General features: G+C 62.1%; 88 protein-coding genes, 2 tRNA genes and 1 riboswitch (1 of these 91 only partly in view). Of the genes, 37 read left to right on the top strand and 53 right to left on the bottom strand.

Features of this window, described 5'->3' with window-relative positions; all coding sequences use genetic code 11:
* Nucleotides 1-275: 275 nt before the first annotated feature.
* The 6 genes from D2V07_RS11775 to gloA all read right to left on the bottom strand — a co-directional run bounded on the left by D2V07_RS11775 (nt 276) and on the right by gloA (nt 7,613).
* A complete protein-coding gene (locus D2V07_RS11775; RefSeq protein WP_119587162.1) occupies nt 276-1,310 on the bottom strand; it encodes an IS110 family RNA-guided transposase in 1,035 nt (344 codons plus the stop codon).
* A 132-nt stretch (nt 1,311-1,442) separates the two neighbouring features.
* Nucleotides 1,443-3,617: a TonB-dependent receptor gene (locus D2V07_RS11770; RefSeq protein WP_158586822.1), complete on the bottom strand. Its 2,175-nt coding sequence runs from the start codon at nt 3,615-3,617 to the stop codon at nt 1,443-1,445.
* Nucleotides 3,618-3,813: 196 nt separating this feature from the next.
* Nucleotides 3,814-4,773 (bottom strand): helix-turn-helix domain-containing protein, encoded by a 960-nt coding sequence (locus D2V07_RS11765; RefSeq protein ID WP_158586821.1) that lies wholly within the window; start codon nt 4,771-4,773, stop codon nt 3,814-3,816.
* Between the two features lie 129 nt (nt 4,774-4,902).
* Complete coding sequence (dld, locus tag D2V07_RS11760; protein WP_119587159.1) at nt 4,903-6,624, bottom strand: D-lactate dehydrogenase; 1,722 nt, start codon at nt 6,622-6,624, stop codon at nt 4,903-4,905.
* Nucleotides 6,584-7,039 (bottom strand): cupin domain-containing protein, encoded by a 456-nt coding sequence (locus tag D2V07_RS11755; RefSeq protein ID WP_119587158.1) that lies wholly within the window; start codon nt 7,037-7,039, stop codon nt 6,584-6,586. The genes dld and D2V07_RS11755 overlap by 41 nt, the downstream gene beginning before the upstream one ends.
* Before the next feature lie 37 nt (nt 7,040-7,076).
* Entirely contained in the window at nt 7,077-7,613 is a 537-nt protein-coding gene (gloA, locus tag D2V07_RS11750; protein WP_119587157.1) for a lactoylglutathione lyase, read from the bottom strand.
* Between the two features lie 546 nt (nt 7,614-8,159).
* Between gloA and D2V07_RS11745 the strand changes: the two genes are divergently transcribed.
* From D2V07_RS11745 to D2V07_RS11720, 6 genes are all read left to right on the top strand, one after another.
* Nucleotides 8,160-9,140, top strand: coding sequence for a hypothetical protein (locus D2V07_RS11745; RefSeq protein WP_119587156.1), 981 nt, complete (start codon nt 8,160-8,162; stop codon nt 9,138-9,140).
* Nucleotides 9,133-10,221 carry a lipase family protein gene (locus tag D2V07_RS11740; RefSeq protein WP_119587155.1) on the top strand — a complete coding sequence of 363 codons (1,089 nt, stop codon included), beginning with the start codon at nt 9,133-9,135 and terminating at the stop codon, nt 10,219-10,221. The genes D2V07_RS11745 and D2V07_RS11740 overlap by 8 nt, the downstream gene beginning before the upstream one ends.
* Before the next feature lie 99 nt (nt 10,222-10,320).
* Nucleotides 10,321-11,274, top strand: a complete 954-nt coding sequence (locus D2V07_RS11735; protein ID WP_119587154.1) for a HamA C-terminal domain-containing protein — start codon at nt 10,321-10,323, stop codon at nt 11,272-11,274.
* Nucleotides 11,264-12,646, top strand: a complete 1,383-nt coding sequence (locus D2V07_RS11730; RefSeq protein WP_119587153.1) for a DEAD/DEAH box helicase — start codon at nt 11,264-11,266, stop codon at nt 12,644-12,646. Before D2V07_RS11735 ends, D2V07_RS11730 begins: the two co-directional genes overlap by 11 nt.
* 2 nt (nt 12,647-12,648) lie before the next feature.
* Nucleotides 12,649-12,936 (top strand): DCL family protein, encoded by a 288-nt coding sequence (locus tag D2V07_RS11725; protein WP_119587152.1) that lies wholly within the window; start codon nt 12,649-12,651, stop codon nt 12,934-12,936.
* A 368-nt stretch (nt 12,937-13,304) separates the two neighbouring features.
* Entirely contained in the window at nt 13,305-13,883 is a 579-nt protein-coding gene (locus D2V07_RS11720) for a recombinase family protein (protein ID WP_119587151.1), read from the top strand.
* Nucleotides 13,884-14,244: 361 nt separating this feature from the next.
* Here the strand turns inward: D2V07_RS11720 and D2V07_RS18395 are convergent, their stop codons facing one another.
* From D2V07_RS18395 to D2V07_RS11675, 10 genes are all read right to left on the bottom strand, one after another.
* A complete protein-coding gene (locus D2V07_RS18395) occupies nt 14,245-15,072 on the bottom strand; it encodes a hypothetical protein (RefSeq protein ID WP_147366958.1) in 828 nt (275 codons plus the stop codon).
* A 195-nt stretch (nt 15,073-15,267) separates the two neighbouring features.
* Entirely contained in the window at nt 15,268-16,413 is a 1,146-nt protein-coding gene (locus tag D2V07_RS11715) for an IS3 family transposase (RefSeq protein WP_119587150.1), read from the bottom strand.
* Nucleotides 16,414-16,554: 141 nt separating this feature from the next.
* Complete coding sequence (locus D2V07_RS18390; RefSeq protein WP_147366957.1) at nt 16,555-17,700, bottom strand: type I restriction enzyme HsdR N-terminal domain-containing protein; 1,146 nt, start codon at nt 17,698-17,700, stop codon at nt 16,555-16,557.
* Nucleotides 17,697-18,779 carry an HNH endonuclease gene (locus D2V07_RS11705; RefSeq protein WP_119587148.1) on the bottom strand — a complete coding sequence of 361 codons (1,083 nt, stop codon included), beginning with the start codon at nt 18,777-18,779 and terminating at the stop codon, nt 17,697-17,699. The genes D2V07_RS18390 and D2V07_RS11705 overlap by 4 nt, the downstream gene beginning before the upstream one ends.
* Before the next feature lie 41 nt (nt 18,780-18,820).
* Nucleotides 18,821-19,018 (bottom strand): DUF6961 family protein, encoded by a 198-nt coding sequence (locus D2V07_RS11700; protein ID WP_119587147.1) that lies wholly within the window; start codon nt 19,016-19,018, stop codon nt 18,821-18,823.
* Nucleotides 19,015-19,314 (bottom strand): excalibur calcium-binding domain-containing protein, encoded by a 300-nt coding sequence (locus D2V07_RS11695; protein WP_119587212.1) that lies wholly within the window; start codon nt 19,312-19,314, stop codon nt 19,015-19,017. Before D2V07_RS11695 ends, D2V07_RS11700 begins: the two co-directional genes overlap by 4 nt.
* Nucleotides 19,315-19,406: 92 nt before the next feature.
* On the bottom strand, nt 19,407-19,754 hold the full coding sequence (locus D2V07_RS11690; protein WP_119587146.1) for a thermonuclease family protein: 348 nt from the start codon (nt 19,752-19,754) through the stop codon (nt 19,407-19,409).
* 465 nt (nt 19,755-20,219) lie between these two features.
* Nucleotides 20,220-20,561 (bottom strand): DUF3768 domain-containing protein, encoded by a 342-nt coding sequence (locus tag D2V07_RS11685; protein ID WP_158586820.1) that lies wholly within the window; start codon nt 20,559-20,561, stop codon nt 20,220-20,222.
* Between the two features lie 5 nt (nt 20,562-20,566).
* Entirely contained in the window at nt 20,567-21,184 is a 618-nt protein-coding gene (locus tag D2V07_RS11680) for a hypothetical protein (RefSeq protein ID WP_119587144.1), read from the bottom strand.
* Nucleotides 21,185-21,372: 188 nt separating this feature from the next.
* The gene (locus D2V07_RS11675; protein WP_119587143.1) at nt 21,373-22,581 is read right to left on the bottom strand and encodes a tyrosine-type recombinase/integrase; all 1,209 of its coding nucleotides are present in this window, start codon (nt 22,579-22,581) and stop codon (nt 21,373-21,375) included.
* A gap of 130 nt (nt 22,582-22,711) precedes the next feature.
* On the opposite strand from D2V07_RS11675, the gene D2V07_RS11670 reads away from it, so the two are divergent.
* Nucleotides 22,712-22,786, top strand: a tRNA-Ser gene (locus tag D2V07_RS11670).
* 3 nt (nt 22,787-22,789) lie between these two features.
* On the opposite strand, the gene D2V07_RS11665 is transcribed toward D2V07_RS11670, so the two are convergent.
* The 3 genes from D2V07_RS11665 to D2V07_RS11655 form a co-directional block, all read right to left on the bottom strand.
* Entirely contained in the window at nt 22,790-23,779 is a 990-nt protein-coding gene (locus tag D2V07_RS11665; protein WP_119587142.1) for a DUF2891 domain-containing protein, read from the bottom strand.
* Nucleotides 23,776-27,264 carry a hydantoinase B/oxoprolinase family protein gene (locus tag D2V07_RS11660; protein WP_119587141.1) on the bottom strand — a complete coding sequence of 1,163 codons (3,489 nt, stop codon included), beginning with the start codon at nt 27,262-27,264 and terminating at the stop codon, nt 23,776-23,778. Before D2V07_RS11660 ends, D2V07_RS11665 begins: the two co-directional genes overlap by 4 nt.
* Nucleotides 27,265-27,381: 117 nt before the next feature.
* Nucleotides 27,382-27,606, bottom strand: coding sequence for a DUF2171 domain-containing protein (locus D2V07_RS11655; protein ID WP_119587140.1), 225 nt, complete (start codon nt 27,604-27,606; stop codon nt 27,382-27,384).
* A gap of 148 nt (nt 27,607-27,754) precedes the next feature.
* On the opposite strand from D2V07_RS11655, the gene D2V07_RS11650 reads away from it, so the two are divergent.
* From D2V07_RS11650 to D2V07_RS11640, 3 genes are all read left to right on the top strand, one after another.
* Nucleotides 27,755-28,492 carry an energy transducer TonB gene (locus D2V07_RS11650; protein ID WP_119587139.1) on the top strand — a complete coding sequence of 246 codons (738 nt, stop codon included), beginning with the start codon at nt 27,755-27,757 and terminating at the stop codon, nt 28,490-28,492.
* A gap of 66 nt (nt 28,493-28,558) precedes the next feature.
* Nucleotides 28,559-29,587 carry a mannose-1-phosphate guanylyltransferase gene (locus D2V07_RS11645; protein ID WP_119587138.1) on the top strand — a complete coding sequence of 343 codons (1,029 nt, stop codon included), beginning with the start codon at nt 28,559-28,561 and terminating at the stop codon, nt 29,585-29,587.
* Between the two features lie 13 nt (nt 29,588-29,600).
* On the top strand, nt 29,601-30,053 hold the full coding sequence (locus D2V07_RS11640) for a DUF2721 domain-containing protein (RefSeq protein WP_233548370.1): 453 nt from the start codon (nt 29,601-29,603) through the stop codon (nt 30,051-30,053).
* Between the two features lie 22 nt (nt 30,054-30,075).
* On the opposite strand, the gene D2V07_RS11635 is transcribed toward D2V07_RS11640, so the two are convergent.
* Genes D2V07_RS11635 through D2V07_RS11625 form a run of 3 tightly spaced genes read right to left on the bottom strand, consistent with a single transcriptional unit; the run spans nt 30,076 to nt 32,367 of the window.
* Nucleotides 30,076-30,384: a polyhydroxyalkanoic acid system family protein gene (locus D2V07_RS11635; RefSeq protein ID WP_119587137.1), complete on the bottom strand. Its 309-nt coding sequence runs from the start codon at nt 30,382-30,384 to the stop codon at nt 30,076-30,078.
* Nucleotides 30,384-31,151 carry a hypothetical protein gene (locus D2V07_RS11630; protein ID WP_119587136.1) on the bottom strand — a complete coding sequence of 256 codons (768 nt, stop codon included), beginning with the start codon at nt 31,149-31,151 and terminating at the stop codon, nt 30,384-30,386. The genes D2V07_RS11635 and D2V07_RS11630 overlap by 1 nt, the downstream gene beginning before the upstream one ends.
* A 7-nt stretch (nt 31,152-31,158) precedes the next feature.
* A complete protein-coding gene (locus tag D2V07_RS11625) occupies nt 31,159-32,367 on the bottom strand; it encodes a toxic anion resistance protein (protein ID WP_119587135.1) in 1,209 nt (402 codons plus the stop codon).
* A 110-nt stretch (nt 32,368-32,477) separates the two neighbouring features.
* Between D2V07_RS11625 and D2V07_RS11620 the strand changes: the two genes are divergently transcribed.
* Both D2V07_RS11620 and D2V07_RS11615 read left to right on the top strand, forming a co-directional pair.
* Entirely contained in the window at nt 32,478-34,067 is a 1,590-nt protein-coding gene (locus tag D2V07_RS11620) for a TIGR00341 family protein (protein ID WP_119587134.1), read from the top strand.
* A complete protein-coding gene (locus D2V07_RS11615; RefSeq protein WP_119587133.1) occupies nt 34,067-34,462 on the top strand; it encodes an MAPEG family protein in 396 nt (131 codons plus the stop codon). Before D2V07_RS11620 ends, D2V07_RS11615 begins: the two co-directional genes overlap by 1 nt.
* 22 nt (nt 34,463-34,484) lie before the next feature.
* Here the strand turns inward: D2V07_RS11615 and D2V07_RS11610 are convergent, their stop codons facing one another.
* Complete coding sequence (locus D2V07_RS11610; protein WP_119587132.1) at nt 34,485-36,230, bottom strand: fatty acyl-AMP ligase; 1,746 nt, start codon at nt 36,228-36,230, stop codon at nt 34,485-34,487.
* Nucleotides 36,231-36,359: 129 nt separating this feature from the next.
* On the opposite strand from D2V07_RS11610, the gene D2V07_RS11605 reads away from it, so the two are divergent.
* The 4 genes from D2V07_RS11605 (at nt 36,360) to D2V07_RS11590 (ending at nt 38,469) form a co-directional block, all read left to right on the top strand.
* Complete coding sequence (locus D2V07_RS11605) at nt 36,360-36,953, top strand: regulatory protein RecX (protein WP_119587131.1); 594 nt, start codon at nt 36,360-36,362, stop codon at nt 36,951-36,953.
* Complete coding sequence (locus D2V07_RS11600) at nt 36,950-37,447, top strand: DUF192 domain-containing protein (RefSeq protein ID WP_119587130.1); 498 nt, start codon at nt 36,950-36,952, stop codon at nt 37,445-37,447. Before D2V07_RS11605 ends, D2V07_RS11600 begins: the two co-directional genes overlap by 4 nt.
* Before the next feature lie 120 nt (nt 37,448-37,567).
* Nucleotides 37,568-37,966 carry an NADH:ubiquinone oxidoreductase subunit NDUFA12 gene (locus D2V07_RS11595; protein ID WP_119587129.1) on the top strand — a complete coding sequence of 133 codons (399 nt, stop codon included), beginning with the start codon at nt 37,568-37,570 and terminating at the stop codon, nt 37,964-37,966.
* Complete coding sequence (locus D2V07_RS11590; RefSeq protein WP_233548369.1) at nt 37,963-38,469, top strand: DUF2155 domain-containing protein; 507 nt, start codon at nt 37,963-37,965, stop codon at nt 38,467-38,469. The genes D2V07_RS11595 and D2V07_RS11590 overlap by 4 nt, the downstream gene beginning before the upstream one ends.
* Here the strand turns inward: D2V07_RS11590 and aat are convergent.
* The gene (gene aat / locus D2V07_RS11585; protein WP_119587209.1) at nt 38,400-39,128 is read right to left on the bottom strand and encodes a leucyl/phenylalanyl-tRNA--protein transferase; all 729 of its coding nucleotides are present in this window, start codon (nt 39,126-39,128) and stop codon (nt 38,400-38,402) included. The two genes, D2V07_RS11590 and aat, sit on opposite strands and share 70 nt — an antisense overlap.
* An 81-nt stretch (nt 39,129-39,209) precedes the next feature.
* Here aat and D2V07_RS11580 point away from each other — a divergent pair.
* Both D2V07_RS11580 and D2V07_RS18690 read left to right on the top strand, forming a co-directional pair.
* Nucleotides 39,210-39,285, top strand: a tRNA-Trp gene (locus D2V07_RS11580).
* Between the two features lie 349 nt (nt 39,286-39,634).
* Nucleotides 39,635-39,781 carry a hypothetical protein gene (locus D2V07_RS18690; RefSeq protein WP_199698783.1) on the top strand — a complete coding sequence of 49 codons (147 nt, stop codon included), beginning with the start codon at nt 39,635-39,637 and terminating at the stop codon, nt 39,779-39,781.
* Nucleotides 39,782-39,871: 90 nt separating this feature from the next.
* Here D2V07_RS18690 and D2V07_RS11575 read toward each other — a convergent pair whose 3' ends face one another.
* A complete protein-coding gene (locus D2V07_RS11575) occupies nt 39,872-41,395 on the bottom strand; it encodes an alanine/glycine:cation symporter family protein (RefSeq protein ID WP_119587128.1) in 1,524 nt (507 codons plus the stop codon).
* Between the two features lie 274 nt (nt 41,396-41,669).
* Between D2V07_RS11575 and secE the strand changes: the two genes are divergently transcribed.
* Nucleotides 41,670-41,900 (top strand): preprotein translocase subunit SecE, encoded by a 231-nt coding sequence (secE, locus tag D2V07_RS11570; RefSeq protein WP_119587127.1) that lies wholly within the window; start codon nt 41,670-41,672, stop codon nt 41,898-41,900.
* A gap of 55 nt (nt 41,901-41,955) precedes the next feature.
* A complete protein-coding gene (nusG, locus tag D2V07_RS11565) occupies nt 41,956-42,495 on the top strand; it encodes a transcription termination/antitermination protein NusG (RefSeq protein WP_119587126.1) in 540 nt (179 codons plus the stop codon).
* Between the two features lie 60 nt (nt 42,496-42,555).
* Here nusG and D2V07_RS11560 read toward each other — a convergent pair whose 3' ends face one another.
* The 3 genes from D2V07_RS11560 to D2V07_RS11550 all read right to left on the bottom strand — a co-directional run bounded on the left by D2V07_RS11560 (nt 42,556) and on the right by D2V07_RS11550 (nt 44,668).
* The gene (locus D2V07_RS11560) at nt 42,556-42,960 is read right to left on the bottom strand and encodes a nuclear transport factor 2 family protein (RefSeq protein ID WP_119587125.1); all 405 of its coding nucleotides are present in this window, start codon (nt 42,958-42,960) and stop codon (nt 42,556-42,558) included.
* Nucleotides 42,961-43,126: 166 nt separating this feature from the next.
* On the bottom strand, nt 43,127-43,777 hold the full coding sequence (locus D2V07_RS11555) for a PspA/IM30 family protein (protein ID WP_147366955.1): 651 nt from the start codon (nt 43,775-43,777) through the stop codon (nt 43,127-43,129).
* A gap of 72 nt (nt 43,778-43,849) precedes the next feature.
* Nucleotides 43,850-44,668, bottom strand: coding sequence for a CPBP family intramembrane glutamic endopeptidase (locus D2V07_RS11550; RefSeq protein ID WP_233548368.1), 819 nt, complete (start codon nt 44,666-44,668; stop codon nt 43,850-43,852).
* A 440-nt stretch (nt 44,669-45,108) separates the two neighbouring features.
* On the opposite strand from D2V07_RS11550, the gene rplK reads away from it, so the two are divergent.
* The 5 genes from rplK to D2V07_RS11525 all read left to right on the top strand — a co-directional run bounded on the left by rplK (nt 45,109) and on the right by D2V07_RS11525 (nt 49,030).
* Nucleotides 45,109-45,540, top strand: coding sequence for a 50S ribosomal protein L11 (gene rplK / locus D2V07_RS11545; protein ID WP_119587122.1), 432 nt, complete (start codon nt 45,109-45,111; stop codon nt 45,538-45,540).
* 4 nt (nt 45,541-45,544) lie between these two features.
* The gene (gene rplA / locus D2V07_RS11540; protein ID WP_119587121.1) at nt 45,545-46,237 is read left to right on the top strand and encodes a 50S ribosomal protein L1; all 693 of its coding nucleotides are present in this window, start codon (nt 45,545-45,547) and stop codon (nt 46,235-46,237) included.
* Between the two features lie 192 nt (nt 46,238-46,429).
* A complete protein-coding gene (locus D2V07_RS11535) occupies nt 46,430-46,627 on the top strand; it encodes a hypothetical protein (RefSeq protein WP_119587120.1) in 198 nt (65 codons plus the stop codon).
* Nucleotides 46,628-46,731: 104 nt separating this feature from the next.
* A complete protein-coding gene (locus D2V07_RS11530; RefSeq protein WP_119587119.1) occupies nt 46,732-48,711 on the top strand; it encodes an acyltransferase family protein in 1,980 nt (659 codons plus the stop codon).
* Between the two features lie 82 nt (nt 48,712-48,793).
* On the top strand, nt 48,794-49,030 hold the full coding sequence (locus tag D2V07_RS11525) for a hypothetical protein (protein ID WP_147366953.1): 237 nt from the start codon (nt 48,794-48,796) through the stop codon (nt 49,028-49,030).
* Nucleotides 49,031-49,032: 2 nt separating this feature from the next.
* On the opposite strand, the gene D2V07_RS11520 is transcribed toward D2V07_RS11525, so the two are convergent.
* The 4 genes from D2V07_RS11520 to folD (D2V07_RS11505) are packed head-to-tail and all read right to left on the bottom strand — an operon-like array spanning nt 49,033 to nt 53,226.
* Nucleotides 49,033-49,800 (bottom strand): competence/damage-inducible protein A, encoded by a 768-nt coding sequence (locus D2V07_RS11520; RefSeq protein WP_119587117.1) that lies wholly within the window; start codon nt 49,798-49,800, stop codon nt 49,033-49,035.
* Nucleotides 49,797-51,347, bottom strand: coding sequence for a flavin-containing monooxygenase (locus D2V07_RS11515; protein ID WP_233548367.1), 1,551 nt, complete (start codon nt 51,345-51,347; stop codon nt 49,797-49,799). Before D2V07_RS11515 ends, D2V07_RS11520 begins: the two co-directional genes overlap by 4 nt.
* 48 nt (nt 51,348-51,395) lie before the next feature.
* Entirely contained in the window at nt 51,396-52,256 is an 861-nt protein-coding gene (gene folD, locus D2V07_RS11510) for a bifunctional methylenetetrahydrofolate dehydrogenase/methenyltetrahydrofolate cyclohydrolase FolD (RefSeq protein WP_119587115.1), read from the bottom strand.
* Between the two features lie 43 nt (nt 52,257-52,299).
* The gene (gene folD, locus D2V07_RS11505) at nt 52,300-53,226 is read right to left on the bottom strand and encodes a bifunctional methylenetetrahydrofolate dehydrogenase/methenyltetrahydrofolate cyclohydrolase FolD (RefSeq protein ID WP_119587114.1); all 927 of its coding nucleotides are present in this window, start codon (nt 53,224-53,226) and stop codon (nt 52,300-52,302) included.
* A gap of 190 nt (nt 53,227-53,416) precedes the next feature.
* Between folD (D2V07_RS11505) and D2V07_RS11500 the strand changes: the two genes are divergently transcribed.
* The 4 genes from D2V07_RS11500 (at nt 53,417) to D2V07_RS11485 (ending at nt 57,946) form a co-directional block, all read left to right on the top strand.
* Nucleotides 53,417-54,028: a hypothetical protein gene (locus D2V07_RS11500; RefSeq protein ID WP_119587113.1), complete on the top strand. Its 612-nt coding sequence runs from the start codon at nt 53,417-53,419 to the stop codon at nt 54,026-54,028.
* Between the two features lie 214 nt (nt 54,029-54,242).
* Nucleotides 54,243-55,256, top strand: a complete 1,014-nt coding sequence (locus D2V07_RS11495; RefSeq protein ID WP_119587112.1) for a histidine kinase dimerization/phosphoacceptor domain -containing protein — start codon at nt 54,243-54,245, stop codon at nt 55,254-55,256.
* Between the two features lie 76 nt (nt 55,257-55,332).
* Nucleotides 55,333-55,875 carry a hypothetical protein gene (locus tag D2V07_RS11490; RefSeq protein ID WP_119587111.1) on the top strand — a complete coding sequence of 181 codons (543 nt, stop codon included), beginning with the start codon at nt 55,333-55,335 and terminating at the stop codon, nt 55,873-55,875.
* A 67-nt stretch (nt 55,876-55,942) separates the two neighbouring features.
* Complete coding sequence (locus tag D2V07_RS11485) at nt 55,943-57,946, top strand: TonB-dependent receptor plug domain-containing protein (RefSeq protein ID WP_119587110.1); 2,004 nt, start codon at nt 55,943-55,945, stop codon at nt 57,944-57,946.
* A gap of 258 nt (nt 57,947-58,204) precedes the next feature.
* On the opposite strand, the gene D2V07_RS11480 is transcribed toward D2V07_RS11485, so the two are convergent.
* The 12 genes from D2V07_RS11480 to D2V07_RS11425 form a co-directional block, all read right to left on the bottom strand.
* Nucleotides 58,205-58,522, bottom strand: a complete 318-nt coding sequence (locus D2V07_RS11480) for a TraR/DksA family transcriptional regulator (RefSeq protein ID WP_119587109.1) — start codon at nt 58,520-58,522, stop codon at nt 58,205-58,207.
* A gap of 97 nt (nt 58,523-58,619) precedes the next feature.
* Nucleotides 58,620-60,107 carry a Ppx/GppA family phosphatase gene (locus D2V07_RS11475; protein ID WP_119587108.1) on the bottom strand — a complete coding sequence of 496 codons (1,488 nt, stop codon included), beginning with the start codon at nt 60,105-60,107 and terminating at the stop codon, nt 58,620-58,622.
* The gene (locus D2V07_RS11470) at nt 60,104-62,281 is read right to left on the bottom strand and encodes an RNA degradosome polyphosphate kinase (protein ID WP_199698787.1); all 2,178 of its coding nucleotides are present in this window, start codon (nt 62,279-62,281) and stop codon (nt 60,104-60,106) included. The genes D2V07_RS11475 and D2V07_RS11470 overlap by 4 nt, the downstream gene beginning before the upstream one ends.
* 67 nt (nt 62,282-62,348) lie before the next feature.
* The gene (gene virB11, locus D2V07_RS11465; protein ID WP_119587106.1) at nt 62,349-63,344 is read right to left on the bottom strand and encodes a P-type DNA transfer ATPase VirB11; all 996 of its coding nucleotides are present in this window, start codon (nt 63,342-63,344) and stop codon (nt 62,349-62,351) included.
* 70 nt (nt 63,345-63,414) lie between these two features.
* Complete coding sequence (locus D2V07_RS11460) at nt 63,415-64,566, bottom strand: TrbI/VirB10 family protein (RefSeq protein WP_233548366.1); 1,152 nt, start codon at nt 64,564-64,566, stop codon at nt 63,415-63,417.
* A gap of 23 nt (nt 64,567-64,589) precedes the next feature.
* The gene (locus D2V07_RS11455) at nt 64,590-65,381 is read right to left on the bottom strand and encodes a TrbG/VirB9 family P-type conjugative transfer protein (RefSeq protein WP_119587104.1); all 792 of its coding nucleotides are present in this window, start codon (nt 65,379-65,381) and stop codon (nt 64,590-64,592) included.
* The gene (locus D2V07_RS11450) at nt 65,381-66,589 is read right to left on the bottom strand and encodes a type IV secretion system protein (RefSeq protein ID WP_233548365.1); all 1,209 of its coding nucleotides are present in this window, start codon (nt 66,587-66,589) and stop codon (nt 65,381-65,383) included. Before D2V07_RS11450 ends, D2V07_RS11455 begins: the two co-directional genes overlap by 1 nt.
* A complete protein-coding gene (locus tag D2V07_RS11445; RefSeq protein WP_119587103.1) occupies nt 66,586-68,997 on the bottom strand; it encodes a VirB4 family type IV secretion/conjugal transfer ATPase in 2,412 nt (803 codons plus the stop codon). The genes D2V07_RS11450 and D2V07_RS11445 overlap by 4 nt, the downstream gene beginning before the upstream one ends.
* Before the next feature lie 86 nt (nt 68,998-69,083).
* On the bottom strand, nt 69,084-69,365 hold the full coding sequence (locus D2V07_RS11440; RefSeq protein ID WP_119587102.1) for a type IV secretion system protein VirB3: 282 nt from the start codon (nt 69,363-69,365) through the stop codon (nt 69,084-69,086).
* Between the two features lie 13 nt (nt 69,366-69,378).
* Nucleotides 69,379-69,672: a TrbC/VirB2 family protein gene (locus D2V07_RS11435; protein ID WP_119587101.1), complete on the bottom strand. Its 294-nt coding sequence runs from the start codon at nt 69,670-69,672 to the stop codon at nt 69,379-69,381.
* Nucleotides 69,673-69,674: 2 nt separating this feature from the next.
* Entirely contained in the window at nt 69,675-70,325 is a 651-nt protein-coding gene (locus D2V07_RS11430) for a lytic transglycosylase domain-containing protein (RefSeq protein WP_119587100.1), read from the bottom strand.
* Between the two features lie 183 nt (nt 70,326-70,508).
* Nucleotides 70,509-70,871: a tetratricopeptide repeat protein gene (locus D2V07_RS11425; protein WP_119587099.1), complete on the bottom strand. Its 363-nt coding sequence runs from the start codon at nt 70,869-70,871 to the stop codon at nt 70,509-70,511.
* Between the two features lie 267 nt (nt 70,872-71,138).
* Between D2V07_RS11425 and D2V07_RS11420 the strand changes: the two genes are divergently transcribed.
* Together D2V07_RS11420 and D2V07_RS11415 are read left to right on the top strand one after the other, a co-directional pair.
* Entirely contained in the window at nt 71,139-72,716 is a 1,578-nt protein-coding gene (locus D2V07_RS11420; protein WP_119587098.1) for a hypothetical protein, read from the top strand.
* Nucleotides 72,717-72,810: 94 nt separating this feature from the next.
* Complete coding sequence (locus tag D2V07_RS11415; protein ID WP_119587097.1) at nt 72,811-75,519, top strand: TonB-dependent receptor domain-containing protein; 2,709 nt, start codon at nt 72,811-72,813, stop codon at nt 75,517-75,519.
* 84 nt (nt 75,520-75,603) lie between these two features.
* Here the strand turns inward: D2V07_RS11415 and D2V07_RS11410 are convergent, their stop codons facing one another.
* Nucleotides 75,604-76,278 carry a response regulator transcription factor gene (locus D2V07_RS11410; RefSeq protein ID WP_119587096.1) on the bottom strand — a complete coding sequence of 225 codons (675 nt, stop codon included), beginning with the start codon at nt 76,276-76,278 and terminating at the stop codon, nt 75,604-75,606.
* Between the two features lie 85 nt (nt 76,279-76,363).
* Nucleotides 76,364-77,878, bottom strand: coding sequence for a tryptophan halogenase family protein (locus tag D2V07_RS11405; RefSeq protein ID WP_119587095.1), 1,515 nt, complete (start codon nt 77,876-77,878; stop codon nt 76,364-76,366).
* Nucleotides 77,879-78,142: 264 nt separating this feature from the next.
* Here D2V07_RS11405 and D2V07_RS11400 point away from each other — a divergent pair, with 264 nt between their 5' ends.
* The 6 genes from D2V07_RS11400 (at nt 78,143) to D2V07_RS11375 (ending at nt 88,895) form a co-directional block, all read left to right on the top strand.
* Complete coding sequence (locus D2V07_RS11400; protein ID WP_233548364.1) at nt 78,143-81,505, top strand: TonB-dependent receptor; 3,363 nt, start codon at nt 78,143-78,145, stop codon at nt 81,503-81,505.
* 129 nt (nt 81,506-81,634) lie between these two features.
* Nucleotides 81,635-82,636: a glycoside hydrolase family 16 protein gene (locus tag D2V07_RS11395; RefSeq protein ID WP_233548363.1), complete on the top strand. Its 1,002-nt coding sequence runs from the start codon at nt 81,635-81,637 to the stop codon at nt 82,634-82,636.
* 6 nt (nt 82,637-82,642) lie between these two features.
* The gene (locus tag D2V07_RS11390; protein WP_119587092.1) at nt 82,643-83,698 is read left to right on the top strand and encodes a LacI family DNA-binding transcriptional regulator; all 1,056 of its coding nucleotides are present in this window, start codon (nt 82,643-82,645) and stop codon (nt 83,696-83,698) included.
* Entirely contained in the window at nt 83,695-84,900 is a 1,206-nt protein-coding gene (locus tag D2V07_RS11385) for an MFS transporter (protein WP_233548362.1), read from the top strand. Before D2V07_RS11390 ends, D2V07_RS11385 begins: the two co-directional genes overlap by 4 nt.
* A 65-nt stretch (nt 84,901-84,965) precedes the next feature.
* A complete protein-coding gene (locus tag D2V07_RS11380) occupies nt 84,966-87,362 on the top strand; it encodes a glycoside hydrolase family 3 protein (RefSeq protein WP_119587091.1) in 2,397 nt (798 codons plus the stop codon).
* 114 nt (nt 87,363-87,476) lie between these two features.
* A complete protein-coding gene (locus D2V07_RS11375) occupies nt 87,477-88,895 on the top strand; it encodes a sugar MFS transporter (RefSeq protein WP_119587090.1) in 1,419 nt (472 codons plus the stop codon).
* 77 nt (nt 88,896-88,972) lie between these two features.
* Here D2V07_RS11375 and D2V07_RS11370 read toward each other — a convergent pair whose 3' ends face one another.
* From D2V07_RS11370 to D2V07_RS11340, 7 genes are all read right to left on the bottom strand, one after another.
* Complete coding sequence (locus tag D2V07_RS11370; RefSeq protein WP_119587089.1) at nt 88,973-89,728, bottom strand: TylF/MycF/NovP-related O-methyltransferase; 756 nt, start codon at nt 89,726-89,728, stop codon at nt 88,973-88,975.
* A gap of 86 nt (nt 89,729-89,814) precedes the next feature.
* Nucleotides 89,815-91,464 carry a pre-peptidase C-terminal domain-containing protein gene (locus tag D2V07_RS11365; RefSeq protein WP_119587088.1) on the bottom strand — a complete coding sequence of 550 codons (1,650 nt, stop codon included), beginning with the start codon at nt 91,462-91,464 and terminating at the stop codon, nt 89,815-89,817.
* Nucleotides 91,465-91,531: 67 nt separating this feature from the next.
* Nucleotides 91,532-93,094: an aminomethyl-transferring glycine dehydrogenase subunit GcvPB gene (gene gcvPB / locus D2V07_RS11360; protein ID WP_119587206.1), complete on the bottom strand. Its 1,563-nt coding sequence runs from the start codon at nt 93,092-93,094 to the stop codon at nt 91,532-91,534.
* Nucleotides 93,095-93,099: 5 nt separating this feature from the next.
* The gene (gene gcvPA / locus D2V07_RS11355; protein WP_119587087.1) at nt 93,100-94,461 is read right to left on the bottom strand and encodes an aminomethyl-transferring glycine dehydrogenase subunit GcvPA; all 1,362 of its coding nucleotides are present in this window, start codon (nt 94,459-94,461) and stop codon (nt 93,100-93,102) included.
* 43 nt (nt 94,462-94,504) lie between these two features.
* The gene (gene gcvH, locus D2V07_RS11350) at nt 94,505-94,876 is read right to left on the bottom strand and encodes a glycine cleavage system protein GcvH (protein WP_119587086.1); all 372 of its coding nucleotides are present in this window, start codon (nt 94,874-94,876) and stop codon (nt 94,505-94,507) included.
* On the bottom strand, nt 94,876-96,006 hold the full coding sequence (gene gcvT / locus D2V07_RS11345; RefSeq protein WP_119587085.1) for a glycine cleavage system aminomethyltransferase GcvT: 1,131 nt from the start codon (nt 96,004-96,006) through the stop codon (nt 94,876-94,878). Before gcvT ends, gcvH begins: the two co-directional genes overlap by 1 nt.
* A 168-nt stretch (nt 96,007-96,174) precedes the next feature.
* Nucleotides 96,175-96,269, bottom strand: a riboswitch (glycine riboswitch).
* A gap of 95 nt (nt 96,270-96,364) precedes the next feature.
* Nucleotides 96,365-97,093: the 3' portion of a WecB/TagA/CpsF family glycosyltransferase gene (locus D2V07_RS11340; RefSeq protein ID WP_119587084.1), read on the bottom strand. The gene runs 39 nt beyond the window's last position; the window shows 729 of its 768 coding nt (coding positions 40-768); its start codon lies beyond the right edge, outside the window; it ends in the stop codon at nt 96,365-96,367.

Raw genomic sequence — 97,093 nt, 5'->3', positions numbered from 1 at the left:
TGGGCCGTGTGTGGACGGCCCTCCGTTGGCAAGGGTTTTATGAAGTTTTGCATTCTGCTGGTCGAGGCGGCCATGTGTCCGGCCTTTGAATGCGGCTGTGTCATGCGCCGCTGGCCATGATGCCTTTCGCGCGAACCGGGTCCCGACCTATAGCACGCGCTCGAAGCGCCACGGCCCAAAATGGGTTTTCCCGATCCGGCGGTTTCAACCGGCTTCGTGCATCAACTCCTCTTTGCCCTTTCCAACTTCGTCAGCGCGGTGACCGCGCGAAGCTTCTATACCGGCATCGGCTGCGGCTGCGGCTGGCGATAGCGTTCGCCACTGGTCATCAGCGCCCAGACCATGCGGGCGTTTTTGTTCGCAAGCGCCACCGCCGCGACCTTGGCAGGCCGGCGGGCAAGCAATTGAACTAGCCAAGGTCGCTTCGTGCCATGCCGCTCGGCATGGCGGATGACCGCCATCGCCCCGACGACGAGCATCTGCCGCAGGTATCGGTTGCCCGCCCGGGTTATACTGCCGAGCCGCTCCTTACCGCCCGACGAGTTCTGCTTGGGCACGAGCCCGATCCATGCAGCGAGATCGCGACCGGTCTTGAACACTGTGGGGTCGGCGACCGATGCAACGAATGCGCTTGCGAGAAGCGGCCCCACGCCGGGGATCTCCATCAATCGGCGGCCGAGCTCGGTCCGCCGTGCACTGGCCAGTACGCGTCGGTCATTCTCGAGAATCTGCTGCTTCACGACATCAAGCTGCGCTGCCAGCATCTGCAGACAAAGACGCGCATCCTCCGGCACGCGATCGTCGCCTGCATCGGCGACCACCTCGAGCAGCCGTTCGACCCCAAGTCGGCCGACCGGTGCCACCACTCCAAACTCCGAGATGTGTGCACGGATCGCGTTCGAGATCTGGGTGCGTTGGCGGTTCAGCATCAACCGCACACGGTGAAGCATCATCAGGCTCTGCTGCTCTGGGCTCTTCACCGCGACGAAGCGCATCGTCGGCCGGGTCACCGCCTCGCAGATCGCTTCCGCATCGGCAGCGTCGTTCTTCCCGCGCTTGACGTAGGGCTTCACGTATTGCGCCGGCATCAGCTTCACATCGTGACCCAGTGCGGTCAACTCTCGCGCCCAGTAATGCGAGTTGTTGCACGCCTCGATGCCGACGAGACACCGCGGCAGCGTCGCGAAGAACGGCAGCATCCTCGCTCGCGTCAGTCGGCGGCGGATCAGCACCTTGCCATCTGCTCCAACGCCATGCACCTGGAACACCGACTTCGCGATATCCAGACCAATCGTAACCACTTCGCTCATCTCGAGTCTCCTTCCAGCTCAATCCCGCGATACTACCGCAGGTGGATGGAGAGCCGTCCACAGCATCAGTAGCGGACGGTCAGCTAATGCTACTCCGCGAACTGCAAGCAGACCCCAGAGAGGGGAACCCTTTTAGAATTCGAAACCGGCAGAGACAATAAAGCGGCGTGTCTGCCCCAGGGTTCCGATAATGATTTGCCCGGGCTCGCCGGGGTTCAGGCTGCCGGCGAAATTGGGAAATTCCTGTAGGTCGTTGAAGTACCGCTCGTCGAAAAGGTTTTCGACTCTCGCGCCGATTTTGAAGGATCCGAAATCGATACCTGCCGCAAGGTCGACAACGAAATAGGACGGGTTGTCGAACACGGGATATTCATCGCCGGGCGCATCGAAGAACTGGGAATTGGTAGAGCTATTGCCCTTGTAACGGGCCTGTCCGCGGATGAAGAATTCGTTGAGCCCGATATCGCCTTCGTATTCCAGTGCGGCGCTGCCGCTCCAGCTGGCCACGTTGGGCGGCTGTACGCCCGATAGATCGCGGCCGGTTACAGGAGAAAAGGTGCCATCGTCCCACTCGGCATCGATGTAGCCCGCACCGCCAGAGAGGGTGAGGTTGTTGGTCAGTTGCCATGTCAGGTCGAACTCGACCCCCATCTGGGTCGAATCGCCGACATTGACGACCCCTTCGACAAAGCCCCCGGTCTGGGGGTCTGCGGCCTGCAATTCGAACTGGCGATCATTGTACGCGATGTAGAAAGCCGCCACCGTCAGGAACAGCGAGTTGTCGAGCAGTCGACCTTTATAACCGATCTCGATCTGGTCGGCAGTTTCCTCGCCATAGCCTAGCAACGTATTGGCGCCGGTTAAATTCGATAGCGAGAAATCAGCCGGTTCGAAGCCTTGCGAGAAGGTGGCGTAGAGCAGTGTCGTTTCATCCGGGTTCTGCCAGGCGATCGATGCGCGGCCGAGGACGACCGTCTCCTTATTCTCGCCGTCAAGACCGGTATCGAGGTTTGCGCGGCTGGTGCGGGTGTTGTCGACCCGCAGGCCACCACTCAGTTCGATCTGGCCGAAGGTGTAGGAGGCATTGATGAAGGCAGCCAGCTGCTCCCGCTCTCGCCGACTTATCTCGAAAGGCACTTCCGCCAGCAGCACGTCGTCATCCTGGCCAAGCGGAGCACAGGTGCCCGGATCGAGATAACAGAAAGCCTCGCGAATCAGCAGGTTTGAATCGAGATCGCGCGTCAGGTCGAGATAGTAGGCGCCAACTTGCCACTCGAAAGGCCCACCACTGTCCGAGGAAAGCCGGATTTCCTGCGTGAAGGCATCGAATTCCTCGGGTCGCACCAGATCGAGAACGAACTCGTTCTGGATGTCGAGATCGGTCTCGCGGCGCGAGGACGTATCGGTGTAGGAGGTGATCGACTGCAAGGTCACGTTACCGATGGGAATGTCGATGTGCCCGGTCAGGCCCAGCGTTTCCCGCTCGTTGCGCGGATTGTAGCTGAGGTCGATCAAATTGGAGTAGCCGAAATTCGTATCGGTTTCCCGGACCCAGGCGTTATTCGGGCCGTCATATTCGTTGTAGCGCGCGGTAAAGTAGATCTCCGTGCCGCCAGCCAATTCTCCGAACAACGCACCGCGAACGCCGTATTGTTCGCGGTGGCCGATGTCTTCGTCGGCAACGGCTATCTGGCCGTTCAGGCGCGGGGTGCGTGGGTTGACGAGGAAGCCGTCGTCGGTCTCTCCGAAGGCAAAAACCTTGAAGGCCCAGTCCTCTCCCAATGGGATGTTCAGTTCCAGCTCGCCGTCGAAATAGTTATCCGTCCCGGCGCGGGCGGCAATGCGCCCTTCGAACACGCCCGGATCGGGTCGCGCGCTGACGAACTTCACCGCGCCGCCGATATTGGAGCCGCCGTAGAGGATGCCCTGCGGTCCCTTCAGCACCTCGATCCGCTCGATGTCACCAAAGCGCGACGATGCATCGCCGAACAGCTGCACGTCATCGAGATAGAAGCCGACGCCCTGCGTATTCCCAAAGCCACCAAGGCCCCGGACTGTCACATTCGGAAAGCCATCGGCGCGAGTGCTGAGTTGCAAATTGGGAACTGCCAGGCCTACATCGTCGATGTCCTCAATATTTGCGCGTTCCAGTGTTTCCTGGCCGAATGCTGTGACGCTCTCCGGCACCTCCAGCACTGTCTCGGCGCGCTTGCGAGCTGTCACGATGATGACACCGGGCGTCTGCTCTGCCGCAGCCTCTTGAGCTGCGCTGCTCTGTGCAAATGCGGGGCCACTTGCGGCTAACACGCCCAGCAATCCGAAAAGCGATGCACCGCCTCGCAAGGAAGCCCGACTATTGGTCGACAGATCGAACATGAGACTCTCCCAAAATCATGCTTGTTTCAGGAGCCAATGTCGCACGCTTGTCCCCTCGGCTCTCTGCGTGGAGTGCAACGTAACTGTTCGATTTGTGTAATGAAGGCCTGTGCGGTCGAACTTCGGCTCAGTGTGCGCCGAGTGCAGTTCTGCGTAACTCTGTGGGCGAAACGCCGTAGGCCGCCTTTATCTTGCGTCCGAAATGTGCGGAATTGGAAAAGCCCCAGGAGAAAGCGATATCGGTGACGCTGCGGTGCGCGTGGTCGGCGTTTTGTAGATCGCGCTTGCAGCCTTCCATGCGCTTTTGCACGACATAGCGCCACGGCGTGGTTCCGCCACATTCGAACAGCCAATGCAGGTAACGAAGCGATATGCAGTTGCGCGCTGCGATCGTTTCTAGATCTAAGCCGGGGTCGCGCAGCATCGGCTGGATCTTGGCCTTGACCGTTTCCAGTTGCGCCTCGCGATGGGTGTTCTCGCTCATTCGCGGTGCTAGCGGGGCAACGAGGATGGCAATCGCCGCTTCGATAAGGGCGTTATAGCGCATGGGACTCTTGTCGAAATCGATCTGCGAAAGAGAGCGCACGTAACTTCCCAGCATCGCGGCGTTCGGCTCCCCGCTTTTGAGGTGGCGCGGAAGGTCGCGCCAGCCGTTTGGCACCCAGTTCTTCAACCGGTCGAGCGGTACGACGAGCGACATCTTGTGCAATGGTTCAAGGACAGAAAACTGCATCGGCTGGGTGTTGTCCCATACGAAAACATCGCCGCGCGACAGCGTCGTCTCCTGATCGCCCAGCTTCATGTACTCCTTGCCGGACAGCACCAGCTGGATAGTCAGCTGTTCGCTTTCGATAAGGGAGGTTTCTGCACGAGAGCGGTTGGCCCCGCATGGATCGCAGAAGCATTCGACTAGAGAGAGACCGGGCAATTTACTGGCTTTTACCTTGGCTGAGAACCCAGTGCTCCGTGGGAACTCCGGGTTCCAGCTGCCGAATGTTTCATTCAGCGCTGCAACCCACGCGTCGTATCGTTCCTGTGAGGAAAAATCCGAGGTGGACCAGCTTACCTGATCGATCGAGCCGTGCATTGTCGTTCTCCCCTGCCGGGACCATTCGACTGGTCCTCTGTGCATTTGGTGCCCGGGTTGCGGCCCCGGCTCCATTGTTTCAACTTATTCGAGTTTTCGTCATTTACAAAATCTTCCGGTGGACATCGGTCAATCCGCCCAATTTTGCGCGCGCGAGGTTTGGCCGACTCCCGGGTTCAGCGAATTGGTCGGATCGAGTTTGCGATAGAATTGCGCCACGTGATCGGGCGCCCTGTAAAGGTGGCCGAAATTGTGTTCGGCCGGCATCTGACCACCACGCGCCTCGACCAGTGCCTTCACTGCTTTTTCGAAGGATTCGGCGCTGAAACCCGGTTTCAATACGTAATCGAGGTGGAAGACGTGGCACAGGAAGTGGCCGTATATTGCACGGTCTTTCACCTGGCTCTCCAGGTCCTCCGGCAGGTGCAGCAACCAGTCTGGGGTATCTCTCGGCAAGGCGATATCGAGCGCCGCCAGTTCGCAGCGCCCGCCCGAGAGATCGCGCAACCTTACAGTAGCCCCGGCGCTCGCGAAACGCAGGCGAAAGGCGGCTTCGGCTTCCGCTTTTGACATGGGCCGGAACGTCAGGCCGGGGAGTGCGCAATACGTGGCCAGCATCGCCTCGATAGGTTCGATGCCACTACCGTCCGTAGTGATCAGCAGCACGTGCTCGTTTTCCTGCATGAACTCCCGCAGATTTACCGGCGCCGGGTGACCGCCGATCGTGGACAGCTTTTGCGAAACCCGTCCTGCCAGATGATTGCCAAGGCCCACGCGGCGTCCGATAGCATCCATCCGCTTTTGCAGGCTCAGCACCCGAGGCATCGCCGCCGCGCCAAAAAGTGTCAGCGCCTGGCAGATGTCGCGCCCGTGGCTGGCAGCGAGTTGGATGGCGCTGCGATGCATGTATTCGCAGACGGATGGCAGCGTTTGCAGATTGTCCAGCATGACCCTTCGCAAGCCGGCAAGGTGTTCGACCGAATTGGTGCCCACGATAAAGCTGCGTTCGCGCTCGGGTGCGGCATATGTCGGGACCCGCACGGCGAAGACGACGAGTTTTCCTGCACAGCCCGATGCTGCATGCAATCGGGCAGGGTCCGCGTTGTATCGCGCTGGCGTGGCGGCCACCTCCCTCACGTGATCGGCATAGTTGAATGGATCAAGGCCATGTCCCGTTGGCCTTATCGAAGTTCGCTTTTGCGCTTTTCCGGTATGTCCACGATCAAGCGCGCCCAGAATAGCTTCCGGGGTTTCTCCGAGATCGCGATCAAGTCCGTTGTGCAACTCAAGCTCGCCGTCAGCAGTTATGCGCGCAAACAGGCTGCGGCGCGTGAAGGCCGGACCGCGTCGAACGAGCGCTCCGCCCGAATTGTTGCAGATGCCACCCACCACGGACGCTCCGATGCACGATGAGCCGATCACGGAGTGAGGCACGCGGCCGAGCGGTCTGATCGCCAGCTCGAGCCCGGTCAGCGTACTGCCCGCTAGGCAGATAGCTTCCTTTCCCTCCATCATGGGCATGATGCCGGTGATGCGTGTGGTGGAAATCAGCACGACTGGCCTGTCGTAGTCGCCATATGGAGTCGAGCCGCCCGTCAGCCCGGTGTTGGCGGCCTGGACAATCATGATCGCGTGGTGATGCACGCAGGCCTTCACCGCGCGCCATAGCTCCACCAGTGTACCGGGGCGGACTACCGCCAGCACGGCACCGCCGCCAACCCTGTATCCCTTGCTATAGCGGCCAGTGCGATTTGCGTCGGTGAGAAGGTATTTCCGGCCGACCGCAGCACGAAGATCGCGGATCAGGTCTTCAGGCAGATTGGGCTCCTTCCCATGCAGCCTGCACCGCATCCCAGGTCACCAGCGCATGCGTGGTGCCACCAGGCGCATCGACGAACTGGAGCGGCCCGAGGAAGGTCATGTAGAATTCGCTGTCGACAGGGAAGTAGGTCTTCCCGTGAAAGGCGCTGGTCGCTTCATAGCCGTAGGCAGGGGCGGCAACGGTTTCGCCCCCATCGTCAGTCCCTCCGCGAACCTCCATGCGCCCCTTGGTCAAGAAATATTCGCCTGGGCCGATGTGATGGTGACTGTTGAAGGAAGAACCCGCAGGGCAATCAAAGATCGCTGCCCAAGATCCCAGCTCAGGCGCGACGTTGAGCAGTTTCCAACGAATACCACCTGCACTCAGTGCATCGGGGAACGGGACCCACTCGATCTCGTCCAGTTGCACCGCGCGGCCTTCGACAGGCGAGAATCTGGTTTTCATTGCACTATCCTTCATTGATCAGTTGCGATTTGACGGCTCATCCGCAGATTTGCGCGCTGTTCGCGGGATTGAGTATCTCGATCCAGTAGCCATCGGGGTCCTTTATGAAGGCTAGGCCCTTCATCTTGCCGTCGTTTGGTTTCTTCACGAATTCCACGCCCAGCTCGTCAAACCGCGCGCAGGCCGCGTCGACATCGGGCACGGCGAGGCCGATATGGCCGAAGCCCTGCGGATCGGCATTGCCGTCGTGATAGGGCTCGCCGTCCTCGTCCTCTGTCCCGTGGTTATGCGTGAGTTCCAGCATGGCAGGCTGGCGAAATGCGTATTTCAGGCGCCCGTCGTCATCGCCCGGAAGATCATCCTCCGGCGAAACGTAGCCAAGGAAATACAAGGTAAAAGCCATCTCCGGGAAGGGAATGGCTCTCACCAAGGTCATGCCGAGAACATACTGGTAGAAAGGGAGGGACCGCTTCGGATCCTTGATCCGGAGCATGGTCTGGTTGAATACGAAACCGCGCGTCTCTTCCGGCGCGTTGGTATCGCCTTCAGGCCGCTGTTCTGGAAATTCCTTCATGACATTCTCGCTTTTTCGCAAAGTGCGCGGGACTTCGCGGCTCTCGTCAGACAGGTCTTACTCCCAGGCAAAAAGGATGACTCGCCCATTCCTGCAAGTTTGCGCGCCCACTTGCGCAACCAAGTGACTGCCAGGGTGACAGGCTCTGATAGCGTGGTTCTTTGGCTCTCAGGTTTCGTTTTTAGCCAGCTTATCGACCGGTAGGAACCACGAGATCGGCGTCTGCTTTCGAGGCCGCTCTGAGACCATTCGAATGACCGATATTAGGGCGCAAAGCTGCCGAGTTCTGGCGCATCGGCGAGCGGCAGCTTCGCACCCCAAGTCCGACATTCCACGCTTCAAACTACGAAGTCGAAAGCTGCCGATCGCAATTCATTCACGTTGCGGCAGAAACTGGACCGTTGGCTGACGGCCCGCATGGAGATGGTTCAACTACATACTTCAACCTATGCACCGATTGGATTCTCTTGCCATTCCTAGGCCTTTTGGAAGGTTTCCGTACTTGCTATGACTGAGGCCTACTCATGAATAAGACCGGGCTAAAACATGACTATCGATGAACTAAAGAACGTTATTCTTACCGTCGTTCTCGCACAAGGGAACGATTTCATCAAAGAACTACTCCGGCAACATCAAATCAAAATTGGGACCACGAAACGAGACTTTGCAAACAACCTCATGGAGGCGGTCGAGAACGGGACCCTTACTGAGGAGATGATTGAAGACTGGCTGGCCGAGGTTGAAGGTTGGGGAAATCAGCATCTCTATGTCTTTGCCAGCCCCACTATACCGATTGAAACAGTTCCCGCGACCATAAGAGCGACCCCGTTTGCTGAGTTGTTAGAAGCGCCGAAAAGATTTGAGTTTCCAGATAACTATTCGCTGTCCGGCATAGATCTCGATGAGCAAGGCGTGTCCCTTATCTGGCACATCGGGAAGCAATCATGGCCTCGCGCGAGAGCTCGCGATTATCGACGAGAGATCGATGGTGACATCTTTCGGTTCGATGCCTACCGGCTCATGCGCGAAAGGAGCGTTGTCCGCTTCCTCTGGCGCTTCGATGAAGATCACTGCGTAGTTCTAATCCATAGAAACAAGGATATCGATCATGTTGAGGCCAAAGCAGTGGTCTGGCAGGCGCTTCGAGAGATTGGACTTTGCGATGCAACTAGGCCGATTATTTCTCTTTCCGAAGCGGTCAAGACCGCAAGCCGCCAAGATGGAACGAGGCAAACTCGGATGGAAGTCGACGATGGATATGTTGAGCTCAAGTCAACCAGTGCTGAAGGTGGGATCAACCAAGTTGAGGCTGTTCGACAAGCCCGTCGAGCTGTGAACGATGAAGCGTTCACGCGAGCTCAGGGCAGGTTCGCAGTGCGACAAAACGATGACCAGGCCCAACCGATTTCAGTAGAAGTTGCCGGGGAAGATGGACGAATCCGCATATGGGCACAATGCAAACGGGAATTTGTGCACTTCGTCATTGATCGTTTCATCCGATTAAACACAGCTCCAGAAAATGACTAAAGCCGAAGACTGGCTTTATGAGATAAAGGGTCGCCAACGAGACGGCACCCAACTCGAATTCTCGGCCCAGCAGTTTGCGGAAGTGAGAGGTGAGCCGTGGCCTAACCAGCCTCTGGTCGATTTTCTTGAAAGCCAAGTTGTCGATGGTTTGATGAGGCGGATCGATCATTTTCTCTGTCCGAACCACCAGTGCGGCGAGACCCTCGACGACGGCATGTTGGCAGCGGGTGAATGCGCGAATTGCAACTTTGAGTTCGCTCTTGAGGACGAGGAGCCCATCGTTTCTACCCGATACCGCATCGTTGGGAAGCCAAGCCGAGACATCCCATGGATGATTGTAGTTCATGGGTTCAACACACGAGGAACATGGCAGGAAGACCTCAGTTGGCTAATAGCCAATAAGCTTCGGTATGCGGCTCCGATATTGATCTACAAGTACGGCTGGGCAACGCTCGACGTGCTTTCGCGCCCGTTACAAAAACGTCAGATCAAATCATTCGGGCGGAGAATGCGGAAGGCGATTGACTATGCAAGAGCCAGAGGCATTGTCGAAAGGCCAGATATAATCGCACATAGTTTTGGCACGCATCTCTTCACACAGGTTTTGAAAGACCCAGAGTTCGAGGACCTTAAGTTTGGACGAGTGATTACCGTTGGCAGTATAGTGAGACCAGATTTCGATTGGGCCTCTCTGGCAGAGAATGATCGTATCGGAGCCGTCCTCAATCATATGGGGGGCAGAGACATGCCAGTGCTGTTCGCCCAATTTATGATTCCTGGGACGGGACCTGGAGCACGTATTGGTTATCTAGACAAGTATACGGTCAATCATTTGGACCCTGCGTTTGATCACTCAGAGGCCTTGCGTTCTACACGACTTCAAGAACAATTAAGGGATGGTGGGCTGTGGGAACGATTTCTCACTCAACCCGAAGGAAACTTCGCCTCGGATAACAAGCACACCCAAACTCAATGGAAGGCAGCTTGGATTGGGCTGCGAGCGGTTGCTCGCTTGATTGGATGGGGGGTAATAATTGTCCTTGGCCCATTTTCCTACATCAGACGAAAGTTCGATCCGTGATAGCGCGCTCCTTTTTTCGCGTGCACCTCAGAACAACCTAATAGGCCAACCTAAGGTCGCCTTACAAGTAACTATCCCTTAGAGTCGCGGAGACCTGTATTGTCGACAATCTCACCAGATGACCTGCAAGTGATTATCGCGGGCGATCCCGAAGAATTGGACGTACATCTGAGCCTGATCGAAAAGGATTTGACTGTTGATAGCTGTAGTGTGCGCATTCATTGTCATTGCCTGACTATCGATGGAAATGGGCGGGTCAACCCCAAGCGACTAGCAGAATTCCTTCGCAACACGGTTGCGGATTACGCGATACCAAAATCGCGGATGGAAGCTGCACGTGAGCGTGACGCGAAGTTCAAATCTTCAAGCGCCACAACCGCTCTTCACCACGAAGCTGTCTCGACTTTCACTGATCTCTCCAAAACCGGAGAAGGCGGAGAAATGCTCCTCTACATCCTCGCAGAACGCTTCTTAGGATTGCCGCAAGTCCTTTGCAAAATGGATTTGAAGACAGATTCTCGTATGCATTATCATGGAGCTGATGGAGTTTATGCAAGTGTCTCGGACGAAGGATTGTTGAAGCTCTTTTGGGGAGAATCGAAAGTATATGGTGACCCGGCGGCTGCTATTCGCGACTGCCTCAATTCACTTGCTCCATTCTTGATTGAGGAAGACCATGAGAGCTCATCCAGGGAGCGCGATTTATGCCTCCTGAGCGACAAAGTTGATCTGAATGATCCCGAATTGACGGCAGCATTCAAGAAATACTTTGATAGGACTTCGACTCAATCAAACCGTGTTGAGTACTGCGGTGTGGCGCTCGTCGGATTCGATGCTGATTTCTACCCCGGAGAAGACGAAAAGGGAGTGGCTGAAGACATTGCTAAAGCGGCAAAAGCTGAGATGGCGACACGGCTTGGCAATGTTTCCAAGCGGCTTCTTGAGGAGAAGATGCAGCATTTCGACATACAGCTCCTTTGTGTCCCGATGCCGTCCGCTGAAGGATTTCGTGCGAGTTTCCTAGAAGCGTTGGGCCTGAAGCATGAAAAGTGAGGAGTTATTCGACTGGCTAGTCGATGAAGCGCTTTCGAAGGAGATCGAAGCGATTACCCAAATCACGGTAGCATTAGAAATTGACAACATAACTGAAGTTGACCGGGAAGATGGCGAGCGGACCTGCGATTGGAACCGCCTGCTCTTAGCTGCAAGCATTTTGGCCAAGTCTCAAACGCGGAAACACCAGGAGGCGGCTTTGCGCATCGCTACCGCGGCTATCTCGCTGTCGACGGAAATCGAAGTGAGGGACGCCGGAGCCGTCTTGCTAGAAAAGCTGTCCAACCATAGGGCAGCTAAGTTAGCCGAAGACCGAGAACTTGTGAAAGCAAACAGGAATGAGCGGCTCGGTTTTTCAATGCGCCTTGAAGCGCTTCGCCGCGAGATGGAGGATTCGGTTCTTGTCGAAACGGATGGTTCTTGGTTGACCGTCAACGACTTTCAACAAAAGCTTTGGTCCGGTGCCACGACAGAAGACACTTGGGTTTCGGCCTCCGCACAGACCGCATCGGGAAAGACATTCCTGATACTGCAATGGCTCAACAATTACGTTCGCACATCAGAAAACCGCGTCGCAGTCTACCTTGCACCGACGCGAGCACTGGTCACAGAAATCGAAAGCGAGTTGAAGACCCTCCTCAAGGATACCGAAAACGTCTCAGTCCATTCGATACTCGACGAGCAAGATAAAAAGGATCAAGAGCTTCTTGATCTTGCAGATTTGGCTCGAAAGGCAGTCCATCGAGATTACCAGCTCGCCCCTTTGGTAGAGCGCGGCGTGCCGTCCGAAAGCGTGGATGCTTATGATCGCTTCGTAACGATCATGGAACGGGTCAATGCGAACGTCGTACCCGTCTTTCTGCCGCCTGGTTTAATTCCCCTTCATTCGTTGATCGTTGTCGAGTGGCTAAAGGGGTATTCTCTTGCCGCGATTATCCGAAACCGTATCGACTATCAAAAGCGGAATGGGCGCTCATACCGGCTACCCAATCTCATCCGTGAGACACTGGAAATTGTTGAGCAAACGGCGCGGTTCAAGGCTCCCAAATACCTGTCTTCCTACGTCGATGTCCTCAACTATCATCTCGTTGAAATTGAGCGTTCTGACCTGATCGACGAAGAGTTTGATATTGGTGTTGCCTTGGAATTTGGCGTGTCGAGCAAGACGCTGCTTTCACTAATGGAGCTAGGGCTCTCCCGAATGACTGCGGTCGAACTCTATGAGAAGATTGCACAGGATGACCTCGACAGAGACGGCTGCCTCAGTTGGATTCGTAGGTATTCGCCTGAGTTCGAAGGGATGAACATTCCAAACCTCATCGCAAAAGAGGTGTTAGAGAAAGTGCCATTGGAAGATCCCAGCCGGAGTTGATTATGCCAGCGAAGCCCCTCACGATTGGAAAGCATCACTTTGCCAGGAAAGGAGATGCTCAGAACTTTTTCAGAGAGATGCTCTACAGGTACGATCTTGCAGACAAAGTATCGCAAGAAGATGAAACCGTCCTCAGGCTATTATTAGATCGCCACCCTGAAGCATCAGAGAAAATTGGAGCTGGCGTGGATAGCTTTAGCATTCGTTCGGCGGACTTTGGAACACGGTGCTTTTGGATCAACCGAGTCGATGGTTCGACCGAAAAGTTCTCGTTCAAAGCCTGCCTCTGACCAAAAAGCTGCAACTCTCGACCCTATACTATAAGCCGACGAAGGAAGGCATTAAGTTAAGTGAGCCGACATCAGGCCAGTGATGTCTCGCTCAGACCCTGCTTCATTGAGAGCTTTTTTGAACCGGGTAGGTCGGACGCTTATGTCCGCTTACCCGCGAACAGCCGAGCTGATTGAACGCCAGAAACTGGGGCGCACAGCGGACATTGGACTTCGCGCAGATGCTTTCTGCTTCTTAAGCGGTCGCTCGGAAAGGAGCGGTTTCGAGCCGCTCTAGAGGCCCGCTGCATCCTGCTCCAAATATAGGCTTACGCTTTTCGATACACTAATTTGTTTCGTGACACACTTTCGATACGAGGAGAAAGGCCATGTCGCGAATATTTGCATACTGCCGCGTCAGTACCAGCGAGCAGACAACCCAGAACCAGATCGCGGAAATTGCAGCTGCTGGTTTCCTGGTCGAACCTCGCCGCACCGTGGAAGAGACAATTTCAGGCTCGGTGCCTGCTATGCAGCGCCCCGGCTTCAACCGATTGATGCAAAAGCTCGACTGGGACGATGTGCTGATTGTTACCAAGCTGGATCGATTGGGGCGCAACGCCATGGATGTTCGAACCACAGTCGAGCATCTGGCCGAGGAGAAAGTGAGAGTTCATTGCCTGGCGCTTGGTGGTGTGGACCTCACGAGCGCCGCTGGCAAAATGACCATGTCGGTGATCAACGCCGTGGCAGAGTTTGAGCGCGACTTGCTGGTCGAGCGGACCCAGGCCGGGCTCAAACGTGCAAAGGCAGAAGGCAAGAAGTTGGGACGGCCGCGTGCGCTTAGCGATGACCAGGAAAAAGAAGCATTGAGATTGCGAGCTGAAGGCCACTCATTGGCAACGGTGGCGAAGGAGCTCGACGTCAGCCGATCCGTTATACAGCGAGTAGAACAGCGAAACCGATGAAGTACTGAAGATCGAACCTACACCAATTCCACCATCCGAAAAGCTAGCTATTCTGAAGCAGGACGCACAAGCTGCCCTGCACGGTGATAACTGCAAAGTGTCAAACGCGATCACTCAGGCGATTAGGCTGCTAGAGCTCAGTATCGAAGTGATAAGGCCGTGAATCATGTGCCCAGTCAGTGTCCAAGGATTAAAAGCTGATCACCTAATAGCCATCTTTGTTGCGCAGGATATTCATTGCTAACTTCACGTAGAAGGTTTTCCTGACCGACGGCGCAGGGAAACCGGGAGAAGTTGAATGAAGCGAAATCTTGAATTCGTTGCAGAGACCTACACCCTGGTGACTTGTTTTGCCCGGACATCAACTCCTCCAGCAGTCATTCACTGCGATCTCGTATCTAATGATAGATTCGGCAGTCGCTGTAGTCGCATGGTTTGAATTCGCCGTTCCTTGTCCCGATGGCTGGAGTGATAGGCGAGAGCCGGCGAAATCCGGACAAAGACTCTGTTGACCTAACTCGCGTAGGATTTGCCCTTCTTGCGTGCGATACCAGATTTTGTAGCCAACCAAAGCATGCACTGCACTATGATCTCCGTATTTTCTCTCAAGTTCCCTCAAGCTTTCATCCATGGTGGTACCGGATCCCGGCATGACGACAAAAAAATCGTCTACAATACTCTCTTCCGAAGAATACTCGAAGTTAACGACTAGTCTCTCTCCTTCAGGTCCTAGAGATTCAATCTGGAATGTACGGTCTGAGACCGTGAAGTTCGCATCCTCAAGAATCCGAATAGCTTCGGATTTTAGCATCCCGGACTCAATTCCATGAAGAGAAAAGGGCGGAATCGTATCGCCAATCTGACTTGCCACTGTATCGGCTTCTTCGCGAGCTATAGCCTCTACGCATTCGTAGAGAGAATCAAGAGCTTGGCTACTTCCCGAAAGTGAGAGAGGCGCGGTAATCCAGCCTCTGTTATGTTCGTACAAGCGAAAGCTGTCGCTAGCTCGGAAGGCGTTCAATGCCTCTTCTGAAAGATCAAAATCTACTCTTTGGTCGCTTCTATTGTAAGCCAGCACCTGAGTTGTTCCGTCACTGAAATACAAGGCGAACGTTTTCTCTCGCTTTCCACCTATGGCTATTAAAAGTGCTACCGACTTATCTGAATCCATAATAGCGGTCGCAATCACATGCCCTGCGTTCGATACTCCTGTCGAACAAGCGCCATCGATTAGCGGAGAGGCGGGGGGCCACTGAGCGGAAACGGGTGCTGCTACAAAGAACGCCCCGATAAAAAATAGTAAAATCCGCAACTCCAGTCTCCTAGGATTGTACACTAACCCCATAAAGCGAGGGGGAATAGTTAAGTCAAATCGGGTGCACTGCTACCCAACCTTGGACCACTCAGATCTGGAGTTTTCCGCCTTTCCCAAGTCCGGTGGGCTGGTTTCACCGGCTGAGTTTGCCAGCATGATCGGGGGGATATTCCCGATCGCGCTGTGCGGTCGCTCTTCGTTGTAGTGTCTACGCCAAGCCTCCAGCTTTTCGCAAGCGTCTTGCAGGTTCAGGAACCAGTGGGCGTTCAGCCACTCGCTTCGCAGCTTGCTGTTGCACGCTTCGATGAACGCATTGTCTGTGCGCTTGCCAGGGCGGGAGAAGTCGAGGATCACGCCGCGCTGGTAAGCCCACAGATCCATGTCCCGAGAGATAAATTCACTGCCATTGTCCACTCGTATCGTCTTCGGGTAGCCGATCTTCCGGCAAGTCGCGTCCAGCGTAGCGACCACATTCTCGCCCCGGTAGCTGAACCGGGGATCGATTACCGGTGAGAGCCGCGAGAACGTATCGACCACCGTCAGGATGCGCAGCTTGCGACCCGTCGCCAGCTGGTCGTGCAAAAAGTCCATCGCCCAGACATCGTTCGGCCTGATTGCTGGTGCGCGGTCTTCTCTTAGCTTCGCCTTAACCCGCCGCTTGGGCGTCTTGTTGCGCAGCTGCAAGCCCAACTCCCTGTAAAGCCTGCAGACCTTCTTCAGGTTCACGCACCAACCGTCCCGGCGCAGGATGTAATAGACCCGCCGATAGCCGTAGCGGACATGCGTCTCGCAGATCTCCTTGATACGGTTTTTCAGAAAGGCCGGATCGGTGCGACGGGACTTGTAGTGATAACTGGAAGTGTCGAACGACAGAGCTCGGCAGGCCCTCCGGATCGACACGCCCCAGTCCGCCAGCATCCCGTCGACCAGCTCGCGCTTCCGATCCGGCCTCAGAGCTTTCGGCGGATAACGTCCTGCAGCATCGCGATCAAGCGTCAGATCGGCCACGATCTTCTTCAATCGCCCGTTCTCATCCTCGAGCGCACGCAGCCGCCGCATCTCCGGCGGCATCAGCCCCGCGTATTTCTTCTTCCAGTTGAAGTAGGTCGCCTGGCTGATCCCCGCCTTGCGGCAGATCTCAGCGACCGGAGTGCCTTCTTCGCCCTGCTTCACGACGGACGCCTTCTGCGCGTCCGTGAACTTCGATGCCTTCATACCAAAACTCCTCGCCCAGCCAAGGAATCATATGGCAGAAAACTCTATCCAAAAATGGTCCACATTTCAGGTGGCAGAGCAGCCCGTAAAAAGGGTACAATTCTCAGTCGGTCCGAAACAGAACGAGCAAGGCAATGATGCTCAAGTACTTAAATTGTTTTCAAGAAGGAACGGGCGCAGTAGTTTGGCTTCTCGAGCAACCCATTCCAAAATTGAAGCGGCGCGAGAATCCGGCGACCCCTTGAATGAGTACAGCGGCTGCAAGGCAAGGAAATCTGAATTTGGTCTGTGCCAACCTTCCCCAGGCACTCCGTGTATCGAAGTGAACACGTCATCTTTATCATCAGCGAAAAGCAAAAAGACATGAGGGTCGGTCGGCTCATATCCGCCGAGCTCATCTGCTTGCCAGACATCTTTGACCTCAGGGTACCAAATACCTGTCATCAAGAACGCGCTGTTCGTTGCAGGTGATGCAATAGCATTAGCATAACGCGATGCTGAATAACGGCCGTAATCTAATTCTGCCTCAACCCTTCGAGCGCTCATCTTTCCAGAATTTGCCACACCAGCTGCTTCGTCCCACATTCTGCTTACGAGGTTTTCAAGGGCAGCTCCTTGCTTCAGAAAGATTTGAAGAGCGGCGAATGAGTTCGTGTCGGGAAATTCGTTGGCCATGTTTTCGTTCTCCAGCATTGTCTGAAAGGCTTTAGCAAGACCTGCGGCAAGACTTGCAGGCTTCTCAGTCCGAGTTATCCGACTTAAAGTCCTGGCAATCCGTCCCCAACTTTCGGTGGTGCGCGCGATCCCCTCATACGGGCAAAGATTTGACGCCTTCATTACTCCAAAATCCGCCGGTGGGCGCGTCAAATGGGTAAGGAAGACGAGATGAAGAACCTCGGCGCCTGGCCGCGATTGTTTTACCAGCCAGCGGGCATATCGGTGTAATTGGTTCACAACTTCGCCAGCGTCATTCTCATGCACACTGACCGAATGAGCGACCTTGTTCTCAAAGAGAACGAAAGGTTGATCGCGGTGAAAAATCACGAGATCAGGAATGCCGATGCCCCCTCCCGCTTGAACTTGCGTACGAACTTCCGGAATTTCCTCGCTAAGCAATTTGGCTATTGCAAATTGGTCGGCACCGGTCACTTCGATCAGAAACTTCTGCCATTCGTCTCGATTGAGTTCCCGTAACACTGCTGCGAGGCATTCGGTGAGCCAGTCTTCGAGATTGTTTTTGTTTTCGCGCTGTCGAAAGCGGTAAAGATCGGAGAATAGATCGCTCATTTCTTCAACCTCATTCTTCGATGTTCCGCGCGGTGACAATTCGCGCAGAGTAGCTGCAAATCTGCAATGGTGGTTTGGTGATCTTCCAACATATCGGCGACCTGGGTGACCGCGTGGTGGGCCTCGAAACAGGCTTCGGCGATAGCTTCTCCATATTGATCTCGCCAATCGTTCTTGCAGTTCTCGCAGTGAAAGTGACCGTGCTTGGCGCGGAATGCAGTCTTGAACTCAGCAACTAGGGCTCGGTTGCGTTCGCGGAGCAGATGGTTTGCTCGCTTTGCGCTGCCTTCGACAAACTTCCGGTCCTCGTCAGGGAACATGGACGAGGGTTGATCCTCATCAATAGATGCCGTCGATCGTTCTCGGTTAGCGAGCGCAATTGATGCTTCCGGTTTGGGGACAATAGCGTAGCCGGCAGCTTCGAGCGCCTGAAAGCAGGGTGTGCCGAGACCAGCACTGAAATGCTCGGGGAACGCCTCAATCCCAAGAGCCAGTTCGAGCGCGCGCCCGAAAACTTGCTTTGGCGCGAGACGTATTCCGCCAGCCACCATGAGGTCATAATCTCGCGACATAGAGAAATTGGTCGCGACCTTTCCCGAAGCGATGTCTGCTACCGCCTTCTCAACATGCTTCGCAGTGACCTGTCGCAATTGCGCGGCGGGCAAGCGCGTGGGCGAAGTAGAAGGTAAAGATGCAATGGCGTCGGCAAGCTCGGTTTGGGTCTGTCCGGGCACTATTAGGCGAATGCGGCGCCATGCGCCATGGCTATCTGTCCCCGCATTCATAGCGCGCACAAGGTGCTGGAACTTCTCCTCCGGTGAGCCTGTTAGTTCTGCCGGCGTCGCAATCCGGCGTCGTTCGAGCGGCAGATGTGCAACTGGACGGCTATCAAGATAGAATGCTGGTTTTGCGCCGATAGCAGCAAGGCGCATAAGAATTGCCTCGAGCGCAGGACGGTAGTCGGGATTGCGGGCATTGGTCCCAGCTCCACTACGGCTATGGACTATAATCGCATCACCCTCCACCTCGATCTTGGCATCAAGAGGTTTGCCTTCGCTATCGGTAATTGTAAGTTGCATCACGCAATTGCTGACAGAACTCGCCGACCGCAACAAGAGTCCTAATGAACCCCTGCATCTGTCCGCATGGACCTTAATTGGTCAAATCGTTCGCCAACCTTACGCCAGAGTGCCATTCCATCGAAATCACCCAGCTCGAGAAGTCGGTCTTGTTGTTGCGCGATGTGGAACCATCCATTTTCGCCGTAGTGCCTTTCGACCCACAGCGCCTTGCCCCAGATTTCCTGATCGCGCGTCAAGTCTCGCACCCAACGCCATCGCCATCTCGGTCTAAGTGACGCGCGTAGCCTGGCTGACCGCGCCTTACTGGTGCAGCACCTGCAGCGCGGGCTGCATCGCAGTTCCGATAATACACGGAACCGTCCGGTTGGCGCTGCGCCTGGTCTGCTTGCGGGCTCGTGTCGCTAGTGGCCCTGTGGCAATGACGGGTGCCGGTTTTGCGATCATTATGACAGCCATCGGCCGCAAGCCTGCCGCCATGTCCCGATGCTGGAGAAGCGACAAACAACGCACCAGAAACCACGACGGCTAGCATCGCCAATCCAGACAGCATGCCCAGCAACCATTCTCGCGCACGCTGTAAAGCCGACAGTTGTCTGCTGCTTTCTGGATGGCCCCATTCTTTGCTCAACACCACGGCTCCCTTCTCCCGCTCCAAGTGCGAGCCAGACCTTCAGCCACAAGCTGAGCTCCAATAGAACGACCGGAGCGATGCAATACAGCCAGCGTGCGGCCATAGCGGTCGGTGCCAGAACGCTCGATAGCGAAGCTGTCCGTGTTCAAGAGGACGACCAACCGGTCACGCGCTTGAATTGCCAGCGCGCGCTCATATTCGCATTCTCCGTTGAGCTCTGGCGTATCAATGTCGGCGATGCGGATCTTTTCGCCTTCGAACCAGACAGTGTCGCCATCGTGGACACAGTGATCACGGGGTCCAGGGGCACAAACGGCAAGAGCTGCAGCAACCAAAAGCATGCTTCTGACTAACCCCAAAGAGTGAATTTTCCTACTCGGAACATTTGTGGAACAAGCGGCCCATCGATTCGGAGATAGACATGATAGTTCTCGACGCCACGGTTCTCGCTGCCCTTGCTGCCATCATCACCGCCGTTTCGACCCTGGTGTGGTCAGTCAGGCGCAAGCCATGAGCAGCAAGCGGCTGGACGATATTGGAGACTTCAAGCGCAACGGCTACAACCTTCGCGTTGATTGCCAGTCTTGCAAGCGCGTCGCCGTTATCGATCCCATAGCGCTTACCTTACGCTGCCAGCAGAATGGCTGGTCGCGCCAGATATCGTCGCTTCAATGTCGTTTGCGTTGCTCAGCCTGCGGTTCGAAGGACGTCCGGTGTGGGCCAGGTTTCGCTGACCAAAGGACCCCATAAAAACAGCTGCGACCTCGTCGGCTTCGAGGTCGCAGCTGCCTTTGAGCTATCGGCAATTACCACTCACCTCCCAACATGACGGTGAGCACTCTGCTCGTGACGTCTTGGTTTGCCGGGTCGTCCGAGCCGAACCTCAAATCTGCATCGTAGTAGTCGATCTTCCATAGCAGGTCGGTGCCCCACAGTGTCAGGTCGCCGAAGTCCCGTTCGCCATGCGGGTCGTTGTCGGCATCGAACTCGTCGTACGCTGCAAGACACTCTGCGAGTTGCTCGGCATCATAGCCGGGAATGGCGAGCACCCCGCGTGTGACGACGATGGTGCCGCCGGTGCCGGTCTTGCGGAGTTGGTCATTGAGCCTGGCAATAGCTTCGGCGCGTGGCACCTTGATGTCCACCACGGGGCTCACCCTCGGACCTGCTTGAGTAGTTCGTCGATTTCAGGCTTAGCGGCGATGGCGAGTTCAGTGGCGTCGCGCACCGGTCCCATGGCAGCGTCAAAATCGTTCTCCTGCACCGCCTTGGCGAACAGGTCAGCGCTGATGACGATGGGCAGGTAGATTGCTTTGGCCTTCGTATCGACTTTGAAGCCCTTTTTGCGCAGCTTGGCGACCAGGCTGGCGTTCTCTTCCAGCTTGACCATGTAGTGGGCCAGCCCATCGCGGAAGTTCAGTTGCAGCCACATGGCCGTCGGTCCGGCATTGAGCGCTGCGGCCAACCAGGTGTGGTCGTTTTCGTCTTCAGCCTGTTCGACGATCTCGAGCCAGACATCGCCGCGTCCGATGCGCTTCGTGGGCTTCCAGTCTGGGCACGTGATCAGCGCGCTCCAGGCTGTCGTGACCACCTCGGACGGTTCGGGGACGGTGTTGCGCATGGCGGAGATGATTTCGCGCAGCATCCAGTCACTGAGGTGGCCTTCGGCAAGTTGGTAGTCTTGCTCGATTTGGGCGATGCCGCGCACGATGCGGCCAGCGACCTGCGGGTCCTGTGCCATGGCCAAGCTTCTCTGTTCGGTGGTGTCCATACCCCGGTTCCTTCTTTTCAATTTGTCAGGTTGACGTTCAGCAGCACGGCTTTCGTCGCTGAACACGGCGAAGTTCGCTGCTGATCCGAAATTTACCGGGGTGGTGAGCGTAGGTGAAGATTCGGAGCAGCTATTTGTCTGGGCAGTAAGGATTTAGTTGGAAGGCAATCACAATCTGCCGGCGCGGCCTAGGTTGTCGAGCTACTCCTATCGCCATCAGTCAAGGCGCTGCTAATGGCTTTGCCCACCGCATCGGAAGCGAGCAGTGCCGGGTCAGCATCGACGTGTGCGTAGCGTTGTGTCGTTTGTGCCTGACTATGCCCTAGGAGCCGCCCGATGACCGGAAGGGATGCACCCTGTCCGACTGCTACGCTAGCTACGGTATGCCGAAGATCATGCAATCGCACACCATCGATTTCTGCGTATGTGCAAAGCTTAGTCCAAGGCTTCCTAAGATTTACCATTCGACCAGAGCTTCCCTCGCCAGGGAAAGCATATTTGCTATCGAAAGAAAATTTTCGCTCGTCCTCAAGAACCGATACTGCTGCATCGTTGAGGAAAATCGGCTTCGCACCTGTCTTGCTGTCTGGGAGATTGATCACTCGAGCTTTCAGGTCAATCCAACTCCACTCTAACGCCAAGATTTCATTCAGTCGCGCGCCGGTAAAAAGGAGAAGTCGGATGGCGTTCGCTGCGGCACGGGAAATTTTGCCCTCCTTAGGCAGGGCCTTCAGTCCCTGGCCTAGCTTCCCTAGCTCTGATGCGGTGAGGTAGCGGGTACGAGCTTTTTCACTAAATTTCTCGACATGGCGGCAGGGATTCGAGCCTGTAGGCCTGTACTCCCAGACCTCGGCAAGGTTCATCAGCCGCGACAAGAGGGCTAAAGCCCGGTTTGCCTGATAAGGTGTTTCCCTGAGCTGCTTGTGAAACTTGTCCACGTCACTGCGAGTGATTTCACTTACCCGTTTCACTCCGAATGAAGGTCGAAGTAATTTTTCCCACTTCCGTTCATATTCGCGACGGGATTGCGGCTTCAGCTGGCGGATGTGATCACGTTCGTATCGCGACCAAAGGTCGGAGAGCCTCATCTCGCCTCGCTGGCTCATCTTCTCGCCCTGAGGATCTTCGCCCTTGCAAGCAGCTACAAGCACCTCTCTTGCAAGCTTGCGTGCTTGATCTGGCGTGAGCCGTCCGTGGCGGCCCAACGTTATCCAACGTTGCCGAGCAGATCGCCCTCCAGCACCAACTCGATACTTCACAACGTAGGTTTTTGTGCCCTGCCTAGTGCATTTGATCCCGAAACCGGGAAGCCCAACTTCCCATAAAAAGACTGGCCTATCGTCATAAGCAACGAGCTCATCCACCTTGGTCTTGGTGATCTTAGCAACGGCCGTCATAACGTCATCCCAACAACCACATAGCAACCACCCTCGGGAGCAAGCGATAGAATTGCATAGTAAGCGACTCACGCGCGCGAGGCAATTTAATTCGATAAATCAACGTTTAATAGTAACGCAGGGCAATTGGGAGTATTATATGGGAAACGGCGACACATGACTTTTAATCAGTAGGTCGCTGGTTCGAACCCAGCAGGGCTCACCATCTTTACTTCGCCAGCAGCGCGAGAAGCGCGAAGCTCGCCAGCCAGTGCGAGCCCATGTAGTCGCCGTCGATGGCTTCGAGCGAGGCGGCGAAGTGCTTTTCGGCAAGGTCGTGCAAGTAACCGGCGCGCGATCCTGTCTCTAGCCCCCCTGCAATCTGGCGCAGGGCCCAGGCACGGCTGAGGTTCAGCCCGTCGAGGTGGGCCATCTTGCCATCGGTCGGGTCCGAGACTGTAACCGGGGCGCATGCGGTTTCCAGCCAGCCGCCTTCGGGCAGGACCGTTTCCAGCCATCTGGCGAAATCCTTCGGCGGCATCACCCGCTGCATCAGCAGTGCGACGGACAGCACGGGGGACAGGAAGGAATCGCCGCCCACGTCCCACCCGCGATATTCGTCCAGACTGCCGAACTGCGCTTTGGCGTATTCCTCGATCAAAGAGCGCAGACCCGGATCGAAGGAACAGGCCCAGTCGTGCGCCAGCGTCAGCGCGAACGCGGTGTTGGCGTGGGTACCGGTGGTGATGGGGTAGGTAAGCTTGGGCAGGTAATCGGCGAACCCGGCAGCGAAGTGCCGGGCCAGCGGCGCAAGCAGCGTCGCCCATTCCCGGGAATCGTGGCGGCTCGCTTCCAGATGCAGGTAAAGCAGCCAGGCCCAGCCATAGGGCCGCTCGAACCCGCGGGATTCGGGCCTTTGCAGGTAGGCGAGTTCCGCGGCGAGCTGGTCCGTCGTGAACGTCTTGTCCGCCAGTTCGGAGATCGTGCCTGCCTCGGCCATATCGGGAAACAGGCGGCGCACGGTCAGCAGTGTCCACCAGCTGTGCACGCAGCTATGCCAGTCGAAGCTGCCGTAGAAGGCCGGGTGCAGTTCGCGCGGGGTGCCGGTATCGAAAGGCCCGGCCATCACGTGTCCCAGCGAGTTGGGATACTCCTGCCCGACGTGACCCAGCGCGGTGCGGGCGAAGCGGCTGGCGAGCTTTTCGTCAAGCGGTCTCATGGTGCGCCATATCCTCCGCCGCCGGGCGTGCGGATCACGATCGTATCGCCGGGAGCCATGTCTGCACCGCCGGTCGCGCCGAGGTCAAGCACCGAGCCGTCGGCCCGTTCGACAAAGGTTTGGCCGGGCAAAGCGTCGCCCCCGCCAGCAATGCCCCGAGGGGCCACCTTGCGCCGGTTGGCGAGAATCTGCGCGCGCATCGGTTCGAGAAAGCGGACCACGCGCTCCACTCCTTCGCCGCCATGCCATTTGCCCTTGCCACCGGAACCGGTGCGGATCGCGAAGCGCTCCACGCGGACGGGCAGGCGGGTTTCCAGCACTTCCGGATCGGTGAGGCGCGAATTGGTCATGTTGGTCTGCACGGCGTCGGTTCCGTGGTGCCCGTCACCTGCGCCAGAGCCACCGGCGATGGTTTCGTAATACTGCCGCGTGTCGTCGCCGAAAGTGAAGTTGTTCATCGTACCTTGGGAAGGGGCGAGCGCGCCCAGGGCAGCGAACACGGCATCGGTGACGACCTGGCTTGTCTCGACATTGCCCGCCACCACCGCCGCGGGCGGCTGGGGTGCAAGCATGGAGCCTTCGGGCACCACGATCTCCACCGGTCGCAGGCATCCGTCGTTGAGCGGAATATCGTCGTCGATCAGGCAGCGCAGGCAATAAAGGACTGCGGCGCGGGTGATGGCGGCGGGTGCGTTGAAGTTGTTCGGCAACTGGTCGCTGGTGCCGGTGAAGTCGAAACGGGCGGTCTGCGCGTCCCGGTCTATACTGACCGCCACATGCACCTCGGCACCATTGTCCATTGCGTAGGTGAAGCTGCCGGATGTCAGGCGTTCCACCAGCGCGCGCACGGCGGCTTCGCCGTGGTCCAGCGCGTGGCCCATGTAGGCGGTCAGGACTTCGCGGCCATGCTCGCTCGCGGCATCGCCCAGCAGGTCCGCCCCGCGTGCGCAGGCCGCAAGCTGGGCCTTGAGGTCCGAAAGGTTGCGCGCCGGATTGCGCGCCGGGTATTCGCCGGAGGTGAGCAGGACTCGCAGGTCCTCCGCGCAGAAGCGCCCTTCGTCCACCAGCAGTACGTCATCCAGCCGCACGCCTTCCTCGGCGATGCTGGCGCTGTCGGGCGGCATGGAGCCGGGCGCGGTGCCGCCGATATCGGCATGGTGCCCGCGCGCGGCAACAAAGGCATCCGGCTGCGTGCTGTCGTCAGCAAGGAAGACCGGCACGATTACGGTCACATCGGGCAGGTGCGTGCCGCCGGCATAGGGATCGTTGAGGCAGTAGGCATCGCCGCGCCTGATGCCCCGCTCGCTCGTCGCGCGGTTTTCCACGATGCGCCGGATGCTGGCCGACATGGAGCCAAGATGCACCGGGATATGCGGCGCGTTGGCGATCAATTCGCCTTCACCGGTGAAGAGCGCGCAGCTGAAATCCAGCCGCTCCTTGATGTTCACCGAGCTGGCCGTGCTTTCCAGCACCACGCCCATTTCCTCGGCAATGGCCATGAACATGTTGTTGAATATGCCGAGGCGGATTGGATCGACTTGCGTTCCGGCAGCCCGCGTGTGCTCGCGCGGGGCACTGCGGTTCAGGATCAGCGATCCATCATCCGCCAGCGTCGCGCGCCAGCCCTGTTCGACAATCGTGGTGGAGCCGGGGTCCGGGATCATCGCCGGTCCGTCCAGCGACTGGCCGGGGGTGAGCGAACCGCGCTCCTTAACCACGGCCTGCTCGGCAAGGCCGCCGCTCATGCCGCGCCCCTCGACGCTGAGCGCTTCGAGGACGACGGGCGCCTCCTCGTCCGACCAGCCGAACCGGCGGCGGTGCTGCTCGCGGAAACGCGCGTCGGCTTCATCCGACAAGGGGAGGTCTAGCGTGGTGTCGCTGCCTTCGAAGCGCAGGCGCATGCGACGGATAAGTTCGATGTTTTCCTGCGCAATCCCCTGCGCTGTCAGGTCTTCGCTCACGCGGCTTTCCAGATCGGCCAGCGCTGCGGAGAAGTCCTCGGTCAAGGGGCGCACAACGCCTGCTTCACGCATGGAAACCACCGGGGCCAGGCCGATGCCATAGGCGGAAAGCATTCCGGCCAGCGGGTGGACTAGCACCGTCTCTATGCCCAGTTCGTCCGCCACCCGGCAGGCGAATTGTCCGCCAGCGCCGCCGAAGCAAGCCAGCGCATGGGTCGTCACATCGTGTCCGCGCGCGGTCGTGATGGTGCGGATGGCGTTGGCCATCTCGTCCACGGCAAGGGTGAGGAAGCCCTCGGCGAGGTCTTCCCTCGACATTGCCTCTGGCAGCTGTGCGATGATTTCATCGATGCGGGCGGCGGAGGCTTCGGGGTCGAGCGGCTGATCGCCATCGGGGCCGAATACCTGCGGAAATTCGGCAGGATCGATGCGCCCCAGCACCAGATTGCAATCGGTTACCGTCAGGGGGCCGCCCTTGCGATAGCAGGCAGGGCCGGGGTCCGCGCCCGCGCTGGCCGGGCCGACGCGCAGCGATTGCCCGTCAAACCGGCAGAAGGAGCCGCCGCCTGCGGCCACGGTATGCACCTGCATCATGGGGGCCGCGATGCGGATGCCCGCCACCACGCTGTCACCTGTGCGCTCGTACTCGCCGGAATAGTGGCAAACATCCGTGCTGGTGCCGCCCATGTCGAACCCGATCAGCTTGTCATGGCCAAGGGCCGCGGCTGTCTGCACCATGCCGACGACGCCGCCGGCTGGACCCGAGAGCACAGCGTCTTTCCCGCGAAAGGCGCGCGCATCGGCAAGGCCGCCGTTCGACTGCATGAAACGTAAAGACCCGTGATCGGGCAGGCGCTCTGCCAGCTGGTCAACGTATTGCCGGATCACCGGCGAGAGATAGGCATCCGCGACCGAGGTGTCGCCGCGCGGCACCAGCTTGATAAGAGGGCTGACCTCGTGGCTGGCGCTGACCTGCGTGAAGCCCAGCTCGCGTGCGATTGCGTCCAGCCGCTTCTCGTGGTCCTGATAATGCCAGCCATGCATCAGCACGATGGCGAGCGCTTCGTAGCCGTCGTCTCGCAAGGCCTTCAGGTCGCGCCGCGCGGCATCCTCCTCCAGCGGCACGAGCACTTCGCCGTCCGCGCCTACCCGCCCGGCGATTTCCACGGTGCGACTTTCCAGCCGTTCCGGCTTCACGATGTGCCGCGCGAAGATATCTGGCCGCGCCTGGTTGCCGATTGTCAGCGCATCGGCGTGGCCTTGCGTGATCGCCAGCGCCACCCGCTCGCCTTCGCGTTCCAGCAAGGCGTTGGTGGCGATGGTGGTGCCGATGCGCAGTTCCGCGATGGGGCCTTCTCCGTGCTCCGCCATCAGCCGCCGCACCGCCTCGCTGGCAGCGTCGGGATACTGTTCGGGATTGCTGGAGAGGAGTTTGGTGGTGACGATGTTGCCCGCAGGCGTCTGTGCCACGACATCGGTGAAGGTGCCGCCGCGATCTATGGCAAAGCGATAGGATCCGGTCATGTCCTAGGAGCTAGGAAGGCAAGCGCCGCTTGTCGACCTGTTGCAGGGAGCTCGCCAAGAAAAAGCCCCGCATGCCCGAATGGCTTGCGAGGCTCTTCAATCGTCCGTGCGCGTCGCTTAGGAGGCGAGGCCGACGGGGATGGTGGCGTCCTGTTTCAGATAGACGCGGTTGTCGTCGATGCGGTCGACGGAATCGATTGGCATGTAGTGGTGCATGTCATCGCTGCTGTCGGAGCGGGTCAGCTTGATCTTGTCATCATCGACTTCATCGACAGTTCCAACGTGCTGGCCGCCGAAATCGGTGACTTCCATGTGTTCCTTGATGCGGAGCTTCTCAAACATGAGATTTCCTTTCTTTTTATTTGCTTACACTCCAACAACGGATGGTTCAGGCGCTCCGTTCCTCACCTCGTCGTGTCGTCACCTCGCTTCGCGGTAGGGCTGGCCAAAGCGGAGTTCATTGGTAATTGTGCCGGCGAAAGGAGAGCGCATGGCCACCGGCCGATACGTTGAAAAAGGCAAGCGGCTGAACTGGAAGCTGATCGTGCTGATCGTGGTTCTGCACGTTGCCGCGCTTTATGGTCTGGCGCGCGCCCTTGCGCCCGAATTCACCGCGCGCGTTATCGAACAGGCGACATCGCTGGTGACGGTCACCGTATCCACTTACGAGGAAGAGCCACCCGAAACCGAGCCGAGCATTTCGCCTCCCCAGCCTGACGAAGGTGCAGCGGCGGAAGCAGGAGAGGAGGCCGTGGCGCGCGAGGTCGTCGCACCGCCGCAGCCGCTTCCCCGCCCAAGCCCGGCACCGCGAGCCAGTTCCACCGGCACCGAAAATGCCTCCGGCGCGACCGACAGCGGCGATGGGACCGGGGCAGGCGGCAGCGGGGACGGCACGGGCAGCGGACGCAGCGGCTCCGGACAGGGCGGCGCGGTCGCGGTCGGCCCCTCGGTACGGTCGGGCGAACTGAACGAAGCGCGTGATTTCCCCGTGCCCGAAGGGGGCCGTGCGGCACGCTTCGGCAAGTCTGTCACCGTGCATTTCACCGTGACCACCGATGGCCGGGCGCAGGGTTGCACCGTTGCCAGCACGCAGGTGGATGCTGCCACCACGGCGCGTGTCTGCCCTCTCGTAACCGAGCGCATCCGCTTCAACCCAGCCACCGCGCGCGATGGCACGCCGGTTGAGGCGCGATATGGCTATCGGGTCGACTTTCGCGCGCGGCAATAGCCCGGATCGCAAACCGGATGTAACAAGGCGCTTGCATAGGCAGTCCCGATGAAAGAGGAATGCTGCATGAGCGAAATACACCCGGTAATCCTGTGCGGAGGCAGCGGCACGCGCCTGTGGCCGCGTAGCCGCAAGACCATGCCGAAGCCGTTCCTTCCGCTGGTAGGGGACGAAACGCTGTTCGAAGCGACGCTGGCACGCGCGGCCGATCCCGCGCTGTTCGCCCCGCCGACGGTCGTCACGGGCAGCGCGCACCTGCCCCATGTCACGGCGCAGTTGCCCGGCGAAGCCTCCATTATCGTGGAGCCGGAAGCGAAGAATACCGCTGCGGCTATTGCACTGGCTGCAGCGCGGCTGCCCGGCGATGCCCTGATGCTGGTTTGCCCCAGCGACCATTACATCGCGGACGTGCCCGCCTTTCATGCCGCCGTGCAGGCGGGCGCATCGCTGGCGCGGGCGGATTACATGGTGGCCTTCGGGATCACCCCCACGGCGCCGGAAACCGGTTTCGGCTACATCCGCCAGGGTGAAGCGCTGGAAGGCGGCTTTACCGTCGCGGAGTTCGTCGAAAAGCCCGATCTGGAGCGCGCGATGCAGTTCCTCGCCTCGGGCGACTACAGCTGGAACGGGGGCATCTTCACCTTCCGGGCAGGCGCTTTCATGGACGAGCTGGCGCAGCACCGCCCGAACCTGGCAAATTCGGTTTTGCGTTCGGTGAGCGAAGGGAAGGCCGAGGGCGCGCAGTTCCATCCCGATCCTGCCGCTTTTGCAGGGATCGAATCCGAATCGGTCGACTACGCCGTGATGGAGGAGACCGCCCGTGCGGCGATGGTGCCGGTTGCCATGGGCTGGTCCGACATCGGCAACTGGCATGCCCTGCGCGATGCACGCAAGGGCGACGGCAACGGCAACCGCGCGCATGGCCCTGTCGAACTGGTCGATTGCCGCAACGTGCTGGCCGAGAGCAACGGCGCGCGCATCAGCGCCATCGGCCTCAGCGACATCGCCATCGTGGTGGATGGCGACGAAGTCCTCGTCACCACCATGGAAGGGGCGCAGAAGGTGGGCAAGCTGACGGGCGCTGCAAACCAGTGACGGGGGCGGGCCGATGATGGAAGGCATGATCGCGCAGACCATCCAGCTGGCGCTGGCGCCGGTGTTCGTGCTGGTGGCGATCGGCAACATCATCGGCACCCTTACCCAGCGGCTTGGCCGCGTGGTGGATCGCAGCCGTCAGGTCCAGCGCCTGCACGGAGAGACCGAAGGCATGGAGCACGACGTGATCGTGCGCGAGATACGCTCTCTCGATCATCGCATTGCCCTGATCGGCAGCGCGCTGCTGCGGCTGGTGCTGGCGGGGATATCCATCGGCATAACCGTGGTGCTGCTGTTCGTGGCGGAATTCGCGCACGTGGGGCTGAACCGGGTCGCGGCGGCGACATTCATCGTCGCCATCGGCCTGCTGATGTGGGCGCTGCTGACTTTCCTGCAGGAAACGCGCGAAGCGGCGCGGGCGCTGCGCATCCCGGAACAGTTCCTGGAAAAGGACCGCCAGTTGTAACCGGCCTGTCCGGCAGGCGGCCTCAGTCTTTCGGGGCTTCCAGCATCTTGTGACCCTGATCGCGGATCGCGGCATCAATCATCGGCTGCAGGAAACCCAGGGCGGGCGGCAGCACCATGTGGAAGATGACCTTGCTGTCTTCTATGTCGACGTGGCCTGACAGCATCTGGCCCATCGCATTGATCGACATGGTCATCCGGTCCTCGCTCGGCCAGTTGGTCTGCACATCGGCCATACCGCCGGGAATGTTGTCACCGATCCTGTGGCTGTTTGCACGCAGGCGGCGACGCACTTCCTCGCGGCCGAGGGTGTGGGGAATTTCAACGTCCATCAATTGTCCTTCGGTGGCGGAGGAAGCGATGCATCCTCACCGCCGTACTTGTAATCGAGATAGCGGTTCTTGATCGCCAGGTCGTCCAGCGATCCTTCGGCCAGTTGCCGGGTGACGTGGTCGATTTCCTTGCTGATCTTGCCGAGGCTGTCGACCAGCTGCTTGTCCGGCGTCGATCCGGCCCGTTCCTCGCGGCGCAGGTGATCGGGAATCTTGCGGTAGCTGTCGATAGTCTCGGGCAGATATTCGCCCACCAGCTTGCGCGTTTCCTGCGCCGCAGGGTGGGCGGGGTCGACATGCTCCAGCTGCTTGCCAAGCGCATCCAGCTGCATACCCAGATCGTCCACCAGCGTGACGGCGGGCGCGGGAAGGGCGGGGCGCTGGCTTTCCAGCCACAGCTCGGTGCGCTGCACCAGCCGCTTGGCATCCTGCGTGCGCGAAAGGTCTGCGCGGTTGGGCACCTTTACCTTCGGGTAGTTGGCGAAGATGAAGGCAGCAGCCACGATGGCGAAGAACGCGACCATGACGCCCGCAAAGCCGATGCCGTTCAGGATCATGCCCGCGACGCTCGCCGCGATGAGCACGGCCAGCACGGCGGCACCGAAATAGCCTGCCCGCTTCAGCATGTTCTTCAGCTTCACCTGCTTCGAACCGCGCCCGATGGAGCGGCCCGAAGCGCGGTGGAAGCCGCCTTCGTAGCGATTCACCTGCAGGCTTTTCTTTGCCGACGAGATGATCGCATCGGATTCGCGGGTGGAATCGACCATGTGTGGCTCAGCCTTCCAGACTCAGGAGGCCGCTGTCGTTCACCTGCTTGGCCGCCTGTGCCTGCCCTTCGGCACGGGCGATGTAGCCCTTGGACTTCTCCACCTCGGTCGAGAGAGTGTTCACGGTCTGCTTCATGGAATCGAGCGCGCGCAACTTGAAGCTGTCGACCTCGTCCATGGTGTCGTAGATATTCTGGAAGGCGCGTTGCAGCGTTTCCATGGGGATAGTGCTGCTGGCCGCCTGCTCGTGGATCTTGGCCGTGTTGTCGCGCAGCATCTGGCCGGTCGAATCGATGATACCCGCGGTCGTTTCGTTCAGCGCGGTGATCTGGCCCAGCACCAGTTTCTGGTTGGTCATGGCCTGCGCCACGGTAACCGCGGTGCGCAGTGCGCCCACGGTGGTGGTGCTGGCGCGGTCCACGCCCTTCACCAGTTCCACGTTGTTCTTCTTGACGAGGTCCAGCGCGAGGTAGCCCTGCACCGAAACCGCCATCTGGGTCAGCAGGTCCTGCGTGCGCTGGCGCACGTAGAACAGCGCGGTTTCGCGGATGGCCTTGGCCTTTTCCGGATCGCTGGAATCGAGTTCGGCGGCCTTTTCCTCCAGCTCCGCATCCAGCGTCTTGGCGATGTGGATCATCTGCTCGAGGTTGCCCATGGCTTCCCACAGCTTCTGCCGCTCCACGTCGATGGCGGCATTGTCCATCAGCAGCTCGTCCTTCCCACTGGAAAGGCGGGCGAGGATCGCCTGGATATGGCCCTGGGCAGAGGTGTAGCTGTCGAAATAGTTCTTCAGCTTGTTGCCGAACGGGATGATGCCGAACAGCTTGCGCCCGGTCATCTTACCCTTGCGACCGGGATCGAGGTCTTCCACCGTGCGGCGCAGTTCGGCAAGGTCGGTGCCCACGCCGCTGTCGGCGTCCATTGCGCGAACCGGGCGATCAAGGAAGCGGTTGGACATGCTGCTGGCAGCCATGATTTCCTTGCGGCCCATGTTGGTGATCTGGTCCACCTTCTTGCCGAAATCGGGCGAGTTGGCATCCAGCGCGACCAGTTCGTTGACGAAGCCGTCCACCTTTTCCTGCAGCGCGGACTTCTTCTCCTCGCTCACCGGCACCAGCCCCGCTGCCGTGGCGGGCTTGACTTCCGGCACCGGGTCGGGCGGCGTCAGCTCGAACGCGGTTGCCGTTGCGGTTTTGGTCGTATTCTCGGTGGCCATTCGCCTTCAATTCCCTCTTTGCCCGTGCCGGCGTTCACCTACTGTATTAGGCATGCAAGACACGCGTTTCAAGTTTTGCCGATGGCGAGTTTCCGCGATAATGGTGCGTAATGCAATCAGAACCCACTTCGGCCGATACGGCCACCCGGTCGCCTGGGGCCGGAACCGCACCGGCCAGCCGGACTACCGGATTTCGCGAGGTTCTCAGCAGTTTCCGTGACTGGTGGGGGCACGAGGTTACCGGCACGGTAGACCAGGTCGCGGTGATCGAGAAGCGCCGCGCCGAATGCCAGCTTTCCGCGCGTTACCTGCTGATGGTGTCGATGTCGGCGGGTATCGCCATCCTCGGCCTGCTGCTGTCGTCGCCTGCCGTCGTCATCGGGGCCATGCTGCTTTCCCCGCTGATGGACCCGATCATGGGCGTGGGTTTCGCGCTCGCTACCGGCGATTTCAAGTGGCTGCGCCAGTCGGGCAAGTCGCTGGCCGTGGGCACGCTGTTCGCCATCGTGTTCTGCGCGCTGATCGTGATGCTGTCGCCGCTGCAAACCGTCACCACAGAGATCGCCGCGCGCACGCGGCCCAACCTGTTCGACCTTGCCGTGGCTTTCTTCTCCGCCGTTGCGGGCGCCTATGCCATGATCCGCGGGCGAGAGGGCACGATCGTCGGCGTGGCCATTGCCACGGCCTTGATGCCGCCACTGGCCGTGGTGGGCTTTGGCCTGGCGACCATGAACCTGACCGTGTTCTGGGGCAGCCTGTTCCTGTTCGTTACCAACCTTACCGCCATCGCGCTGACGGCAACGGCGATGGCGCGCGTCTACGGCTTCTCCACCAGCCTTTCGGAAAAGCAGACGCAGTGGCAGGCCATCCTGATCTTCACCGCCTTCGTCGCGCTGGCGATCCCGCTGTTCCTGTCGCTGCGGCAGATCGTGTGGGAAACGCAGGCTACCCGGCAGGCGAGCAACATTGTGGAGGAAGTTTTCGGCGGGCGTGCCACGGTTTCGCAGATGGAGCCGAGTTTCGATGTGGAGCCTATGCAGGTTTCCGCAACGGTCTTCACGCCCGAGATTTTCGCCGATGCGGAAGGCCGCGCCGAAGACCTGCTTTCGCGCCGTCTGGGCCGCCCGGTCGATGTCACGCTCACCCAGCTGCGCGTCGGCACCGGGGCGCAGGCGGCAGAGGAAGCACAACTGGCGCAAGCCCGCGCGCAGGAACGCGCCGCGCGTGAACAGGCGGACGATATCGCCGACCGCCTCGCTCTGCTGGCAGGCGTGCCCAAGGACGAGGTGACGGTGGACCGCGACCGCCGCCGCGCGCTCGTGACTGCGCGCCCGCTGGATGGTGCGACGCTGGCTGCCTACGCCGAACTCGAACGCAGGATCGACGCGCTGGAGCCGGAATGGGACATCCGCCTCACCCCGCCACTGCGTCCGCTTTCGCAAGCGACGTTCGAATTGGTGGAAGGCGAGGAGGGGGAGCCTGACAGCTATGCACTCACTCCGCAGGGCAGCCAGGCGGTGGCGCTGGCAGCCTGGGCGCAGAGCCGCGTGGGCGTTCCCATCGCCATCACCGGTCCGGCAGAAGCCGTTGCCGCCGTGCGCAATGCCTTCTCGCACCACAACGTTGCCGTCACCGTGCAGGAGCGCGGGAACGGTTACGGTCCGGTAACGCTTGAGTGGGCAACGCGAGGGAGCGACTGATGACCGCAGAATTGACCGTACTGGCGCTATCCAGCGTCCTGCTTCTCGTCCACGTGTTCGCCGCCACCCATTACAAGACCAAGCAATATGGCCTCGAATGGAACATGGGCGCGCGCGACGAGGATACAGAGCCGCTGAACGACATCGCAGGCCGACTGGACCGGGCGCGCGGCAATTTCCTCGAGACGCTGCCCCTGGCGATCATCGCGCTGGGCGGTGTGGTGGTGGCGGGCAAGGCCAGCGACCTTACCGCGATTGCCGCCTGGGTGTGGCTGGCCGCACGGCTGATCTACCTGCCACTGTACTGGGCGGGCATTCCCAAGATCCGCACTTACGTGTGGGCCGCAGGGCTTCTGGCGCTGCTGTTCGTGCTGGGCGTGCTGCTGATCGGTTGAGCCGACCTTACGCCGCCCAGCCCTAGGCCGCTAGGTCTATCGGCTCGATCTCGCCCGAGAGGTACAGCCGCTTTGCCTTCGCGCGGCTTAGCTTGCCCGAGCTGGTGCGCGGCAGGGTGCGCGGTGGCACCAGTTCCACGACGCAGTTCATACCGGTGACAGAGCGCACTTTGTCGGCGATCTGGTCGCGCAGTTTCACGCGTTCTTCCGGGTCGGACACGCGGCAATGCACGAGCACGGCTGGCGCTTCCTCGCCGTTCTCGGTCTCTATCGAGAAGGCGGCGATGTCGCCGTGGTTGAAGCCTGCCAGCTGCTCCACCGCCCATTCGATATCCTGCGGCCAGTGGTTCTTGCCGTTGATGATGATCATGTCCTTGGCGCGGCCGACAATGAACAGATAGCCATCGCCCATGTAGCCCATGTCGCCTGTATCCAGCCACGATCCCTTGCCATCCTCGGCGGGGATGAGGCATTCCTCGGTCGCTTCCTCGTTACGGAAGTAGGAGTGCATCACGCTGGGGCCACGGCACCAGACCTTGCCGATCTGGTGATCGCCCTTCACATCGCCGTTTTCGCCGCGGATCTCGACTTCCATGTCCTGCAGCGGCTTGCCGCAGTTCACGATGGCGCGGTAGCGGGCGGGGCGCGACAGGTCGCGGCGGCTGCCGGACAGGCGCTCTTCCTCCACCAGTTCCACGCGGATGCCCTCGCTTGGCGGCATCACGGTGACGGCCAGCGTCGCCTCTGCCAGGCCATAGCTGGGCGTAAAGGCACTGGCCTTGAAGCCGGCATCGGCGAAGGCATTCACGAAATTCTGCATCACGTCGGGCCGGATCATGTCGGCTCCGTTGCCGGCGGTGCGCCAGCGCGACAGGTCGAACCGGTCGGCCACGTTGGTCTGGCTGGACACGCGCCGCGCGCAGATATCGTAGCCGAAAGTGGGCGAATAGCTGAGCGTCGCGCCCTTGTTGCGGCTGATGAGGTCGAGCCAGGCCAGCGGGCGGCGGGCGAAGTGCTCGGTCTTCAGGTAGTCGACGGAAACCTGGTTGGCGATCAGCGACAGGAAGCAGCCGACGAGGCCCATGTCGTGATACCACGGCAGCCAGCTCACCACCCGGTCGTTATAGCCGATGTCCATCGAATCGGCATGGCCGAACAGGTTGTGCAGTAACGCCTTGTGCGTCACGGCGACGCCGGTGGGGAAACGGGTGGAGCCGCTGGAATACTGCAAGTAGCAGATATCGTCCGGCTGCGCTTCGGGCAGGTCTACGGTTGGTGCTTCGCTGTCCTTGAAAGTGGCCCAGTCCACGCCCTTGCAACCTTGACGCTCCGCAGCGGCGGAAGCCATTTCGGCGATTTCCGGCGGGTAGAGCAGGATCTTCGGATCGGAGCTTTGCAGCTGCACTGCCAGCTGGTCGATATAGCTTTCCTTGCCGCCGAAGGTGGTGGGCAGGGGCAGCGGCACGGGCCACGCACCGGCATAGACGCAGGCGCAGAACAGCGCGGCAAATTCCGGCCCGGTCTCAGCCACCAGCGCGACGCGGTCATCCTTGCCGATGCCCATCGCAGCCAGCCGGTAAGCGTCGGCCAGTGCATCCTCGCGCATCTGCGCATAGGGATAGACACGGTCGAGCGTGCCGCGCATGTCATGGAAATTCATGCCCTTTTCGCTGCGTGCGGCGTAGTCGATGGCTTCGTTGAAGGTAGCGAAATCCGATCGACGGCGCGGTAGCGGGCAGTCGTTGGGCGTAGGTGTAAGGTCGGTCATATGTGCTGTGGGTTACCCCTTATCGCGCGCGCTTGTGGCGCCTCCCGAATAGCATTCGCGGCGCCGATTTTTTATCGGCACCGCGTCAATCTTTCCCATTTGACAGGAAGTGTGGCACGAATAAGGCCAATGGACGGCAATTCACAAGACTATAAACGCGAGCCGCGGCGAAAAAGGCCGCTCGATGCGACCAGTATCGAGGAAATGGCGCTGGCCTATGTCGCCCGTTTCGCCACCAGCGCTGCCAAGCTGGAACGCTACCTCAAGCGCAAGCTGCGCGAGCGGGGGTGGGCGGGCGAGGACGATGGCGCGGAAGGGCCGGACATCGCCGCGATGGTCGCACGCTATGTCGAGAAGGGCTACGTCGACGACGCGGTCTATGCCCGTGCCAAGGCGAACGACCTGTTGCGCAGAGGTTACGGCGAACGGCGGGTGAAGCAGGCGCTCGGCCAGGCCGGGATCGGCGAGGCGGTGGCGGACGATGTCGCCCCCGCCGAACACACGGCGCGCACCGCCGCATTGCATCTTGCGCGCAAGCGCGGCTTCGGTCCATTCGGGGCCGAACCGCTGGCCCGCGAAAAGCGCGAGAAACAGATTGCGGCAATGCTTCGGGCAGGCCACACGTTCGACCACGTGCTGGCCGTGCTGGATGCCGAGTCCGCACGAGCCGCAGAGCAATGGGCAGAGGAAGCCCGCGAGGAGACCGGAACTTGGGGACCATGAAATCAACCCGCAAATGGCTGGCGATGGTCTCGCTGGCGATCGCCGGCACCGTTGCGGCGTGTTCGCCGCAGGCCGCGGAGCAGGTGCCAGAGCCGACCAGCGCGGCACCATCGACCCACGCCGAATCGGGGCTGGAGGTGATTCCCGTCACCGTTACCACCGACAGCGGCGCGCACGTGTTCATGTCCGAAGTGGCCGACACGCGGGAGGCGCAGGCACGCGGCCTGATGTTCCGCACCGAAATGGGCGCTGACGAGGGGATGATCTTTCCCTACGAACCGGCCCAGCAGCTTGGGTTCTGGATGCGCAATACCGTGCTGCCGCTGGATATCATCTTCATCGGCCCCGACAATCTCATCCTGAATATTGCCGAGGGCGTGCCCTACAACGAGAGCAGCGTCTATTCTGATGGGCCCGCCATCGGCGTGCTCGAACTGAACCAGGGCCGTGCCGAGGAACTGGGTATCGGGCCGGGCGACATGGTGGAATGGTGAGCCAGCCTGGCTGACCCTGTCTCGCGGTAGCCGGTGACCGGCCATCGCTTGTATCCCCGTAGTGGTCGCACCGGCGCAAACCTGTTGGCGTTTTGCGCGGGACTCGCTAATGGCCCAGCCATGAGCTTCCTTGGCAAGATTTTCACCTGGTGGAACGGTGCCACCATCGGCACCTCGCTATGGTCGGCGCGTAACGGCGAGCATGTGGGCACCGACGCGCAGGGCAACGAGTACTACCGTTCCAAGAACGTCAAGCAGGGCCAGCGCGAACGCCGCTGGGTGATCTACAACGGCTCCAACGATGCCAGCCGCGTGCCCAGCGAATGGCACGGCTGGCTGCACGGCTCCTATGACGAACTGCCCGAGAGCCACTTGCCCGCGCCGAAGATCTGGGAAGTGGACTACACGCCCAACGCCACCGGCTCCGCAAACCGCTACCTGCCCGCTGGCGCGCTTGAGCGTGGCGGAAAGCGCGCCCGGGCAACCGGCGACTACGAAGCCTGGACGCCCGACGCGTGAGGTTCGTGGCGCTTGCCGTGGCGGCGCTGGTGCTGGCGGGATGCGATAACGCCGCACCCGAGCCCGAAACCGAGGCCACCGAGGTGCCCGAGGAACTGGTAAGCGATCCGCTGCCGGACCTGGGCGATATCGAGGTGATCGGCACGCCCATGGAAGAGCGCGTGGCAACCCTTGGCCTTATCAACAAGCGGAACAACCTGTCGCGCGATGTCGAACTGAGCCCCGGCGAATCGACCCGCGTCGATGACGTGGTGATCCGGCTGGCCGCCTGCGAACGCACTGCGCCGTGGGAAAGCCCCGCCGAAACCGGTGCCTTCGTGCAGGTTTTCGTCAACGACGTGCGCAATCCCGACGAAGACCCGGAATTCACGCGCGTGTTTTCCGGCTGGCTGTTCAAGAACTCGCCCAGCCTGAACGTGGTGGAACACCCGATCTACGATGTCTGGGTGAAGGACTGCGCGATGAGCTTCCCCGGCGAGGAAGAAGAAGCCGAAGCCTCCTGAAGCAGCAGGCCGTGCGCCTGCGGCAGGCTGCACCGCGGCTGCTTGTCACAGGCTGCAGCCAGCATGTCCTGATACTGGTCGCGGCTGATCTCCACAGCGCCCATCGATGCGAGATGGCCGGTCATGAACTGGCAGTCGAGCAGCACGAAGCCTGCCCGTTTCAGCAGCGCCACCAGCCAGGCAAGCGCCACCTTGCTGGCATTGTCCGTCCGGCTGAACATCGATTCCCCGCAGAACACCCGTTCGAACGCCACACCGTAGAGGCCGCCCACAAGGGTGTCTTCCAGCCAGCACTCGACCGAGTGCGCATGGCCGTGACGGTGCAGGTTGCGGTAACTGGCGGCGATGGTGTGGCTGATCCATGTGCCGCTCTCTCCGCCCGCTTCGGGATCGGGGCCCGACTCCCTCCTGGGCTGGGCGCAGGCGTCCATGACAGCGCCGAAATCGCCATCCACGGTAACGCGAAACCGGCCCTGCTTCAGCACCTTGGCGAGCGAGCGCGAACAGTGGAAACCGTCCAGCGGCAGGATCGCCCGGCGGCGTGGCTCCACCCAGAAAACTTCCTCGTCATCGCGCGAATCGGCCATGGGGAAGACCCCGCTGCGATAGGCCAGCAGCAGCACATCGGGGGGAATCAGCTTGTGAACCGGAGAATGCATTGTGTCCGCCATAGCAAATCGAACGCATCAGGTCGCTTGCGTTCCCAACGCCTTCGCTATAGAGGCGCGGACCGAACCTGCAGGGGTGTAGCTCAGCTGGTAGAGCATCGGTCTCCAAAACCGAGGGCCACGGGTTCGAATCCTGTCACCCCTGCCATTTCGTTGGTGATCGCGCCTCCGCGCGATCATCCTCGGTGCCATTCCCTCCACTCGGCTGACGCCTTCGTTTCGGGGCACCTGCGGGCTGCGCGTTCGCGCGCTGTCGGTCGCTAGGCGCGACCGAAACTTTCTCAGCATCCAATAATCGGTGAAACGGTTCGCGACTAGCGGACCGCAAGGCTAAACGGCCTCCCGCAGCGGGCGCAGCTTGCTGCGCATGTAGCGAGGACGAACATATCCGTAGAACCTTGGCACCTTATCCATCCATCGCGCCGAACCGGTTGCGCGGGAACCGCTGCACGACATGGAAGGTTATCTCTCCATGTTTTCACGGAAAGGATACCGGCATGGCCAGAATCTTTCGCAGTAGCAAACCCGATAGCTGGAGCAGCCCGCGCTTCTACAGTGACGCAACCTATCGTTCGATGTCGCACGGCAAGATCCAGCCGATGGAAGAGCCGGGCTTTTTCGCTCGGCTCTTCGGTCGCGTGTAGCGCCGAATTCAGGACAACAGGAAAGGGGCCGGAAAGCATGTCGCTTTCCGGCCCCTTTTTCGTAATTGCGTCCAGGCGGGCGCGTTTATCCTAGTACTCTTCGGGCTCTTCCGGCGTATCCGCGTGGTAATCCGGACCTGCCTTCTTGTCGCCGCGAGCGAGGGCGAAGACCACGCCCGACAGCAGCAGCAGCGCCAGCAGGTTGGGCACGACCATCACCGCGTTGGCAATGTCGCCCATGCGCCAGATCAGGTCGCTCTCGCGGCTGGCGCCGACGAAGATGCCCACGCACCACAGCACCCGCCAGGCCATGTGCAGCACCTTTTCGCCCTTCAGATTCGAACCGGGGAAGCGGTCGTAGATGAAGGTGATGGCCCGCTCGCCGTAATAGCTCCACGTCAGCAGTGTGGTGAACACGAAAAGGAGTAGCGCGATACTGGCGATCAGCGTGCCGAGAGGGATCGCGGCAATCTCGAACGGGAATGCCGCGGCAAAGGCACCGCTGGTAACGGCAAAGCCGTCGAGGTCTGCCTGCCAGGCATGCAGCACCGGCTCGCCGTTATGGGTAAAATTGCCTTCCACCGTCAGGATCACCAGCGCCGTCATGGTGCAGATGACGATGGTGTCGATGAAAGTGCCCAGCATGGCCATGCGGCCCTGGAACTGCGGATCGTCGGTCTGCGCCACGGCATGTGCGATCGGGGTGGAGCCCTGGCCTGCCTCGTTCGAGAACAGCCCGCGCGCCACGCCGGCACGGATGGCGAGGATCACCGCCGCACCCACGAACCCGCCGCTGGCCGCCTGCGGGTTGAATGCCCCGTGGAAGATGCGCTGGAAGGTTTCGGGAATGTCCTGCAGGTTGAGCAGGATGGCGATGATGGCCATCACGATGTAGGCCGCCGCCATCACCGGGACGACCTTTTCCGCCACGTTGCCGATCGACTTGATGCCGCCGATGATGACGATGAAGACGAGGATCGCGACGATCAGACCGCCCAGCCATTCCTCTATCCCGAACAGTTCGTTCAGACCGTCTGCCACGGCATTGGCCTGGATCGCATTGCCGGTGACCAGGCCGCTGATGAGCGTGCCGATGCAGAAGAAGATCGCCAGCCAGGTCCATTTCGGGCCAAGACCCATCATGATGTAGCTCATCGGGCCGCCGCGCTTGGTGCCGTCGCTGGCGGTTTCGCGGTAGCGGATCGCGAGCGAGCCCTCGGCAAAGGCCAGCGCCATGCCGAACAGCGCCGTCACCCACATCCAGAAAATCGCGCCCGGCCCGCCCAGCGCGATGGCCGTGGCGACGCCGGCAAGGTTGCCGGTGCCCACCTGACCGGAAAGCGCGGTGGAGAGCGCGGCGAACGGCGAAATCTCACCATCGCCCCCGCTCTTGCGCCCGGCAAACAGGTTCTTCACCGCCGGGACGAGGTTGGTGATGGGATAGGCGCGCAGGCCGATCATGAACCACAGGCCCGCCCCCAGCAGGATGATTGCCAGTGGCGGGAATGGCAGGATGGTCGCCCCGTCCCAGGTTCCGCCCCAGATGAAATCGGCAACATTGGTGACCGGACCAAGCAGTTGCTGGTCCAGCGTCAGTTCTGTTTCAACGGCCATTCCTGTTATAATCCCTCATGCGTCCCTTGGATAAGCGCATAGTGCTATCGGCGCTCTGCCGCCCTGCATAGCCCCCACGTTGCATTTGTAACCGGGCGGCCGGAAAAGTGCCGCCTGCAAAGCCTTGCCAAGCCAGCACGGCGCGCCTAAATAGCCCCTCGTCTTCCGACATTGGAAACTTCGCCAGCCCCTCCCGGACATACAGCCCGGGGCGGCGAGGAGCCCTACCCGGAAGAGACGACACGAGTTTCAATCAGCAAGCGACGGACCGACCATGGCCCAAGAACCGAAACAAGCCGCAACGCCCCCGAAGAAGAAGCCCTCTCCGGGTGAGTTCATCCGCCAGGTGCGTGCGGAAACGTCCAAGGTGGTGTGGCCCACGCGCGAAGAGACGGTGCGCACCGCGATCTTCGTGTTCATCCTGGTGGTGATCCTGTCGCTGTTCTTCCTTGGCGTCGATTCGGTGTTCGGCTGGGTCGTGCAGCAGCTTCTCGCGCTGCTCTGATCGCCGTCCGCCGTACGTAAAGACTTCCAAGGTTCAGGTTAGAAGAGAGAGTTTCATGGCTGCCCGCTGGTATATCATCCACGCCTATTCCGGTTTCGAGAACAAGGTGCGCGACGCGATCCTTTCCGAAGCAGAACGCCTCGGCCTGTCCGAAGGCGTGGAGGAAGTGGAAGTCCCCACCGAAACCGTGACCGAGATCAAGCGCGGCAAGAAGGTGCAGACCGAACGCAAGTTCATGCCCGGCTACGTGCTGGCCAAGCTGAACATGACCGACGACGTGTACCACCTCGTGAAGAACACCCCGAAGGTGACCGGCTTCCTGGGCAACAACAACAAGCCGCAGCCGATTTCCGAAAAGGAAGCCGCGCGCTATTTCGGCGGCGTGGAAGAAGCCAAGTCGGCCCCCAAGAAGGACATCAGCGTCGATTACGAAATCGGCGACCAGGTCAAGGTGCTGGAAGGCCCCTTCGCCAGCTTCAACGGCGTGGTGGAAGAGCTGGATTTCGACAAGGCCAAGGTCAAGGTCAGCGTGTCCATCTTCGGCCGTGCAACGCCGGTGGAACTGGACTTCGAGCAGGTCGAACTGGTCAAGTAAAGTTCAGGCAAGACCGGGGGCGGGCTACGGCCTGCCACCAACCAACAAGCTTTCGGACTGTCAGCCATTTCCCATGGCGCGGGCTGTCCCCAGCGTATCGATGTATTGCTGAAAGCGAATGACTTTGCCGCTCTCCACTGTCCAGACGTGGGCGGCCGGGACGTCCAGCTTGTTCCCTGTTTGCCTGTGCGTCGCGGTGTAGCGGCCCATCGCCACCACCCTGTCGCCGCCGTCGACGATGTCGTTCATCTGGACTGCAAACCCGTCCCAGTCTTCAGCCGTCCGACCGAATACGCCTTTCATGATTTGCTGGGCACCTCGATAGGGATTGCCGTCCGCATAGGGATAGTTTTCCGCCTCGTTCCAGACGACATCCGGTGCCAGCGCATTTGTGAAAGCCGCCATGTCTCCAGCCGAGAACGCAGCATAAATCCCCTCGACCAGTTCCTTCGCAGAGCCCGCCATAATCACCCCCCATTTTTCAGGCCAAGAACGGCAGGCACCAACCTGCCTAGACCTGTCACGAAGGTTACGCGGCTCTGACCTGAAGGGAAAGGCTTCTCGGGATAACCCTGTGGCGAGGGCGGCCAATGCTCACCCGGCGTGGGCTGGCCGAGGCGCTGCCTTGACCCTACCTCTTCGCCCTCTTCCCCTTGCCAGCCATCGCGGCCAGTTCTGCCTCGATGGCGCTTTCCTGTTGCAGCCGGGCGATTTCGGCGTCGACGTCCACCGGTGAGGCCTGCTCGGCGCGGCTCGCGCTGAAGTCCATCCGGCGTTCCATCGCTTCCACGTTGTCGAGCCGGCTTTCGGCCTTGCTGGAGCGGGTCGGGGCAGCGCCAACGCTAGCCTTTACAGGCGCTGGCATCGCATCCAGCTTGGCCTGCGTTTCGGCGCGCTTGGCTTCGAGTTCGGCAATAGCCTTTTCGATCTCGCTTACTTCGGCGCGGGCATCCCTGGCCTCAGCCTCCAGCTGCGCGGCCAGCTTGCGGTCCCCCTCGCGCGCCATCAGGGCGGACCGGGCGAGGTCCTCGCGGCCCTTGTCGAGCGCGACCTTGGCCTTGGCGGTCCATTCTTCCGCCCCGTCGGCCTTGGCCTTCGCGTTCGTGGAGAGCCGTTCTGCCTTGCGCGCGGCCTTGGTCCGTTCGCCCTGCAGGGCGACGAGGCCGTCCTCGATCTCGCTACGCATCAGCAGCAGCATCTTGCGCGGGTCGCTCGCCTTGTCGAGCAGGCTCTCGACGTTGCTGGTGACCAGCTGGCCTACCCGTTTCGCGCGTTCGAACATCACCACAGCCCCTTCAGTTCCAGTTCGTAAGGCACTGGCATAGAGCGTTTAAGGAATAGGGCAAGCGAACTGCTATCCCGTCATCCAGCCCAGCTTGTCGGCATAGGCGAGGCTCATCGAAACCGTGTCCACCGCGGCGTGGGCAATGATCGCGGCCCACAGGTTGCCGCCACAGCGGTTGCGAATCCAGCCAAGGAACAGGCCGACCATCGCCGTCACCATCATGCCGCCCATCCCCTGGTAGGCGTGCGGCAGGCCGAACAGCAGTGCCTGGATCACCAGCACGGCCCAGGGCCGCCCGCGCAGGCCGGAAAGCCGCTCCAGCCGGTCCATCAGGAAACCGCGATAGAGCACTTCCTCGCCGAAACCGGCGGCGAACCATGCGACCGCCACGATCCACAGGGCCAGCAGGGCGGGGCTTTCGGTCACCAGTTCCAGGATGAACGTGGGGTCCGGTGCGCCAAGCCCCATGGCTTCCGCCAGCCGCGCACCCACCGTGAAGATCAGCAGCGTCCCGCCAAGTCCCAGCGCGGCCCAGCCGAGGGTGGAGCGCCAGTTGGCAGGCGCTTCCAGCCGGACGGCCTCCTTCCAGCGCCCCTCCCGCCGCAGCCACAGCCATGCGACGAGAATGCCCGCCACCGCACTGGCGACGACGGTGGAGACGACGAGGGCGGACCCGAGCTGCGGCTCGACAGGTTCGGCGCCTGGATTCTCCAGCGCAGCCATGACGGTTTCGATCAGCACCGGCAGGGTCGGCAGGATGCTGGCGATCAGGTAGGCCAGCGCCACGGTGATGAACTGGGCAATGAAAAGCGGCCAGCCGATCGGATGTTTGAGCTCCGCCAACGGCGGTGTCGGCCCCTTGGCCGCGATGTCGGTCTGGTTATCCAATGCGCTCCCCTGTGTTTCTGTCGGGCTTGTGCGGGCAGGATTTGCCCGGCGCAAGCCTACCGTGCAGACTTTCCTACGTGCTGGTGACCGCGTCACGGTCGCACGCATGGTTAGTGGCTGTTTCTTGATGAATTGTGCGGGTTCGGAATGCCGGTGGGCGAAAGGTCACAGTCCTTGCGCCCTCTTTCCGCACAACCTATTGAGAAATAGCCTGAAAAAGGCAATTGAAGGTTTCTCAATCGGCCCGGTTGCCTGTTCCACGTTGCCACCGGCCCGACTGGCCAAAACCCTTGCAATCGGCGCGAGATTCGCTATTTGCGCGCCTTCCCAGCTGACAGCTTGGAAATCCGCGCGGGAGGCCCGTCATCACGGACCGCTTGACCGCTTAACATGAGCTTCCCGCCCCCGGCGCGAGGCAAGAGTGAGAAAAGGAGGCCATCATGGCCAAGAAGATCGAAGGTTACATCAACCTTCAGGTGCCCGCCGGCGCCGCCAACCCCTCCCCGCCGATCGGCCCTGCGCTGGGTCAGCGCGGCGTGAACATCATGGAATTCTGCAAGGCCTTCAACGCCGCCACGCAGGACCTGGAAAAGGGCGCTCCGATCCCGACGAAGATCACGGTCTATGCCGACCGTTCGTTCACCTTCGTCACCAAGAGCCCGCCCGCCAGCTTCCTCATCAAGAAGGCGATGAAGATCAAGTCGGGTTCGAAGGAGCCGGGCAAGAACATCATCGGTTCGATCAAGACCAGCCAGCTGGAAGAGATCGCCCAGCAGAAGATGGCCGATCTGAACGCCAACGACGTCGACCAGGCCGTGAAGATCATTGCCGGTTCCGCCCGTTCGATGGGCATCGAAGTGGTGGAGGGCTAAGATAATGGCAACGCTTACCAAGAAGCAGAAGACGCTGGCCGAGCTCGATAACGAGAAGCTGTACACCGTCGATGAAGCCATCGCCACGCTGCGCGAGCACAAGGCCAAGTTCGACGAGACCGTCGAAGTCGCCATGAACCTGGGTGTCGATCCGCGTCACGCCGACCAGATGGTGCGCGGCATGGTGTCGCTGCCTTCGGGCACGGGCAAGGACGTGAAGGTTGCCGTGTTCGCGCGCGGCGACAACGCCGACAAGGCGCTGGCTGCCGGTGCCGACAAGGTCGGCGCGGAAGACCTGATGGAAGACATGCAGAACGGCAACCTCGATTATGACCGCGTGATCGCCACGCCGGACATGATGGGCGTCGTCGGTCGCCTCGGTAAGGTTCTCGGCCCCAAGGGCCTGATGCCGAACCCGAAGCTGGGCACTGTCACCCCGAACGTGGAACAGGCCGTGAAGGACGCCAAGGGCGGCCAGGTCGAATTCCGCGTGGAAAAGCAGGGCATCATCCACTCCGGCATCGGCAAGCTTTCCTTCGACGATGCAGACCTGAAGAAGAACTTCGAGGCGCTGACCCAGGCTATCGTCAAGGCGAAGCCGACCGGCGCGAAGGGCAAGTATGTGCGCAAGGTCTCGCTGACCAGCACAATGGGCCCGGGCCTGAAGATCGACCTTTCGGAAGTCGAAGGCGCCTGACCCGCGCTCAGGTAGCGAAGCGGCGGCGCAGCAGCGAAACCGCTTTCCTACCGGACAGATCAATAGCGAAGAAGCCGGAGAAGCGATTCTCCGGCCTCTTTGCGTTTCGTTAGGGCTTTTGGCGTAGTTAACTTTTCCCAAAGGCGCGCCACAGGGATTTGACGATGGCTCGCCTTAACAGGGGACCAAGTCATGTCGAAAGTAACACTGGGCGTTTTCATCGCTGCCATCGCGCTTATCGTGGTGGCCGTCGCACTCGATTCCGCGGTCTTCGCGGGCGGCAGCGGAATTATCCTGATGGTCGGGCTGATCTATGCGTTCGTCGTCGCCCGGCGCGATGCCGAGCGCGGCGAAGTGGCGCGGCCCGCTGGCGTGAACGCTGCCGAATAACGGGCGGAGAGCGCAGGCTCCCTGCCAGCACCTCCGGCATTGCCCGAGCGGCTTCGCGCCGCCTTGCTTGCCTTTGGCGTGCCGTTGCCGAATAGGCATCGGCAATGACGCTGGATTATCGCCGTGACATAGACGGTTTGCGAGCCGTGGCCGTGTTGGCGGTGGTGCTGTGCCATGCGGGCCTGCCCGGTTTTGCGGGCGGCTTCGTCGGGGTCGACGGTTTCTTCGTCATCTCCGGCTACCTCATCTGCGGGATCCTGGCCCGCGAGCTGGACGCGGGCTCGTTCTCGCTCGCCAGCTTCTACGAGCGGCGCGTTCGGCGCATCTTGCCGCCGCTGTTCGCGGTGATCGCCGCTTGCTTTGCGGTGGGCTGGTTCCTGCTGCCCCCGCCAGCCTATCTCGACCTTGCGCGCTCCGCCATTCCGGCGGCGCTGTTCTGGTCGAACCTGCACTTTCGCGGCGAGGGCAGCGACTACTTCGCCCCCGCCGCCGAGTTCCAGCCGCTGCTGCACACCTGGTCGCTGGCGGTGGAGGAGCAATTCTATATCGCCGTTCCGCTGGCACTCTGGCTGGCCTGGCGCATCGACCGCCGCCTGCTTGCGCCCGCCGTCGTGGTGGCGACCCTCGCGTCCTTCGCGTGGAGCGTGCGCATGGTAGACGCGACGCCCACGGGCGCCTTTTACGCGATCCAGTCGCGGGCGTGGGAGCTTGGCGTGGGTGCGATGCTGGCGCTGGGCGGAGCGCGTATCACCCTGTCGCGCAGAGCAGCGGAGGTCCTCGCGGGACTGGGCCTGTGCGCCATCGGATATGCGGTGGCGGCCTACGACGGGTCGACACCTTTCCCCGGTGTGGCCGCCCTGGTCCCGGTGCTGGGGACGGCCGCGCTCATCTGGGCGGGGCAGGTCCATGGGACCTTTGCGACGCGCTTCCTCTCCCTGCCACCGCTAGTCTGGGTGGGACTGATTTCCTATGCGCTCTACCTGTGGCACTGGCCCGCGCTGGTGCTGACGCGGCATCTCACCGCCGACTTCGAACCGCCACTGACCGCCACGGTGCTGGCCATTGCGGCATCGGTGCTGCTCGCATGGGCCAGCACGCGACTGGTCGAGGCGCCGCTACGCCGCAGAGGCGCACAGGCTGTGCTTGGCCGCAATGCGGTGTTCGTTGGCAGCGCGTTGGCGGCCATTGCCATCGTGGCCACCGCCAACCTGGTGATCCGCAGCGACGGAGCCTGGTCGCGCGCACCGGACGCGCGCGACATGGTGGAGCAGGCAACCACGCGAACTGTGCTGGAGGAAAGCTGCCGTGCAAACTGGCGCGCGACAAGGACTGCGTGCCGCCTCGGCGCGGCGGACAAGGTTCCGCAGGTGCTGCTGTGGGGAGACAGCCACGCGGCTTCGCTGCTGCCCGGCCTCGATCGGTTGCTTCGCGAGCGCGGAGTGGCAGGCGCGGCGGCAGTTACGACCGCCTGCCCGCCGATCCCGGGTTTTCGGCGCTCAAGGCATGGAGAGGACTTGGATTGCGCGGTGCAAAACGCTGCCGCCCTGCGCCTGCTGATCGAGCGACCCGATGCCTATCGTACCGTCATCCTGAGTTCGCGCTGGGTAAGCCACATGACGCAGGTCATGGGGGCAGCCGAGCCAGGCACTCACGATCCGCTGGTGTCTGTCGAAAGCGGAAAGGCTATTCCGCAAGAACGGGCCGGTGTGGTGGTAGAAGAGGTCCTGACCCGGCTGGTCGACAGCATCACCGCCAGTGGCCGCCAGGTCGTGATCGTGGGCGGGGTACCCGAACAGGCGCACGATGTGCCGCAGCTTTATCTCGCGTCCCGTTTCGGCGGACTGGTCCGGTTCGAGCCGAGGCCGCTTGCCACGGTGCGCCAGCGCGAAGCGCCGGTAGACGCGATCCTGCAGCGGCTGGCCATGCGCCCCGGTGTAACGCTGATCGATACGGCCGGGGTCATGTGCGAAAGCGATTGTCCGCTAATGGCAGGCGGTCATCTCCTCTACCGCGACAGCAACCACCTCTCCACCTTTGCATCGAGGTGGCTGGTACCGCAGATGTTCAAGAGCGTGGAGTTCTGACGGACTTCCCTTCGCCAGAGGGCATCGGCCTTTTCGGAAACTTGCGCGGCACGCTGCGTTGATTTTCCGAAAGGAATTTTCGATGTCTGGAAGAATCATCGCCATCGTACTTGCCCTGGCCGTGATCTTCGGCCTGTCAGTCTGGGTCGATAATCGCATCGCCGCGGGTGCGGGCGCCCTGCTGTTACTCGCCGGCCTGATCTACGGCTACGTGCAGACCAAACGCACAACCCCCGCTGAAGACGCGCGCTCCGAACGCAGCGCCCGCGAAGTGCGCGAGGAGATTGTCAGGGCCGAGGAAGAGCGCGGGACGCGCTAGGGTCAGATTCCGCCAGGTGTGAAGTCGTACCCCTCTTCGGCCAGAGCCTCGCTGAGGGTGTCGACCGCGCTGTTCAGCACATCACGGCTGGTGGATCGGATCACGAAGTTCGCCCCCACCTGGCCTTCCCGGAAGAACGGATAGCTGCCGATCTGGCAATCCTCGTGAGCCTTTTCGACTTCGCGAAGGATGTGAGCGATCTCGCTCTCGGCAGTCCAGCAGCCCACCGTTTCACTAAGCAGCGGCGCGCCCCCTTCGAGTTGGCCGGTCAATCCGTCCAGCATTTGAGCAGTGATGTGCGGCACGCCTGCCATCAGGAACAGGTTGCCGTGGCGGATACCCGGTGCGCCTGACATGCGGTTGGGAATGAGGTCGGCCCCTTCTGGCACCCTTGCCATGCGAAGCCGCGCTTCCGTAAGTCCACCGGGCTTGGCGGCGTAATAGGCGGCCAGCATGTCGCGAGCTTCGGGGTGGATCACCACCGGTACGCCCAAGGCCGCTGCCACGGCATCGACAGTGATATCGTCATGCGTGGGGCCAATGCCGCCCGTGGTAAAGACATAATCGTAAGCGTCGCGAAGGGCGTTTACCGCATCGCCGATCGCACCCATGTCGTCCGACACCACGCGCACCTCGGTCAGGCGAATGCCCTGCACCTGCAGCCAGCTGGCGACCTGGGCGATATTCTTGTCTGCCGTGCGGCCCGACAGGATTTCGTCACCGATCACCACCATGCCGGCGGTCCATACCTTGTCCGGGGACTTGTTCATTCGGCGGCGATCTTCTCATGGTCTGGGGTTTCATCTGCCTGGGAGGCGGCTGGCGCTGGGCGAAAGCGCAGGACCCCGTCGGCGACCGGGCGCTGGCGGAAATCCCGGCGATCTTCAAGGTAGTTGTGCTTCAGTGTCCAGGGTCGATCGGCTGCAACCTTCGGCATCAGGCCGCGGGCGCGGTTGAGATAGCCCGAGCTGTAGTCCCAGGGTTCCACAGCTTCGGGTTCATCCTCCGGTGCCAACTCGGCCACCGCCACGTCGGCCCCGCGCCTTTGCATCTCGTTCAGCACCTCGCAGGTGTAGCGGGAGTTGGAATCCGCGCGAAGGGTCCAGCTGGCATTGAGGTAGCCGAAAACGAAGGACAGGTTCGGCAGGTTCGAGAACATGGCACCGCGATAGAAGAAGTGCCCGGTCCAGTCGACCGGCTCACCATCGACAGAGACTTCCACCTTGCCTGCCAGCACCAGCCGCAGACCCGTGGCGGTAACGACCATGTCGGCGGGCAGGTGCTCGCCCGATTGCAGATTGATGCCATGGGCGTCGAAGCCTGCAATATGGTCTGTAACCACTGCGGCCTTGCCCGCGTTGATGGCGTGGAACAGGTCGCTATCGGGCACGAGGCACAGGCGCTGCTCCCACGGGTTGTAGGGCGGCTCGAAATGCTTCGGATCGTAATTCGCGCCCAGTTCGTCCTTCAGCATACCGCGCAATTTGTCAGCCAGCTTCTGCGGCTTTCGGCGGGCGAGGCTGAAGACGTAACTGCGCAGGGCAATGTTCTTCCAGCGCGTGAGGCGGTAGGCGAATTTCTCCGGAAACCAGCGCAGGAATCGCTTGTTCCAAGCATCCTGCCGCGGGCCTGCCCCCATCCAAGTGGGCGTGCGCTGCAGCATGGTGACGCTACGAGCCTTGTCAGCCATCGCCGGCACCAGCGTCACCGCCGTCGCGCCAGAGCCGATCACCACCACGTTCTTTCCCGCGTAGTCGATCTCGTCCGGCCAGAACTGCGGGTGGATCACCTGCCCACCGAAGCTTCCGATATCAGGGATCTGCGCGTCGTGGGGATTGTCGTAATCGTAATAACCGCTGGCGAAATGAAGCCAGCGCGCAGTGATTACGCTCTGGGCGCCATCCGCCCCTCGCGAAGTGATCGTCCAGCGCGCTGTCATGGAATCCCAGTCGGCAGACAGCACCTCCTGGCCGAAGCGGATGTTCTCGCGAATGCCGCGTTCGTCGGCAATGCGGTTGAGATATTCCAGGATATCGGGCCCGCCCGCGATCGCATCCTCGTGCCGCCATGGCTCGAAATTGAAGCCCAGCGTGTGCATGTCGGAATCCGAACGTACGCCGGGATAGCGGAACAGGTCCCACGTGCCGCCGATCCGATCGCGCCGTTCCAGGATGGTGTAGCTATGATCGGGGGACAGCATGCCGATGTGCGCGGCCATCGAAATGCCCGATATGCCCGCGCCTATGATGCAGATGTCGGTTTCGGGCTGCGGCATTGGTGACCTGTCTGGTTGCGTATCGATACTGAATTCACTCATAGGGCCAGATCGTCAGGTGGCAAAGGGTGGCTTTGGTCCGCAAGCCGTTCAGGCGGAGAGTGCCTTTGCAGCCTGCACCGTGTTGGCCAGCAGAACGGCGATGGTCATCGGGCCCACGCCACCGGGAACGGGGGTGACGGCACGGGCATGCTGCACCTCGTCAAAGGCAACGTCGCCCACCAGCCTGTCCTTGCCGTTTTCGCCCGGCGTCCGGTTGATGCCCACGTCGATGACGATGGCACCGTCCTTGATCCAGTCGCCCTTCACAAAATTGGCGATACCCACGGCCGCCACCACGATATCGGCGGCGCGCGCCTTTCCCGGCAGGTCGCGAGTTTTGCTGTGCGCAATCGTGACCGTGCAGCCGAGCGCGGTCAGCATCATGGCCACGGGCTTTCCGACGATGTTGGAGCGCCCGATCACCAACGCGTCCATCCCGGCAAGGTCGGGTTCCACCGATTGCAGCAGCTTGATGCAGCCCAGCGGCGTGCAGGGCCGCAGTCCGCCGGTCCCGGTCGACAGGCGGCCCACGTTTACGGGGTGAAACCCGTCCACATCCTTGGCCGGATCGATAGCCTCGATCACGGCGCGTTCGTCGATGTGATCGGGCAGGGGCACCTGCACCAGGATGCCGTGGACATGGGCGTCGGCATTGAGCCTGCCGATCAGGGCGAGCAATTCATCCTGCGTGGTTGCAGCAGGCAAGCGGTGTTCGGCAGATCGCAGGCCCACGCGTTCGCAGGCCCTGACCTTGTGCGTGACGTAGACCTCGCTGGCGGGGTCATCACCCACCAGCACCACGGTAAGGCCGGGACGCTCCCTGCCCGCGGCAACCATTGCGTCGATCTCTGCCTTTGTTAACGCGTCCAGCTCACGCGCAATTGCGCGTCCGTCGATCTTTTCTGCCATGGCGGTGACATTTCACCAGGAAAGGCGCGAAGGCAAGCCCGGCTCAGCGCCCTGCGAGCACGCCGCGACCGGGGGCGTCGGCGTAGTCGTCACCGGTCATGATCGACCTGCCCTCGAACAGGTTGCGCGCCGCCTGCACGGTGTTGGCCAGCAGGCAGGCGATGGTCATGGGACCAACCCCGCCGGGCACGGGAGTAACCGCGCGGGCATGCTGCACTTCGTCGAACTTCACGTCGCCCACCAGCCGGGTCTTGCCGTGCTCGCCAGGCATGCGGGTTATTCCCACGTCGATGATGACCGCGCCATCCTTGACCCAGTGGCCGCGCACAAGTTCGGGCGCACCGGCGGCGGCCACGATGATATCGGACTGGCGACAGATTTCCGGCAAGCCGTGGGTGTTAATGTGCGTGACGGTGACCGTGGCTTCCGCATCCAGCAACAGGTTCGCCACCGGCTTACCCACGATGTTGGACTTGCCGATCACCACTGCGGACTTGCCGGTGAGATCGGGAATGACGCTGCGCAGCAGTTCCATCACGCCCAGCGGAGTACAGGGCACGATGCCCCCGGTACCAGTGGACAGACGGCCGACGTTGACGGGGTGGAAACCGTCGACGTCCTTGTCGGGAGAGATGGAGCGAAGCACCAGGCGGGCATCGATGTGGCCGGGCAGCGGCACCTGGCACAGGATGCCGTGCACGTCGTCGTCCCGGTTCAGGCGATCGATCAGCGCCAGCAGGTCATCCTGCGATGTTTCGGCGGGCAGCCGATGCTCGGTGGAGCGGATTCCCACGTTCTCGCAGGCCTTGATCTTGCGGCGAACATAGACTTCGCTTGCCGGATCTTCGCCCACTAGGATTACGGTGAGGCCCGGCGCGGGATGACCCTCGGCCACCAAAGCCTCTACATCGGCCCTGGTTTTCACGTCCATCTGGCGCGCGATTGCACGGCCGTCGATAATCTCTGCCATGTCAGGCAAGGCTCCAGTCTTGTCGGTCGGGTGCGGGCCGCTGGCCCTTGCTGCAATCGCCACGGTTCGCCGCGATCGCTCCACGCTGTGCGCATAGTGGGAAAGGGCCGTTCTTGCACCCCAAAAAGCTGCCGTGCCTTTTTCTCCCTTTCGCTTGCCCGATGGGGGCAGGTTGCGGCATGCTCGGCAGATGGTTGCGCGTTTCCTCATCATTCTGGCGGCCCTGTTCATCGGCCAGCCTGCCCTCGCAGACGATCACGATGCCACGCTGGAAGGGCACTGGGCCTTTCGTATCGACGAGGCCACGATCTTTGTCTTCACCTTGCAGGAAGAGGCCGATGGCAGTTGGGCCGGCGCGTGGTCGAGGCCGGAGGCGATCGACAGCAACGGAGTGATCTTCCGTGACATGAGCGGGGAGCAGACCGTGCGCCCGATGGTAACGGCAGAGCGTGACGGGGTGGTGCAGCTGACCTTCGCCGGACCCGAGGGGACGAGGCGCAACGACGTTCTGCAGTTTCGCCTGCTGGAAGAAAACCGCGCAGAGCTCAACTACGTCGGAATTCCCGGCGATCCCTATCCACTAATCCGGGTGAATGGTGACACGCCGCTGGGACCGTTCGACGATATCCGCATCTATGATCGCGATAATGCCGTGATCGAAGCCGAATATGTAGAGCCCGTCGAAGCGGATCCGCTCGAACCGCTTCAGGATATGGCGCTGGCACCGGAAGAAACAGGCGCCGGCGACGATGAAGAAAGCGAAGTGCCGCGCATTACTGCCGATTTTCTCGAGGGGCTGTGAGAGCGGGCGGCGCATGCACTGTCGACATCCAAGGGCGGTCGTCCTGTTCGACATTGCCACAAATACCGAACCGGTAGCGGCATTGACTGAGCACTCTCGCCTCGTTCCAACCCATTGACAAACCGGCAATCGTGACTCGCAAATACGGCCCAAAGGCTGTATCAGGTCAGCGAGAGCGATCATTTCCGCGTCGCTATGGAAAGGCTGATGCACGATGCATCGCGTTGCCAATTTCGATGTTGCCAAACAGTTCAAGAGCGAGCGGATAGGCCTGTTCGTCAAGATCCTGTTCGGTCTCGGCTGCGCGCTTGCCATGGTGGGCCTGCGCGTGGTGGTGGATGTGTGGGTGCCAACCGCCGGTCCTTTCGCCATGGTCTATCCCACGGTGCTGATCGCCACCCTGTTCGCCCATTGGCAGGGCGGGGTCACTGCCTTTCTCGCCAGCTTCCTATGGGCGTGGTATTTCGTCCTCGCTCCGGTGCGCGCCTGGGGTTTCGAAGTGGCAACCGCCCCCTCACGCGTCATCGTCAATGCTGTCGCCGTAATCATTGTACTGGTCCTGGCCGAAGCATTCCGCCGCGCCGTCGCCAGTGCGCTGCAGGAACGCGACCACGAGATCGAGCGGCGCGTGATGTTGCAGCAGGAGCTGGAACACCGCACGAAGAACAATTTTGCCCTCGCTGCCAGCCTGCTGGAAATGCAAAAGCGCCGCGAACAGATGCCCGAAGTCGCCGCCGCGCTGGAACAGGCGATCGCCCGCATCCACTCGTTCTCTTCCGCCTATGCGAACCTGGCCATGACGCAGGGAGAGGGCGCGATGGTGACGATGCAGGATTACCTGGTGGACGTGGTGGACAGGGTCACCCGCGGGGCATTCCTGGAAAACGTGAAGGTGGAAGTCGATGTCGGCAAGGAGAGGGTGACCATGCCCCGCGAAACAGCGGTGGCGATCGGTCTGTTCACGAACGAGGCGCTGACCAATTGCGCCAAGTATGCTTTCCCCGACGGGCGTGAAGGCCAGGTCTCCGTCCGCTTTGATGGCAACGACGGCGACTGGCGTTTGGAAATCGAGGATAACGGCGTAGGTACCTCTCAGGCAGACGACAGTTCTTCCGGTATTGGGGAGCGTCTTTTTGCCGCCTTCGCCCAGCAGGCCCAGGCGGAGTACCAGATCGATGCAAGGCCGGGCGGCCGCTCTTTGCGACTAGCCAGCCAATCGGTCAATTGAACCGGCTCCTTCGGATCGTGGCCGGTTCTACTCCAGTGCAAAGCTTCGCGTGGGCAGCGCCGCGTGGTTCCAAGCCATGAAACTTAGCCGCCGCAACCTCATTGTCGCAGCCATTGGTGTACCGGCGGTAGCAGCTTCGGGATGGAGCCTGCGCGGGCAAGCCGGAATACCCGCAGCCGTCTATGGCGAAGATCTCTTGGCGGGTCGCACCTTCGCAAGGGCGCTCGGCGCGGCTGGACTTCCGACCCTTGCTGTCGCGGGCGATCCGCTGACTGCAGCGCGCGACGTGCTTCGGCAGCGGCCACCCAGGCTTGCGGGCGTCACCACCGATGCCGATGCCCAGGCTTTCGCCAGTGCCGGTGTGGAGCAAGGTTATGAAATGGCATTCCTGCTGCGCGGAAACGACCATGGCTGCTCGGGCTTTACTGACAATCCCGCCTGGAATCCTTCGATCCGAATGGCGGTGGGTGCGGGGAAGGAATGGCTCGGCACCTTTGCAGGTTTTGTGAAAAAGCCGGACGAGCCGCTTCTGGCGGGCGGCACGGGATTTCACAATGGCACTCTCGTATCCGCCTGGCTCCTGCTGCCTTCGCCCGGCACGTCACCGCGCACCGCCTAAACGCCGGGGTGACGCGATGCCCTGGGATCGCTAGTGCCCCGCCGATGTGTTGCGAATTGCTCTTCCGATGAAATACCTCCTCTTCGCCACCGCCGCGGCGCTCTGCAGTGCGCCGGCCCTTGCGCAGGAGGAAAATGCCGGCGATCCGATCATCGTGCTGGGGGAAGGGCTGGAGGATGCCCCGTCCGTACCCGCCTATTCCGTAATCGAGCTGGACCGCCAGCAGATCATTGCGACAGGATCGGGCACCGTGGAGGATGCGCTGGGCTCGGTGGCCGGGTTCCAGCAGTTCCGCCGCTCCGACAGTCGCAGTTCCAACCCAACCGCCCAGGGCGCCACGCTCAGGGCTTTGGGGGGCAACGCCTCGAGCCGCGCGCTCGTGCTGCTCGACGGGGTGCCCATGGTCGATCCGTTCTTCGGCTATGTGCCGTTCAATGCCCTGGCGCCGGAGCGTCTGTCGTCAATCCGTGTGACCCGTGGCGGCGGCTCCGGTCCATTCGGCGCGGGAGCGCTGGCTGGAACGATCGAGCTGACCAGTGCCGACGCCGCGACGCTCGGCCTTGTCAGCGGGCAGGCGCTGCTAAACGATCGTGGCGGTACGCAGTCGTCCCTCACTGTCGCGCCGCAGTGGGACGGCGGCTATGCCGTGGCGAGTGGCCGTTTTGACCGCGGCAAGGGGTTCTTTACCACCCCGCAAGCAGAGCGGGTGCCGGCCACTTCCCGCGCCAGTTACGAAAGCTGGTCCATCAGCGGGCGCGCGGTCCAGCAACTGGGCGATGCGCTGGAAGTGCAGGTGCGCGGTCTTGCGTTCGAGGACAATCGCACCTTGCGTTTCGAGGGTGCGGACAGCATGATCCGGGGCGAAGACCTGTCGCTGCGCGTCGTTTCGCGCGGAGCGTGGCAGGTGGACGCGCTAGCCTATGCCCAGTGGCGAAATTTCTCCAACGTGGTGATTTCCTCCACCCGCTTCGTGCGCGTGCTGGATCAGAAGGATACTCCCGCGAGCGGCTATGGCGGAAAGATCGAGGTGCGTCCTCCGCTCGGCACTAACCATACGCTGCGCCTGGGTGCCGATTATCGTAGTAACGAAGGCGACCTGTTCGAGGATGCCTACTCAGCCTTCAGCGGCAATCTTACCGAGAACCGCTTTGCCGGTGGCAGCAACATGGACTTGGGGTTCTATGCAGAGCATGACTGGCAGTACGGCCCGATCACGCTGACCGGCGGCCTGCGCGCAGACCGCTATTCCATCGAAAACGGTTTTTACCGCGCGGTTGAACCGGACGGAACCGTGGTTACCGATGAAGACTTCGCCGACCGTTCCGACTGGGAAGTGACTTGGCGGGCGGGCGCGCGACTTCAGATCAGCCGCAAGCTGACCTTGCGCGGCGCTGCCTACAGCGGTTTCCGCCTGCCGACGATCAACGAACTTTACCGCCCCTTCGTCGTCTTCCCGGTGGTGACGCAGGCCAATGCCGCGCTCGAACCGGAGCGGCTTGAGGGCTGGGAACTGGGCATGGACATGCAGGCGGCCGACTGGATGCACCTGTCGGCCACGTTCTTTGACAACAGGGTGGAAAATGCCATCGCCAATGTGACGCTGGAGCCGAACCTGCGCCAGCGCCGCAACCTTGATGCCATTGACGCGCAGGGACTGGAACTTGGCACCCGGCTGGCCTTCGGGACTTTCGGCTTGAATGCGACGCTTTCACTGGTCGCTCCGGAAATAGAAGGGACAGGCCCGGCATCCGTGCTGGATGGCAACCTTCCTCCGCAAACGCCGACGTTCGCTGCCAGCGCTACGGCGACGTGGCAGCCAGCGGATGGGGCGCTGTTCGCGGCTACCCTGCGACATGTCGGGCGCCAGTACGAAAGCGATCAGGAAACGGAGCCGTTGCCCGCCGCAACGACGGTTGACCTGTTTGCCCAGCTACCGCTGTTCGGCGCACTTTCCGGCGTGGTGCGCGTGGAAAACCTGCTGGATGAAACGATCGTGACCCGGAACAGCGAAGGTGCTTTAGACCTGGGAGAGCCGCAGACGTTCTGGATCGGCCTGCGCTACGGCTTCTAGCCAGCACGGTGATTGGATACCGGCGGTCGGCCCGCCGGCGGGCTTACGGAATCCGGTTGCCGCGGTGCCGACGTTTCTTCGCACGTCGAAACCACCAGATCGCGATGAGGGTCGCAATCACCACGAGGGCCACAATGCCGAGGCCGGCGAATTCGCGCATTACCGAAATACCTTCTGTGCCCCGGCTTTCCTCCGGGATGCTTCGTCAAGGTAAACCCCGAAGCCAGCCGATGTTTCCGCTAAGCCGCGGAATGCGTTCTAAACTTTTCGCGCGCAGGCAATACACAGGGCGGCTTCGGGCCGGGCTTCCAGCCGCTCTGCCGATATTTCCTCCCCGCATTCAACGCAAATACCATACTCGCCGCTGTCGATCCGGTCGAGCGCGCGCCTGGTCGATGCAATTTCCCTCGTGACGAGACGGGCTTGTGCTTCAAGGCTTTCGTCGTCTTCCATCTGAACCGCACGTTCGCTTGAATCGGGGTCGTGCGGCTCGTCCAGGTCGCGTTCGATGCGGGAGAGGCGGCTTTCGAGTTCCGCAAGCTGGGTTTCGAGACGGGCTTTTCCGGTGTCGGTCATGCGTTTTGCTCCAGTCAAAGGAATGATCTGGGCGAAACCTAGCAGTGATTGGCGCTGACTAAATTGACCGGGAGCAATAGGATTGCCCTGTCCGGCCTCAGGCCTCGACGATACCTTCGCACCCCAGCCACGCGGCGAGGCGGGCGAGTTCCGTTTCCACCTGTTCGGATACCAGTTGCGCGCGCCCCGGCTCCAGCCACAGACGCAGCTCGTCGCCTTCACGGGTAAGCTTGCTCGACATTAGCGAAATGCGCGATCCGGCGCCTAGCCTGCGGCAAAGGCGGAAGGCCAGTCCCCATGCGGTTGCCTCGTGCAAAGCTTCCTCGCTGGCGAGCGCTTCCAGTTCCGGCATAGGGGCCAGCTGCCCGTTCGCGCCGCGCAGAGCCGCTGCAAGCATGGCCCGGCCCTTGTGTGTCAACCCCAGCCAGCGCTTGTCCAGCGCCCAGTCAGTGGAATGTTTCAGCCGCATGTTCGGCTCGAGCCGCCACTGCGCCAGGCTGAGCATGATAGCGGCCAGGCGCAATCGCTCGCTGCCGTTGCCGCGCGAGCGTGCCGCATCCGATGTCCAGGCTGCGATCAGCGTCGCCATTGTCTGCGACGCGCCGCGCGGTTCGGTAAAATGAGAAACGGCGGCCAGCAGCGGATCGAGTTTCTGTGCTCCATCGGCCAAGCCGCTATAAAGCACCCCCTCGCGTAGACCCCACGACGAGAATACAAGCCCCTCGGGTTTAAGCGATTGCAGCAGCGGGCGAAGCATGGCGGCAGCACATGGCAGCCCTTCCGCCCGGGAGGAGGAAATGCCGGGAATCCCCGTTAGCTTCTCCGGATCCATACGCGCTATCTTCCGGGCAGCCTTGTCCGCCTCGGCGACCGAGAGGGTGAACGCCTGGGGATCGGTAAGCGGGTACTTGGCCTTGTGCATCGCAAAGGCTGCCAGTGCCCGCCAGGTGCCACCCACCATGAATAGCGGGCCGGGATGCACTTTTGCCCAGTCCGCCTTTGCGAGTTCCGCCTTGATCGCCTTGTTGAACCCCTTGGTACCGTTCTCGCGAAGGGCGGGCAGGCGCAGTGTGCCCAAGGGCAGGCTCACGCCGTGCGTCGCCTCGCCATTGCCGATGGCCACCAGTTCCAGACTGCCACCGCCAAGGTCTGCCACGACGCCTTCGGCACCGGGAAACGCGCCGATGACCCCGCAGGCGGATATGCGCGCTTCCTCTTCCCCGGAAAGGACTTCGACCTTCAGGCCCAGGGCTTCCACTATTTGCACGAATTGCGGCCCGTTCTTCGCATCGCGCACCGCCGCCGTGGCCACTGTGCGCACGTCGGTTACTTCGATGTCCTTCAGGATCGTCGCAAAGCGGGCAAGGCCGCGCATGGCCAGTGCGATCGCCTCTTCCGGCATCTTCCCCGAACTGGCGAGATCGCGGCCCAGGCGGGCGGTGACTTTTTCGTTCAGCCAGACATCGGGCGCACGCTGCGGGCCCGAATAGACAACCAGGCGGACAGTGTTTGAACCTATATCGATGACAGCGCGCTGCGGCCGGATGGCGTTTTTCGCCCTCTGGCTGGCGAACGTCGCTGTCATACGGCTCCTTTGCGCAGCGACAGTTTCGGCACGCGATCTTCCTTCAGCGCGTCCCCGCGGCCGGAAAGGGAGGGATTGGTCATGAAGTAATCGTGGCAGTTGAAACCGTCTTCCTCAAGCCCCGGCTCGCTTTCGACGCGTTCGTACTCCCCGGTTTCGCCGTCCAGCAGCCAGCTTTGCTCGGTATCCAGCAGGTTGGCGAGCAGCACCTGTTCCAGCACCTGGTCATGAACGGTGTCGTTGATGATCGGCACCATGGCTTCCACCCGGCGGTAGAGGTTACGGTCCATCACGTCGGCGCTGGCGATATAGACCTTGGCCTTGTCGCTCGGCAGCGCATCGCCGTTGCCGAAGGCATAGATCCGCCCGTGCTCCAGGAAACGGCCGATGATCGACTTGACTGTGATGTTGTCGGAAAGACCCGGCACGCCGGGGCGAAGGCCGCAGATGCCACGGCACACGATCACGACCTGCACCCCGGCCTGGCTGGCCTCGTACAGCTTGTCGATGACGGTCTTCTCGGTGATCTGGTTCAGTTTCCACCAGATCGTGGCCGGTTTGCCCTGACGCGCGAAGGCGATTTCGGCGTCGATATTGGCCAGTAAGGTATCGCGCAGATTCAGGGGCGAGATGGCAATGCGCTCAAGCTGGTCGGGCTCGACATAGCCGGTAATGAAATTGAACAGCTTGGCGGCATCGCGGCCCAGCGCGGGGTCGGCGGTGAAATAGCTGAGGTCGGTATAGATCTTGGTGGTGACCGGATGATAATTGCCGGTGCCGAAATGGCAGTAGGTGCGATAGCCGCCTTCCTCCTGCCGTACGACCATGCTGATCTTGGCGTGGGTCTTCCAGTCGATGAAACCGTAGATCACCTGCACGCCGGCGCGCTCCAGTTCGCCTGCCCACTTCAGGTTCTGCTCCTCGTCGAAGCGAGCCTTTAGCTCCACCACGGCAGTAACCGACTTGCCGTTCTCGGCAGCTTCGCACAGTGCGTTGATAACCGAGGATTGCTGGCCGGCGCGGTACAGCGACTGCTTGATCGAGACGACATTGGGATCGTTCGCCGCCTGCCGCAGGAAATCCACCACCACCTCGAAGCTCTCGTAGGGATGGTGGATCACCATGTCCTTTTCGGAGATAGCGGCGAAGACATCGCCGTCATGCTCCATCACACGTTCGGGATAGCGGGGGGAGAAGGGCGGAAACTTCAGGTCGGGCCGGTCTTCCTCCACCACCTCGGCCAGCCTGACGATGCCCAGCATGCCGCCGGTCTTGGTGACGAAGGCCTGCTCCAGCCCCAGCTTGTCGCGTAGCAGCTCTTCCGCTTCGGGATCGAAGCCCTCGTCGATTTCCAGCATGATGACCTGACCGCGGCGGCGGCGCTGGATGGCGCTGCGGAAATAGCGCACGAGGTCTTCGGCTTCCTCTTCAACCTCGATATCGCTGTCCCGCAGCACGCGGAACACCCCGTCACCGGTCACCTCGAACCCGGGAAACAGCAAGTCGGCAAAGCGCACCACCAGCCGTTCGATGGCAACGTAGATCGCCTCGTCACCCGATACCTCGGAAGGAATCCGAACGAAGCGCGGCAGGGCGCTGGGGATCAGCACCATTTCCACCAGCTGGCTGCTGTCCTCGCGCCGGGTCAGGTTGAACAGTGCGCCGATGCCCAGATTGGCGACGAAGGGGAAGGGATGCCCCGGATCGATCGCCTGCGGCGTGATCACCGGCATGATGTGATCGAGAAAATACTGCCGCAGCCATTCGTCCGACCGGGAGTCCAGGCGATCCTCGCCCTTGATGTGGATACCCTGCTCGGCCAGCAGCGGCAGCAGTTCGCTGAGGGCGGCCTGCTGCCCCTCTTCCAGCTGCCGAAACCTTTCCGTGATTGTCGAAAGCTGTTGCTTGGGCGTGCGTGCATCCAGCGACATTTCGGCAACGCCGCTACGCACCTGCCCGGCAAGACCGGCGACGCGGATCATCATGAATTCGTCGAGATTGCTGCCCGATATCGAGAGGAAACGCACCCGCTCCAGCAGCGGATAGGAACTGCGGCGTGCTTCGGCCAGCACGCGTTGGTTGAACGACAGCCACGACATCTCGCGGTTGAAATAGCGTTCCTCGGCCGGAAGCTCTTCGAAGTCCTTGACGGCGGTGCCTTCGGGATGGGGCATATCGGGGGCGGTGCTCATCGATCCTCGGTCATGTCGGAAATGGGCAGGCTAGATCAGCAAATGCCCTTCACGCCCACGTTTCCACCAGATCGCTGGCGCGGGCAATGGCGGCGATGCCGCGCTTGCCGTCCGACCGCTTCAGCTGAACGATCACGTCGATCACGCTGGCGGCATAGGCAATGGTGTCGCTGCGGGTCAGGCCGATGCCGGTCTGCATCACCATCAGCGAAAGCTGTTCCAGCGCGCCGCGCAGGGAATTGGCATGGATGGTGGAAAAACTGCCGGGGTGACCGGTGTTGATCGCGCGCAGGAAGGATACGCTTTCCGCGCCGCGCAGTTCGCCCAGCACGATGCGGTCGGGCCGCAGGCGCAGCGCCGATTGCAGAAGTTCGTTGGCGGTAACCTTGGCCTCTCCCAGTTCGCCCTTCACGGCGACGAGGCCCACGGCGTTTGCGCCGGGGAACTTGAGTTCGGGCGTATCCTCCACCAGCACGACGCGTTCGTCGCGCGGGATTTCGCCCAGCATCGCGTTGAGGAAGGTTGTCTTGCCGGTGCTGGTACCACCCGAAATCAGGATCGTCTTCTTGGCCCTGATCGCGGCACGCAGGAAAGCGATCGGATGGTCTTGCGGATCGGGCATGTCCGCTTCGCTCGGCTGCGACAGCGGCCCGGAATCGTAGGCGTCCAGCGGCAGATCAAGGCGGCGGTGGCGGCGTACGGCCATCGCCCAGTGCTTGCGCGTGGCGGGCGGGCCGCAGAACTGGATGCGCGCGCCGTCCGGGAGGGTCGCACCCAGCAGCGGATGTTCGCGGTTGATACCCTGGTGGCTGATGCGCGCGACCTGTTCGGCTAGGCGCTGGATCAGCTTGTCGTCGATCGCCTCGTTCTCGACACGCTGCATGCCCGGGGTGGCGGCATCCTCCACCCACATCTCTCCTGGCTTATTCACGAGAATTTCGGTTACCGTGTCACGCTCCAGCCAGTCGCGGAAAGGCGCCAGGTAGGCATCGAGATAGACCGAACCACTGGGCACCTGCGGCGCGTCTTCGGGCGGTCCGGCCATGGGCGTGGGCGCATCCCCTCCGCGCTCCGGCTTATCACCCAGATGATGGATTTCCGCCGACACGGTGGCCTCAGTTGACCTGCGGCGCGCGGGTGAAGTCCAGATCGCGCGCGGTGTAGACGCGGATCGGTTCACCCATGCGAACACGAATGGTGGGCGGACGCTGTCCGTCCTGCTGCAAGGCCGTGCTCGCGGCAGATTCCCCGCCGCCGAGGATAACCGACGCGCCACCGCTGGCGACGGTGGTGAGGCCGCCGATGACCGACAGCAGCATGGCGCTGCCGAACCTGCTGAAGAAATGGGTGTTCACATCGCCCTGCAGGCCCGCCGTGCCATCGAAGCTGGTGGCCGGGCTTTGCAGCGACACGGTAACACCATCGGGGCGGATAACGCGTTGCCAGATCACATAGGCGCGCCGCTGGCCCGCCTGCAGGCCGGACTGGTACTGGCCGACGAGACGGCTGGAGCGCGGGATCAGCACGCGGCTGCCATCGTAGCTGCGCACGTCCTGGCTAACCACGGCGCGTACGAACCCCGGCACGTCGGTGTTGATGGCAGTTTCGAGGATTGCCGGGATCATCGTGCCTTGGGTCACCGTGGTGGCCGGATTGACATCCTGCACGGCCACGGCCGGGCCGCCACCCACGCCGCCGATGCGTGCGGCGAATTCACCCGCTGCACCGCCACCCGGGACAACAGCATTGTTGGGCGCGCCGGCCGCAGCGGCCTCCGCAGCAGCGGCGTTGGCGGCAGCGGATGCGGGCGCGGTGCCGCCGTCGAAGACGAGCGTGGGCGAGGAATAGGGGTTGGTTGCCGGTCCCATGGCTGCGTTGCCTTCCGGTACGCGGGCCAGCACGGCGGAGGGAGCGGGATCGGCCTGCGGCAGGACCCCGGCGTTGGCGCTGGGCAGGCCGTCCGTCGGCGTTGCTGCCATGTCCACGGGAGCGGGCGGCGGCGGCGCGGGCTGCGCTGCTTCGGCAGAGGCAGCGGCGTCATCTCCGCGCCCGGCATTCAGGCCCCACAGCGTTGCAGCACCCAGCAGCGCGACAAAGCCGACGCCCGCCAGCAGGCCCAGCGCGTCCTTGTTGCCCTTGCGGTTGGCCACCGCGGGGTAGGAGGTGCGGCTGGCAAGGTCGATGACCTCCGTGGTCTCATCGTCGCGCGGGTCGGCATCGTTGGCATGACCGGCGCTGCGTTCGGGAAGGCGCATGGCAAGTTTCATATCGCTATTCTCCGTGGTGCCGCTCAGGCACCCTGTTCCTGGGCCGTGCCGTCGGCATTCGCCGCACCGACCGGTCCTTCATTCACGAGCATGGCGGCGTTGTCGCCAGACCGCAGGATGATCTCGCTCGGCACCACGTCCAACACGATGGTATCGCCGCGCACGGCGAAATTTACCGGACCTTCCGTACCCTCGTGATCTTTCACCAATATGGCAGGCATCGGCGTGCCGTTTGGCCAGGCGAGGAACGTGGCGGTCCCATCGTCATAAATGCGCTCCGGCAGCAGGGCGCGGTCGCCGCTGGTGGCCCATTCGAAATTCAGCCGCGTGGGGTCGAGCACGGCATAGTCATCGTTCGCCGCAGCCATTTCCATCGCGTTGGGCTGCACGCCCGGATTGGCTGAGGCGACCTGCGTCTCCTCCTCCACCGGCTCCACCTCAATAGGATAGCTGAATGTCAGCACATACAGAGGCGTGCGGATGCCAGGGTTGGAAACCAGATCGAACAGGTATGTGTGGCGGTTGGTCACCACGGTCATGTTGGTGCTTGCGCGCGGAGCCAGCGGCTTCACGAACAAGAGGTTGGCGCGCCGGTTTGGCGTAACCTGCCAGGATTGGCTGTCGCCGATCGCGACGTTCTCGATCACTTCGCCTTCGCCGAACTGTATGGTCGACTGGACGTTCACCTTCCCCTCGATCCGCACGACCTGCGTCGGGTCGTAGAGACGCTCGACGAGGCGCGGGTCCTGCGCAGCGGCGGGAGCGGCCAAAAGGGCGGATGCCAGCAGCATCGCGGCGATGCTTTCACGAAACATTACATTTTCTCCGAGGAACGGATGGGCGCGCTCTTGAAACGGCTGCCGATGCCGCGAGCACGAGATGGGGAGGAACTGCCGCTGCGCCCCTGGTCGGCGCCGCCGCCTGCCTGCACGATCTTCGTCTCGCGCAAGGTGGTGGAGCCCCCGGTGTCGTTCGCGGCAGCGGGAGTGCCGGCCGTCACGCGGATATCGCGTGTGGCGGGCGGTGCGGACTGCGCGGCACGGTCGCGCGCGGTGGTAGTGGTAACGGCGGGGGCGACCGGCGGTGCGGATGCGGCACGGGCGGTGTTGTAACCGCCCTGCTCGTCCACGCCGGCGCTGCGCGAAAGGCCGAAGGCGCTCCACCCGCTTACCATCGTGGTGGTGACCTTCAGCACCATGAACATCAGCGCCAGGTGCACCGCGCCGATCATGAAGAAGGCCATGGCGGGGCGCACGTCGATCTCGCCGGGGGTCGCCATCAGGCTGGCCAGGACAGGGATTGCCAGTTCCAGCATCAGCGAACCGCCCAGCACCGCGAACAGCGGGGCGAGGGCCATCAGGGTGATGCCTTTCAGCCAGCCCACGAACAGGCCCCGCGTGCCATCGAACAGGGCCATGACGATGAAAATGGGGCCGAGACCCATCAGGATGGCGAGCGCGATCTTGCAGGTGGCCAGAACGCCCACGGTGCCCAGCAGCAACATGGTGCCGCCCGACCAGAGCAGGCCCGGCGGGGAGAAGATCGAGGTGTCGTTGGCCATGGCATCGCCGCCCGATGCTTCCATCAGGGAGAGCATGACCACGTCCAGCTTGTCCGCGAAAATGGTGGTGGCCGAACCGTCCGTACCCATCAGCACAGTAGCGATCTGGTCGGGCGCGCCGACGGCCAGGTTCCAGAACACGCTCTGGAACGCGACCCAGCTGGTGGCAAAGGTAATCACCAGCACCAGCGTGACCATGCGGGGCGTAAGGGACGATAGACCCAGCCGCGTACGCCCGGTAATCAGGCCGAAGCCGAGGAAAGCGATCCACAGCGTCAGCAGGATGGTGAGGGTCGGGCCGAAGCTGCCTTCCGCGCTGAACAGGCGGTTGAAGGCGGCCTGCGCCATCTCGCTGGCGGCGCAATCCACGCCGCGCAAGCTGGCGCCGATACCCGCGCCCACGCCCTCCATGGCGCGCATGCATTCGACGCCTGCGCCGGTCGGTGTGCTGGTAACGCTCATTCCGCGGCTTGCCAGCTGAAGCTGTCGTCATCATCCTGCTTCTGGCCCGAACCAGGCCAGGGCCGGTTGGTGAGAGCAGGATACCACTGCGCGGGATCGTCACCCACGGCTTCTCGCAGCAGGTCGAGGCGGCGGACGCTGCTTTCGCGGCCGGAAAGGATCGTCAGCACTTCGGGCGCGCCCGACAGGTCTAGGCGGACCACGACGCTTGCGTCGGGCTGGCGGACAAGGAAACAGCGGCTGTGCGCGGGCAGCGACCGGATCAGCGCAAGCTCGTGCTCGGTCAGGCCAAAACCTTCGCAGTAATCCTCTGCGCGGGCGCGGGCGTTGGGCATGAAAACCATGGTGGCCGTCTGCTCCACCAATGCGGTGGAAATGCGGCTATCCAGCGCGTCGCGGGCGGACTGTGTCGCAAATCCGACAAGAGCATTGCGTTTACGCAGCGTCTTCAGCCAGTCGCGGATGCGGGCAGCGAACACCTCGTCGTCCAGCGCTTTCCAGCCCTCGTCGATCAACACCATCGTGGGGTGGCCGTCCAGCCGTTCGTCGATGCGGTGGAACAGGTACATCATGACCGGCGTGCGCAGCTTGGGATTTTCCAGCAGCGCGGTCATGTCGAAGCCCATGACGCGGGTGGAGAGATCGAGCTTGTCGTCGGCATTGTCGAACAGCCAGCCGTTCTCGCCATCCTCGATCCATGCGGACAGGCGATCTGCGAGGTCGCCCGGCTGCGGGCGGCGCGCGCCCGAGACCAGTTCCTTGAAATAGCGAAGGCGGCGCAGCGAGGGATCGTTGGAATAGGCCGCATCGACGGCGGAGGCGATGGTGGCGCTTTCTTCAGGCCCTTCTGCCTTCAGCAGCACCGAAAGCCAGTCGCGCAGAAAGCCGCGATTGGCAGGCGTATCGGGCAAGGCGAGCGGGTTGAAGCCGGTCGGCTCACCTGAACGAATGCGGTCGTAGCTGCCGCCGATACCGCGAATGAACAGCTCCGCGCCGCGATCCTTGTCGAACAGGATGGTGCGCGGATTGAACTTCTGCGCCTGTGCGGCGAGGAAATTCATGACCACGGTCTTGCCCGAACCCGAAGGCCCGATGACCGAGAAGTTGCCCAGATCGCCATTGTGGAAGTTGAAGAAGAACGGGGTGGAGCTGGTGGTCTGCAGAAGCGTCACCGCTTCGCCCCAGTGGTTACCATCGGCCTGGCCCAAGGCGAAACCGTGCAAGCTGCCGAAGCTCGCCATGTTGGCAGTGGAGATCATCGCACGGCGCACGAGGTACTGCTCGTTACCGGGGAACTGGCCCCAGAAGGCGGGCTCCAGATTGGTATCCTCGCGCACAGCGATTGCGCCGGTATCGGCCAGGCTGGCGGCAACGGATGCGGTCGCATCGTCCAGCCGTTCCAGGTTGCGTTCGCGCACCAGCACGGTGAGGTGGTGGTCGCCAAAGGCCACGGAGCCTGCGCCAAGTTCGTCACGCGCGGCCATCATCTCGGCGCGCTCGCTCTGCGCTTCCTCGTCCGCGCTTTTCAGGCGGCGGATGGCGAGGTCGATCTTCTCGCGCGCGGTCTGCCGTTCTTCGGGCGCGAAGCTCTCGGTCACCACCATTTCGCAGGGAAGGCGCAGGATACCATCGAGCAGCCCCGGGCTGGTGGCGTCGGGATAGTCCTTCAGGCTCAGGATCGAGGCGAAGTCCGCCCCGCCACTGCCCCGCAGTTCCATTGCGTCCAGGCCGAAACTGGCACGGCGGTAGGGCAGCATGCGACCGATGTCTGTATCGATGTCGGGGCGGCGCACCGGGCGCATCTCGCCGTTGTAGAGGGCGGAGAGCAATTCCAGCACTTCGTTGTTGGTATTGCCAGACGGGCCGACGTAGTCGCCAAGCGGCTGCGCGCCGTAGTCGCCCAGGCTGGCGGACAGCGCCTGCAATGCGCCGCGCAAGGATCGCAGGTCCTTGGGATCGACCGGCTCTTCCTCGTTACGGCGCTTGAAGATCTTGCCCGCCTTCTCTGCCAGGCCCGCCTTGCCCCGTGCCGGGCGGCGCACCAGCGAGATGAACTGGTCGTTCACGAACAGCGATCCGCTCGACAGCTTTTCGCGCCACCGAGCATCGATATGGGCAGACAGCGGATCCTCGAAAGCGGCGTCGAGTTCCACGCTTACCCGGCGGCGGATGACGTGGTGGTAAAGCACGAAGCGCGCATCGAGGTTGGAGCGCAGCATCACCTCGCGCGTTTGCGCGTGGGCGTTCAGCGCATCGGTATCTTCTGTCTCGAACAGCAGGCCGGGCACCTGCATGGCAGCCATCAGCGAGCCGTCGCGCAACTGCACGACGTTTTCATCGACCAGCCGCGCATAGGGCAGGCGTTCGCCGGCCTGCGCTTCCTTCGCGCTCCACGCTGCGGCGCCCATTCGGAATTTGGGCCACTTGAGCCCCTTGGTCTTCATGGTCTCACTCCATGCCGCCCGCTACCGGGCGGCGGTTCGGGAGCCGCGATCTAGGCGGCGTAACTGTTGCAGCCCCAGCGGCTGTAATTGCGGACCCGCGGACACTTGCTGACTTTCGTCAGCCACAGGTCGAAAATGCGCGGTTCGCGAAGGCAGGCGAAATAGCCGATCACGTGCATGATGATGGGGATCGGCAGGATCCACAGGCTTTTCAGAATCAGGAAAGCCTCTGTCGTCACCAGCGCGTTGATGATGAAGTAGTTGAACGTCACGCCCGCAAACATCTGCGGCCGCGTAAGCGCGCGATGAACGGGGTGGCGGACAAGCTGCATCGTTCGCGCTCCCTTACCCTGCCGCGCCCTGAATGCCGGCCACGATGGAGGCGGCACCGAAGATGATGAAGCAGCCCAGGATCACGGTAGCGCCGAAACGCCAGTTCATCCGGCCCGTCAGCATCATGAAGCCCACGGCTGCCACGGCCATCACGGCAACGGCCGTCGCCACGCTGCCCAGCAGGGTGTTCTGCATCCAGCCGAGCGCGTTGTTGATCGGACCGGACCCGGCGGGATCCTGCGCATAGGCGGCAGATGGCGCGAGAAGCACCGCGATAGCAGCGGCGAGGCGGTAGAAAGCGTGCATTGTCAGTCGGAACTCCGGGAATGGTCGGCAAGGCGGCCCATGATCGAGGATACATAGACCTGTGTTTCACGAATACGCGGAATACCCCCTGAACGGATCACGCGTCCGGGGCCGGCGTTGTAGGCGGCAAGAGCCTTTTCAAGGTCGCCATCGAACCGGTCGAGCTGCTCACGCAGGTAGCGTGCGCCGCCCTCCAGGTTGGCGAGCGGATTGTCGGGATCGACGCCCAGGTCGCGCGCGGTACCCGGCATGAGTTGGGCAAGGCCGCGTGCGCCCGCCGGCGATACTGCATCGGCGCGCCAGCGGCTCTCCTGCCACACCACCGCTTCCAGCAGGGCGGGAGAAAGATCGAAACGTTCCGCCAGACGCGCGATGTGCGCGGCGTAGGCTTCCGGTACGGCGGCGGAATGTTCCAGCGCGTTGGCAACCGCGCTGTCGGGAACGAGGGACGTCGCTTCCAGCGGAACCTCCGCCAGCGGCATGGCCGAAGTGGTGGCATTCATGTCCACGCTGGCTGGCGCATTGACCAGCGGTCCGGCGATCCATGCAACCTCTCCCTCGGGCGAGATTTCCAGCACATCTGCCTGCGCGGGCAGGGCGCACAGCGCGGAAGCCGCCAGCGCGAGCGTGGATGTGCAGGTACGCAGAATCATTCGGAGCCTCCAGAGCCGCCCAATGCTTACAACAAATGACAACGGCATGACAGTGCGGCCGGTGCGCGGGTGCTTATAGTGCCATAGAAAAAGCCCGGAAAGCCATTGCCTTCCGGGCCTTTTTTAATGCTGGCCCGGCATCATTGCCGGTTCAGCACTATATTACAGGGTCTGTCGCGCCGATTAATCGGCTGCGGTTTCCAGGGACAGCAGGGCGAGGCGAGCAGCGTGACGCGAATCGATCCACTCCCCACTGGCCAGTTCCAGTTCGTAACGGTCGTCGCTCGCGATGGCATCGCGATAGGCCTGCTCGGCAAGCTGATAATCACCCACGGCGGCGTAGGCAGCGCCTAGGTTGATAAGCAGGGCCGGATCGCCGGGGTTCTCGGCACGCGCTTCTTCCAGGCGGACGATGGCCTCGCGCGCTTCGCCGGAAGCGATGGTCTCGTACGCGACATCGCGGGTTTCGATGTCGGGCTGGGTGGTCGCGGCGGACGGGCCTGCCTGGGCAATCAGCAGGAAGGCGAGGGTGGCGGATGCAAACATGATGGTTCTCCCAATCTCTTGAGGATCATTGTGCGACCATCATCCGTGAACTGCAACAAAAGCGTCACATTGTCACAAAACTGCAATAACAGGCTTTGTGGAAAGATTTTTGCCGTTGAGAAACAACATTTTGCGGCGATTATGACAAACCGTAACACGAAACCGTAACACGGTCGCCAAAGTGTCACTTGGCAGGCCTAGCCGTCCTCTCGCGACATCGCATTCGCTCTTTTTTCGATTCTCGGTTTTTTGAGGGGACCGTACGCTGTGACTATTCTTTCTCGCTCTTTGATCCTTGGTTGCTCCGCGCTGGCCCTGTCCGCCTGCGGCGCCGAGGAGATTGCTTCGCCCGGCACCGGTGGCAATGTCATCATCAACAACCCGCCTGCGACACCTACCCCTTCGCCCACGCCGACATCCGCCCCGCGGATCACCCCGGCCGCGGGCTGTCCGACGATCAGCGACCCGCAGGGCCTGACCGACGAAGGCACGATTTCCAACAGCGCCGGCGACGAATGGCGCGTCTGCGCCACGCCGGAGCGTTTCGACGTTTCGTCGACGCTGCGCCAGATCGACGGCTTGCTCTATCGTCTGCCCGGCCAGGTCAACGTGGGCACCGACGGCGGCCCGGCTCCCGACGCCAGCGACGGGGCATCCGACACCGATGTCGAGCTGACCATCGAGCCCGGCGTCATCATCTACGCTTCCGGATCCTCTTTCCTGAATGTGACCCGCGGCAATTCGATCGATGCCAACGGCACCGCCGACCGTCCGATCATCTTCACCAGCCGTGATAACGTGGTCGGCCTCAACAACGCCAACTCGTCGGGCCAGTGGGGCGGCGTCGTCCTTTCCGGCCGCGCTCCGGTAACGGATTGCTTCGAACCGGCGGCAGCGCCGGGTTCGGTGGATTGCGAACGCCAGGTCGAAGGTGCTGCGGCTCCCAGCTTCTTCGGCGGCGCGACCCCGAACGACAGCTCGGGTTCGATGAGCTACGTGCAGATCCGCTATTCGGGCTTCGTGCTCTCGGGCGACAACGAATTGCAGTCGCTCACCACTGGCGGCATCGGCTCGGGCACCGAGCTCAGCCATATCCAGTCGGTCAATTCCTCGGATGACGGCGTCGAGTTCTTCGGCGGCATCGTGAACATCAAGAACCTGATCGTGGCGGGGGCGGAAGACGACTCGCTCGATACCGACACCGGCGTGAAGGCGAACATGCAGTTCGTCATCGCCGCCCAGCGCCAGGGCATCGGTGACACGATCATCGAAGCCGACTCGAGCAATGGCCTGGAAGACCAGACCCCGCGCCAGAACACCACGATCAGCAACTTCACCTTCATCCAGCGCCGTGCCGGTGACCAGGTGGTGCGTATCCGTGGCGGTGCCGACTACGGCCTTTACAACGGCGTGATCTTCGACGCTTCGACTTCCACCCCGTGCATCCGCATCGACGACGAGGAAACCATCCGCGCCGCCAATGCCGGCCTCGACGATGTGGGCACCGTGCGGTTCAACTCGGTGGCGCTGGATTGCACCACCAACTTCCGCAACGGCAGCAACGGCGGCGCCAGTGCCACCCAGGCCGAAGCCATCTTCGATGCAGGCACGGGTAACAACAAGGACTACACGCACACTATCGTGAACGGCTACCTGAACGGTAACAGCGAAGAGAACTACACGCCGATCTTCGATATCGTCGCGCTGTCCAGCTTCTTCGAAACCGTCGATTTCATCGGTGCCGTATCTCCGAGCGACGACTGGACCCAGGGCTGGACCTGCGATTCGGCAGCAGTCAGCTTCGGCAACAACACCGGCCAGTGCACCGAAATTCCGGTCCTGTGATGCTATTGGGAAGGGGGAGCATGTCCGGCCACGCCGGGCGCGCTTCCCCTTCCTGCCTCTATTTCAATTTTCGACTCAAAGGGGAGTCACGATAATGACCACTGGCAAGCGGCTGGCGGGGCTGCTCTTGCTCACCACCGCGCTCTCTTTCCCGGGCGCGGCTTTTGCTCAGGATTCAGGCGGCAGCGCTCTGTCGCCCACGCAGGAAGACGTGGAGCGCGACGAGCTTCTGGACCAGGATCCTGACGGGCAGGAGGATGATTTCCAGGACACCGACGTGTCGATCCCGGGCGGGTCGATCATCGTGACCGGGCGCATCAACCGTAACCCGGAACGCAATTCCACGCAGGTGGTCAACGTGCTCTCGACGGAGCAGATCGCGCGCACCGGCGAAGGCGACATCGCTGGCGCGCTGGGCCGCGTTACCGGTCTGTCGGTACAGGGTCAGGGCTTCGTCTACGTGCGCGGTCTTGGCGACCGCTACTCGCTGGCGCTGCTGAACGGCCTGCCGCTGCCTTCGCCGCAGCCGCTGAGCCGCGTGGTGCCGCTGGATATCTTCCCCACCAATGTGGTCGCCTCCAGTCTGGTGCAGAAGACCTATTCGGCCAACTTCCCCGGTGAATTCGGCGGTGGCGTGATCAACCTCACGACCCGCGCCGTGCCCGAGGAAAGCTTCCTCGAAATCAGCGCGGGGATCAGCGGCAACACCGAGACCACCTACCAGCGTGGCCTCTCCTACTACGGCTCCGACTATGACTGGTTCGGCTTCGACGATGGCACCCGCGACGTGCCGCCCGCGTTGCAGACCTTCTTCGACAGCGGCATCCGGATGAGCGACGTGCCGCTCGACCCGGAGCAGAACGTCAACGACGCGCCTTTCACGCAACTTGATATCGCCAAGCAGCTGGGCAACCCCAACCTGATCCTGGTGCAGCAGATCGGCGACGTGCAGCCCAACTGGTCCGCCGGGATCACGGCCGGTACCTCGCTCGACGTGTTTGGCGACGGCCTGCTGGGTATCGTCGCGACCGCATCTGTCAGCAACAAGTGGCGCACGCGCGATATCACCTCGCAGTCGATCCTCGCCGACTTCACACTCGACAGCGATTTCCGCGACGTGGTGACCGACAACTCCGTGCTGGTGAACGCGCTGCTGGGCTTCGGCCTCGAAGTGGGCGACCACCAGTTCCGCTGGACCAACCTGTTCATCCGCGACACCTCCAAGCTGGCCCGCCTTTCCACTGGCGAGGATTTCCAGGACGACGATTCCATCGTCCAGCAACAGACTGCATGGTTCGAACGCCAGCTGATCGACACGCAGCTGGTGGCGGAACTGGAATTTGGCGATCTCGGCGTAGACCTGCGCGGCGGCTATGCCCGCACCGACCGCGAGGCGCCGTATGAATATACCTTCACCTATGTACGCGACAACGCCAACGGCCCGCTGAGCGACCAGTTCATCAACGTGCTGGACCGCCAGACCGGCGATGCTTCCGTGGTCTTTTCCGACCTGCAGGAAGAACTGTGGGCGGGCGGCGTCGATCTCAGCTATCCGGTGTTCGACAGCTTCGCGCTGACCGTGGGCTATGCCTACAGCGACACCGAGCGTTTCTCCGAACGGCGCGAGTTCCTGTTCAACGCGCCCACCAGCTTCCCCGATGGCGTGGGCTCGCTGCGTCCGGACCTGTTGCTGGGCGATGCGATCATCGACTTCTTCGATATCGGACTGATCGAATCCACCCAGTCGGACCCGGCCTTTACCTCTGCACTCACGGTGCATGCAGGCTATGGCAAGGTGAACTGGGAGCCGGTGCTGGGCGTGATGCTCGATGTCGGCGTCCGTTACGAGGATGCCGAGCAGACGGTTGACCCGGTGGAGGTGTTCACCACCCCGCTCAACTCGGCGAGTTCCACGGCGCTCAACAACACTTACTGGCTGCCTGCGGCCACCGTGACCGTGGAGCCGATCGAGAACCTGCAACTGCGCGCCAACGCCTCCAAGACGCTGGCCCGCCCGCAGTTCCGCGAGTTGATCTTCCAGACCTATTACGATCCGGAAACCAACCGCCAGTTCAACGGCAACCCCTTCCTGGTGGACAGCCGTCTCACCAACTTCGAAGTGCGCGGCGAATATTATTTCGGCGGCGGCGACAAGGTTTCGGTGGCAGGTTTTTACAAGGATATCGAGAACCCGATCGAGGCCTTCTCGAGCTTCTCCGACAATGCCCAGCTCACCAGCTTCGCCAACGCGCCCAGCGCCACGCTGTGGGGTGTCGAGGCCGATACGCAGTACACCTTCGATCTCTACAACCTGGGTGGCTTCTTCGAGACAAAGCAGTTGCTGCTGCTGGCGAACTACACCTACACCAACTCGGAAATCTCGGTGCAGCAGGGTGACATCACCCGCCTGTTCCCCGGCGGCGACACGGCGGCCAGCAACCTGTTTGTGGATGGCGTTCCGCTGACCGGTCAGTCCGATCATCTGGTCAACTTCCAGATGAGTTTCGAGGATACCGAGAGCTTGCAGCAGTTCACCGTGCTGATGAACTATGCAAGCCAGCGCGTGACCAGCCGCGGTACATCGGGCCTGCCCGATATCGTGGAAGATCCCGGCCTGACGGTGGACCTCGTGGCGCGGCAGGGTTTCGACCTGATGGGCAACGACATGGAAGTGAAGCTGGAAGCCCGCAACATCTTCAATCGCCGGAACGAGGAATTCCAGACCGACGGCGTGAACCGCGCGGAGATCAACACCTACGATCGCGGAACGACCCTGGCAGCTTCGGTTTCGCTGACTTTCTAGCCCGCAGGCGAACCGACCGAGAAACGGCCTCTCGTCCAGCGCGAGGGGCCGTTTTTTATGATCGCTGTCCGGAAAAGTGGCTGATCAGATAAGGTCGAGCACGTAACCGCGCCCGTGCACGGTGCGCAGCAGGTGATCCGCACCGGCATTGCGCAGCCCCTGGCGAAGGCGCTTGATCCACACGTCGACCGTGCGGAGGTAATCGGGGTCTCCCTCCTTGCCCAGCGCCTCAATCAGTTCCTGCCGGGTCAGCACGCGGTTGGGATTTTCCGCCATGAACCGCAGCACGCGAAATTCGTTGGGGCGAAGGGCGATCTGGGCATCGCGCCAGCGCGCCTGCTCGCCCGCCACGTTGATCTGCAGATCGCCGATTTCGAGCAGTTGCAGCTTGCTGGCAGAATGGCGCAGCGCGAACAGGGCCAGCACCCGGTCTAACATTGCCTGCCGGTCCAGCGGGCCCACGGCATAATCGTCGGCGCCGGCTTTCAGGGCGCGGCGACGATCCTCGGCATCGTCTTCTTCCAGCACCATCGTGACGTGCGCGTCCTGCGTGCGCGGATCGGCCCGCAGGCGGCGAACCATCTCGAGGCCGGAAAGCGTATCCATCACCCAGTCGACAAAAACCCAGGCCCGCCCGTCAACCAGCGCGGGCGGCCCATCGGGCTGCAGCAGGCGGAAGACGAACGTCGCCTCGCCGTGCGCGAATTCCGCAAAGCGCGATGCCTCTTGGCTGGTAGTCAGTATGCTGATGCGGTCCATATGCCCCGGCCCGGTGAATGTCGGACCGGTAACTGCCAAGGCTGCATGACCGATCTATGACATCGGCGCGGCTATTTCGCAGCAGTTACGATATTGGCGGTGCGGGGCAGTATTTGGCGATATATTCCGCGTGCGGGGGCATGTGCTGGACGAAGTAGCGGATCGATTTCTCGATCTCGTCCAGTTCGCTCTTCGTCTTGCCGCGTTCCAGCGTGTTCGTCATGGCGATGTTGCCCTGCATCGGAATGCCCTGGCCCATCATCACCGCGGCCCAGCTGGTCTCCGTGAACAGCTCGTCCTCCTCACGGAAGATCTGGCCGCTGGTCCGGAACAGCTCCACCTTCTCGCTCAGGCTGTCCGGCACGCTCATCGTGCGGCAGTAGTTCCAGAACTCGGTGTCGTCACGTTTGGTGGCGTTGTAGTGCAGGATCAGGAAGTCGCGGATGCGGGCGTATTCCTTGCCGGTCAGCCGGTTGAAGGTGTTGCGCGTCGCCTCGGTGATCCCGTCCAGGCTGAGCATGGCGATCAGCTTGTTGATGCCGGTGTTTATCAGGTGGATTGAGGTGGACTCCAGCGGCTCCATGAAGCCCGCCGAGAGGCCCAGCGCCACCACGTTCCTGTTCCAGAACTTCTTGCGCCTGCCGGTGACGAAACGCAGGTGGTTGGGGTCTGCGGTGGGTTTGCCGGCAAGGTTGTTCACGAGGATGTCGGTCGCCTCGTCGGCAGACATGAAGGCATCGCAATAGACGTGGCCGTTGCCGTTGCGGTGCTGCAGCGGCACCTGCCACTGCCAGCCCGCGTCGTGCGCGATGGCACGGGTGAAGGGCGGCGGCGGCGAACCGTCATCGCGGTTGCAGGGCAGGGCGACGGCGCGGTTGCACGGCAGCCAGTGGGTCCAGTCCTCGTAACCTGTTTCCAGCGTCTGCTCGATCAGCAGGCCGCGAAAACCGGAGCAGTCGATGAACAGGTCGCCCTCGATCACCGAGCCGTCTTCCAGAGTGATGGAGGTAACGTCGCCGCTCTCCCCGTCGAGCGAGACGTCGCAGACCTTTCCCTCCTTGCGCACCACGCCGCGTGCCTCGGCATAGCGGCGCAGGAATTTCGCATACTGCCCGGCATCGAGATGAAAGGCGTAGTTGACCGGCGGCAGGTCGTCGCGCTGGGTGTCTTCCGAACGCATGAAGCGCCCGAAATAGGCGGCCATGGTTTCCACGTTGAACGCCTGGATCGGGCGGTTGTCGCCCAGCTTCTTCATATGGTGCCACACCTGGTGGAAGGAGAGGCCGCCGATGGTGTAGCCGTAATTGCCGAAGGGATGGATGTACCTGTCGTCCTTCGCGCCCCAGTTCTCGAACTGGATGCCCAGCTTGAAGGTGCCCTGCACGTTGCTGAGCATCTCGCGGTCGCTGATTTCCAGCGCCTGATTGAAGTCGCGGAACGGCGGGATCGTCGCCTCGCCCACGCCGACTGTGCCGATGGCTTCGGATTCGACCAGCGTGACCGACAGTTCCCTGTCGCCTTGTAACATGCGCGATAGCGGCGCAGCGGCCATCCAACCGGCGGTGCCGCCGCCGACAATCACAATCTTCTCTATCGCCATAGCTCTCTCGCCAATCCCGTTGCGCCCGCTCTAGCGCTGTTCCCCCGCCTTCGCAAAACCCGTCCAAAAGGCCGTGATGCCTTGGGCCGAGAAGGGAGTAATGCAAAAATGTTACACCACGGGTCGACAAATGGGAACGTTCATTTTTTGCTATTGTGAACGCTCACAATCTTGGTATGCCAATGGTGCAGCGCCAGTCCGGCGCCTTGGACTTTGTGCGATATCGCCGCGAAAACAGCGGTGAATCAGAGGGGAGAGCAGTCAGTGTCAGCTCGAATCGATAGTGGAAATGTAGCCTTCGGTCGCCGCGCCCGCGCGCTGGCCGGTGTATCCGGTCTCGCCTTGTGCATGCTGGCCAGCAATGCTGCCCTTGCGCAGGACACCGTTGAACAGGAGATGGAGCAGGAAGCGGGCGAAGCAGTGCCCGATCCCGACAACGTTATCGTCGTCAGCGGCTTCCGCGCCTCTTTGCAGACTGCGCAGGATTTCAAGGAAAACGCCGACACCGTTGTCGACGTGATCACCGCCGAAGATGTCGGCGCGCTTCCCGACCGCTCCGTTACCGAAGCGCTGCAGCGCGTTCCCGGCGTCAACATCGGTCGTTTCGAGAAGACCTCCGACCCCGACCGTTTCTCGGTCGAGGGAACCGGCGTCATCATCCGCGGCCTGCCCTATGTCCGTTCCGAACTGAACGGTCGTGACATCTTCTCCGCCACTGGTGGCCGCAGCCTCAGTTTCGAGGACGTTTCGCCCGAGCTGGTTGGCCGCGTCGAAGTCTACAAGAACACCACCGCCGACATGATCGAAGGCCAGATCGCGGGTCTCGTGAACCTCGTGACGCGCAAGCCGCTCGACAATCCGGGCTTGAACCTGGCCGGCTCGATCGAGGCGAACTACGGTGACCTTCGCGAGGAATGGTCCCCGACCTTCAACATCCTGGGTTCGAACACGTTCGACACTGCCATCGGCACTTTCGGCCTGCAGCTGTCCTATTCCCATTCCGAACTGAAGAGCCGTACCGACGCCTCGCAGGTCGCCGACCCGTGCTACCGTAATCCCGATCTGTCGGGCGGCTGCCTGCGCGTGTTCGACGTGAACTCGGGCGGTTTCGGCGACGTGCAGAACTACGACGAGAGCAACTTCCCGCCCGCAGGCTCGGTTATCATCCCGCAGTACGCCGGGGTGCGCACCACCGATCTGGACCGTGACCGCGAGGCCATTTCGGGGGTCGCCCAGTACGAAAGCGTCGATGGCCGCTTCCTGGTGACTGCCGAATACCTGCGGTCCGAAGCAAAGTTCTTCACTGAAGAATATGCCCTTCTCGGTCGTATGGACGACGGCATCGCCTCGCCTGAGGCACGTCCCGGCACAAGCTTTACCTACGACGAGAACGGCCTTTTCCAGACCGGAATTCTCACCGACAACGTCGGCGATCCGTATGCCACGCCGTTCGGCCGAGGTGGCATCCCCGTGGATTCGCTGCGCTTCCTGCGTGACACCGAAACGGTAACTGAAGACTACTCCATCGACGTGTTCATCGAGGCGACCGATCGCCTGCGCTTCAATTTCGAAGGCCAGGTCGTCCAGTCCGATCTTTCGCGTGATTCCGTGTTTGGCGCATTGAGCACTTGGGCCGATATCGACCTTGACCTCACCGGCGAAACCCCGAACGTCCAGTTCCTCGCGCCGGTGGGCTCGCCGGACGATTATTTCTCCAGCGGCTTCTACACCTACTACTGGTTCGGCCTCGACAGCCGTGAGAAGAACGATGGCGAGATGTACACTCTGGCCGGCGATGTCGAATATGACGTCAGCGACGGGTTCTTCCGCAAGGCCGCATTTGGTGCACGCTGGGCCGACCGCGAGCGCACCACGCGCAACACCAACTTCAGCACCTGGGGCAACCTGTCCGCACCGTGGACTGGCCGTGGCGGTTGCGGTCCGGGTGGTGGCGGACCGGGCTGCCAGCCGGGCGCTCCGGGCACGCTCGTGTACGACTGGGGCGCGCCGGGTTTTACCCCGGGCCGTTTCTATACCGGACTGCCCGATCAGGAATTCGCCATCGCGGGCGGCGCCTACACGGACGAGTTCCCGGAATACTCCAACCTGCGTGACCCGTTTGGCAATGGCTTCCAGCGCGGTGAGGCGGCAACGCCTATCCCCAATGGACAAGCATATTTTTACGGCGGCGACGATTTCCTCGCCGATTACCTCACGGGTGACGTGCAGGAGCAGTGGGACGAGATCGCCACCTTCTCGCAGTCGCCGGAGCGGTTTAACCTGGGCGTGGCGGATCGTCAGTACACCAACCCCGTCAGCGGCGAAATCATCGCCTGCGATCCCTTCTGCCCGCCGGAAATCTCCAGCGTCGCCGAAGTGACCAAGGCAGCCTACGCCCGCCTCGATTTCGGCCACGATTTCGACGGCGGCTGGTCGCTGGGCGGCAACATCGGCGTTCGCTACGTCGAGACAAAGGTCAGCTCCGATGCGCTGGTCGGCTTCCCGCAGGCCAACCAGTTCGACGATCCCTCGATCGGCGGCAACGGCGATGGCGTGGTGCAGGTGGAAGAGATCCAGGCCCTGTGTCAGACCCCGGTCCCGGCGGGTCAGGAGCGTCTCTATTGTAATCTGACCGGCGCGCGCCTGGCGGAATTCGCCTCGCTGTTCACCGGTGAAGCCATTCCCGACGACCGTGACATCACTTTCGATCACTGGCTGCCTTCGTTTAACGTGCGGCTGGATAGCGGCACGGGCTGGGTGATCCGTGCGGCGGTATCGAAGGGTATCTCGCGTCCCGACCTGCAGCTCTTCAACGCCGGCGGCGTGCTGGGCTTCAGCGGCCGCGTTGAATCGGGTCCGCTGCTCAGCATCTCGACCGGCAACCGTAACCTGCTGCCGGTGGAATCGTGGAACTACGACCTCTCCGCCGAATGGTACTTCGACGACGTGGGCTCGCTGACCGTTGCCGGTTTCGTGAAGGACATCACCGGGATCGTCAGCCGCGGTACCGGCGTGGTGAACTACACCTCGCCCAGCGGCATTTCGCAGGACGTGATCATCGAAGGTCCGGCCAACGATATCAGCGGCACGCTCTACGGCGTCGAAATCGCCCACCAGCAGACCTACGACTTCCTGCCGGGCCTGCTCGGCGGCCTGGGAAGCCAGTTGACCTACACCTATGTGAACGGTGACGACTTCCCGAACCCGCTGATTTCCGGCATCGGTTCGCCTTCGGTGGCAGGCGCAGGCGCGCCGCTGAACGGCAGCCCGTTCGTGGGTGGCCAGCCGCTGCAGGGTATCTCGGAGCACACCCTCAACGCCACGCTGTTCTACGAGCGTGGGCCGCTGGCCCTGCGCACGGCGTACAACTGGCGGTCCGAGTTCCTGATCACGCCGCGCGACGACATCTTCCCGTTCTCGCCGATCTGGCAGGAAGCCACGGGCCAACTGGATGCGTCGATCTTCTACGAGCTCACCGACTCCATCAAGATCGGTGTGCAGGGCGTGAACCTGCTCGATGAAGTAACCCAGACCTCCCAGGTGATCGATTACGACGGCACGCGGGTTACCCGCTCTGCCTTCCGTAACGACCGCCGCTTTACCTTCCTCGTCCGTTTCGACTTCTGAAGTCGGAGCTCCTCCGGATGAGATGACCAGATGGGCTCCTGCGTGCTCTTGCGCAGGGGCCCATTTTTTCTACCTCTCGCGGCGGGTGGGCAAGCTGTAGCCGTAGAGACTTAGAGCAAGGAAAAGCCGATGCACCCAACCGCCTATCCCATGCGCGCCATCGCCGCGTGCACCCTCGCCATCGCTGCCTTGTCGGCGTGCGGGTCGGAGAGCACATCCACCGCACTTCCGCCCCCACCGCCGGCGCCTCCTGCGGTGCAGCAGGGCAGCTGGCAACCGGCATGGTCGGACGAATTCGACGCAGCGACGCTGGATACGGCGCGATGGAACGCGCTGGAGGATTGCTGGGGTGGCGGCAACGAAGAGCGCCAGTGCTACACCGCGCGGCCCGAAAACATCGGCATCGAGAACGGCCTGCTGGTAATTACCGCGCGCGAGGAAGATTTTACCGGACCCGCGTGGCCCGCCAGTTTCGGCCCGGCGGGTGTCGACACCAGCGAACGGGCGACCAAGCCCTTCACCTCCGGCAAGCTCACCACGCAAGGGATTGCCAGCTGGACCTATGGCCGGTTCGAAATGCGTGCGCGCCTTCCGCAGGGGCAGGGCGTGTGGCCGGCCTTCTGGATGCTGCCCGAAGACAGCGCCTATGGCTCGTGGGCGGCATCGGGTGAGATCGACATCCTCGAAGCCGTGAACCTCGGCGTCGAATGCGGGACCTGCGAGCCGGGCGGCGAGAACTCAATCCTCGGCACGCTGCATTTCGGCGGCCAGTGGCCGGACAACAAGTATCACAGCACAGAGGTTTCGATGCCGCAGGTGCTGGACGATGAATTCCATACCTACGGGGTGATCTGGGAACAGGGCCGATTCACATGGACGTTCGACGGCCAGGCCTTCGCCACGGCACAGGCAAGCGACTGGTTTACCACCGCCACCAGCGATCCCAATGCCCCATTCGACAGGCCGTTCCACCTCATCATGAACCTCGCAATCGGTGGCCGCTTGCCCGAAGATAGGGCGTTGGGCGGGGTTGCCAGCGAAGGTTTCCCCAAGCGGATGGAGATAGACTGGGTGCGTGTCTGGAAATGCGATGCCGATGCCGCTACCGGACAAGGCTGTAGCGGGAACTGACGACAAATGGCACGCCGCCGACAATCCGTAACTATCAAGCATGTAGCCGCCGATGCGGGCGTGTCGCTGCAGACGGTCAGCCGCGTCATCAACAAGGAAGCCAATGTCCGCCCCGAGATGAAGAAGCGGGTGCAGGCGTCCATCGACAAGCTTGGCTACGTCCCCTCCATCGCCGCGCAACGGATGAGTGGATCGCGATCCTATCTGATCCTCGCTCTCAACGACCGCGATCGCACGATAGAGGACTGGCGCGCGCGCGAGGGCAGCGACTGGATCGACCAGATGCTGCTGGGCGGGATGCTGAAATGCGCCGAGTACGGCTATCGCCTGATCTTCGAACTGCTCGATACCCATTCGGACCATGTGGAGCGCGAGCTAAAGAGCATCATTGCCTCGCTCCAGCCCGATGGCGTGATCCTCACCCCGCCGCACGGCGAGAACAAGCTGATCACCGCCCTGCTCGACAAGCACAAGATACCCTTTGTGAAGATCGGCGCGCGCCTGAACGGCGGGCTGGCGATCACCATGGGCGACGACAGGCTGGCGCGCATGGCGACCGAGTACCTGGTCGGCAAAGGCCACCAGCGGATCGCTTTCATCGCCGGATCGGATGAATACGTCATCAGTGAGTGGCGCCAGGAAGGCTGGCGGGCCGCGATGAAGGATCACGGTCTGTCGACCGACAACCTGTGCGAGCGCGGCGATTTCAGCTTCGCCTCGGGCGATGCGGCAGCGCGCAGGCTGCTCTCGCGCCGAGGTCGTCCCACGGCCATCATCGCTGGCAACGACCAGATGGCGATGGCCGTCAACAAGGTGGCGCATGAACTGGGGCTCAAGGTGCCCGGCGACCTGTCGATCATCAGCTTCGACAACACGCCTGTCGTGCGCTTCATCCAGCCGCCGCTCACAGCGATAGACCAGCCCGTTGCGGAGACCGTTTCGCGCGCGGTCGAGCTGCTGATCAAGGCGCAGCGGGGCGAGGAACTGCCACCCATGCCGGTGGTGGTCGATGGCAGTCTGGTGGAGCGCGCATCGGTCGCGGGACCGCCGAAATTGCCGTGATCGATCCGGTCGCAGCAAACGCCGCTGGCGACCGGCAACCCCTGCGTTTCATGCTGCTCTATGCGCTTGCCGTCGCGGGCGGGGCGATGGCCTATGTCCCCTTCCTCACCATCCTTTTGCCGGTGCGCGTCGAAGCCATGGCCGATGGCGCGCATGTCAGCTGGCTGGCCTATTGCGCCTTTGTCGGAGCGATCGCCGCTAGCCTCGCCAACATTGGCTTCGGCTGGCTGTCGGACCGGACGCAGAACCGGGGTGGCTGGATCGCGGCGGGGCTGCTGCTCAGCTGTACGCTGCTGGTGTCCATGCCGATGGCGACGGGGCTGACCGCGCTGATGGCGCTGCTGGTGGCGTGGCAGGTTTCGCTCAACATGATGCTGGCCCCGCTGGCGGCAATGGCAGGCGATTTCGTGCCGGACCGGCAGAAAGGCACGCTGGGCGGATTCCTGTCGTTTGCCCCGGCGCTGGGTGCGGCATCGGGCGCGCTTGTGACGCTGCCGGGCCTTGCCTCTGCCGATGTGCGGCTGGTCGTGGTGGCGGCGCTGGTGGCGCTGTGCGTTCTGCCGGTGCTGCTGTTCGGGCGCCCGCGACCCTTTCCCGAACTGATGCAGCCTGTTGCCCGGCAGGAAGTGGCCGAGGACCCCCGTCCGCGCCGAATCGTAGTGCGCATGTGGCTGGCCCGGCTGCTGGTGCAGATCGCCGAGGCCGCGCTGTTCGCCTATCTATACATCTGGCTGCGCAGCATCTCCGGTGCGATCGGCGACAACCATGCCGCGCTGGTATTCGGGGTGGTGCTGTTCCTGGCCGTACCGGCAACGCTGGTGGTGGGCCGCTGGGCGGACCGTGCCAACCGCCCGATCCTGCCGCTTGCCATCTGCGCCAGCGTGACCGGACTTGCGCTGCTGGGGATGGCGAGCGCGCCCGACCTGCGCCTGGCGCTGCTGGCCTATGGCCTGTTCGGCCTTGCTTCTTCCATCTTCCTGGCGCTGCACACCGCCCAGACCCTGCGCGTATTGCCCCGCCCGCAGCATCGCGGGCGCGACCTGGGGCTGTTCAACCTCACCAACACCGTGCCCTCGCTGGTGATGCCGGGTCTCACGCTGGCGATGGTGCCGGTGTTCGGGTTCGCGGGATTGTTCGTCGTGCTCGCCGTGCTGGTGGGCTTGGCATCGCTGCTGCTGTTCACCATGCCCCGCCCGGATTAGGCGCTTGCCAAAGCAGGCAATGCGTGTAGGAATATTGTGAACGTTCCCAATATAAGAGGATAACGATGCGTTTCGGGATAGGATTGCGTGCAGGCGTCGCGATTGCGGCGATGGGGCTGGGACTGGGGGCGTGTGCCACCGTGCCAGCCGATACGACGGATACCGGGGTCGCTTCGGCACCGGTTGCGGATACGGAAGAAGCCGTGGTCGCGGATTTCGTTTCGCGGATGTCGCTGGAGCGCAAGATCGCCCAGCTGATCCAGCCGCAGATCAACTCCTTCACGCCCGAGGATATGCAGCGGTATCGCTTCGGCAGCTACCTCAATGGCGGCAATGGCGGCCCCTATGGCGACGAATATGCGCCTGCCAGCGAATGGCTGCGCTACGCCGACGAGATGTACGATGCCTCGGTGCAGCCGCTGCCCGGCGGCGAGCCTGTCGTCCCGACCATGTGGGGCACCGACGCGGTGCACGGCCACACCAATGTGGTGGGCGCCACCATCTTCCCGCACAACATCGCGCTGGGCGCGGCGGGGGATGCAGACCTGGTGCGGCGCATCGGGCAGGCCACCGCGGTCGAGATCGAGGTGACCGGCATCGACTGGAACTTCTCGCCCACCGTCGCGGTGGCGCAGGATGATCGTTGGGGTCGCACATACGAAAGCTATTCGGAAAATCCCGAACTGGTCGCCACGCTCGGCGCAGCCCTTGTAGAGGGGTTGCAGGGCAATCCCGCCAATGCCGATTTCCTCGGCACGGGCCGGGTAATCGCAACGGCCAAGCACTTCTTCGGCGACGGCGGCACCGACAACGGCGTCGACCAGGGCGAAGTGACCGGCGACCTTGCCGAACTGATGGAAATCCATGCCTATCCCTACCCCGCCACCATAGAGGCGGGCGTGGAAGCGGTGATGGCCAGCTTCAACTCCATCAACGGCCGCAAGATGCACGGCAACGAAGACCTGCTGACCGGCGTGCTGCGCGATCAGATGGGCTTCGACGGTCTGGTCGTGGGTGACTGGAACGGCCACGGCCAGGTGGCCGGCTGTACGGTTACCGATTGTGCCCAGTCGCTGCTGGCCGGTCTCGACATCTACATGGTGCCCGACGACTGGAAAGCGCTGATGGAAACATTGGTCGCGCAGGTTCAGGACGGCACCATCCCTATGTCCCGCGTGGACGAGGCCGTCACCCGCGTGCTGCGCGTGAAGTACCGCGCCGGACTGCTGGGCGACGCTGCGCAGCGCCCGTCGGAACGCGGCGTCGGCGGCCGGTACGACCTGCTCGCATCGCCGGAACACCGCGCCATCGCGCGCGAAGCCGTGGCCCGCTCGCAGGTGATCCTCAAGAACGACGGCGTCCTGCCGCTGGCTTCCGGCGCGAATGTGCTGGTAGCGGGCGCCGCGGCGGACAACATCGGCCAGGCTGCCGGTGGCTGGACGTTGACCTGGCAGGGCGGTCGCGAACTGGAACGCGACCTGTTCCCCAACGCCACATCCATCTGGGAAGGGCTTGAAAGCGCCATCGAAGGGAGCGGCGGCAGCGCCACGCTATCTGAGGATGGCAGCTTCACGCAGCGGCCCGACGTTGCCGTGGTGGTGTTTGGCGAGCGGCCCTATGCCGAATTCGCAGGCGACCGCCCCGATCTGGTGTTCCGCGACGAGGAAGGCCTCGAACTGCTGCGCAGCTTTCAGGCGCAGGACATTCCCACCGTTGCGGTTTTCCTTTCCGGTCGTCCCATGTGGATGAACCGGGAACTCAACGCCGCCGATGCCTTCGTGGCATCGTGGCTGCCCGGCAGCGAAGGGGCAGGCGTTGCCGACATCCTTACCGGCGCTCGCGAGGCGACCGGGCGGCTGTCGTTCACCTGGCCTGCGACCTGCGAGGGAGAGCCCCTGAACAGTGCGGATGGCGCGCTGTTCCCCTTGGGCTATGGCCGCTCGCTTTCCGAAACCACCTCGCTGGGCGACTTGTCGGAAGACTGCGCTGCCCTGATGGTCGGCCCCTCGCGCGAGATGTTCGGCTCGGGTCGTCTTGGCGAAGGCGTAACTGCCGCTGTCGGAGCCGGTGCCCTGCCGAACCTGTTGGGCAGCGAAGGCGGTGTGACCGCGCGCGGGTTTGACCGCAACGCGCAGGAAGACTCGCGCCAGATCACGATGGCCGCAGGTTCGCAGCTTACCCTGTCGCAGGACGAGGACAGCGGCGGTGCCTACCGCATTACCTACGAAGTGCTCGGCAGGCCGTCTGCTCCGGTCACGCTCTCCACGGGTGGCACCACGGTCGACCTGACGCCGCATTTCGCCCACGCAGTCGAAAAGGGATGGCGCGAAATGGTGATTACCGAGGAATGCGCCGGAACGCTGGGAGAAAGCATCACCTTCGCGACTGAAGGAAACATTTCGTTCCGCATCGCAGAAGTGGCGCGGACCGACCTGCCGGAAGGGACCGGGTGCTCCTTCTGAATTCGTATTCCGTCACGGTCTTTCGCGATTGCCGCGGTTATCGCGAAAGACCATAAGCCACCATATTCAGCGGACTTGTCATAGAGAATGCAGGCCGCTCTTGGGGAGAATGACATGGCCCTTGCGCCCGATGTTTCCAGCAGCACAGATCCGAAACCGATCACCGACGATACCGCGCCGGTGAACGCTCCCGGACTGCAATATTTCGTATTCGGCCTGTTCTTCATCTTCGGCGGCATCACCTCGCTGAACGATGTTCTGATCCCGAAGCTGCGCGAGCTGTTCACGCTTTCCTATACGGAGGCGATGCTGATCCAGTTCTGCTTTTTCGCGGCCTACCTGCTGATCGGCATTCCCGGCGCGAAGCTGGTGAAGCGCATCGGTTACATGCGCGGGGCGGTGGCTGGCCTGTGCACGATGATCGTGGGCTGCCTGCTCTTCATTCCCGCCAGCCAGACTGCGACCTATGCCATCTTCCTTGGCGCCCTGTTCATTCTCGCCAGCGGCGTGGTGATCGTGCAGGTTGTGGCGAACCCGCTCATCAGCCTGCTCGGACCGCCCAGCACCTCGCATAGTCGCCTGACCTTTGCGCAGGCGTTCAACTCGCTGGGCACCACGGTCTTCCCCATCGTGGGTGCAGCCGTGATCCTTGGCAGCCTGGCTGACGTTTCAGCAGACCAGCTGGAAGGCGCGGCCTTACAAGCCTATCGCGCGGCGGAAAGCGAGGCGATCTGGCAAGGCTATCTCGGCGTTGCCGCGCTGATCGCAGTGGTGGCAGCAGCCGTGTGGATGTTCCGCAACCGCCTGCCGCACGATGCGAAGTCCATGGGCGAGGGGGAGCTCGTTTCCTCGGGCCGCTATCTGATCGGGCTGGCGCTCGCCGCCGTCGGCGTCTTCGTCGCCTTGCAGGTCAGCGGTTGGCTGGGCGTGCTGATCATCCTAGCGGCACCCGTGCTGTGGCTGTACGACAACGAACTGCTTCGGCGCTCGCGCTTCAGCTACGGCGCGCTGTGCATCTTCCTGTATGTCGGTGCCGAGGTTTCGATCGGTTCGATCATCATCAACTACCTTTCCACCGAACGCGTGCTGGGTGAGCCTGAAAGCGTGATCGGCTGGATGATCGGCCTCTATTGGGGCGGGGCGATGGTGGGCCGCTTCATCGGTTCGGCCGCGCTGCGCATGTTCAGCCCCGGCAAGATCCTGGCCTTCAACGCCGCCGGCGCGATCCTGCTCATCCTCATCTCGACGCAGACCACCGGCGAAGTGGCGGCCTACTCGTTGCTGGCCGTGGGCCTCATGAACTCGATCATGTTCCCTACCATCTTCTCGCTCGCATGCGAAAAGCTGGGGCCGCTGGCGGCTGACGGTTCGGGCATCATCAACGTCGCCATCTTCGGCGGCGCGGTCGTGCCGCTGCTTTATGGCGTGGTGGCCGATGCCACCGGCGGCAACCTGGCGCTGGCCATGGTGATCCCGATCGTCTGCTATGCGATCATTGCGGGCTTCGGCATATTCGCCCGCCGACCGGCTTAGCCGAGGGCGCTATTGCAGGCATGAGCGGGGCGGCATCGTGGCCGCCCCCAAGGCCTGTGCTGAAGGTGCCAAGGCGGTCATGGCTTGACCAGGTATCGCACGTCCTGGTTCACGGCATTGATGTAAGGGGGCCGGGGTTGGGTGGCGAGAAACTCGTCCACCGCCTTGCGGCACCCTTCGTAGGTTCCGTAATCGTCGATCACCACGAACCCACCGGGAACAACCTTGTCGTACAGGTGATCGAGGCAGATCTTGGTGGAGGCGTACCAGTCGCCGTCGAGGCGCAGGATAGCGATTTTCTCGATTTCGTTCTGCGGCAGCGTGTCCTGGAACCAGCCGATATGCAGCCGCGCCTCGTGATAGCCAAGCCGGGATAGCAGACCGGTAACCTCGTCTGCATTGCCAGCGCCGCCAAAGCGATCGTAAATGCCTTTCACCGGCTTCAGTTCGCCCGAAGCCTGGGTGAATTCAGCCACTTCGGCGATAGCTTTCTCGCCATCGACTGCCGGATCCGGCTCGCAAATATCGTCGAACACATCGAACAGATGCAACGGGCGCTGTTCCTTTGCATAGGCCTGGTTGGCAAGCGCGATCATGCCTGCCGCTCCGCCCTTCCAGACGCCGCATTCCACGTAGGCGCCTTGCAGGCCGGTCTGCTCGCAATGGCGCACCATGTCCCACAGCGAAATCAGCGCCGCGTCGGCAATCATCGTCGCATGACGGACCTGCGGGATTGCGGCCAGCGCCTGCTCGGCCGAATTGTAACCCAGCCGGTCCTTGCGGTGCAGTTCGTAACCGCTCTTGCCGAGCATCCTGTGGATCGTTGACTTCATTGAGGTACCATGGCCGGCCTGGTCGGCAAATCAATCAAAATCCGGTGGCTAGCCAGCCGTGAGCAAATGCTCGGTGAAGGGGTCGGCTAGCGCCGCGCCAGCGCCGCGGGGTCTGCGCTGCCGAAATCCATCAGCACCTGCTGGAACGGCATGCCGTCACCGCCGCGGTCGATGATGATGTGCTGGAAGCCGGGCACCTTGTGGTCGCGGAAGTCCTCCGCATCGGTTTCCAGCGGCTCTGTCAGCACCGCGCGGTAGAACTCGCGGCGCATGAATTCGGACAGCTCGCCCGCCTCCATCGCGCCGTCGCCATTCATGTCGCCCTCCCCTTCCAGCGCGCGGCGGAAGATGTGGCTGATATAGCCGCCCGACTTGTTGCCCTGCGCCACCAGGCTCAGTGTATCGGCGTCCGAACTGAAGATTCCCATCCGGTTGTCCGCCTGATCGATCACCTGGTCGAACCCACCGGCAAAACACGCGTCGATCACCAGCAGGGTGCGGGCGGAAACGCCCTGCATCATCTCGGCCAGTTCGTAATCGAACAGCGCGGCATCGTAGAGTTCGATGGTCTCGGCGCTGCCGTCGCGCTCCGTGGTCATGTTCTCCACCTTCTCGCCGTGGCCGGAGAAAAAGATCAGCAAGGTGTCGTCGGGTCCGGCCTGCGCGGCAAGATCCGCCAGCGCGGCTTCGAAGTTGGCGCGGGTGGCCTGCTTGTTTGTCAGGGTAGCGCTGGCCGGTGCAAGCACGCCCGCCTGCCGCAGTGCGTGGGACACACGCTCGGCATCCTCGTCGGTACGGTTGAGCGGGCCGATCCGGTCATAGTCGGCAACGCCCACGCTGAGGGCAAAGACCTGCGCCTGCCCGCCCGCAGGCAGCACCGTGCGCACATCGGGCGCGGCTTCGGCCATGCGGACGGTATAGCCACCGTTCTCCCCGGCGCTGAAACTGCTGGCACCCAGCACATAGGTACCATCAGCCGGCAGGGTAATTGAGAGGCTGGAATTGGTATCCTCGAACCCGCGCCGGTCGTCGTTCGTCTCGGTACGGCCATCGGGCAGGTACAGGGTAAGGAAGGTATCTATCTCGTCCGAGGCAAGCTCCAGCGTCAGTCGCTGCCCTTCGCGGCCGGGGAAGGTATAGTAATCGACGCTTTCACCCGACAGGCGCACGGGATCACTGCGCACCAGCAGGCCGCTCACCGTCTCGTTTGGCGAGAGCACCCTTGGCTCTATACCTGCAGGCACCGGGTTGGACGGGTCGAGCGTGGCGAGACGGTAGCTGCCGCTCCCGCTATTCTGGTAGCTGGCGACATTGATGCGATAGGTGCCATCAGCGGGCAGGCGGGTGTCGATGTGGCTGTTGAGCGAACCGTCCGGCCCGTCATCGTTCTCCGTCGCAAACCCATCGGGACCGGTGATTGTCAGCACGGGGTCGAACTGGTCGGAAGAGAGCGCGATCTGCAGACGCTGGCCACGCCGCCCTTCGAGCACGTAGCTGTCTGGCCCGCCTTGCAGGCGGCCAAAGCGTACGTCGCCCGGCGCGATGGGGCCACCACGGGAAAGGCCGGGCTTGCGGTTCTGCTTGGCGGTGACGGTGGTCGTCGCTGCTTCTTGCGAAGCGCCAGGGGCGGGCACGCGGGCCTCGCCAGCGGCAACGCCCGTCGCCGCTATCGCCATCGCCGCAACGGCAACGCTGCCAAGGAAAAACCGCTTCACCATGTGTGCCCCCTTCATCATCGCTCACGCCCTTCAATAAATGCGCGAGCGATGATGAATGGAGCCAAAATTGCTCGCAAAGGCAAGCCTAGCCTTCGACGGAGCCCTGCCAGGCCAGCACGGGCTTGCGCGCGGCCTGCGCCTCGTCCAGCCGTGCGCGCGGGGCATGGTGGGGCGCGGTCTTGAGCGTCTCGTCCCCGGCCTTCGCCCGTTCCGCCAGCGAACGCATGGCCATTACGAACTGGTCGAGCGTTGCCTTGCTCTCGGTCTCGGTCGGCTCCACCAGCATCGCGCCGTGCACCACCAGCGGGAAGTACATGGTCATCGGGTGGAAACCCTCGTCGATCAGCCCCTTGGCAACGTCCAGCGTGGACATGCCGTCTGCAAATCCATTATCGCTGAACAGTGCCTCGTGCATGCAATGGCCAGCCTCGCCAAATGGCGCGTCCAGCACATCGTCGAGACTGCGCAGGATGTAGTTGGCGTTCAGCACCGCATCGCCCGATGCCTGCCGCAAGCCATCCGCACCATGGCTGAGGATGTAGGTGAGCGCGCGGGTGAACATGCCCATCTGGCCGTGGAAGGCGGTCATCCGGCCAAAGCTGCCGGGAAACTCGTCGCCGACGTTCTCCTCTTCCACCAGGTGGATCTCACCGGTCTCGCCGTCCTTCACGATGAAGGGCAGGGGAGCATAGGGAGCAAGCGCTTCGGAAAGGACCACCGGACCGGAGCCTGGCCCGCCGCCGCCGTGCGGGGTGGAGAAGGTTTTGTGCAGGTTGATGTGCATGGCATCCACGCCAAGATCACCGGGACGCACGCGGCCCATGATGGCGTTGAAGTTGGCACCGTCGCAATAGACCAGCCCGCCGGCTGCATGTACCGCGTCCGAAATCGCCTTCATGTCGCGTTCGAACAGGCCGCAGGTGTTGGGGTTGGTGATCATCACGCCCGCCACATCGGGGCCAAGCCGCGCCTTCAGCGCTTCCAGATCGACGCGGCCATCCTTGTCGGCGGGAATATCCTCAACCTCGTAACCGGCAAAGGCGGCGGTGGCAGGGTTGGTGCCGTGCGCGCTTTCGGGAACCAGCACCACCTTGCGCGCATCGCCGCGCGCTTCCAGCGCGGCGCGGATGCACAGGATACCGCACAGTTCGCCGTGCGCGCCTGCCTTGGGGCTCATGGCCACGGCACTCATGCCGGTCAGTTCGATAAGCCAGTGCGACAACTCGTCGATCACGCCCAGCGCGCCCTTGATCGTATCGACCGGCTGTAGCGGATGCACATCGGCAAAGCCGGGCATGCGCGCCACCTTCTCGTTCAGGCGCGGGTTGTGCTTCATGGTGCAGCTGCCGAGCGGGAACAGGCCAAGGTCGATGGCATAGTTCTGGCGCGACAAGCGGGTGTAGTGACGAACCGTTTCGGGCTCCGACAGGCCGGGCAGGTCGATCAGCTGCTGGCGGGCAAACTTGCCGAGGCGATTGGGCGCATCCGCCTTCGGTTCGGGCAGGTCGACACCGCAGGTCTCGCGCGTGCCCAGCTCGAAAATCAGCCGTTCTTCCAGCTTCAGGGCCCTGTTGCCCGTGACGGTGGGGTATTCGCCTTCGTTATTGGACGAAACGGGGGTGCCCGGCTTCCAGCCGCCTGCATTCATCTTGTTCACGACAGTGCCTCCTCGAGAGACTTGGCAAGGGTTTCGATATCGTCCTCGGTCACGGTTTCGGTGACGGTGACGAGCAGGCCGTCGTCCAGCCCTTCGCCATGCGGGAACAGGCGTCCCAGGGCGACGCCTGCCAGAACGCCGTGCTCGGCCAGCTTGCGCACCAAGGGCCGGGCTTCCTTGTCTAGCACCAGCGTGAATTCGTTGAAGAAAGTATCGTTGAGCACGCGCACGCCGGGAACCTTGTCCAGCCGGTCTGCGGCGAGGCAGGCGAGGCGGTGATTCTCTGCGGCGAGCGCGGTAAGGCCCTTCTCGCCCAGCAAGGTCATGTGCACGGAGAAGGCCAGCGCGCACAGGCCCGAATTGGTGCAGATGTTGCTGGTCGCCTTCTCACGGCGGATGTGCTGCTCGCGGGTGGAGAGCGTGAGCACGAAGCCGCGCTTGCCGTCTGCATCCACCGTCTCCCCGCACAGTCGTCCGGGCATCTGGCGCACGTGCTTGGGATTGGTGATGGCGAACAGGCCCAGGTACGGCCCGCCGAATTGCAGGCCGACGCCGATTGCCTGGCCTTCGCCAACCACGATGTCGGCACCCAGGTTTCCGGGAGCCTCGAGCGCACCCAGCGCGACGGGTTCGGTGTTCGCCACGATCAGCAGCGCGCCCTTCTCGTGCGCGGCATCTGCGATACGCTGCAGGTCGGGGATGCGGCCCATGATGTCCGGGTACTGCACGACAACGCAGCTGGTATCGTCGCTGATGCGCGCGATCAGCGCGTCGTCGCCCGGATCTGCCTCCAGCGTCGGCAGCTGGTAAGCGATAGCCTCGTCTGTAAAGCGCGCCATCGTCTGCGCGACGGAGACGTAATGCGGATGCAGCCCGCCGCTGATCAGCACGCCGCGCCGCTTCGTAAGGCGAGCGGCCATCACGATCGCTTCCCAGCAGGCGGTGGATCCATCGTACATCGAGGCATTGGCCACCGCGCAACCGTACAGGCGTGCAACCTGTGTCTGGAACTCGAACAGCATCTGCAGCGTGCCCTGGGCGATTTCCGGCTGATAGGGCGTGTAGGCGGTCAGGAACTCGCCGCGCTGGATGATGTGATCGACCGTGGCGGGCACGTGATGGCGATAGGCACCCGCGCCGCAGAAGAAGGCCGCATCGGCTGCGGCCAGGTTCTTCTTCGACAGCCGCCGCATGTGCTTTTCGACCGCCATCTCGCTGGCCGCCAGCGGCAAACCGGCGACGGGACCATCGAGGTAATGCTCGGCAGGCACGTCGGCGAACAGGACATCGACGCTGTCTGCGCCGATCTTTTCCAGCATCGCCGCGCGATCGGGATCGGTAAGGGGAAGGTAGCGCATATGTACTCCTGTCATCCCCTCCCCCAGGGGGAGGGGGCGCGGATCAAAGCCCGTCGCAGAATGCCTTGTAGGCGGCCTCGTTCATCAGGCTTTCGAGTTCGGAAGCGTCGGAGACGGTGAGACGGAAGAACCACCCTTCTTCCTCGGGACTGGAGTTGACCAATTCGGGGTCGTCGTCCAGCGCGCTGTTGCCTTCGGTGACGGTGCCGGAAATGGGCGAATAAACGTCGCTCGCCGCCTTCACGCTTTCAACGACCGCGGCTTCTGCACCCTTGGCCAGTTCGGTGCCTGCCTGCGGGGTTTCGACGAACACGATGTCGCCCAGTTGCTCCTGCGCGTAGTCGGTAATGCCGATGGTGGCGCTGTCGCCTTCGACGTCGATCCATTCGTGTTCTTCGGTAAAGTAACGGGGCATCACAAGGCTCCTTTGCGGTGGTAGCGATGGGGTACGAAGGGCAGGGGCACGACGCGGGCGGGCAGCCGCTTGTCGCGCACTTCGAGGTGCAGCTCGGTGCCGCTTTCGGCATGTTCCGTCTCGACAAAAGCCATGGCGACCGGATGACCCAGCGTAGGCGAAAAGCCGCCGCTCGTTACCGTGCCTACCAGCGCATCGCCAGAATAGACCTTCGCGCCTTCGCGCGCGGGAAGGCGCCCTTCCAGCGCCAGGCCGACGCGCTTTTGCGCAACGCCGCCATCTTCCAGTCGCGCCATCGAGGGGGCATGCCCGAAATATCCACCGGTGGCCCGGCGTGACTTGGCAAGGGCGAAGGAAAGCCCGGCGCTGACGGGATCGGTGTCGAGTGTAAGATCGTGGCCGTAGAGCGGCAGGCCGGCTTCCAGCCGCAAGCTGTCGCGCGCACCGAGCCCGGCTAGCTTCACCCGATCATCTGCCACCAGCGCGTCGGCCAGGGCAGCGGCGTGGCCCTGGTGGATAGAGATCTCGAAACCGTCCTCACCGGTATAGCCTGCGCGGCTTACCCACAGGTGATGGCCATTCCATTTGAACAATCCGGCACGCATGAAGGAAAGCTCGCCCACGCCCGGCACGATGCCCTCCAGAACGGCGGCGGCTTCCGGCCCCTGAAGCGCGAGCAGGGCGAAATCGTCGAAATGGGTAAGGGTTACATCGTCGTCGAGATGTTCGCGCAGGTGGGCGATATCGTCCCACTTACACGCGCCGTTCACCACCAGCGCAAGATGGGCGCCGGTGTTGGTGACAATCAGGTCGTCGATGATGCCGCCCGCTTCGGTGAGCAGCAGCGAATAGCGCATCTGACCTTCGGGAAGATTTGCGATACTGGCAGGCAGCAGCTTTTCCAGCTCGTGCGCGGCATTTTCGCCTGAAACGGCGAGCTGCCCCATGTGGCTGACATCGAACAGGCTGGCGTGGTTGCGCGTCCAGTCATGCTCCGCCTTGATGCCTTCGTACTGGATCGGCATTTCATAACCGGCGAACGGCACCATGCGCGCGCCATGGCCGCGATGCCAGCTGTCGAGCGGCAGCTTCTCGGGCGGCTGTTCTTCGAAGTCGTCGTTGTCGGTCATAGACAGGTCCCTGGCGCAGCGTGGCAGCGCCCGGAAACCGAGCCCTTTCACCATGCCCCCTCTGTCCTTGGAACCTGAGAGACTTGACGCGGGCTTCCCGATCGGAAGCGTGCGCTTACCCCTTCGGTGGCCACGGATTGGCTCCGCGACGCTTTCCAGAGTGCCTGAACCGGATGCGCGGTCCGTTTTGCCTGAGAGTTTCCGAGGCGGTTGCTCCTTCGGCCTCCCCGGATGAAACCGGGGATGTCTCCCGCGCACCCAGCCGAATTCGCACGGGCGAATCGACAGGCAGACCACTCATGCTGCAATGCGGTGTAGTGGTCAATCGGCAACGCCGCGACTGACGGTGAAAATACCTCTATTTGCGGCGGAAGCGGTCTGCCAGCACCGCGCCGACGAACAGCGGGGCCGATATACCCATGCGCCGCCACAGGCGCCGTGGTTCCCCCACCAGGCGGGGTAGCCATTCCAGGCCCAGGTCGCGCCACACCTTGCCGGGCCGCTGGATGCGACCGGCGTAGAAATCGAACACCGCCCCAATGGAACCGATAACCCTGGTATTCAGGTGAGCGCGGTTGGCCTCGACCCATTTCTCCTGCTTCGGCGCAGTCATGCCGACCCACAGCACATCGGGACCGAACGCGTTCACGGCGCCGTGCATGGCGGCGTTGTCTTCATCGGAGAAGACCGGCTTGTACGGCGGCGAATGGGTCTCGACGGTAATACCTGGATAGTCGCGCGCCATGTTCTTGCGAATTGTGGCCAGCACGTCCTCGGACGAACCGAGAAACATCATCCGGCCCTTGCGCGCTTCGAGGAGTTCGCTCGCCAACTGGAACAGGTCGAAGCCGGTCACCCGCTCCGTAATGTCGCCGTCGTTGAACCTGGACGCGTAGACGATACCCACGCCATCGGGGATCAGCATGTCCGCGCGTTGCAGCGCCTGTTTGAAAGCCGCATCGCCGCGGGCAACTTCCACGGAATGCGGATTGACGCAGGCAATGTGGCGCGCCCTGCCATCCTCGGCATCGAGCCACTGCGACACGGGCGGCGCGAGCGCGGCCGGTTTCAGGGTGCAGACGCTGTA

The organism is Aurantiacibacter zhengii (genome assembly GCF_003584125.1).
Lineage (GTDB): Bacteria > Pseudomonadota > Alphaproteobacteria > Sphingomonadales > Sphingomonadaceae > Alteraurantiacibacter > Alteraurantiacibacter zhengii.
The sequence above is the reverse complement of the archived record's forward strand: the minus strand, read 5'-3'. Positions and strand labels throughout refer to the sequence as shown.

Excerpts from the sequence above, each read along its gene's own strand:
- D2V07_RS11555 (WP_147366955.1), bottom strand. The coding sequence starts at position 43,777 with ATGTTCGAACGCGCGAAACGGGTAGGCCAGCTGGTCACCAGCAACGTC.
- D2V07_RS11525 (WP_147366953.1), top strand. The coding sequence starts at position 48,794 with ATGTCTGGAAGAATCATCGCCATCGTACTTGCCCTGGCCGTGATCTTC.
- secE (WP_119587127.1), top strand. The coding sequence starts at position 41,670 with ATGGCCCAAGAACCGAAACAAGCCGCAACGCCCCCGAAGAAGAAGCCC.
- D2V07_RS11375 (WP_119587090.1), top strand. The coding sequence starts at position 87,477 with ATGGCCCTTGCGCCCGATGTTTCCAGCAGCACAGATCCGAAACCGATC.
- D2V07_RS11520 (WP_119587117.1), bottom strand. The coding sequence starts at position 49,800 with ATGAACAAGTCCCCGGACAAGGTATGGACCGCCGGCATGGTGGTGATC.
- D2V07_RS11765 (WP_158586821.1), bottom strand. The coding sequence starts at position 4,773 with ATGCACGGCTCGATCGATCAGGTAAGCTGGTCCACCTCGGATTTTTCC.
- virB11 (WP_119587106.1), bottom strand. The coding sequence starts at position 63,344 with ATGGCCGGACCGCCCGAAGACGCGCCGCAGGTGCCCAGTGGTTCGGTC.
- D2V07_RS11660 (WP_119587141.1), bottom strand. The coding sequence starts at position 27,264 with ATGACCGGATCCTATCGCTTTGCCATAGATCGCGGCGGCACCTTCACC.
- D2V07_RS11390 (WP_119587092.1), top strand. The coding sequence starts at position 82,643 with ATGGCACGCCGCCGACAATCCGTAACTATCAAGCATGTAGCCGCCGAT.
- D2V07_RS11410 (WP_119587096.1), bottom strand. The coding sequence starts at position 76,278 with ATGGACCGCATCAGCATACTGACTACCAGCCAAGAGGCATCGCGCTTT.
- rplK (WP_119587122.1), top strand. The coding sequence starts at position 45,109 with ATGGCCAAGAAGATCGAAGGTTACATCAACCTTCAGGTGCCCGCCGGC.
- D2V07_RS11480 (WP_119587109.1), bottom strand. The coding sequence starts at position 58,522 with ATGACCGACACCGGAAAAGCCCGTCTCGAAACCCAGCTTGCGGAACTC.
- D2V07_RS11665 (WP_119587142.1), bottom strand. The coding sequence starts at position 23,779 with ATGAGACCGCTTGACGAAAAGCTCGCCAGCCGCTTCGCCCGCACCGCG.
- D2V07_RS11395 (WP_233548363.1), top strand. The coding sequence starts at position 81,635 with ATGCACCCAACCGCCTATCCCATGCGCGCCATCGCCGCGTGCACCCTC.
- D2V07_RS11615 (WP_119587133.1), top strand. The coding sequence starts at position 34,067 with ATGACCGCAGAATTGACCGTACTGGCGCTATCCAGCGTCCTGCTTCTC.
- D2V07_RS11460 (WP_233548366.1), bottom strand. The coding sequence starts at position 64,566 with ATGAAACTTGCCATGCGCCTTCCCGAACGCAGCGCCGGTCATGCCAAC.
- D2V07_RS11575 (WP_119587128.1), bottom strand. The coding sequence starts at position 41,395 with ATGGCCGTTGAAACAGAACTGACGCTGGACCAGCAACTGCTTGGTCCG.
- D2V07_RS11635 (WP_119587137.1), bottom strand. The coding sequence starts at position 30,384 with ATGGACGTTGAAATTCCCCACACCCTCGGCCGCGAGGAAGTGCGTCGC.
- D2V07_RS11650 (WP_119587139.1), top strand. The coding sequence starts at position 27,755 with ATGGCCACCGGCCGATACGTTGAAAAAGGCAAGCGGCTGAACTGGAAG.
- D2V07_RS11500 (WP_119587113.1), top strand. The coding sequence starts at position 53,417 with ATGGTTGCGCGTTTCCTCATCATTCTGGCGGCCCTGTTCATCGGCCAG.
- folD (WP_119587114.1), bottom strand. The coding sequence starts at position 53,226 with ATGGCAGAGATTATCGACGGCCGTGCAATCGCGCGCCAGATGGACGTG.
- D2V07_RS11600 (WP_119587130.1), top strand. The coding sequence starts at position 36,950 with ATGAAATCAACCCGCAAATGGCTGGCGATGGTCTCGCTGGCGATCGCC.
- D2V07_RS11655 (WP_119587140.1), bottom strand. The coding sequence starts at position 27,606 with ATGTTTGAGAAGCTCCGCATCAAGGAACACATGGAAGTCACCGATTTC.
- D2V07_RS11690 (WP_119587146.1), bottom strand. The coding sequence starts at position 19,754 with ATGCTTTTGGTTGCTGCAGCTCTTGCCGTTTGTGCCCCTGGACCCCGT.
- D2V07_RS11745 (WP_119587156.1), top strand. The coding sequence starts at position 8,160 with ATGACTATCGATGAACTAAAGAACGTTATTCTTACCGTCGTTCTCGCA.
- D2V07_RS11755 (WP_119587158.1), bottom strand. The coding sequence starts at position 7,039 with ATGAAAACCAGATTCTCGCCTGTCGAAGGCCGCGCGGTGCAACTGGAC.
- D2V07_RS11530 (WP_119587119.1), top strand. The coding sequence starts at position 46,732 with ATGACGCTGGATTATCGCCGTGACATAGACGGTTTGCGAGCCGTGGCC.
- D2V07_RS11595 (WP_119587129.1), top strand. The coding sequence starts at position 37,568 with ATGAGCTTCCTTGGCAAGATTTTCACCTGGTGGAACGGTGCCACCATC.
- D2V07_RS11445 (WP_119587103.1), bottom strand. The coding sequence starts at position 68,997 with ATGGGCGCCGCAGCGTGGAGCGCGAAGGAAGCGCAGGCCGGCGAACGC.
- D2V07_RS11515 (WP_233548367.1), bottom strand. The coding sequence starts at position 51,347 with ATGAGTGAATTCAGTATCGATACGCAACCAGACAGGTCACCAATGCCG.
- nusG (WP_119587126.1), top strand. The coding sequence starts at position 41,956 with ATGGCTGCCCGCTGGTATATCATCCACGCCTATTCCGGTTTCGAGAAC.
- D2V07_RS11560 (WP_119587125.1), bottom strand. The coding sequence starts at position 42,960 with ATGGCGGGCTCTGCGAAGGAACTGGTCGAGGGGATTTATGCTGCGTTC.
- D2V07_RS11630 (WP_119587136.1), bottom strand. The coding sequence starts at position 31,151 with ATGGTCGATTCCACCCGCGAATCCGATGCGATCATCTCGTCGGCAAAG.
- D2V07_RS11720 (WP_119587151.1), top strand. The coding sequence starts at position 13,305 with ATGTCGCGAATATTTGCATACTGCCGCGTCAGTACCAGCGAGCAGACA.
- D2V07_RS11470 (WP_199698787.1), bottom strand. The coding sequence starts at position 62,281 with ATGCCCCATCCCGAAGGCACCGCCGTCAAGGACTTCGAAGAGCTTCCG.
- D2V07_RS11490 (WP_119587111.1), top strand. The coding sequence starts at position 55,333 with ATGAAACTTAGCCGCCGCAACCTCATTGTCGCAGCCATTGGTGTACCG.
- D2V07_RS11740 (WP_119587155.1), top strand. The coding sequence starts at position 9,133 with ATGACTAAAGCCGAAGACTGGCTTTATGAGATAAAGGGTCGCCAACGA.
- D2V07_RS11455 (WP_119587104.1), bottom strand. The coding sequence starts at position 65,381 with ATGTTTCGTGAAAGCATCGCCGCGATGCTGCTGGCATCCGCCCTTTTG.
- gcvPA (WP_119587087.1), bottom strand. The coding sequence starts at position 94,461 with ATGCGCTACCTTCCCCTTACCGATCCCGATCGCGCGGCGATGCTGGAA.
- D2V07_RS11730 (WP_119587153.1), top strand. The coding sequence starts at position 11,264 with ATGAAAAGTGAGGAGTTATTCGACTGGCTAGTCGATGAAGCGCTTTCG.
- D2V07_RS11430 (WP_119587100.1), bottom strand. The coding sequence starts at position 70,325 with ATGATTCTGCGTACCTGCACATCCACGCTCGCGCTGGCGGCTTCCGCG.
- gcvH (WP_119587086.1), bottom strand. The coding sequence starts at position 94,876 with ATGCCCCGTTACTTTACCGAAGAACACGAATGGATCGACGTCGAAGGC.
- D2V07_RS11605 (WP_119587131.1), top strand. The coding sequence starts at position 36,360 with ATGGACGGCAATTCACAAGACTATAAACGCGAGCCGCGGCGAAAAAGG.
- aat (WP_119587209.1), bottom strand. The coding sequence starts at position 39,128 with ATGCATTCTCCGGTTCACAAGCTGATTCCCCCCGATGTGCTGCTGCTG.
- D2V07_RS11680 (WP_119587144.1), bottom strand. The coding sequence starts at position 21,184 with ATGGACACCACCGAACAGAGAAGCTTGGCCATGGCACAGGACCCGCAG.
- D2V07_RS18390 (WP_147366957.1), bottom strand. The coding sequence starts at position 17,700 with ATGAGCGATCTATTCTCCGATCTTTACCGCTTTCGACAGCGCGAAAAC.
- D2V07_RS11535 (WP_119587120.1), top strand. The coding sequence starts at position 46,430 with ATGTCGAAAGTAACACTGGGCGTTTTCATCGCTGCCATCGCGCTTATC.
- D2V07_RS11645 (WP_119587138.1), top strand. The coding sequence starts at position 28,559 with ATGAGCGAAATACACCCGGTAATCCTGTGCGGAGGCAGCGGCACGCGC.
- D2V07_RS11440 (WP_119587102.1), bottom strand. The coding sequence starts at position 69,365 with ATGCAGCTTGTCCGCCACCCCGTTCATCGCGCGCTTACGCGGCCGCAG.
- D2V07_RS11370 (WP_119587089.1), bottom strand. The coding sequence starts at position 89,728 with ATGAAGTCAACGATCCACAGGATGCTCGGCAAGAGCGGTTACGAACTG.
- D2V07_RS11705 (WP_119587148.1), bottom strand. The coding sequence starts at position 18,779 with ATGCAACTTACAATTACCGATAGCGAAGGCAAACCTCTTGATGCCAAG.
- D2V07_RS11625 (WP_119587135.1), bottom strand. The coding sequence starts at position 32,367 with ATGGCCACCGAGAATACGACCAAAACCGCAACGGCAACCGCGTTCGAG.
- D2V07_RS11365 (WP_119587088.1), bottom strand. The coding sequence starts at position 91,464 with ATGATGAAGGGGGCACACATGGTGAAGCGGTTTTTCCTTGGCAGCGTT.
- D2V07_RS11425 (WP_119587099.1), bottom strand. The coding sequence starts at position 70,871 with ATGTTTGCATCCGCCACCCTCGCCTTCCTGCTGATTGCCCAGGCAGGC.
- D2V07_RS11495 (WP_119587112.1), top strand. The coding sequence starts at position 54,243 with ATGCATCGCGTTGCCAATTTCGATGTTGCCAAACAGTTCAAGAGCGAG.
- D2V07_RS11695 (WP_119587212.1), bottom strand. The coding sequence starts at position 19,314 with ATGCTAGCCGTCGTGGTTTCTGGTGCGTTGTTTGTCGCTTCTCCAGCA.
- dld (WP_119587159.1), bottom strand. The coding sequence starts at position 6,624 with ATGCGGTGCAGGCTGCATGGGAAGGAGCCCAATCTGCCTGAAGACCTG.
- D2V07_RS11475 (WP_119587108.1), bottom strand. The coding sequence starts at position 60,107 with ATGACAGCGACGTTCGCCAGCCAGAGGGCGAAAAACGCCATCCGGCCG.
- D2V07_RS11380 (WP_119587091.1), top strand. The coding sequence starts at position 84,966 with ATGCGTTTCGGGATAGGATTGCGTGCAGGCGTCGCGATTGCGGCGATG.
- D2V07_RS11435 (WP_119587101.1), bottom strand. The coding sequence starts at position 69,672 with ATGCACGCTTTCTACCGCCTCGCCGCTGCTATCGCGGTGCTTCTCGCG.
- D2V07_RS11715 (WP_119587150.1), bottom strand. The coding sequence starts at position 16,413 with ATGAAGGCATCGAAGTTCACGGACGCGCAGAAGGCGTCCGTCGTGAAG.
- D2V07_RS11620 (WP_119587134.1), top strand. The coding sequence starts at position 32,478 with ATGCAATCAGAACCCACTTCGGCCGATACGGCCACCCGGTCGCCTGGG.
- gcvT (WP_119587085.1), bottom strand. The coding sequence starts at position 96,006 with ATGACCGACAACGACGACTTCGAAGAACAGCCGCCCGAGAAGCTGCCG.
- rplA (WP_119587121.1), top strand. The coding sequence starts at position 45,545 with ATGGCAACGCTTACCAAGAAGCAGAAGACGCTGGCCGAGCTCGATAAC.
- D2V07_RS11675 (WP_119587143.1), bottom strand. The coding sequence starts at position 22,581 with ATGACGGCCGTTGCTAAGATCACCAAGACCAAGGTGGATGAGCTCGTT.
- D2V07_RS11415 (WP_119587097.1), top strand. The coding sequence starts at position 72,811 with ATGACCACTGGCAAGCGGCTGGCGGGGCTGCTCTTGCTCACCACCGCG.
- gloA (WP_119587157.1), bottom strand. The coding sequence starts at position 7,613 with ATGAAGGAATTTCCAGAACAGCGGCCTGAAGGCGATACCAACGCGCCG.
- D2V07_RS11405 (WP_119587095.1), bottom strand. The coding sequence starts at position 77,878 with ATGGCGATAGAGAAGATTGTGATTGTCGGCGGCGGCACCGCCGGTTGG.
- D2V07_RS11450 (WP_233548365.1), bottom strand. The coding sequence starts at position 66,589 with ATGAGCGTTACCAGCACACCGACCGGCGCAGGCGTCGAATGCATGCGC.
- D2V07_RS18690 (WP_199698783.1), top strand. The coding sequence starts at position 39,635 with ATGGCCAGAATCTTTCGCAGTAGCAAACCCGATAGCTGGAGCAGCCCG.
- gcvPB (WP_119587206.1), bottom strand. The coding sequence starts at position 93,094 with ATGAATGCAGGCGGCTGGAAGCCGGGCACCCCCGTTTCGTCCAATAAC.
- D2V07_RS11775 (WP_119587162.1), bottom strand. The coding sequence starts at position 1,310 with ATGAGCGAAGTGGTTACGATTGGTCTGGATATCGCGAAGTCGGTGTTC.
- folD (WP_119587115.1), bottom strand. The coding sequence starts at position 52,256 with ATGGCAGAAAAGATCGACGGACGCGCAATTGCGCGTGAGCTGGACGCG.
- D2V07_RS11640 (WP_233548370.1), top strand. The coding sequence starts at position 29,601 with ATGATGGAAGGCATGATCGCGCAGACCATCCAGCTGGCGCTGGCGCCG.
- D2V07_RS11485 (WP_119587110.1), top strand. The coding sequence starts at position 55,943 with ATGAAATACCTCCTCTTCGCCACCGCCGCGGCGCTCTGCAGTGCGCCG.
- D2V07_RS11725 (WP_119587152.1), top strand. The coding sequence starts at position 12,649 with ATGCCAGCGAAGCCCCTCACGATTGGAAAGCATCACTTTGCCAGGAAA.
- D2V07_RS11610 (WP_119587132.1), bottom strand. The coding sequence starts at position 36,230 with ATGACCGACCTTACACCTACGCCCAACGACTGCCCGCTACCGCGCCGT.